Annotated in this window: 113 protein-coding genes (1 of these 113 running past the window's edge); 53 read left to right on the top strand and 60 right to left on the bottom strand. The window is 50.5% G+C overall.

The genetic code is table 11. The features are described 5' to 3' along the window. Window positions 1-528: 528 nt before the first annotated feature. Entirely contained in the window at window positions 529-2,523 is a 1,995-nt protein-coding gene (locus AC5JLP_RS24995; protein ID WP_496070546.1) for an N-acetylmuramoyl-L-alanine amidase family protein, read from the top strand. Window positions 2,524-2,553: 30 nt separating this feature from the next. On the opposite strand, the gene AC5JLP_RS24990 is transcribed toward AC5JLP_RS24995, so the two are convergent. Continuing rightward, on the bottom strand, window positions 2,554-4,473 hold the full coding sequence (locus tag AC5JLP_RS24990) for a DUF3685 domain-containing protein (protein WP_496070545.1): 1,920 nt from the start codon (window positions 4,471-4,473) through the stop codon (window positions 2,554-2,556). 63 nt (window positions 4,474-4,536) lie between these two features. Continuing rightward, window positions 4,537-6,570: a hypothetical protein gene (locus tag AC5JLP_RS24985; protein ID WP_496070544.1), complete on the bottom strand. Its 2,034-nt coding sequence runs from the start codon at window positions 6,568-6,570 to the stop codon at window positions 4,537-4,539. Between the two features lie 166 nt (window positions 6,571-6,736). Between AC5JLP_RS24985 and AC5JLP_RS24980 the strand changes: the two genes are divergently transcribed. Genes AC5JLP_RS24980 through AC5JLP_RS24970 form a run of 3 tightly spaced genes read left to right on the top strand, consistent with a single transcriptional unit; the run spans window position 6,737 to window position 11,705 of the window. Next, a complete protein-coding gene (locus tag AC5JLP_RS24980; protein ID WP_496070543.1) occupies window positions 6,737-7,030 on the top strand; it encodes a hypothetical protein in 294 nt (97 codons plus the stop codon). A gap of 16 nt (window positions 7,031-7,046) precedes the next feature. Further along, complete coding sequence (locus AC5JLP_RS24975) at window positions 7,047-10,556, top strand: PAS domain S-box protein (RefSeq protein ID WP_496070542.1); 3,510 nt, start codon at window positions 7,047-7,049, stop codon at window positions 10,554-10,556. A 6-nt stretch (window positions 10,557-10,562) separates the two neighbouring features. Continuing rightward, entirely contained in the window at window positions 10,563-11,705 is a 1,143-nt protein-coding gene (locus AC5JLP_RS24970) for a hybrid sensor histidine kinase/response regulator (RefSeq protein WP_496070541.1), read from the top strand. A 30-nt stretch (window positions 11,706-11,735) separates the two neighbouring features. Here the strand turns inward: AC5JLP_RS24970 and glgA are convergent, their stop codons facing one another. The 4 genes from glgA to dprA all read right to left on the bottom strand — a co-directional run bounded on the left by glgA (window position 11,736) and on the right by dprA (window position 15,943). Further along, entirely contained in the window at window positions 11,736-13,211 is a 1,476-nt protein-coding gene (gene glgA / locus AC5JLP_RS24965; protein ID WP_496070540.1) for a glycogen synthase GlgA, read from the bottom strand. Window positions 13,212-13,488: 277 nt separating this feature from the next. Continuing rightward, the gene (locus tag AC5JLP_RS24960; RefSeq protein ID WP_496070539.1) at window positions 13,489-13,698 is read right to left on the bottom strand and encodes a hypothetical protein; all 210 of its coding nucleotides are present in this window, start codon (window positions 13,696-13,698) and stop codon (window positions 13,489-13,491) included. Window positions 13,699-14,186: 488 nt separating this feature from the next. Beyond that, window positions 14,187-14,483 carry a helix-turn-helix domain-containing protein gene (locus AC5JLP_RS24955; protein ID WP_496070538.1) on the bottom strand — a complete coding sequence of 99 codons (297 nt, stop codon included), beginning with the start codon at window positions 14,481-14,483 and terminating at the stop codon, window positions 14,187-14,189. A 329-nt stretch (window positions 14,484-14,812) separates the two neighbouring features. Continuing rightward, window positions 14,813-15,943 (bottom strand): DNA-processing protein DprA, encoded by a 1,131-nt coding sequence (gene dprA, locus AC5JLP_RS24950; protein WP_496070537.1) that lies wholly within the window; start codon window positions 15,941-15,943, stop codon window positions 14,813-14,815. 296 nt (window positions 15,944-16,239) lie between these two features. Between dprA and AC5JLP_RS24945 the strand changes: the two genes are divergently transcribed. Together AC5JLP_RS24945 and AC5JLP_RS24940 are read left to right on the top strand one after the other, a co-directional pair. Then, window positions 16,240-16,731 carry a GNAT family N-acetyltransferase gene (locus AC5JLP_RS24945; protein WP_496070536.1) on the top strand — a complete coding sequence of 164 codons (492 nt, stop codon included), beginning with the start codon at window positions 16,240-16,242 and terminating at the stop codon, window positions 16,729-16,731. Then, window positions 16,728-19,511 carry a phospholipid carrier-dependent glycosyltransferase gene (locus tag AC5JLP_RS24940; RefSeq protein WP_496070535.1) on the top strand — a complete coding sequence of 928 codons (2,784 nt, stop codon included), beginning with the start codon at window positions 16,728-16,730 and terminating at the stop codon, window positions 19,509-19,511. Before AC5JLP_RS24945 ends, AC5JLP_RS24940 begins: the two co-directional genes overlap by 4 nt. 21 nt (window positions 19,512-19,532) lie before the next feature. Here AC5JLP_RS24940 and AC5JLP_RS24935 read toward each other — a convergent pair whose 3' ends face one another. From AC5JLP_RS24935 to AC5JLP_RS24920, 4 genes are all read right to left on the bottom strand, one after another. After that, window positions 19,533-20,282: a tetratricopeptide repeat protein gene (locus AC5JLP_RS24935; RefSeq protein ID WP_496070534.1), complete on the bottom strand. Its 750-nt coding sequence runs from the start codon at window positions 20,280-20,282 to the stop codon at window positions 19,533-19,535. 127 nt (window positions 20,283-20,409) lie between these two features. After that, window positions 20,410-21,522 carry a heat-inducible transcriptional repressor HrcA gene (gene hrcA, locus AC5JLP_RS24930; RefSeq protein ID WP_496070533.1) on the bottom strand — a complete coding sequence of 371 codons (1,113 nt, stop codon included), beginning with the start codon at window positions 21,520-21,522 and terminating at the stop codon, window positions 20,410-20,412. 304 nt (window positions 21,523-21,826) lie between these two features. Beyond that, complete coding sequence (locus AC5JLP_RS24925) at window positions 21,827-22,183, bottom strand: rhodanese-like domain-containing protein (protein WP_496070532.1); 357 nt, start codon at window positions 22,181-22,183, stop codon at window positions 21,827-21,829. A gap of 163 nt (window positions 22,184-22,346) precedes the next feature. Continuing rightward, window positions 22,347-22,826, bottom strand: a complete 480-nt coding sequence (locus AC5JLP_RS24920; RefSeq protein ID WP_496070531.1) for a GNAT family N-acetyltransferase — start codon at window positions 22,824-22,826, stop codon at window positions 22,347-22,349. A 277-nt stretch (window positions 22,827-23,103) separates the two neighbouring features. Here AC5JLP_RS24920 and AC5JLP_RS24915 point away from each other — a divergent pair, with 277 nt between their 5' ends. Next, entirely contained in the window at window positions 23,104-24,936 is a 1,833-nt protein-coding gene (locus AC5JLP_RS24915; RefSeq protein ID WP_496070530.1) for a DUF3352 domain-containing protein, read from the top strand. On the opposite strand, the gene AC5JLP_RS24910 is transcribed toward AC5JLP_RS24915, so the two are convergent. Next, a complete protein-coding gene (locus tag AC5JLP_RS24910; RefSeq protein WP_496070529.1) occupies window positions 24,918-25,406 on the bottom strand; it encodes a DUF1643 domain-containing protein in 489 nt (162 codons plus the stop codon). The genes AC5JLP_RS24915 and AC5JLP_RS24910 overlap by 19 nt on opposite strands. A 120-nt stretch (window positions 25,407-25,526) precedes the next feature. Continuing rightward, window positions 25,527-26,153, bottom strand: coding sequence for a thylakoid membrane photosystem I accumulation factor (locus tag AC5JLP_RS24905; protein WP_496070528.1), 627 nt, complete (start codon window positions 26,151-26,153; stop codon window positions 25,527-25,529). A gap of 580 nt (window positions 26,154-26,733) precedes the next feature. Here AC5JLP_RS24905 and AC5JLP_RS24900 point away from each other — a divergent pair. Further along, window positions 26,734-27,168, top strand: coding sequence for a Fur family transcriptional regulator (locus AC5JLP_RS24900; RefSeq protein ID WP_496070527.1), 435 nt, complete (start codon window positions 26,734-26,736; stop codon window positions 27,166-27,168). A gap of 10 nt (window positions 27,169-27,178) precedes the next feature. Beyond that, window positions 27,179-27,799, top strand: coding sequence for a chromophore lyase CpcT/CpeT (locus AC5JLP_RS24895; RefSeq protein WP_496070526.1), 621 nt, complete (start codon window positions 27,179-27,181; stop codon window positions 27,797-27,799). 95 nt (window positions 27,800-27,894) lie between these two features. Here AC5JLP_RS24895 and AC5JLP_RS24890 read toward each other — a convergent pair whose 3' ends face one another. From AC5JLP_RS24890 to rpsT, 7 genes are all read right to left on the bottom strand, one after another. Beyond that, entirely contained in the window at window positions 27,895-28,254 is a 360-nt protein-coding gene (locus tag AC5JLP_RS24890) for an S-adenosylmethionine decarboxylase family protein (protein WP_496070525.1), read from the bottom strand. Then, window positions 28,251-29,294: an N-acetyltransferase DgcN family protein gene (locus AC5JLP_RS24885; RefSeq protein WP_496070524.1), complete on the bottom strand. Its 1,044-nt coding sequence runs from the start codon at window positions 29,292-29,294 to the stop codon at window positions 28,251-28,253. Before AC5JLP_RS24885 ends, AC5JLP_RS24890 begins: the two co-directional genes overlap by 4 nt. Window positions 29,295-29,407: 113 nt before the next feature. Then, window positions 29,408-33,400, bottom strand: coding sequence for a DNA-directed RNA polymerase subunit beta' (locus AC5JLP_RS24880; RefSeq protein WP_496070523.1), 3,993 nt, complete (start codon window positions 33,398-33,400; stop codon window positions 29,408-29,410). A gap of 89 nt (window positions 33,401-33,489) precedes the next feature. Beyond that, complete coding sequence (locus AC5JLP_RS24875; RefSeq protein WP_496070522.1) at window positions 33,490-35,364, bottom strand: DNA-directed RNA polymerase subunit gamma; 1,875 nt, start codon at window positions 35,362-35,364, stop codon at window positions 33,490-33,492. A gap of 127 nt (window positions 35,365-35,491) precedes the next feature. Beyond that, window positions 35,492-38,791, bottom strand: coding sequence for a DNA-directed RNA polymerase subunit beta (gene rpoB / locus AC5JLP_RS24870; RefSeq protein WP_496070521.1), 3,300 nt, complete (start codon window positions 38,789-38,791; stop codon window positions 35,492-35,494). 463 nt (window positions 38,792-39,254) lie between these two features. Continuing rightward, a complete protein-coding gene (locus AC5JLP_RS24865; RefSeq protein WP_496070520.1) occupies window positions 39,255-40,061 on the bottom strand; it encodes a TatD family hydrolase in 807 nt (268 codons plus the stop codon). Between the two features lie 80 nt (window positions 40,062-40,141). Next, window positions 40,142-40,444 (bottom strand): 30S ribosomal protein S20, encoded by a 303-nt coding sequence (gene rpsT / locus AC5JLP_RS24860; protein ID WP_496070519.1) that lies wholly within the window; start codon window positions 40,442-40,444, stop codon window positions 40,142-40,144. Window positions 40,445-40,666: 222 nt separating this feature from the next. Between rpsT and hisD the strand changes: the two genes are divergently transcribed. Further along, a complete protein-coding gene (hisD, locus tag AC5JLP_RS24855) occupies window positions 40,667-41,980 on the top strand; it encodes a histidinol dehydrogenase (RefSeq protein WP_496070518.1) in 1,314 nt (437 codons plus the stop codon). Between the two features lie 65 nt (window positions 41,981-42,045). Here hisD and AC5JLP_RS24850 read toward each other — a convergent pair whose 3' ends face one another. Together AC5JLP_RS24850 and AC5JLP_RS24845 are read right to left on the bottom strand one after the other, a co-directional pair. Beyond that, entirely contained in the window at window positions 42,046-42,528 is a 483-nt protein-coding gene (locus tag AC5JLP_RS24850) for a thioredoxin domain-containing protein (protein ID WP_496070517.1), read from the bottom strand. A 49-nt stretch (window positions 42,529-42,577) separates the two neighbouring features. Then, a complete protein-coding gene (locus tag AC5JLP_RS24845) occupies window positions 42,578-42,961 on the bottom strand; it encodes a hypothetical protein (RefSeq protein ID WP_496070516.1) in 384 nt (127 codons plus the stop codon). Between the two features lie 241 nt (window positions 42,962-43,202). Here AC5JLP_RS24845 and hslO point away from each other — a divergent pair, with 241 nt between their 5' ends. Beyond that, entirely contained in the window at window positions 43,203-44,108 is a 906-nt protein-coding gene (gene hslO / locus AC5JLP_RS24840; protein ID WP_496070515.1) for an Hsp33 family molecular chaperone HslO, read from the top strand. A 192-nt stretch (window positions 44,109-44,300) separates the two neighbouring features. Here the strand turns inward: hslO and AC5JLP_RS24835 are convergent, their stop codons facing one another. Beyond that, complete coding sequence (locus AC5JLP_RS24835; protein WP_496070514.1) at window positions 44,301-44,492, bottom strand: ChaB family protein; 192 nt, start codon at window positions 44,490-44,492, stop codon at window positions 44,301-44,303. 131 nt (window positions 44,493-44,623) lie between these two features. On the opposite strand from AC5JLP_RS24835, the gene hemL reads away from it, so the two are divergent. Then, complete coding sequence (gene hemL, locus AC5JLP_RS24830) at window positions 44,624-45,922, top strand: glutamate-1-semialdehyde 2,1-aminomutase (protein ID WP_496070513.1); 1,299 nt, start codon at window positions 44,624-44,626, stop codon at window positions 45,920-45,922. Between the two features lie 37 nt (window positions 45,923-45,959). Here hemL and AC5JLP_RS24825 read toward each other — a convergent pair whose 3' ends face one another. Both AC5JLP_RS24825 and AC5JLP_RS24820 read right to left on the bottom strand, forming a co-directional pair. Then, window positions 45,960-47,105 carry a glycosyltransferase gene (locus AC5JLP_RS24825; RefSeq protein WP_496070512.1) on the bottom strand — a complete coding sequence of 382 codons (1,146 nt, stop codon included), beginning with the start codon at window positions 47,103-47,105 and terminating at the stop codon, window positions 45,960-45,962. Window positions 47,106-47,473: 368 nt separating this feature from the next. Next, on the bottom strand, window positions 47,474-49,120 hold the full coding sequence (locus AC5JLP_RS24820; protein WP_496070511.1) for a cyclic peptide export ABC transporter: 1,647 nt from the start codon (window positions 49,118-49,120) through the stop codon (window positions 47,474-47,476). Between the two features lie 416 nt (window positions 49,121-49,536). On the opposite strand from AC5JLP_RS24820, the gene AC5JLP_RS24815 reads away from it, so the two are divergent. After that, window positions 49,537-50,541: a glycosyltransferase family 2 protein gene (locus AC5JLP_RS24815; protein ID WP_496070510.1), complete on the top strand. Its 1,005-nt coding sequence runs from the start codon at window positions 49,537-49,539 to the stop codon at window positions 50,539-50,541. 134 nt (window positions 50,542-50,675) lie between these two features. Here AC5JLP_RS24815 and AC5JLP_RS24810 read toward each other — a convergent pair whose 3' ends face one another. Further along, window positions 50,676-51,065: a hypothetical protein gene (locus AC5JLP_RS24810; protein WP_496070509.1), complete on the bottom strand. Its 390-nt coding sequence runs from the start codon at window positions 51,063-51,065 to the stop codon at window positions 50,676-50,678. A gap of 188 nt (window positions 51,066-51,253) precedes the next feature. Here AC5JLP_RS24810 and AC5JLP_RS24805 point away from each other — a divergent pair, with 188 nt between their 5' ends. Continuing rightward, complete coding sequence (locus AC5JLP_RS24805; RefSeq protein ID WP_496070508.1) at window positions 51,254-51,994, top strand: HAD family hydrolase; 741 nt, start codon at window positions 51,254-51,256, stop codon at window positions 51,992-51,994. Here the strand turns inward: AC5JLP_RS24805 and AC5JLP_RS24800 are convergent. Both AC5JLP_RS24800 and AC5JLP_RS24795 read right to left on the bottom strand, forming a co-directional pair. Then, window positions 51,991-52,860, bottom strand: a complete 870-nt coding sequence (locus AC5JLP_RS24800; RefSeq protein WP_496070507.1) for an aldose epimerase family protein — start codon at window positions 52,858-52,860, stop codon at window positions 51,991-51,993. The genes AC5JLP_RS24805 and AC5JLP_RS24800 overlap by 4 nt on opposite strands. Window positions 52,861-52,869: 9 nt before the next feature. Continuing rightward, window positions 52,870-54,993, bottom strand: coding sequence for a CapA family protein (locus AC5JLP_RS24795; protein WP_496070506.1), 2,124 nt, complete (start codon window positions 54,991-54,993; stop codon window positions 52,870-52,872). Between the two features lie 530 nt (window positions 54,994-55,523). Between AC5JLP_RS24795 and AC5JLP_RS24790 the strand changes: the two genes are divergently transcribed. After that, entirely contained in the window at window positions 55,524-55,793 is a 270-nt protein-coding gene (locus AC5JLP_RS24790) for a hypothetical protein (RefSeq protein ID WP_496070505.1), read from the top strand. A 328-nt stretch (window positions 55,794-56,121) separates the two neighbouring features. Here the strand turns inward: AC5JLP_RS24790 and AC5JLP_RS24785 are convergent, their stop codons facing one another. Further along, window positions 56,122-56,856 (bottom strand): DUF928 domain-containing protein, encoded by a 735-nt coding sequence (locus tag AC5JLP_RS24785; protein WP_496070504.1) that lies wholly within the window; start codon window positions 56,854-56,856, stop codon window positions 56,122-56,124. Window positions 56,857-57,522: 666 nt separating this feature from the next. Here AC5JLP_RS24785 and AC5JLP_RS24780 point away from each other — a divergent pair. Continuing rightward, window positions 57,523-57,726 (top strand): hypothetical protein, encoded by a 204-nt coding sequence (locus tag AC5JLP_RS24780; protein ID WP_496070503.1) that lies wholly within the window; start codon window positions 57,523-57,525, stop codon window positions 57,724-57,726. Here the strand turns inward: AC5JLP_RS24780 and AC5JLP_RS24775 are convergent. The 11 genes from AC5JLP_RS24775 to AC5JLP_RS24725 are packed head-to-tail and all read right to left on the bottom strand — an operon-like array spanning window position 57,719 to window position 66,895. Next, the gene (locus AC5JLP_RS24775; protein WP_496070502.1) at window positions 57,719-58,153 is read right to left on the bottom strand and encodes a hypothetical protein; all 435 of its coding nucleotides are present in this window, start codon (window positions 58,151-58,153) and stop codon (window positions 57,719-57,721) included. The genes AC5JLP_RS24780 and AC5JLP_RS24775 overlap by 8 nt on opposite strands. Before the next feature lie 12 nt (window positions 58,154-58,165). Continuing rightward, window positions 58,166-60,202 (bottom strand): hypothetical protein, encoded by a 2,037-nt coding sequence (locus AC5JLP_RS24770; RefSeq protein ID WP_496070501.1) that lies wholly within the window; start codon window positions 60,200-60,202, stop codon window positions 58,166-58,168. A gap of 11 nt (window positions 60,203-60,213) precedes the next feature. Continuing rightward, a complete protein-coding gene (locus AC5JLP_RS24765; protein ID WP_496070500.1) occupies window positions 60,214-60,915 on the bottom strand; it encodes a hypothetical protein in 702 nt (233 codons plus the stop codon). After that, window positions 60,916-61,344, bottom strand: a complete 429-nt coding sequence (locus AC5JLP_RS24760; protein ID WP_496070499.1) for a hypothetical protein — start codon at window positions 61,342-61,344, stop codon at window positions 60,916-60,918. A 2-nt stretch (window positions 61,345-61,346) separates the two neighbouring features. Continuing rightward, the gene (locus AC5JLP_RS24755) at window positions 61,347-61,892 is read right to left on the bottom strand and encodes a hypothetical protein (RefSeq protein ID WP_496070498.1); all 546 of its coding nucleotides are present in this window, start codon (window positions 61,890-61,892) and stop codon (window positions 61,347-61,349) included. Between the two features lie 12 nt (window positions 61,893-61,904). Next, complete coding sequence (locus tag AC5JLP_RS24750; protein ID WP_496070497.1) at window positions 61,905-62,297, bottom strand: DUF4054 domain-containing protein; 393 nt, start codon at window positions 62,295-62,297, stop codon at window positions 61,905-61,907. Continuing rightward, window positions 62,294-62,719 carry an Asp23/Gls24 family envelope stress response protein gene (locus AC5JLP_RS24745; protein WP_496070496.1) on the bottom strand — a complete coding sequence of 142 codons (426 nt, stop codon included), beginning with the start codon at window positions 62,717-62,719 and terminating at the stop codon, window positions 62,294-62,296. Before AC5JLP_RS24745 ends, AC5JLP_RS24750 begins: the two co-directional genes overlap by 4 nt. An 11-nt stretch (window positions 62,720-62,730) precedes the next feature. Beyond that, window positions 62,731-63,735, bottom strand: coding sequence for a major capsid family protein (locus AC5JLP_RS24740; protein ID WP_496070495.1), 1,005 nt, complete (start codon window positions 63,733-63,735; stop codon window positions 62,731-62,733). An 18-nt stretch (window positions 63,736-63,753) separates the two neighbouring features. Continuing rightward, entirely contained in the window at window positions 63,754-64,608 is an 855-nt protein-coding gene (locus AC5JLP_RS24735) for a hypothetical protein (protein WP_496070494.1), read from the bottom strand. Continuing rightward, the gene (locus tag AC5JLP_RS24730; RefSeq protein WP_496070493.1) at window positions 64,608-65,465 is read right to left on the bottom strand and encodes a hypothetical protein; all 858 of its coding nucleotides are present in this window, start codon (window positions 65,463-65,465) and stop codon (window positions 64,608-64,610) included. Before AC5JLP_RS24730 ends, AC5JLP_RS24735 begins: the two co-directional genes overlap by 1 nt. Then, a complete protein-coding gene (locus AC5JLP_RS24725; RefSeq protein WP_496070492.1) occupies window positions 65,462-66,895 on the bottom strand; it encodes a DUF2213 domain-containing protein in 1,434 nt (477 codons plus the stop codon). Before AC5JLP_RS24725 ends, AC5JLP_RS24730 begins: the two co-directional genes overlap by 4 nt. A gap of 58 nt (window positions 66,896-66,953) precedes the next feature. Here AC5JLP_RS24725 and AC5JLP_RS24720 point away from each other — a divergent pair, with 58 nt between their 5' ends. From AC5JLP_RS24720 to AC5JLP_RS24705, 4 genes are all read left to right on the top strand, one after another. Further along, a complete protein-coding gene (locus AC5JLP_RS24720; RefSeq protein ID WP_496070491.1) occupies window positions 66,954-67,178 on the top strand; it encodes a helix-turn-helix domain-containing protein in 225 nt (74 codons plus the stop codon). Then, entirely contained in the window at window positions 67,178-67,714 is a 537-nt protein-coding gene (locus AC5JLP_RS24715) for a hypothetical protein (protein WP_496070490.1), read from the top strand. The genes AC5JLP_RS24720 and AC5JLP_RS24715 overlap by 1 nt, the downstream gene beginning before the upstream one ends. Beyond that, window positions 67,686-69,251: a terminase large subunit domain-containing protein gene (locus AC5JLP_RS24710; protein ID WP_496070489.1), complete on the top strand. Its 1,566-nt coding sequence runs from the start codon at window positions 67,686-67,688 to the stop codon at window positions 69,249-69,251. Before AC5JLP_RS24715 ends, AC5JLP_RS24710 begins: the two co-directional genes overlap by 29 nt. Window positions 69,252-69,319: 68 nt before the next feature. Beyond that, window positions 69,320-73,057 carry an anti-CBASS protein Acb1 family protein gene (locus AC5JLP_RS24705; RefSeq protein WP_496070488.1) on the top strand — a complete coding sequence of 1,246 codons (3,738 nt, stop codon included), beginning with the start codon at window positions 69,320-69,322 and terminating at the stop codon, window positions 73,055-73,057. A 278-nt stretch (window positions 73,058-73,335) separates the two neighbouring features. Here AC5JLP_RS24705 and AC5JLP_RS24700 read toward each other — a convergent pair whose 3' ends face one another. Further along, window positions 73,336-73,821: a hypothetical protein gene (locus AC5JLP_RS24700; RefSeq protein WP_496070487.1), complete on the bottom strand. Its 486-nt coding sequence runs from the start codon at window positions 73,819-73,821 to the stop codon at window positions 73,336-73,338. A gap of 176 nt (window positions 73,822-73,997) precedes the next feature. Here AC5JLP_RS24700 and AC5JLP_RS24695 point away from each other — a divergent pair, with 176 nt between their 5' ends. The 6 genes from AC5JLP_RS24695 to AC5JLP_RS24670 are packed head-to-tail and all read left to right on the top strand — an operon-like array spanning window position 73,998 to window position 80,893. After that, the gene (locus tag AC5JLP_RS24695; protein WP_496070486.1) at window positions 73,998-74,840 is read left to right on the top strand and encodes a hypothetical protein; all 843 of its coding nucleotides are present in this window, start codon (window positions 73,998-74,000) and stop codon (window positions 74,838-74,840) included. Window positions 74,841-74,877: 37 nt separating this feature from the next. Further along, window positions 74,878-79,062 (top strand): hypothetical protein, encoded by a 4,185-nt coding sequence (locus AC5JLP_RS24690; RefSeq protein ID WP_496070485.1) that lies wholly within the window; start codon window positions 74,878-74,880, stop codon window positions 79,060-79,062. Then, window positions 79,059-79,460 (top strand): hypothetical protein, encoded by a 402-nt coding sequence (locus AC5JLP_RS24685; RefSeq protein ID WP_496070484.1) that lies wholly within the window; start codon window positions 79,059-79,061, stop codon window positions 79,458-79,460. Before AC5JLP_RS24690 ends, AC5JLP_RS24685 begins: the two co-directional genes overlap by 4 nt. Continuing rightward, entirely contained in the window at window positions 79,450-79,887 is a 438-nt protein-coding gene (locus AC5JLP_RS24680; RefSeq protein ID WP_496070483.1) for a hypothetical protein, read from the top strand. The genes AC5JLP_RS24685 and AC5JLP_RS24680 overlap by 11 nt, the downstream gene beginning before the upstream one ends. After that, a complete protein-coding gene (locus AC5JLP_RS24675; protein ID WP_496070482.1) occupies window positions 79,884-80,396 on the top strand; it encodes a hypothetical protein in 513 nt (170 codons plus the stop codon). The genes AC5JLP_RS24680 and AC5JLP_RS24675 overlap by 4 nt, the downstream gene beginning before the upstream one ends. Then, entirely contained in the window at window positions 80,393-80,893 is a 501-nt protein-coding gene (locus tag AC5JLP_RS24670) for a hypothetical protein (protein ID WP_496070481.1), read from the top strand. The genes AC5JLP_RS24675 and AC5JLP_RS24670 overlap by 4 nt, the downstream gene beginning before the upstream one ends. Before the next feature lie 9 nt (window positions 80,894-80,902). Here AC5JLP_RS24670 and AC5JLP_RS24665 read toward each other — a convergent pair whose 3' ends face one another. Together AC5JLP_RS24665 and AC5JLP_RS24660 are read right to left on the bottom strand one after the other, a co-directional pair. Beyond that, window positions 80,903-81,544, bottom strand: a complete 642-nt coding sequence (locus AC5JLP_RS24665) for a hypothetical protein (RefSeq protein WP_496070480.1) — start codon at window positions 81,542-81,544, stop codon at window positions 80,903-80,905. Between the two features lie 192 nt (window positions 81,545-81,736). Then, window positions 81,737-81,928 carry a hypothetical protein gene (locus AC5JLP_RS24660; protein ID WP_496070479.1) on the bottom strand — a complete coding sequence of 64 codons (192 nt, stop codon included), beginning with the start codon at window positions 81,926-81,928 and terminating at the stop codon, window positions 81,737-81,739. A gap of 81 nt (window positions 81,929-82,009) precedes the next feature. Here AC5JLP_RS24660 and AC5JLP_RS24655 point away from each other — a divergent pair, with 81 nt between their 5' ends. The 4 genes from AC5JLP_RS24655 (at window position 82,010) to AC5JLP_RS24640 (ending at window position 84,395) form a co-directional block, all read left to right on the top strand. Beyond that, a complete protein-coding gene (locus AC5JLP_RS24655) occupies window positions 82,010-82,372 on the top strand; it encodes a hypothetical protein (protein WP_496070478.1) in 363 nt (120 codons plus the stop codon). 109 nt (window positions 82,373-82,481) lie between these two features. After that, complete coding sequence (locus tag AC5JLP_RS24650) at window positions 82,482-83,267, top strand: hypothetical protein (protein WP_496070477.1); 786 nt, start codon at window positions 82,482-82,484, stop codon at window positions 83,265-83,267. Continuing rightward, entirely contained in the window at window positions 83,267-83,992 is a 726-nt protein-coding gene (locus AC5JLP_RS24645) for a hypothetical protein (protein ID WP_496070476.1), read from the top strand. Before AC5JLP_RS24650 ends, AC5JLP_RS24645 begins: the two co-directional genes overlap by 1 nt. Then, a complete protein-coding gene (locus AC5JLP_RS24640) occupies window positions 83,979-84,395 on the top strand; it encodes a hypothetical protein (protein WP_496070475.1) in 417 nt (138 codons plus the stop codon). The genes AC5JLP_RS24645 and AC5JLP_RS24640 overlap by 14 nt, the downstream gene beginning before the upstream one ends. A gap of 16 nt (window positions 84,396-84,411) precedes the next feature. Here the strand turns inward: AC5JLP_RS24640 and AC5JLP_RS24635 are convergent, their stop codons facing one another. Then, a complete protein-coding gene (locus AC5JLP_RS24635) occupies window positions 84,412-84,633 on the bottom strand; it encodes a helix-turn-helix domain-containing protein (RefSeq protein ID WP_496070474.1) in 222 nt (73 codons plus the stop codon). A 106-nt stretch (window positions 84,634-84,739) separates the two neighbouring features. Between AC5JLP_RS24635 and AC5JLP_RS24630 the strand changes: the two genes are divergently transcribed. From AC5JLP_RS24630 to AC5JLP_RS24605, 6 genes are all read left to right on the top strand, one after another. Next, entirely contained in the window at window positions 84,740-85,369 is a 630-nt protein-coding gene (locus AC5JLP_RS24630) for a hypothetical protein (protein ID WP_496070473.1), read from the top strand. 146 nt (window positions 85,370-85,515) lie between these two features. Beyond that, entirely contained in the window at window positions 85,516-86,112 is a 597-nt protein-coding gene (locus tag AC5JLP_RS24625) for an IS607 family transposase (RefSeq protein WP_496070472.1), read from the top strand. Next, window positions 86,112-87,218, top strand: a complete 1,107-nt coding sequence (locus tag AC5JLP_RS24620) for a zinc ribbon domain-containing protein (protein ID WP_496070471.1) — start codon at window positions 86,112-86,114, stop codon at window positions 87,216-87,218. Before AC5JLP_RS24625 ends, AC5JLP_RS24620 begins: the two co-directional genes overlap by 1 nt. 294 nt (window positions 87,219-87,512) lie before the next feature. After that, window positions 87,513-91,799 (top strand): hypothetical protein, encoded by a 4,287-nt coding sequence (locus tag AC5JLP_RS24615; RefSeq protein WP_496070470.1) that lies wholly within the window; start codon window positions 87,513-87,515, stop codon window positions 91,797-91,799. After that, complete coding sequence (locus AC5JLP_RS24610; RefSeq protein WP_496070469.1) at window positions 91,799-92,320, top strand: hypothetical protein; 522 nt, start codon at window positions 91,799-91,801, stop codon at window positions 92,318-92,320. The genes AC5JLP_RS24615 and AC5JLP_RS24610 overlap by 1 nt, the downstream gene beginning before the upstream one ends. Next, window positions 92,320-94,713, top strand: coding sequence for a hypothetical protein (locus AC5JLP_RS24605; RefSeq protein ID WP_496070468.1), 2,394 nt, complete (start codon window positions 92,320-92,322; stop codon window positions 94,711-94,713). The genes AC5JLP_RS24610 and AC5JLP_RS24605 overlap by 1 nt, the downstream gene beginning before the upstream one ends. Here the strand turns inward: AC5JLP_RS24605 and AC5JLP_RS24600 are convergent. The 9 genes from AC5JLP_RS24600 to AC5JLP_RS24560 all read right to left on the bottom strand — a co-directional run bounded on the left by AC5JLP_RS24600 (window position 94,710) and on the right by AC5JLP_RS24560 (window position 101,710). Continuing rightward, window positions 94,710-95,564: a hypothetical protein gene (locus AC5JLP_RS24600; protein WP_496070467.1), complete on the bottom strand. Its 855-nt coding sequence runs from the start codon at window positions 95,562-95,564 to the stop codon at window positions 94,710-94,712. The genes AC5JLP_RS24605 and AC5JLP_RS24600 overlap by 4 nt on opposite strands. Beyond that, on the bottom strand, window positions 95,555-96,577 hold the full coding sequence (locus tag AC5JLP_RS24595; protein ID WP_496070466.1) for an acyltransferase family protein: 1,023 nt from the start codon (window positions 96,575-96,577) through the stop codon (window positions 95,555-95,557). Before AC5JLP_RS24595 ends, AC5JLP_RS24600 begins: the two co-directional genes overlap by 10 nt. 1 nt (window position 96,578) lies before the next feature. Beyond that, complete coding sequence (locus AC5JLP_RS24590) at window positions 96,579-97,385, bottom strand: LamG-like jellyroll fold domain-containing protein (RefSeq protein ID WP_496070465.1); 807 nt, start codon at window positions 97,383-97,385, stop codon at window positions 96,579-96,581. Continuing rightward, window positions 97,385-97,702: a hypothetical protein gene (locus AC5JLP_RS24585; RefSeq protein ID WP_496070464.1), complete on the bottom strand. Its 318-nt coding sequence runs from the start codon at window positions 97,700-97,702 to the stop codon at window positions 97,385-97,387. Before AC5JLP_RS24585 ends, AC5JLP_RS24590 begins: the two co-directional genes overlap by 1 nt. Window positions 97,703-97,705: 3 nt before the next feature. After that, on the bottom strand, window positions 97,706-100,723 hold the full coding sequence (locus AC5JLP_RS24580) for a hypothetical protein (protein ID WP_496070463.1): 3,018 nt from the start codon (window positions 100,721-100,723) through the stop codon (window positions 97,706-97,708). A gap of 35 nt (window positions 100,724-100,758) precedes the next feature. Continuing rightward, window positions 100,759-100,956 carry a hypothetical protein gene (locus tag AC5JLP_RS24575; protein ID WP_496070462.1) on the bottom strand — a complete coding sequence of 66 codons (198 nt, stop codon included), beginning with the start codon at window positions 100,954-100,956 and terminating at the stop codon, window positions 100,759-100,761. 164 nt (window positions 100,957-101,120) lie between these two features. Further along, the gene (locus AC5JLP_RS24570; RefSeq protein ID WP_496070461.1) at window positions 101,121-101,396 is read right to left on the bottom strand and encodes a hypothetical protein; all 276 of its coding nucleotides are present in this window, start codon (window positions 101,394-101,396) and stop codon (window positions 101,121-101,123) included. Window positions 101,397-101,447: 51 nt separating this feature from the next. Beyond that, a complete protein-coding gene (locus tag AC5JLP_RS24565) occupies window positions 101,448-101,606 on the bottom strand; it encodes a hypothetical protein (protein WP_496070460.1) in 159 nt (52 codons plus the stop codon). Beyond that, complete coding sequence (locus AC5JLP_RS24560; protein ID WP_496070459.1) at window positions 101,588-101,710, bottom strand: hypothetical protein; 123 nt, start codon at window positions 101,708-101,710, stop codon at window positions 101,588-101,590. The genes AC5JLP_RS24565 and AC5JLP_RS24560 overlap by 19 nt, the downstream gene beginning before the upstream one ends. A gap of 168 nt (window positions 101,711-101,878) precedes the next feature. Here AC5JLP_RS24560 and AC5JLP_RS24555 point away from each other — a divergent pair, with 168 nt between their 5' ends. The 11 genes from AC5JLP_RS24555 to AC5JLP_RS24505 all read left to right on the top strand — a co-directional run bounded on the left by AC5JLP_RS24555 (window position 101,879) and on the right by AC5JLP_RS24505 (window position 105,908). Continuing rightward, complete coding sequence (locus AC5JLP_RS24555; RefSeq protein WP_496070458.1) at window positions 101,879-102,202, top strand: hypothetical protein; 324 nt, start codon at window positions 101,879-101,881, stop codon at window positions 102,200-102,202. A 115-nt stretch (window positions 102,203-102,317) separates the two neighbouring features. After that, complete coding sequence (locus AC5JLP_RS24550) at window positions 102,318-102,542, top strand: hypothetical protein (RefSeq protein ID WP_496070457.1); 225 nt, start codon at window positions 102,318-102,320, stop codon at window positions 102,540-102,542. Window position 102,543: 1 nt separating this feature from the next. After that, window positions 102,544-102,846: a hypothetical protein gene (locus tag AC5JLP_RS24545; RefSeq protein ID WP_496070456.1), complete on the top strand. Its 303-nt coding sequence runs from the start codon at window positions 102,544-102,546 to the stop codon at window positions 102,844-102,846. 14 nt (window positions 102,847-102,860) lie between these two features. Then, a complete protein-coding gene (locus AC5JLP_RS24540) occupies window positions 102,861-103,049 on the top strand; it encodes a hypothetical protein (protein ID WP_496070455.1) in 189 nt (62 codons plus the stop codon). A gap of 287 nt (window positions 103,050-103,336) precedes the next feature. Next, window positions 103,337-103,642: a hypothetical protein gene (locus tag AC5JLP_RS24535; protein WP_496070454.1), complete on the top strand. Its 306-nt coding sequence runs from the start codon at window positions 103,337-103,339 to the stop codon at window positions 103,640-103,642. Continuing rightward, complete coding sequence (locus tag AC5JLP_RS24530; protein ID WP_496070453.1) at window positions 103,639-103,971, top strand: hypothetical protein; 333 nt, start codon at window positions 103,639-103,641, stop codon at window positions 103,969-103,971. Before AC5JLP_RS24535 ends, AC5JLP_RS24530 begins: the two co-directional genes overlap by 4 nt. Window positions 103,972-103,987: 16 nt before the next feature. Next, window positions 103,988-104,380, top strand: coding sequence for a hypothetical protein (locus AC5JLP_RS24525; RefSeq protein ID WP_496070452.1), 393 nt, complete (start codon window positions 103,988-103,990; stop codon window positions 104,378-104,380). Beyond that, a complete protein-coding gene (locus tag AC5JLP_RS24520) occupies window positions 104,377-104,748 on the top strand; it encodes a hypothetical protein (protein WP_496070451.1) in 372 nt (123 codons plus the stop codon). The genes AC5JLP_RS24525 and AC5JLP_RS24520 overlap by 4 nt, the downstream gene beginning before the upstream one ends. Further along, the gene (locus AC5JLP_RS24515) at window positions 104,735-104,944 is read left to right on the top strand and encodes a helix-turn-helix domain-containing protein (protein WP_496070450.1); all 210 of its coding nucleotides are present in this window, start codon (window positions 104,735-104,737) and stop codon (window positions 104,942-104,944) included. Before AC5JLP_RS24520 ends, AC5JLP_RS24515 begins: the two co-directional genes overlap by 14 nt. A gap of 16 nt (window positions 104,945-104,960) precedes the next feature. Then, window positions 104,961-105,569, top strand: coding sequence for a hypothetical protein (locus AC5JLP_RS24510; RefSeq protein WP_496070449.1), 609 nt, complete (start codon window positions 104,961-104,963; stop codon window positions 105,567-105,569). A 45-nt stretch (window positions 105,570-105,614) separates the two neighbouring features. Continuing rightward, the gene (locus AC5JLP_RS24505; RefSeq protein WP_496070448.1) at window positions 105,615-105,908 is read left to right on the top strand and encodes a hypothetical protein; all 294 of its coding nucleotides are present in this window, start codon (window positions 105,615-105,617) and stop codon (window positions 105,906-105,908) included. Between the two features lies 1 nt (window position 105,909). Here the strand turns inward: AC5JLP_RS24505 and AC5JLP_RS24500 are convergent, their stop codons facing one another. The 5 genes from AC5JLP_RS24500 to AC5JLP_RS24480 all read right to left on the bottom strand — a co-directional run bounded on the left by AC5JLP_RS24500 (window position 105,910) and on the right by AC5JLP_RS24480 (window position 109,331). Then, window positions 105,910-107,328: a diguanylate cyclase gene (locus tag AC5JLP_RS24500; protein ID WP_496070447.1), complete on the bottom strand. Its 1,419-nt coding sequence runs from the start codon at window positions 107,326-107,328 to the stop codon at window positions 105,910-105,912. After that, window positions 107,316-108,068, bottom strand: a complete 753-nt coding sequence (locus AC5JLP_RS24495; RefSeq protein ID WP_496070446.1) for an EAL domain-containing protein — start codon at window positions 108,066-108,068, stop codon at window positions 107,316-107,318. The genes AC5JLP_RS24500 and AC5JLP_RS24495 overlap by 13 nt, the downstream gene beginning before the upstream one ends. Window positions 108,069-108,207: 139 nt before the next feature. After that, window positions 108,208-108,678, bottom strand: a complete 471-nt coding sequence (locus AC5JLP_RS24490; RefSeq protein WP_496070445.1) for a hypothetical protein — start codon at window positions 108,676-108,678, stop codon at window positions 108,208-108,210. Then, window positions 108,675-108,986: a hypothetical protein gene (locus tag AC5JLP_RS24485; protein ID WP_496070444.1), complete on the bottom strand. Its 312-nt coding sequence runs from the start codon at window positions 108,984-108,986 to the stop codon at window positions 108,675-108,677. Before AC5JLP_RS24485 ends, AC5JLP_RS24490 begins: the two co-directional genes overlap by 4 nt. 69 nt (window positions 108,987-109,055) lie before the next feature. Beyond that, a complete protein-coding gene (locus tag AC5JLP_RS24480; RefSeq protein ID WP_496070443.1) occupies window positions 109,056-109,331 on the bottom strand; it encodes a hypothetical protein in 276 nt (91 codons plus the stop codon). 157 nt (window positions 109,332-109,488) lie between these two features. Here AC5JLP_RS24480 and AC5JLP_RS24475 point away from each other — a divergent pair, with 157 nt between their 5' ends. From AC5JLP_RS24475 to AC5JLP_RS24450, 6 genes are all read left to right on the top strand, one after another. Then, window positions 109,489-109,719, top strand: coding sequence for a helix-turn-helix domain-containing protein (locus tag AC5JLP_RS24475; protein WP_496070442.1), 231 nt, complete (start codon window positions 109,489-109,491; stop codon window positions 109,717-109,719). Next, on the top strand, window positions 109,706-110,353 hold the full coding sequence (locus tag AC5JLP_RS24470) for a hypothetical protein (RefSeq protein ID WP_496070441.1): 648 nt from the start codon (window positions 109,706-109,708) through the stop codon (window positions 110,351-110,353). The genes AC5JLP_RS24475 and AC5JLP_RS24470 overlap by 14 nt, the downstream gene beginning before the upstream one ends. Continuing rightward, a complete protein-coding gene (locus tag AC5JLP_RS24465; protein ID WP_496070440.1) occupies window positions 110,353-111,267 on the top strand; it encodes a BRO family protein in 915 nt (304 codons plus the stop codon). The genes AC5JLP_RS24470 and AC5JLP_RS24465 overlap by 1 nt, the downstream gene beginning before the upstream one ends. Window positions 111,268-111,291: 24 nt before the next feature. Continuing rightward, a complete protein-coding gene (locus AC5JLP_RS24460; RefSeq protein WP_496070439.1) occupies window positions 111,292-111,438 on the top strand; it encodes a hypothetical protein in 147 nt (48 codons plus the stop codon). Between the two features lie 33 nt (window positions 111,439-111,471). After that, the gene (locus AC5JLP_RS24455; RefSeq protein WP_496070438.1) at window positions 111,472-112,218 is read left to right on the top strand and encodes a hypothetical protein; all 747 of its coding nucleotides are present in this window, start codon (window positions 111,472-111,474) and stop codon (window positions 112,216-112,218) included. Window positions 112,219-112,351: 133 nt separating this feature from the next. Beyond that, the gene (locus AC5JLP_RS24450) at window positions 112,352-113,572 is read left to right on the top strand and encodes an RNA-guided endonuclease InsQ/TnpB family protein (protein ID WP_496070437.1); all 1,221 of its coding nucleotides are present in this window, start codon (window positions 112,352-112,354) and stop codon (window positions 113,570-113,572) included. Between the two features lie 142 nt (window positions 113,573-113,714). Here AC5JLP_RS24450 and AC5JLP_RS24445 read toward each other — a convergent pair whose 3' ends face one another. The 3 genes in view from AC5JLP_RS24445 to AC5JLP_RS24435 are tightly spaced (each overlapping or abutting the next) and all read right to left on the bottom strand, a layout consistent with a single transcriptional unit that may run on beyond the window. Then, on the bottom strand, window positions 113,715-114,149 hold the full coding sequence (locus AC5JLP_RS24445) for a hypothetical protein (RefSeq protein ID WP_496070436.1): 435 nt from the start codon (window positions 114,147-114,149) through the stop codon (window positions 113,715-113,717). Continuing rightward, on the bottom strand, window positions 114,146-114,346 hold the full coding sequence (locus AC5JLP_RS24440) for a hypothetical protein (RefSeq protein WP_496070435.1): 201 nt from the start codon (window positions 114,344-114,346) through the stop codon (window positions 114,146-114,148). The genes AC5JLP_RS24445 and AC5JLP_RS24440 overlap by 4 nt, the downstream gene beginning before the upstream one ends. After that, window positions 114,339-115,343: the 3' portion of a hypothetical protein gene (locus AC5JLP_RS24435; protein ID WP_496070434.1), read on the bottom strand. The gene runs 405 nt beyond the window's last position; the window shows 1,005 of its 1,410 coding nt (coding positions 406-1,410); its start codon lies beyond the right edge, outside the window; it ends in the stop codon at window positions 114,339-114,341. The genes AC5JLP_RS24440 and AC5JLP_RS24435 overlap by 8 nt, the downstream gene beginning before the upstream one ends.

The raw sequence follows: 115,343 nt of genomic DNA, 5'->3' as shown, positions 1-115,343 counted from the left end.
CGTGTGGTGAGTATGTATGCTGGAACCAATGATAGATGCTCAGACGCAATCCGAGTCGCAAAGAAGCCTGCCGCTTTTAACACAACACGCCTCAGCAAACGGTTTCATCCAGTGACGTTTCAGGGGTAAAGTGAACCCCATTTATATAGTTTTATTCTATGGCATTCTCGAAGGGTGACGATATGGGAAAAGTGAGGAATCCTTGAAGTAATCTTGTTGCTTTACGATACTTATTTGAAGAAGAGATGAAGATACATCATCTAAGCTTGAAGCATTATCAGGCTTCAGCTAAGTCGATCGCAGACGGTTGCCAGTAACCAACGTAGATATGAATTGTAATCTTGAGAAAGACTGCAAAAAGCGCTGGTACAGTATCAGTCGTGACCCTGTTTACCGATGCTGGTAGATCAAACGATGGCAATGGATGCTTTGCTGTTGTGAATCCTTACAGTGCGATCGCAACGCCTTCCATTAACATTGCAGAGGGCCACTTTTCTTCAGACTGGCTACGCCGTTCTAACGCAGTTAATGAAACGACTTTTTTCCCTACTTTCCACTCCGTACTCTCTACTTCCCTTCTACGGCACGGTTGCCTGTGTCATCGCTACAGCACCCGTTTATGCGGCTCAACCGCTTTATGTTTCCTACCCACCTCCCAATCATCAGACGGTTGCCGATCGCATCTTTCTGATTGGCACTGCACCACCTGGAGGCACCGTTCTGGTGAATGGTCAGGCGATCGTGCGGAACACGGCTGGACATTTTGCGCCCAGTTTTCCATTGCAGGTCGGGGCCAATCGGTTTGACTTGCGCTACGGCAAGCAAGCTGTCACGTTAACTGTGACACGCTTAGCCGCAATCTCTGAACCACCAACAGGTTTGGCATTTGGCAAAGATTCGCTCAGCCCATCGGTTGACATTGCTCGTTTGCCGAATGAACTGCTTTGTTTTGCGGCGATCGCGTCCCCTAAAGCACCGGTTTCGGTGAAGCTTGCGGATCAAATCATTCCCCTTGTACTCCGCCCACAGCCGATCGAACTGCCTGTAAACGCTGCTGTGCTGACCCAGCAGAACCAACCCGTTGCGACTGGATCTGGACGCTTTGAAGGCTGTGCACGCACCGTTTTGCTCGGCGATTTGGGCAAACCGGAGTTTCAACTAACCCAGGATGGTCAAACCATCAAGCAAGCTGGGTTTGGCAGCATCAAAGTCCTGTCACCCACTCGGTTAGAAACGGCTGTCGTCACGGTCGAGTCTGGTACGGCTCGCACAGGCCCTGGTACAGACTATTCGCGCTTAACCCCGTTGCCGAAAGGGACGCAGGCCCTGGTGAATGGCTACGAAGGAGAGTGGGTGCGGTTAGACTATGGTGCGTGGCTCAAGCGCAGTGAGGTGCAAATTCTGCCCACAGGGGCACCGCCAACATCGCTGATTCGTAGCATCAAAGCACGTCAAGTTAGTGACTGGACCGAGGTAGTGTTTCCGCTGCAAGTGCCTGTGCCTGTGAGCATTCAGCAGGGCGATCGCACTTTCACGCTCACCCTCCATAACACCACGGCACAAACTGATATCATTCGGCTAGACGACGATCCGCTGATTGAGCGTTTGGACTGGCAGCAGATCGCGCCAGGGCAGATCCAGTACACCTTTAACTTGAAGTCGAATCAGCAGTGGGGTTATAAGCTGCGGTATGAAGGGACGACGCTGGTGCTGTCATTGAAGCATCCGCCGGGGGTGAGAGGGGAGAAGGGAGAGGGGAGAAGGCAAAAGGCAAAAGGCAAAAGAGAGAAGGCAGAAGACAGAAGGCAGAGGGCAGAAGGTGAGATGGCATTAACAACCAGGCAAGCGCTGACTACCGTCAACCCGGCATTGGACACTCAAAACTCAAAACTCTCTAGCTTGTCGGAGCAAGTGCTACTCAAAACTCAAAATTCAAAACTCAAAACTCAAAACCCAACACCCTTATCCGGTATCAAGATCCTCCTCGATCCTGGACATGGAGGGGCTGAAGATCTTGGTTCTAGGGGGCCGACTGGCTATCCTGAAAAGTCTGTGGCGCTGTTGATGGCAAAGCTGGTGCGCGATCGGCTCCAGCAGCGAGGTGCAACAGTGTTCCTTACCCGTGAAACCGATGCCGATGTGCCTTTGCAAGACCGCGTCGCCATGATTGAGAAGGTACAGCCAACCCTTGCGCTGAGCTTGCATTACAACGCGCTACCGGATGATGGGGATGCCACCAAAACAAAAGGCGTTGCGGCCTTCTGGTATAACACGCAGGCACATAGCCTGGCGCTGTTTCTGCACAATTACCTGACCAAAACGCTAAAGCGATCGTCCTACGGCGTGTTTTGGGATAATTTGGCACTAACTCGTCCCACAACCACTCCATCTGTGCTGCTAGAACTCGGCTTTATGATCAATCCTGACGAGTTTGAGTGGATTACCAATCCCAAAGAGCAACAACGGCTGGCAACCGCGATCGCGGATGGCATCACCGCATGGCTACAGAAGAGTGTTCCATAATCACCCCTCTCCTTTCTCCCCTTACTCTCTTTAACGCCAGCGTTCGCTTTGCTTTGGTTTTGTATCTTGCAAGGCATTGCCGATTCCTTTCACGACGCCGCGACCGATTAAGCCAATGCCGCGACCAACGACCTCTGTGAGAACGTAGACCACGCCACGACCCAAAAACGAAACGGCTGCCCGTATGCGAGGCGCGATCGCGTCCCGTGTTTCGAGGACTAAGGTGACGAGAAAGGGAAGACCAGAGAGTTTAGCTAGCTCATCATTGCGGGGAGCATAAATGGTGGTTTTGCTAATACCGTTTCCCGTTAAGGTGAGTAATTGATACTGGCTTTCAAAAATGGCGGTGGGTTCTGCAAAGATGCGATCGGTGCGATATTTCCAGGACAAATCATTGCGAAAGCGCTCAATCTCCCGGCTGGAAAGCAACCGCTGATCGTAAAACATCTGTTTAATGGCAACCACGTCGCCAAAGCGATTGATCAACGGTTGCATGACTGCATTGGCGACCTGAATGGTCACATGCTGTAGCACTAATTCCATGCGCAGCGTGGCTTCTACTGTGCCAGCCGCATAATCGATGCCGTCGATCGTTAGCGGGATTTGAAACAGCAAATGCGACAAAAATTCGGAAAGGAAGGGGATGCGATCGAGCATTTCTGCCTGCACAATGTCTCCATCTTGCAGCAAAATATTCACGACCTCGATCGGCTGTGTTTCGGTTTGTAAGGTGTAGTATTTGCCAAAGAAATCCGTTATGGTTATCTGCCATAAATCTTGCAAAATTACTGACCGCTTCGATGCAACCTGCTGCAGAGGTAGGCGCGACAGGCGCAAATCATCCAGAATTGCTTGTAGTTTTTGCAACACGGTAGTGAGCAGCTCTCGCTTTTTGGTCTCTTTGAGAATGTCGATTTCTAGTGCCGTCTCGGTGCGATTTTCCAGGTTCCCATGTAGTTTGGTCAACGTTGCCTGAAAAAGTGCTGCCTGCGGCGATTGGAGGCTGCTGGTGCTTGTCGATGTTAACGTGATTGGAGTCTCCTTGAAGGGCTGCTCCGCAATGCGTTTGGGGTTAGGTTGAGAAAGACGATCGGAGTCTAGCGCACGTCCTGCATCGGGCAATCGTTCCTGTAACGGTTGCACAGGCTCATCTGTGTTTGTGAGTAGCCGATTGACCAGCCAGCGAGCGGTGCGAAGTTCACGACGTTGCCCAGCTAACAGCCATTGGTCGAGAAGGGGTCGGTCGGTTTGCAGTTGAGTGTTCAGTTCCGCGATCGCTCGCTCGATTTGTCGCACGCCCGATACCCGTAGATTCTGCCGCCGCTGGGCCAGCCAAGAGCGAGTGGATGGCCTGTGGGAAATTGACGTGTGAGTAGTCGATCGACGTGCTAGTTGCCTTTGCTCGTCAAACTGAGCGTCAGCATGATTCGTCGCGATCGCCTGAATGCCTTCTGTCCAGTAGGGCTGACCCGCAGCAACCTGCCGGATGGCTGCCACTAGCTCTGTTACGCCTGTTCCTTTCAAGCAGTAGCCGCCTGCTCCAGCCTGAAACGCAGTCGCTAGACGGGTTAACTCTAGCGTCGAGCCTATGAGCAGTAGAGGATATTGAGGATAACGGGTTCTAAGCTGCCTGCAGAGCCTTAATCCCGCCCCATGACTAGAGGTTGTCTGACCCAGATCCAGATTGAGAATAATTAATGCCAGCGATCGCGCTGATAGCCCACTCGCTGTTTGATCCGCGATCGTCTCTCCAGTCTTCACCGTAGTGGCAGCAGTCCATTCTCGCAGGTGTTGTAGCGCCCTCACAGTAGAATCTGCCTCCAGAACGACCTGCAAGTCGTCAAACGGCTCTAAACACGCCAGCAGACCCAGACGAAACACCGGGTCATCCTCAATTACCATCAGATTGAGGACTTGATTTTGCTGACGCTTGATACGTGAATGGCTCATGCAATCCTCCGATTGACCCAGATGCCTAGAGCAGACGAATGAACCAAACCCTTCCCCCTTCCCCTACGGTGGCGGCAGTTCTGGTGGAATGTCTGGTGCGCTGACGGGCGGTTCGTATGGCATTCCAGGGCTAGGACGATAGGGTTCTGGCGTAGACGGTGATTCGTAGCGACGGGAGGGGCGACGGGCACGCTGGATGGCGTCGCGTTGAGCTAACCACCGTGCGATCGCGGCTTGAGCATCCCCATATAAGGCTCGTCCGTAACCAATTCTATCGGCAAGACCAATGGCACTGGTCAGGCGACCGCGATCGGCTAAGGCTCTCGCTTCAGCTAGAATTGACTGGTCTTCGGCAGACTGAATCTCGGCTTGCCACGTCCCGATCGCGGCCTGAGCGTCCTTGTATAGCGCGCGATCGGCACGGATCTTAGTTGCGGTTTGAATGGCCTCTTGCAGCTTTTTCTGTTTGGCAAGGGCTTTTGCCTGGTTTAATAGTGGCTGATCTTCAATGGTTTGAATTTGACGCGTCCATTTGGCGATCGCGGTTTGAGCTTCTAGCCGGAGTGCACGCTTGGGAGCAATCTGCTGTGCCTGTGCGATCGCGGCCTTCAGTTTGGGAAGGGTGCCCGTTGTGGCTAGCTGCTGTGCTTGCGTGAGATAAGGACGATCTCCAAGCTGCTGTATTTCTTTTCGCCATTGGGCAATCAATGTTTGGGCATAGAGGCGCTGCGGACGATCGGGCGTGATGGTCTGCATCAGGGCGATCGCGGCTTGTAGCGTGGAAATCTGCTTCAGGTTGGCGACTGAGTTTGCCATCTGGATTTGAAGGACATCCTGCGACTGCTGCTCTAGGCGAGGCAAGAGGCGTTTTGCTTGGGGATATAGGGGACTGTCTGCCGGGATCTGCTGCACTTGTGCCAGTGCTACCCAAAGCTGCCTACTTTGCTCATAAGGGGAGTTAGTCAGAAACGGCGTGTTTGCTAAGGGTTGGGCGCGACTCAGCCAGACTAAATCACGGGCAACAGGCGGTAGTGGCAGACTCAGTGGCAACCGTTGAGCTGTGGCGATCGCACCAGCCATATCGGCCTGCCCTAGTTGCTCGGTCAGCCGATTGAGCAGCCATTGTCCCCAGGCTTGGATGTCGCTCTGGGCTTGGCTATGCGCATAGCTGCTGGTATCTACTCGTTCTGCCTGAGCAATCGCTTGTCCAATCACAATTACATTCTCAGGGTTCTGCTCTGCAACCTGACGGGCTTGCTGCAATTGTTGAAAGGCGATCCGTTCCGTCGCTAACTGCTGCCGCAGACGGGTAAGATTTTGCTGCGCGTACTTGTCATCCAGACTTGCCAGTGCTTGCAGCTTTACCGCCGCTGTCTGCCAGTCTTGCTGTTTTAGCGCGGTTTGCATAGCCGTTTCGATTGCCTGCCCACGATTTTGCCTTTGCTGCCAATCTAGCAGCGCGGTTTGCACATCGGCATGAATGGGACTGTTGGCAGGAATCTTCTTTGCCAGCGCGATCGCACCCGCCACATCGCCCTGATCTGCTTTCGTCCGTGCAATCGTCAGGAGCGTTTTAGACCACTCTTTGACGGCACGAGTGGCTCGAATGTGGAGAGGATGATCAGCCGACCAATTTTTGACCAGCTTTAGCCCAGCCAATTGCGTCTCTACCTTGCCCGATCGAGCAGCTTGCTCTGCACAGTAAAGCTGATCGGTATCGGCAGCCGTAGGTTGTAGCTTTTGGCAGTTAGCAACGGGCGGCAGCGTTGTCAGCCAGAGAAACGCGGCAACACCCGTTCCGCCACAAAAAGCCAGAAGGCAAAACCAAACCAGCGGCGCGGCCAAAAACTTGAGTCCTTGCGTTACCTGAGCTGTTAAGTGTCTACGGTGCAGCGATCGCGCCCCTTGGGATTGCTTGCTCTGGGTTTGATCGCGATCCTTCCCACTGCTGCTGGCTGTGGGCACAGACTGAACGGCAATAGTTGAAGCAGGCCCATCGGCAATCTGCTTCTCTGCCACATAAGCGGCTCTGCCTGTTCGCTGAAAGCGAAACTTAAAGGCTTGCACCCGCGATCGATTGACTGATTTTCCTGCCATAACACCCGCTTCCGCACTCTAAACCTCTAGCGGTTAGCTCAGCACCCCTGCTAGAACCAACGTCATCCTACAGAGTTGACCTCAACTAGTACGACTGACACGATCGTAAAGGCATTCATGTTTAAACACACTCGATCGTAAAGTCTGCACCAGCAATCTATATCACTTGCCCGTTACCAACGCCAATACAGCGGAACTGCAAGCCATTTTGGCTCGATCGCGCTGTGCCGATATTGTATTAGCTACGACCTGTTTTGCAGCGATCAGGCAAAAATCTAGTGCAAATTTGCCACAATTGAAGCGACTCAATCGCTTTCGGCGCTGGGGTGAGGAGTCAGAAGCCAATGGTCAGAAGCCAGTAGGCAGAAGCCAGCCTTGCGTTTCGCTTCTGCCCATCCCAGCACCTAACACCCCGCTCCGCCGACTCCCAATTCCCCTTGCTTTTTCCTTTCTCAAATAGCACCAAGTGACGCGATATGGATAATCCTGCTGCTTTGCCAGTCTCTAGTAGCCAACTGCAAGCGATCGTCAACCGCATGTCATTGGCGCTTGACGCTGTGGCTGAGGCGATCGCGTGGACAAATGACCGGGGGTGCATCCAATGGTGTAATGCCGCCTTTGAACGGTTGACAAACCAAACCGTGAGGGCGTTAACGACTCAGCCACTACCAGCAGTGCTCCCCCTGACGGTGGATGGAGACGTGCTGCCGCGATCGTTGCATCCGGTGCAGTTAGCATTGGTCACACAGCAGCCACAAGCGGGAGAATATGCGTGTGAGCAACACGATCGCACTTTAAGGCTTGCCCTGACCGTAACGCCGTTGCCTCACTGTGAGCACGATCGCACCCCAGACGGCGTGATGCTGGTGCTGCGGGATGTCACACCGCAGAGACAAGCGCTAGAGGCAGAAGCAGACAGGAGAGAAAAAGAAGCCGCTGCCCCCACAGTCGCGCTTGGCGAGACTAACACATGGGCAATACCGCTTTTAGAAAGCATTCCTGATGTTTTCTATGTTTTGGATCAAAACTGGTGCTTCACGTACCTCAATTGCCAGACAGAGCAGCTTTTACAACGATCGCAAACGGAATTGCTGGGTAAGCATATTTTTACCTGTTTCCCTGAAGCCTCTGACCCAAGCGTTCACAAATACCCTTGGGCGGTTAAAGCAAGCAGCATCACGGCTTTTGAAGCATTCTATGCGCCCTTCAATACATGGTTTGAAGTGCGTGCCTACCCCGTGGGCTCTGCGTTGGCAGTCTATGCTCAAAATATTAATCAGCGTAAAAAAGCTGAACTGGAGCACCAAGAAACCGAAACAGCACTGCGTGAAAGCGAGCAATGGTTCCGTAGTGTGTTTAATGCTACTGCTGTTGGCATGGTCGTTGCGACTTCTGATGGCTCAGTGTTGCAGGTAAACGCTGCTTATAGTCAGATGTTGGGCTACACCCAACTCGAACTTGCAGCCAAGACCTGTCAGCAACTTGTTCACCCTGACGATTTTGCGAGCGGAGTGGAGCCTCTCAAAAAACTCCTGGCAGGAGAACTTTCGGCCTATCATACAGAACGCCGCTACTTTCACAAACAGGGGCACGTTGTCTGGGGTTTAGTCAGTATTTCTATTGTGCGCGATGGACAACGGCCAGCGCGTTACGTGGTGTATCAGGTGCAGGATATTAGCGATCGACAAGCCGCACTCGACGATCGCAAGCAGGCAGAAGCGGCACTGCGCGAAAGTGAAACCAGACTCAAATTAGCGCTGGAAGCGGCTCGGATGATTACCTGGGATTGGAATCCCGCCACAAATGAGGCGATCTACTCAGGAGGGTATCTTAATCCTGGCTTTAACCTCCCATCCGGTGTGCAGAGCTATGCTTACGAAGCCTTTATGGAAGGGGTTTATCCAGATGATCGAGCGTATGTACAGGAGGCATTAGCGTGCGCGCTCAAAGGTGCGGATTATAACGTTGAATTTCGAGTGCTGTGGTCAGACGATACACAGCAGTGGGTTGCTAGCCAGGGTAAAACCTATTTCAATGAGTTGGGTGCACCTGTACGAATGCTTGGCGTGTTGAGGGATATCACCGCTTATAAGCAATCAGAACTGGCACTACAGCAGTTGAACCAGGAGCTAGAGCAGAGGGTGCAACGGCGGACAGCACAAATTGAGCAGGTGAATCAACAGCTTCAGACCGCGATCGCAGCTCACCAACAGACCGAAACGGCTTTGCGTAAGAGCGAGGAACGGTTTCGCATTATCTTTGACTACGCGCCGATCGCCATTAGCCTCTCAGACACCCACACCTATCAGATTGCTAAAGTCAACCGGGCGCATCACGAGCTACTCGGCTACAGCAAAGCCGATTTAGAGACAATGACCCACGTTGACATGGCTCACCCAAAGGATGCAGACAAAAACGTAACCCTCATTCAGCAGTTGCTAGAGGGTAAAATCTCCCGCTTTCAAATGGAGAAACGCTTTGTCAAGAAAACTGGGGAGTGGATTTGGACAAACCTGACCGTTGCCCTCATCCGCGATCCGGATGGTCGTGCTTACAGCATGGGCATGCTAGAGGACATTACCGATCGCAAACGCGCTGAAGAAACCTTGCGTGACAATCAACAATTCCTGCAACTGGTCATTGATAGCGTTCCCAATCGCATTTTTTGGAAAGACAAAAACCTGCGCTATCTCGGTTGCAACCGTCCATTTGCGATCGATGCAGGCTTAGCGTCCCCTCAAGACATTCTTGGTAAAACTGACTTTGATTTACCCTGGGCTGTTTATGCAGAACGCTGCCAGGTAGAAGACTTGCAGGTGCTTACATCAAAGCAACCGACGCTCGACAAAGAAGTCGTTTTATTGAGGGCAGGAGGAGAACATCGCTGGATCAAAACAAGCAAAGTGCCACTATGCGATAAGAGTGAGTCTGTCGTTGGCGTTTTAGGCGCGTATGAAGATATTACTCTGCGCAGAAAAACAGATCAGGCTCTGAGGCTCACTCAATTCTCCATCGATCGAGCGGTTGATCCGATCTGGTGGGTTAAGTCTAATGGCTCGATCTACTACGTTAACGATGCCGCTTGTCGTGATCTGGGCTACCCGCGCGACGCTATTTTAAGAAAGAACGTTTGCGACTTGAATCCAGATCTTCCATACGAAGCCTGGTTTGATCATTGGCAAATGATTAAAGCTCAAGGTTCACTCACGTTTGAGGCACGCGTACAGGCTCAGGACGGCACCTTCTTCCCTGTTGAAGTAACCGCCAACTACGTCGAACTGAATGGCAAAGAGTATCACTGTAGCTTCGTGCGGAATATTACCAGACGCAAGCAAGCCGAAGCCCAATTAAGGGCGTCGCTTACGGAAAAAGAAGTCCTCCTCAAAGAAGTTCACCACCGCGTTAAAAACAACTTGCAAATGGTTTCCAGCTTGCTCAATCTGCAACTGGATGCCATTCAGGACCCTAAGGTGCTGGCACCCCTGCAAGATAGCCAGCGTCGCATCAAAGCGATGGTACTGGTACACGAGCGGCTTTACCAATCAGAAGGCTTGGAGACGGTTAACTTTTCTGACTACGTGCACCATTTAGTGACGGATCTGATCCATTCTTATAGTATCGACCCAGATAAAATTCGTCTGTCGCTTGAGCTGACTCAGCTTGAACTTCCGATTAACGCTGCAATTCCCTGTGGCTTGGTCATCAATGAATTAGTTACAAATGCGCTGAAGTACGCGTTTCCGTGCGATCGCACAGGTGAAATTCACATCTCCTTTTCGGTGCCTGCTGATGGTCAGTGCTTGTTAGTAGTTGCGGATAATGGTGTTGGGTTTCTTGCGTCTATGGCTTCCCTCAATCACACGTCTGATCTAGGCTCACTGGGCCTTCAGCTTGTCCATGCGTTTGTACATCAATTACGAGGCACAATCGACCTGTGTTGCAGTCACGGTACTCGTTTTGAGCTTTCATTCCCTTACCCAATCTAGGTAACGATGAGCGCTAAGATTCTCGTGGTGGAAGATGAGCCGGTCATCGCGCTGGATATTCAGCGGCAGTTAACGCAGCTTGGGTATACCGTTGTGGCGATCGCTGACTGTGCCACGTTAGCGCTAGAAGCCGTCGAGCGTTGGCACCCCGATTTGGCGTTGATGGATATTCGTCTTCGCGGCGACCAAAACGGCATTGAAACGGCGGCACTAATTCGCCAGCACCATGAAGTGCCGATCGTGTTCCTGACGGCTCATGCTGATGCCGCCACCATGCAGCAGGTCAAGGCCGTGTATCCTTATGGCTATATCGTCAAACCGTTTGAAAAGCATGACCTCATGACAGCTATTGAAGTTGCACTCAATCGCTACCAGGCAGAATTGGTCACGCAAGCCGCACTCGCCAAAGAAAAAGAACTGAACAAGCTGAAATCTGACTTTATTGCGATCGTGTCCCATGAGTTTCGCAACCCACTCAGCGCGATTCTGCTGTCCCTTGATTTGCTTCAGCGCCACCACAGTCAACTTACGTTCGCCAAAGCGCAGTCTCTCTTGCAGCGAGCCAGACTGGCCGCCGATCGTATCAAGCACTTACTCCAGGAAGTGCTAACCACAGCAACCGCAGAAGCGGGTAAGCTGCAATGCGAACCTAGCCCGATCGATTTAGTTGCCTTTTGCCATCAGCTTATCGCAGAGTTTCAGCTTGATCACGACCTAAAAAACACTCCCCAAACTACGATCGTGCTGACCCACACCAAGGAACCCGACGAGCGCAACAGCCTCATTGACCTCGACGAAAACTTGTTGCACCATATTTTGACAAACCTACTTTCAAACGCAATTAAATATTCTCCGCATGGCGGCAAAGTGCAGTTCCGGGTACACCATACTCTGGATGCGGCCATCTTTCAGGTACAAGACTGCGGTATCGGCATTCCTGAACGCGACCTTCCTCACCTGTTTGAACGCTTTCATCGCGCCAGCAACGCTAAGGCCATTCCCGGTACAGGGTTGGGGTTGGCGATCGTCAAGCAATGTGTGGATCTGCACGGTGGCACCATTGACGTGCAGAGCATTCTTGGTGTTGGAACTACCTTTACCGTCACCATTCCTATAACCCAGAATGAAGATTGCTTGCCGTCAGCATGAATCGACAGGGGTTAACTGCCAAAAGCCGTACTAACGATGCCGAATACGCTCGTAGATCTCCAGATAATCTTTGCCTGGATAATTCCAAGAGTGATCGTACTGCATGCCCTGACGTTGCAGTTGACGAAACTCGGCTGGGTTGTCGTACCACAAATCGAGTGCTCGATCCATTGCAGATTCTAATGCTGAGTAATCGGTGTCATAGAAGACGTAGCCATTGCGCTCTTCGGGCAGGTGCTTTTCATCGTAGTCACGATCGAAGACCGTATTCACCAACCCGCCTACACCCCGCACGATCGGCACGGTGCCGTAGCGCAGACCAATCATCTGAGTCAAGCCGCATGGCTCATAGTTGCTGGGTACCACGATCGCGTCTGCGCCTGCATAGATCAAGTGAGAAAGCTCTTCGTTGAAACCTAGTTCTAGATGAATATCGGGGTTATCGTTCAAAAAGCGCTTTTCGTGCCAGAAGTGATCGTTAATCCCGGCTTCGGTTGCAGACCCTAGCAGCACAAATTGAGCGCTCCGCTGCATCGTGTGATAGATCGCGTGATGCACTAGATGTACACCTTTTTGGTCATCCAAACGACCAATAAAACAAATTAGTGGCCGATCGATCTCACGCAGCAGCAATCGTTCACGCAATGCCTGCTTGTTTTTCGCTTTGCCTGCCAGAGCGTCTCTGGTGTAGCTGTGGGGAACGTAGCGATCGCTCTCTGGATTCCACACGTCATAATCAATGCCGTTTAGTACGCCCGTGAATTTGTCTTGATACAAGTGCAACGTGTGCCCCAGGCCATAGCCAATGTCGGCACAGCGGGCTTCCCAGGCGTGGTGCGGCGACACCGTGGTGACGTAGTTGGAGTAAACAATGCCACCCTTCATAAAGTTGAGCGCGAAGGGGTTAAAGTTATCGCGCAGGCGATCGTAATGGAAATAATACTCTTCTCGATTCAGCCCAGTTGCCCACAGCACATCGCTGCCACCCATGCCTTGATGCTTGAAGTTGTGGATGGTGTAGCAAACGCGCTGATGCTCCATCCCCTGATACTGGTAAATCTCAAACAGCATGACGGGCACCAAGCCCGTTTGCCAGTCGTGACAATGAATGATATCTGGACGCTTGTTGCTCCGCAGTAAAAACTCTAACGCCGCTTTGCTAAAGAAGGCAAAGCGAATGTTGTCATCCACACAGCCGTAGTAGCGCCCCTGGTTAAAAAACTTGTCCTGTGAGTGCGGTTGAATGAAGAAACACAACCGTCCAAACACCCATCCACAATAGACAGAGCAGTGAATGACACCTCCGTACCAGGGCACAAAAAGATCTTGATACGCAACATGCAAGCCCCAAATGTGGTCATAGCGCATGCAGTCATACATTGGCAGAATCAGCTCGACCGTATGTCCCCGCATTTCTAACTCGCGGCTGAGTCCATAAACCACATCCCCCAGCCCTCCAGCTTTAATCACTGGGGCACATTCAGAGGCAATCTGTACGATATACATGCTTACTCCTCGCAGAGGGGGAATTTAGAGCGTTACGTTCACAAACGTATAAAATTTCTGGTCAAGACGCAACGTAACGGAGAAGGATAAACACCTGCCCAGATACTCTCCAGATGGTAGCAAAATCGTTCCAATTATCTCTGCTGTAGGTTAGAAAGTAGACGATCGTAACCATCCCGCTCCTCCTCTGACTCTTTATCCCTTATTTCTCATACTCCTCTCACAAAAACGGTCAGCCAAGTAAGAATGGCTGACCGATGCGCTGTCAAAGATTGCATTACTTGCCCTTCACCGTTTCGACAAAACGAGTTAGGAGCCAAATAAACACACACAGCAGCGCCAAGTAGCCAATAGGGCCAACTTCCTGCCAAACTTTGATCCATGCTGGATCAAATGGATTCCACTGTGGTGCTGGAGCGGGAGGAATTTCGACGGTGATTGCGGCGATCGCAGGGGAATGTATCAATGCGGTGGCTTTTGTATTCATAGTCAAAACCGTTGAAACCCTGATTGTGGTTTGAAATGGGCCTTACTTTAGCCGTAGGGTTCAACAGGACAACTGTAGATCTAGAACTGCTGCGATCGGATTAAGGTGTAGTGATGCGATTTTCAGACAAACAATTTTTAGTCAGGTAGCATTCAGTCGAACAAGTTACGTGCAGCAGTATCCACAGGTTAATCGACCGCGATCGACGGGAATGGTTCCTGGTCAAAATTCGTTTCTGTAAGAATCAGCAGGCATGGGGTTCGGGTTCGGGGTGCAAGGTGCAGCTTTTCATCACTGATCGACAGCAGAAGCCCGCAATCCCCCAAAATTCTCCTTGCTCTTTATCGATGCTTTGCTTGAAAGAATGCAGCCGGAGAAAGACGGAAGAACGCAGCAAGCTTTTCGATGTGATTTGCCGTCAGCTTGCGTTGACCGTTTAACACTTCTGATACGATCGACTCTGTTTTGAAGATTGGCACCAAATCTTTTTAGCGTAAATCAGATTCAGCTAATAATGCTTTGAGCAGATCCACACCATGCAGGTCAGGGATGTGAACATGCTTCTCTTCGTATTCGTAAACTAAAGTACCTAAAACATCGAGATAGTCTTCTTCGTCAGACGTTAATTCACCGCGATCGATCAGCGAGTCAATAACTTTCTGAGTCGCAAAAAAGTCTGCTTCTGATTTGACGGGTCGAGAAGGAAAGCCATTCAGCAGTTCAATGTACGAATTATTTTCTGAACCACGAGTTGCCTTTCCAGTGCTCTTGGTCGTATTTTGCATAGGTCAATTGTGCCGATTATCAATCTTTTGGTGAGTGTAACTAACATAAATAATTAGGGCTATTTCATGCCATCTGGCAGCAGATAGGAGCCGTAGGTCACAAATGAGTTTTCGCGGCTAGCAAACCACTGATCCGCTTCATACCAATTTGAATTGAAAATGCGACACATCCTCTAGGGGCAAGGCAATGCCTTGCCCCTACCCACCGATTGATCTGTAGCCGTCATTCTTTAAATCGGTATCATTTGTTGCCAAGCCCGTTGCTAAATGGACTCGTTCCTAGAACAAATAATCCTATAAGTAATCGGTTGCATGCATGACCGTTAAGACTATTGCCGCTGGTAGCGCATTCCAGGTTGCTGAGAAACCAGGCCCATGAGTTCAAGTTGCAAGAGCGCACTGGAAACGCTACCAGCCTGAAGTTGAGATTGCTGAACGATGAAGTCAAACGGCAGGGATTCTGCACCGTTTGCTTGAGAGAACTGGGTGAGAATTTGCAGCACTTTATCCAAGGCAGGCTCCAGGTTGAGGGGGATCTGGGTTTGGTGAGCAGGAGTGGGTGGTGCCAGTTGGGGCAGGCTACCTAACATTTCGAGCAGATGCGCCTCGCTGAGAATGACCTGCGCCCCTTTGTTAAGCAAATGCAGACAACCAAGCGCTTTGGGATTATCTAAACTACCAGGCAGAATGTATACATCGCGCCCGTACTCATTTGCCAAATGGGCTGTGATCAGACCACCCGATCGCAGTGGGGCTTCCATGACGATCGTGGCGCGACTCAAGCCTGCAATGATGCGGTTACGACGCGGGAAATGGGTGCGATCGGGCTGGGTGCCCGCAGGGTATTCACTCAGCAACAGCCCCTGTTCGACGACTTGCTGCTGTAGTTGTCGGTTTGACCAGGGATATACCACATCCACCCCAGTACCCAACACAGCTAATGTCCGGCCTCGAACGCTCAGGCAGCTTCGATGGACTTCTGTATCAATGCCTTCTGCTAGACCAGAAACAACGGTAAAACCGCCTTGTGCCAGTGTGGTTGTGAGGCGACGAGTCCACCGTCTGCCGTAGTCAGAGGGGTCACGGGTGCCGACGATCGCCACTATTGGCGTAGTGCCCTGGTTTTCGAGCGCATCCACCGTACCGCGATAGTACAGTAGCGGTGGTGGATCAGGTGTTTCTAGCAGAAGACGGGGATAGTCAGCATCAGCAGGTGTCCAAAAATGAGCATTCTCGCGTTCATGCTGTTCTAGTAAGACAGTAGGGTTGTGGGCTTTGCGCTCTACCACGATCGCGTCGGCAGTTTGAGCGCCCACGCCTTCCACTTCTACCAGCACTGAAGCACTGGCTTCCCAGGCGGTCATTAAAGAACCAAAGTGCTTCTGTAACCGCCTTAGCAGAATTGGGCCAACGCCATTAATCTGTGACCAGGCAAGCCAAAATGCACGTTCTTCAGCCAAAGCGTTGTCCTCATGTAAAGGTCGTTCTTCACTAGACCAGGGTGCGATCGCCCGCTATAGCTAGCCCCCCCAAAATGGTTGATTAGAGCGTTGAGCTAAGGGTTGCCATCAATGACTCATACACAGGGCTTGCAGCAAGGATTCCAGCCCCTAGTCGTGTTTGTTAGGACGGGCACGCTGATGCCGATACCTCAAGCTTTCTGAGCTTAATTGATGACGCGCCCTAGAGACACGCTAGCGACCATCCGCTATACTCGCTGCCATACCGTCTCAATTTGTCTCCACGCTTGTGGGCAATGATGAAATCGTGGGTGCGATCGCTGGTAGCAGTCATTATGGACAATTTGGTCATCAAAGTTGCAAATTTTTCGCTCGATTTTTCAGCCATTCAGCAGATTCGCTACCTTGTTTTCCAACTTGAGCAAGGAGTCTCAGCCGATTTAGAGTTTGATGGTCAGGATGAAGCGTCTGATCACTTGCTGGCCTATTTAGACGGGCAACCTGTCGGTACCACGAGAATCCGCAGGCTTGACAGCCTCACAGCTAAGGTGGAGCGAGTTGCCGTGATCAGAGCGGCGCGAGGCTCTGGCATTGGGAAACGCCTGATGGTAGCCGCGATCGCCTTTCTGCAAGAAGCAAACGTGGCAGAAGTCCAAATCCACGCTCAGGAAGCTGTACGAGACTTTTACCAACGGCTAGGGTTTGAGCCAGAAGGCGAGATTTTTGTGGAAGCGGGGATTCCCCATGTCAAGATGAAAAAGCTGTTAATGAGCCAGACTGGACGGTGATTGGACGCAATCGACGACCGTGGGTGAGAGGTTTGCCTGCTTTGGGATTGTTGTGGTTGATGGGGGCGATCAGCGATCGTCTCTGGTTTGCCCTGGATCACAGCATTCCCAACTGGGATCAAGCAGATTACCTGACCGGGGCGCTGAACTACTGGCAAGCGCTCCAAACGCCTCAGTGGTTCTCAAATGACTGGTGGACTCATTTGTGGCAGTTGTCTTCCAAAATTCCGCCGCTTTTCTATATTTCTACAGCGCCTTTTCTAAGTCTCTTTGGGGCTGGAGTTGATCAAAGTACGCTGGTCAATCTTCTGTTTAGCGCCATTTTGCTCAGCTCGGTGTATCTCATTGGCGTATGTCTTTTAACGGTGCCAGCCGCGCTCTGGGCTGTAGGACTGTGCTTGCTTATGCCGGGACTCTATCGGGTTCGATTAGATTTTTTGCTTGATTTTCCGCTGACGGCCCTGGTGACGCTTTGTTATGCCTGTTTGACGGTTTGGAGGGAGAAAGGGAGAAGGATAGAGGATAAAGGCTTAAAGATAAAGAACGGATCGAATTCTAGCCTTCATTCATCCTTTATCCTTCTAGATTGGCTGCTAGTGGTTGCGATCGGCCTCACTTTAGGACTGGCGCTGATGGTAAAGCAGCCAGCACTCTTATTTCTGTTTGTGCCGCTCGTGTGGGTAGGCATTGAAACGCTTTGGCAACGCGCTTGGGTGCGACTGTTGCAGTTGGTGTTTGCCGTGTGCCTGTCCATGCTGATCTGGGTGCCCTGGTATCGTACAAACTGGCTGCTGATGCTCTCAGCGACAAAGCGAGCGACCATCGATTCTGCGATCGCAGAGCATGATCCCTCTCTCCTTTCGCTAGATGCCTGGACGTACTACTTAAAAGCGCTGCCAGTCATGATATCGCTACCGTTGTTGCTGATGCCGCTAGTAGGCTTTTTGTGCTTTTGGCGGCGATCGCGGGTGAGTAGCCATTGCGCTGGCGAAATGGACTTTTCACCGAAAACGAAACGCTATCGTCAGCAGATATATGGTGCATCAAAAGAAGCGGTGGGTTGGCTCTTTGTCTACTGCATTAGTGGTTATCTCTTATCATCGTTGAATGTCAACAAGGACGATCGCTATGTGGTGCCTTACTTACCGATTGTGGCGCTGCTATTGGGCTATGGCATCACGCTGTTACCCAAGCGCTGGCAACTCTTGCAGTGGGGTTTGACCGGGTTGGCGATCGTGTTGATGTGCAGCAATTTGGTGGTGTTGCCGCTTGGCCGTACACTCCAGCCAACCTCTTTTGCTCAGCACTTTGCGTATACAGGAGCCGCCTATCCCCACACTCAAGTGATCGACTCTGTTCTACAGGCGCAACCTTACCTGCGATCGACCATTGGCGTGTTGCCATCGACTGGGCAAATCAACCAGCACAACATTAATTACTACGGCAATCTGCAAAATTTTCGGGTCTACGGTCGGCAGGTCGGCACGCGCAAGTCTCAGGTCGAGCAAGACCAGCGATCGCTCTCCTGGTTCCTGACGAAAACAGACGATCAAGGAGCTATTCGTCAACAGGATTCGCAGACAGCTTTAGTCAAAACAGTGGAGCAAGGAACTGATTTCACGCTGCACAAAACCTGGACGCTGCCCGATCGCAGCACGCTGAAACTTTTTCGCCGCACCATTCCGCTTTTAGAGGTAATGCCTGTAATGGGGAAGTCAGAAGTCAACGGTCAGCCGTCAACGGTCAGCGGTCAGCAGAGTGTAGATAGCAGACAGCACATAGAACTCAAAACTCAAAACTCTCTAGCGTTCGCGAAGCGTGTCTTTCAGACTCAGCGGCGCAACGCGCTACTCAAAACTTCCCCTGCTTCCTCTGCTTCCCCTGCTTCCCCTGCCCCCATCACACTCGATCAAGTCATTGTGCCCGATCGTGCTCCGCCTGGAAAACCCATTCCCGTAACATATCGCTGGTCTGGCAACTGGGACGCGTTGCGATCGGGTCTGGTCATCCTAACGTGGCACAAACAGGGAAACCTCGCTACTTCAGAACGCTGGTTGCATGATCACGGCATTGGAATGGGCTTACTGCATCCTAAGGTTTTGCCGATGGGGAGTGCTACTCGGTTTCAAGTCGTTGAGCGTCTGTCCATGTTGCCGCCTCAAGCCGTGTCACCTGGAACCTATACGTTAGAAGCGACCTACCTCAATCGCCAAACAGGTCAAGCAGCGGCGATCGCCACGCCCCCAATTAGCTTACGTCTTGTTGCCAACACGGCCGCCAATCCTGCACCCGAACTGGATCTTGTCACGCAGTTACGAACGCTTGCAACAGCGCTGCCTAAAGGCGGCAAGGCACTAGATCCCGTCTTTGATCAGATTGGGCGGATCAACCAATACGACCCGACGCAAGATTATGCTGAGCAGGCAAGACAGGCGATGACCTACCGCTTGACGCAAGAGCCAAAAAATCGTGAGTTTGCCTATACTCTGGCGCTATCAACTGTTCTCAAGCGTCGAGTGGGTGATGCGATCGCCACACTTCAGCAGGTTGTGCAGCTTGATGCCCAAAACCCTTATGCCTACGGCTATTTAGCCTTTATCAACCTATACGATTTTCGGGCTGGTGCGGCCCAGGCCGCGCTCAACACGGCGCTCAAATTAAACCCAAAGCTGCCAGAACTTCATGCATTAAGCGGAGTAGCGGCTTTGATGCAAGTTAATCTTGTTAGGGCATGGCAAGAATTTCAGCGGTTTGAAGCTTTAGAAAAGCAATCGAGCTAGCGAAACGCCACTTGGCTTCTCCTACAACGCTTTCAGCATTTTCTCTGCTTTTCTCACCACATGTTGATGTCTTCTGTAGTGGTAAATCGGTGAGGCTTTCACCTTTGCGAGCATCGTCTCCAGGCAGTTGCGAGCGTCTTGAGTGTTGCCTGCTTTGCTTTGAATCGTGGCGAGCAACAGCGATGATTCAGGATGGCTCCAGTGTTTGATATCTTTTTCGAGATGTGATTGAGCGATCTCCCAGTCTCCTAGCTCAAACAGTACTTTGCCGTACAAAAGTGAGGCTTCACCACATTTGTAGTCTGAATCGAGCTTTAACAGTGCTTGTAGATGCTCTCTTGCCACTGCAAACTGCTTGTTTCTCATCTCAATAAATGCTGCACCCCACAGAGCATGAACGTTGGCAGGTTCTTTCTCCAGGGCCTGCTGGTAGGCTACGACGGCTTTGTCAAACGTGCCCATTTCGGTCAAGACATTACCCAGCGTGACATATTGGTGGGCTTTTCCAATGTTTCGGACACCCGCTTCTGCGTTCCAAAGGGGCTGGCGTAGGCTCCAGCGTTTGAAGTAACTGGGTGCGGCTACGTTGGAGCGGGGTAACCAACAGGCAAAGAAGTACACGATCGCGCCCGCTACGTTTAGAAAGATCAGAATGTAGATCCAGGTTTGTCGATCGGGTTCGTTGCGAACGCAGTCAAAAATCATGAGCATCCAAAACGCGCTAGGAAGCAGCACCCATAAGCCCAACGATGAAAGTAATGTTTGTACCATGTCCTGAAGTTCCTTGCAGCCAGTGTTGCACCACGAGAGTTTGCACGCGATCGCTAGCACCATCAGCAGCGCGGCACACCTATAGTGCCCTCAAAGGAGGCAGCTCTTACTGGTAAGCGTGTAGAAACTAGGATGACGGTTGTGTGCTTAAAGCCTCTGAGAGGTAATCGGCAGCGGCTTCCACCAGCGCGATCGCGTTCTCGTACACCATGCGCGTCGGCCCTAATACCCCTACACTCCCTACTGGCACAGAATCTTTGTGATAGGTTGAGGAAATGAGGGTGCAGGTTCGCATCGGTTTTAAGGGGTTTTCTGCCCCAATGCGAATCGTCACGCGCTTGCGGGGTTGTTCTAAATCCGATCGCTCAAGCAAATCCGATCGCTCAAAAATGAGGGGGACGAGTTGGTGCTGCTCTTCTTCCAAAAGATGGATGATGGTTTGCACCTGCTGAAGTTCTGAAAATTCTGGTTGACGGAGCACTTCTGCTAGCCCGCTAATCACAATCTGCGTGGGGGCGGGTGGCTGCGATCGCCGGGTTAATTCCACCAGGATGGTTCTGAGGAGGTCGGCATAGCGTTCAAATTCGCGATCAAGTTCGCTCCAGTCGAGGGTTGCCAGTTCGGCGATCGCCCGTCCGCGTAACTGGCTGTTTAGGAAGTTAGACAAGATCTGAAGCTCTCGCTCTAGCAGATCAGTATCGAGGTCTTCAACGTCTGTAAAGAGTGGCAATTCAATCAGGGCAGACTGTGTTTCGTAGGAGTCGGTGACAAAAATCAACATCACTCGGCGCGCATCGACTGGCACAAGCTGCACATGACGTAGATGACTGGTGCGAGTTTGAGGCGTTGTAATGAGCGTGATATACCCCCCAACGGTTGCCAGAATTTGTGCCGCACCTCGTAGCAGAGCTTCAAAGCTCCAATCTTCTGAGTTCAGGCGGTCGTTGAGCAAATGTGCGACTTGTTGGGTGAGGCCATTCGACGGCACAATCAACTGATCAACATAAGTGCGGTAGCCAGAGTCGGAAGGCACTCGCCCTGCTGATATGTGCGGCTGGAAGAGTAAACCACCCTTCTCTAGCGCTGCCATTGCATTGCGTATCGTCGCAGAACTAACGCTCAAGTTGTAATCTTTGACCAGTGCTTCCGAACCAACGGGTTCAGCCGTAGCGATGTAATGGCGGATGGTTGCCCAAAGAACTTGCTGCTGGCGATTTGTAAGATTGACCGATTGGGACATTCTAAATGCGCAGATATGAAGGGTGAAAAGGATGGCTGCTACTGACCGTTGATGCACCAGCCCTAAAGAATAGCCGCGATGATTAAAAGATTAGGAGCCTTAATTAAAGTTTAAGCGCTGTCACCTACAATAGCGGATGCTTTATCTTCACCTTACGTATCAGCCTGACTCGTAGCAGACGCAACGAAACTACTAAATCTTTACGAAGCTAACGTTTCTAGCCCTACAGCTTCTATTGCTAGGGTCGCCGCAAGCCTGACCTGCTTCTCGTGAGAAGGTGGCGATTAAAAAGGTGACGATCGCGTCAATACTGTGGCACTGAACGATCTACGACGTGGGCGTAGGCATCAATTCCACCGACCACGTTTTTGACGTGCACAAACCCCTGAGTCTGTAACCACTGACACATCTGGGCTGAGCGGACTCCGTGATGACAGAGCACGATCGTCTCCTTTTGTGGATCAAGCCGCGTTTGAATGGTTTGCGACCATTCACCAAAGGCGCTTAAGGGCAAATGCTCAAAGCCTTCTAACTTGGCGATCGCCAACTCATTCGCTTCTCGGACATCCACAAACTGCACATCGTCAGAGGCCGCCTCCAGAAGCTGTTTTAACTCTGTAACGCTAATTTGGGGAATGGGTTGGCTAAAGGAGGCGGGCATTGGAAGTGGGGAGTGGGGTGGAGAGTAGGATGCACGCGAGCTGCTTTTGATTGTATAGCAAAAGGCAGAGGGCAGAAGACAGAAGGCAAAGGGCGAAGGGCTGACCGCTGACGGCTGGTTGCTAATCGGTTAGGCTGCTTAGCTACCCTTCCTGATTCTGCTGTTACAGAACCTTTTCCATGAACACAGTGCACGCGCTATCGTTATACCGTTCAATTGAGTAAAAACCAAGATTTCTATAGAGCTTGAGCGCTTGTGGTTGCCGCTCATCGTTAGCCAAATCAAGTCTGACTTTCCGATATCCTGCCTGCCGTGCAAAATCGAAGAGCATTTGAGCCATCTTCCAGCCAAATCCCTGTCCTCGATACTCTTTTAGAAACCACATTCGCTTGAGTTCACAGATTTCATCATCGAGTCGCCGAATCGCCCCAGTACCCACAACTTGTTTATCATCGACCAGGACCAAAAACGTACCACAGTTGTTGAAATAATGCGATCGCACATTCTCGATATCGGACATTGAATCATAGCGACTCACATCCTCTTTGGTCAGTACACCCTGCCAGATTTCTAGGGAAACTGCCGTAACAATTTGCTTGGCTTGTTCGATCTGATGTTGCTGGATTGGTCTAATCTCAATCACTGGTCTGTATATCGCTAATACTTCACAGAACTCAACTTAGCATCAGCTTCACCTTCTCTGCCTCATCGATAACCTTAAGGTAACTCAACCCTAAAAATTGACAGATAATCTTCGAGCTATTGCCTCATCGATGATCTAAAGCAGCCCAACAGTTCTTCATCCTTTAAGGCCAAGACGCTGAGAAACGCGGTCGCTCGATCGCGGAGAAGATGCACGCACTACAGGATAATGATGCTGGACTGTTTTTACGCTCCTGCCTGTTAGCAACAGTGATCTCATGAAGCTCCGTTCGCTCTTTCTCTTTTTGTCTGTCGTTGTCTTGGTGTTGCTGTTGCTCAGTGCTGGCGGCTTCTACTGGTTAGTTGCCAGTAATCCTGCACGTCTGTTAAACGGCGAATTGCAAGCAATTCCTGGTGCAGCGCTGTTTCTACCCAGGCAGGCCCCTGCTATGGTGTCGCTGTTGATCAATCCTGATCAGCTAGAAACGGCTCAAATAGTATTAACTCCACTCGCAAAACGCCGTCAGATGCGAGAAGAGCTAAACCAGTTGAAGCAAAGTCTGCTAGCAACGACAGGGATGGAGTACGAGCGAGATATTCAACCCTGGCTAGGGCAAGAAATTACGCTGGCTGTAACGGCCCTGGATCTGGATTATGATGCAGCGAATGGTCAGCAGCCGGGATATCTGGCTGCGATCGCCACCCAAGATCCGCAAAAATCGCGAGAGTTCCTGGAATTGTTCTGGCAGAAGCGGGCGATTGCAGGAAGCGATCTGGTTTTTGAGCAATACAAAGGGGTGAAGATCATTGCGGCGAACGCTCCAGCGATTGAGCTTGATTCTAAAGCGACTCCACGTAAACCTAAGCCCTCGAACTATCGTTTACAGCTTGAACCGCCAAAACCACCTGCTACTGTAGCTCCCACGCCTACGTTAGCGAGTGCTGCTGTAGGCGATCGATTTATTCTGTTTGCCAACCACCCAAAAGTGCTACGCGAGGCAATCAATAACGTTCAGGCTCCTGACCTCAGTCTTGAGCCAGCAAAGCTCTTTATGCGCGCGATCAAGTCACTAACCCAACCCCGTATCGGACTCACGTTCGTCAACGTACCCAAATTCACTCAGTTTTTAGAGCGTGAGTTTCCGACGAAAAACCCAGGCCAATTGCTAAAAGTGGTGCAGACGACGATCGTGGATGATGAGTCATCTTTGCTGAAGCAAGCTTTAATCGCTGGCTTTACCCTTAGCCCGCAGGGACTCATAGCTGAAACAGCTTTACTTTCCCCTGATGGAGCCGCAACAGCTTTACCATCTCTGTCCCAACCAGTGGGTGCTTTGCAATACATCCCCATCAACAGTTCACTGGTTGCGTCTGGGCAAGACCTCGATCGGCAGTGGTCACAACTTACAAAGGGTCTGGCACCCTATGAAACGGCCTCTCAACTCATTCAGCAGCCGCTACAAGATCTGCAAACTCGCTGGCAGGTTAACCTAACCACAGATGTGTTTAGCTGGGTCAAAGGTGAATATGCTCTGGCTCTGCTGCCTCCAGATAGAATTGGCGCTGATGGTCTGCTGCGTCCCGAATGGATCTTCGCGACTCAACGTCCACAGACAGAAATAGGGCAACAGGCGATCGCGCAGCTTGATGTTCTCGCCCAACAGCATGGCTTAACCGTTGGCCCCTTGACCCTTGGCGATCGCACCGTTTCAGCCTGGACACGTTTAACAGCAGCGGTCAAACGCGCTTCCCAACCACTGAATCTTCAAGCCGAGGTGCAAGGAGTCCATGCATCGGTTGGCAACTATGACCTCTTTACAACGTCCGTTGCTGCAATGGACAGTGCGCTCAAAGCGGTCGATCGTTCACTGTTAAAGCGTGACGCCTTCAAGCAGGCAACCAACTCTCTATTACAGCCCAACAACGGCTACCTGTATCTGGATTGGGCTGCTAGCCAGTCGCTTCTTGAACAACAATTCCCAGTTGTGAAAGTCATTGAGTTAGCAGGCAAGCCGTTCTTTGACCGCTTGCGATCGCTCACCATCAGCAGCTACGGCAGCCAGTCTGGAGTGCAGCGTGGCGGTGCGTTCGTTCAGCTAGAGACAGACTGAAGCCACGGCATCAGTTGGATATCACGTCGGAGGTAAAGCGGGTGCTGCGGTTGTCCCCGCTTCGTGATGCCTAGGCAGTAAACGGGTGTGCGATCGCTCCACAACGCCATTACTGCGCGATCACGTGACTGTAAACAGCCGTCATTGCCCCAGGCCAGCACAATCCGGTCTACTCGCTGTGCCAATTGGGCCAAATAGCGATCGTTCTCATGCCCAACCGGATCGGCCACTTGGCGCAGTTCTTTGGGTTGAGCCGTGCAGTAGGCAAAAAGATTAACCACGTCTAGCGCCCCAAAGCCCCACGATCGCGCAAAGCCCAGACAACGACGAATCGTTGGATCATTCACAACCGCATCGGCCCGACTGGGATTAAGCATCACAAAGCCCACCCTGGCAGCCTGCTCATTCCACGATCGCCAAAGCAAGTAACGGTAGTGCCCAGTCGCATCAAACTCAGCCCCAGTCTGCATGGGTTGATTGAGTAGAAAGAGTTGTGATCTTGCCTGTCAATTGTTAAGCCTCACTCCAAATGCCCTCTTTTGCCTTTTACCTTTTGCCTTCTAACCTCTACCCTCTGCCTTCCCTACCTCTCACCTCGCCAATTCTGTCGTCACTTCATTCACCTGTCTGCGTTTCAGCTCAAGTGTTTCCGTTCGAGGTAGCAAGTCAAAGACCTCACGAAGTTTTGTATCTAGCGTCTCGAAAGGAACAACGCCCGCCTCATCCAGTACCACTTTGCCAGTGGCATCGAATAAAATCGTCTGCGGTACCAACCCTTTGTAGTAATGCCCAGGTTCTGTAGCTGCATAAGTAGTCTTGGTTGGGATGCTATCAACCCGTATAGGTAAGAGATCGGCTGCTTTCCCGTAATAGGCTTGCACTTGCGAAACAACGGCTGTATAAGCCTTGCAATCACTACTGTCATCCAGATACAGCACTAGCATTGCTGGCCGATCGCGCTTTAACGCCTCTCCTAAGGTGAATTTCGGTGGCACCAGCGAACCATTCCCAGCATAAAGGGTGAAAATTTCGCCATCATATCGATCATCCTTCAAGCCTGCCAACGCTGGCGATGCTCCCAGTAAAACCAGGCAGATTACCATCACCAGGATGCCCCCTGATCGTCGCAGCAATCGGTCTAAATCTTTCTGCCATCGAGCAACCGTTTGGCTCCCTGCGATCGTCAAACCTGACCAATGGAATTGCAAAACGCTCATAAACCCTGGCACTTCGATAACATCTCTTTCTCTATTGTCTAGTAAGCGAGGACAGAGGGAAAGGGGAGAGGGCAGAAGGCAGAAGGTGATACCAGTTTTGAGTTTTGAGTTTTGAGTTACAGAAGCCCTGTCCTATCACTCTTTGAGGTTCTTGATCTGTCGCCCAATTAAATGGAAATGGGATGAAAGCTGACCGCTGACCGCTGTAGCTTAGCTTCCCGAAGGGTTAGCTGACTGCTCTTCCACTCAAAACTCAAAACTTAAAACTCAAAACTTCTCCGCTGACCGCAGATAGCGGCCTCAACTCCAAACTAAAGCAAAGTTGTAGCGAGTTTGTGTTAGGGTATGATACAACTGTATGTAGCGACGCTTACAGGGGTCATTCTGGGTCAGGTTGCTGGAAGTTTAGGCTTTGTGGATCATTGCTATAAAGTCGGTAACTATGTGTGAACTCTAAAGTTCTGTCGCTCTTGAATGCGGGCACTTTAGCAAACTAGACCTTTGATACAGTTGGAAACTGACGGAATGTAGGCAATGGGGTCGTGTATGTGAGCTGAGAGCGTTCAATATGCAGAATGATGTGGCAACGATAAAACCAATTCGATCTCTAGAGGACGCGCTGGAACGTTGTCAATCTCTGGGGATGCGGTTGAGCCGTCAACGGCGTTTTATTCTTGAGTTGCTGTGGCAAGAAAAAGAGCACCTGGCAGCTAGAGAAATCTACAATCGGCTCAATCGGCAGGGTAAAGAGATTGGTCACACATCGGTTTATCAAAATCTTGAAGCGCTGTCTGAGCATGGCATTATTGAATGTGTAGAGCGCTCAGACGGACGGCTCTATGGCAACATTAGTGATTCGCATAGCCACGTTAACTGTTTAGACACCGACCAAATCTTAGACGTTCACATTGAGCTACCAGAAGCACTCTTACAGCAGATTGAGCAGCAAACTGGCGTGCGTATTACTGATTACCACATTGACTTTTACGGCTATCGCAACATGCCAGAAACGTAAAAGCTGGAACATGCCTCATAACCCTACTCTCGTCACGTTGGCTCGCTGGATGGCGGGTGAGTTTGATAACCGCGAACAGGCGATCGCAGACTCTGTCTGGTTTGTTCACCTACGCTTGTGGCAACGGCCTGTGCCACTGTTTCGTGAAGATAGTTTGACCCTCTTTGCTGAGCAGGCAAATGTTATCAATCCCGATCAGCCGTATCGTCAGCGTCTCATTCGCCTGATGCAAACCAATGCTTCTCAAGCACCCCTACAAGCGCAGTATTATGCCTTTAAAGATCCATCGGCTGTCAAAGGGGCAGGGTTAAAGCCGGACGTTCTCAACACAATCACTTTGGAGCAAATTGAGTTCTTGCCGGGGTGTCTGCTGCAAATTACCCCACAGTTTGGGGGCGATCGCTTCATCGCACAACCGATGCCAGATTGCCAATGCTTCTTCTCCTACCAGGGCAACAAAGCGCAGGTGCAGCTTGGGTTTGCAGCCAGTCCTGATACCTTTGAAAGCTACGATAAGGGCATTGACATCGTGACGCAGAAGGCAACCTGGGGAGCCGTACTTGGCCCATACCGTTACACTAAGCGGCAAGATTTTGCGGCTGAGTTGGCGATCGACGGTGAGAGTCAATAGATTTTGCAGCCCCTAAACAAACCAATGCGCTTTCAAAGCGGTCAGTCGCCAGCTTTTACTCCCATCAAACCTGTTTCGCTCAAGGATGTTATGACTTATCCCATCACTTCTAAAGAGTGCCAATGAACGCGATCACGGCTACCTGAAAGCGCGATCGCTAGCTGCTCTGCCAGTGTTTCAGCCTTGAGGCGATTGTCCTGATGATAATCACAAACGTGAATATCCACCGTCGCCTGACGGCATTCAAACCAGAGATGCAGCGCGACGTGAGACTCTTCTAACAGCAGCACAGCCGAAACACCCTGCGGCGAAAACGTTGCTGTGGCCTCTGCTACAGCCGTTAAGTCCGCTGCCAAAACACAGTCCTTGAGCAAAGCCAGCAGATCGTCCGTGGTGCTGTGGGCGATCGCCTCTGTGATCGGTAGGATGGCTGAGAAATGGTGCGATCGGATCACGGCTTTACAATGGCATCGAGTAATAGCTTCGCACCCAACCGGACTGGATCGGTGCAGGGCAATTGGGTGTCCTGCTGCACCTGCTCGACCGCTTGTTGCGCCTCATGCGTGGGCAGGTGAGCAGTGTTCAGAGCGATCGCGGCTACCCGTGCAGGGGCAAAGGCTCCTGCGGCCACAGCGACTGTTTCATAAAGTTGCACGACACCAGGAAGGGGCGGAATTGCTACATGTGGGGCATTGCGAATATGGGTTTGCCCCGCACGATGCACCAGTACAAGATGGGTCGGTTGACTACCGCGTATTAAGGGCAGCGTAGCCGTCGAAGCCGGATGGAGCAGAGAACCTTGCCCCTCGATGTGCAAGATGTCGCGATCGTCGCCTGCCTGCATGACCAATTGTTCCACCGCACCTGCCGCAAAATCGACGCGAATCGCATCCAGTGGGATACCGCTACCCGAAATCATCATACCTGTCTGGCCGGAGGCAAGAAATTGCGATCGCAATCCCTGCTTCAGAGAGGCGCGGTGAAGCTCTAGACTGGTAGACATTTTGCCAACGTTCATATCAGTACCGACTGTTAGCACTCGCAGGCAAGGCAGTAACCGAGCCTGTCCCGTACCCACGCTTAAACCAGGTGGTTCTTGCCGCACATCCCAAATCCATTGTCCTGGCTTCAGCAGTGACTGAAGGGTCGGATCACGGTTTAAAGGCGTATGTAAGCCGTTCACAATTGACAGTCCAGCCGCGATCGCCTGCTGCACATTCCGTTGCCAATCCGCAGGCAAAATACCACCCAGAAGCGCAATGCCAATCACCAGCACATCGGGTTTGTACGCCAGGGCTTCCTCCACTGATGCCACGATCGGAACATCTCGCGGAATGCCCGTTAGCTCTGAAATTGATGCACCAGCCGTGGCGCGATCGATGACCGCTACAATCTTGGCTTCGCTATACCGCAGCATCGTCAAACCCGTTTTGCCCTGCGTGCCTTTCACACCTTCATGCAAAAGAATTACGACTCGATCGTTCGGTCTGATCATGCACTCTACTCCGCTAGCTCTCTGATGGCGTTCCTAATCACTCAATTTAAACGACACAGGGGCGCGGTCAACCGCGCCCCTGCATTCCTGTAAGTGTTTAAGATACTCAAGCGTTATTCGTCATCGATATCCATGTCAACATCATCGACATCCACATCATCCACATCATCGCTGATGAGGTCGTCGTCTTCGAGAATGGGCGAGAATGGCTCTGCATCAGCGGCACCCACACCAAAGTTGTCAAAGGTGTAGCTGGGGCGTTCGTCAAAGCTGTCTAGCCCGTAGGAACGAGCGGTGCGATCGTCCAGTACAACATCCTTCAAATCAGCATCATCGTCAAAGACACCAATGCCGTCATAGGACAGGTCAATATCAGGACTGCTCTGCTCTTCATAAGCATTGAAGCCAGTTCCGGCGGGAATCAAGCGTCCAATGATTACGTTTTCCTTCAGACCGCGCAACCAGTCAGATTTACCTTCGATCGCCGCTTCCGTGAGTACCCGTGTGGTTTCCTGGAAGCTGGCTGCCGAAATAAAGCTATCAGTATTCAGCGATGCCTTCGTGATACCTAGCAGCACTGGCGTATACTCGGCAGGCGCACCACCCGTAATCGCCATTGCTTCGTTGACCTGCTCCACCTGATACAGCTCCACTAACTCACCGGGAAGCATGGTCGTGTCACCGCCATCATCCACCCGTGCCTTAGAGGTCATCTGGCGTACCACCACCTCGATATGCTTGTCCGAAATATCAACCCCTTGAGACTGATACACCGACTGCACTTCATTCACCAGGAAGGTTTGCACCATCTGCAAGCTCACCAGAGCCGCATCATGCACCCCATCGGTTTCCCGCCTGTATTTGAAGAAGACCTCCAAAATTTCGTGGGGGTTAGCGGGGCCATCGGTCAGGGGTTCCGCCGCCAGCACTTCCTGCCCGTCGGAAACAATCACGTTTTGTCCCGGCCCAATGAGGTACTCAGCAATCACGCCATCGGTTTCAATCACCTTGACTTTTACCGAATCATCATCGCCGTATACCACCTGAGCCGTTCCAGGTCGCGCTGCCAGTACACAGGCTTCTTTCGGTTTACGCGCTTCAAGTAGTTCTTCAATCCGAGGTAGACCCTGGATGATATCCCCTGTCTTTGTGCGCTCAAACACCAGAATCACCAGGTTGTCACCCCGTTGCACCAGATCGCCATCGTCAATGTGCAGCACCGCTCCAGGCGAGACTCGATACGGACGGGCATGCCGAAGCGTGACCTCAGCATTGCCAACGCTTACAACCTGACCAGACTCTTGTAAGGTGACCCCAGAAGCAATCTCAGATCCCGCCACTAGCAGATCGCCAACATTTACCGTTGGTGCTTTGCCTTTGGTTGTCACAGTCAACATATCCGCAGCGCGGACGACAAGAATCCGACGAATGGCTTCAGCCGCTTCTCGAATCCCCTGCACTTCACCCGCTTCTTTACAGAGAATTTCCGTCCGAGCCACCACAGCACCCGGTGCAATTTGATCACTATCTTTGACCAGAACACGAGTTCGCGTTGGCCCCTGGGTGGGATCAGCCGCAATGTCTCGACGGATTACCAGTGATTCGAGAATCACCAGTTGGAGCCGCATCGTTTCAGGGTCAGTTTCGTCTGGCACCAACTCAATATCAGCCGCCAGTTGAGGGGTATCTTGCCCAATCTCCAGCACAAGCTGGATCTTCAGCAGTTCCAACCCTTCCACGGATTTGACGCGCTCGCCATCTTTGTAAGGTAGGCGTTGCACGGCCCGCAGGCGGATCGATCGCCCCGATTCCTCGTTGGTCGAGTCCTGACTGGGCACTGAAGGCTCATCTGGCACCGCAAATTCAGTCACTGGACGCAGCAACATCGCTGGCCCTTCAGGGGTTTCAACGTATTCGGCGTAGCGCAGTTCGTCTACGGTTAGCCCTGCCATCACCGTCTGACCGGGATTTACCAAGATGCTTTCTTTCGTGATGAGGTCATCCAGGTTATCCACCATATGCAGATCGCCTGGTTTAATCACGATTTCACGCAAAATGTCGTTTTTCTGAGTAACTTCAACAACCCCATTGCTTTGGCAGAAGATGTCTTTAACAACTTCGGTACCCGCTTCGACGTACTGTCCGTCTTCCACCATCAGCAGTGAGATGTCCTTGTTGACTTCGTGAGCCTCTTCAGGAATCCACAGCAGTGTGCCGCCTTTCACTACTTCGTATCCTTGCTTTGCCTTGCCGCGCTTGGCAACTTCGACCCCAGAGTATTTGATAATGCCGCCTGTCTGCGTCCGATAATGGTCATCGATTAGCTCCGCAACCACCTGGTTGTTGGTCACTTTGGTGCCGGGAGTTGCTTTGAGCGAGAAAAGCTGATTGTGCTGGGTCTCAATCAGGTAGTGATCGCGTCCCTGGTAGCTTTCAGCCCGTACTTTAGCTTCATCCAGTAGGACGGATGCCGTGATAATTTCCACTTCCCGTCCGCCTTTACCATCGGCATCAGCAGGGAGACGCACCACTCCGCCGTGTTCCGTCACCAGCTTCGTTTCCGCAATGACTCCGTTGGCATCAATGCGATCGCCGTTCTTGACGACTGGCTCGGCCCCAGGGGGCAGGTTGTACACTTCACCTGATCGAATCCAGACCAGACCACCGCGTTGTGCGATGCGGGTCGTGTTCCCCTGACGGTCTTTTTTCTCTTCTGGTACCAGGTCGGCAAAGCGCACTTCCCCTGCCATATCAGAAGCTACGTCTTTAGCCGCTTTCTCAGTGGTCTTGCGCGCGCGTCCGGTCAGTGGCACTTCTGCCAGAATCTGGCCTTCTTTCACCTTTTGACCATCCTTCACCAGGAGCGTTGCGCCCTGTAGCACAGAGAAGGACTGCTGACGACCATCCTTCGAGTCGAGCGTCAGCTTTGAGTTTGCGTCAACTGACTCAACGGTGTAGGCATCTTCCCCGTGGCGGGTACGATAGGGGCGAGTCCGCAGTTTCTTCGGAAACTTCAGCGTGCCGTCAAACTGAGCTTTTTCTTGCCGCGCCATCTCACCTGTGAATACGCCACCCGTGTGGAACGTCCGCATGGTGAGCTGAGTGCCCGGTTCACCGATCGACTGAGCCGCGATAATCCCTACCGCTTCCCCGATATCGACCATATGGGCGTGGGCCAAACTCCAGCCATAGCAGTGCTGACAGACCGATCGCGTCGCTTCGCAGGTTAGCGGCGATCGCACCATTACTTCTTCAAGCTTTGCCTTGCCGATTCGCTCAGCCAGGTCATCCGTAATCGCCTCATTTCGCGCCACGATGACATCACCCGTGACTGGATCGACCATAGCTTCGGCTGCCACCCGACCCAACAGGCGATTTTTTAAGGGAATAAGGACGCGATCGCCGTCCATCATGCTTCGTACCGGAATGCCGCGTTGAGTGCCGCAATCCAGTTCGCGAATGATGACATCCTGAGAAACGTCTACCAGACGGCGAGTCAGATAGCCAGAGTCTGCCGTTCGGAGTGCTGTGTCTACCAGACCCTTACGTGCACCGTAAGACGAGATGATATACTCCGTCACCGTCAGCCCTTCACGGAAGTTGGTTTTAATGGGCAAGTCAATAATTTCACCCTGAGGATCGGCCATCAAGCCCCGCATCCCTACCAACTGACGCACCTGGGAGATATTCCCCCGTGCCCCTGAGAAGGCCATCATATAAACCGAGTTGAGAGGATTATTGGATCGAAAGTGGCGTACCACCTCGTCTTTCAACTCTTCACTGGCACCATTCCAGGTATCAATAACTTTTTGAAACCGCTCAACTTCAGTAATTTCGCCGCGAGTGTAGCGTTCTTCCGTTGCTCGAATCGTTTCTTCAGCAGCATCCAGCAGTTTGCGCTTGGTCGGAGGTATTTGCAAGTCATCCACACTAATGGAAACCCCTGCTCTGGTGGCATAGCGGAACCCCAGATCCTTCAGCAAATCTGCCATCTGAGCTGTACGAGCCGATCCGTGTGTGGTAAATGCCCAGGAGATCAACTTTCTGAGCTGCCCTTTATCCACCACACGATTACGAAACACTGGTTGGTTATTTTGCTCTACCATGAGTTACCCCGCTCCCATGAATGAAGTTCAGACGCTAGAGCATTGTCGGCATCACCGCTCAACTCCAACGTCGCTAATCTATAACTGCCCTAAACTGCCAAAGCATCCTGGATCGCTTTGTTGTAGATGATCCGTCCTGGCGTGGTTTGAATGTACTGAGAAATCAAATTGCCATCTGCGTCGTAGCGCGATCGGCGGAATTTGTAGATCTTGGTTACCGCACCATCCTCAGCTTTCAGCTCTTCAACGATGTCTGTATCGGCTTCATCTGTCTCAACATCACCATCAAAGCGCACCCAGACGTGATCATGAATCTCGACTTGTTTCTGTTCGTAAGCCGTAATCGCGTCATCTAAGCTGGAGAAGTAGCGATACGTCCCTTTGCTTGCACCTGGGTTTTCTGCCGTCAGATAGTAGCAGCCCAACACCATATCCTGGCTAGGCGTAATAATCGGACGACCTGTGGCAGGCGACAGAATGTTATTAGAGGCAAGCATGAGTAAGCGAGCTTCTGCCTGCGATTCGATCGACAGCGGCACGTGTACAGCCATCTGGTCGCCGTCAAAGTCTGCGTTAAAGGCTGGGCAAACCAGAGGATGAAGCTGAATTGCACGACCCTCAACGAGGATCGGCTCGAAGGCTTGAATCCCCAAACGGTGCAGCGTGGGTGCCCGGTTGAGCAGAACGGGATGCCCGTCAATCACTTCTTCCAGCACATCCCAAACGGTTGGATCATTCCGTTGAATCAACTTCTTCGCCGCCTTGATGTTGTTCACCAGACCCTGACGAATGAGCCGATGGATCACAAAGGGTTGGAAGAGTTCGATCGCCATTTCTCTGGGCAACCCGCACTGATGGATTTTCAGCTTGGGACCGACCACAATGACCGATCGGCCAGAGTAATCTACCCGCTTACCCAACAAGTTCTGGCGAAACCGCCCCTGCTTTCCTTCAATAATGTCAGACAGAGATTTCAACGGACGATTGTTCGCACCCACAACGGTACGCCCCCGACGACCGTTATCAATCAGCGCATCTACCGCCTCTTGCAGCATCCGCTTCTCATTCCGAACAATAATTTCAGGAGCCAGAATTTCCTGCAAGCGGGCCAAACGGTTGTTGCGGTTAATCACTCGACGATACAAATCATTCAAGTCAGAGGTCGCAAACCGTCCACCGTCCAACTGCACCATTGGGCGAAGATCCGGCGGAATGACTGGAATAACCGACAGCACCATCCAATCGGGCTGGGAACCCGTGGCAATGAAGTTATCGATCACCCGCAGGCGCTTAATGAGCTTGGCCCGCTTCTGCCCCTTGGATGTCGCAATTTCTTCCCGAAGTTGTTCAGCGACTTTTTCGAGATCAAGGTCTTGAAGCAATCGTTGCAAGGCTTCAGCACCAATACCGACTTCAATACCTGATAACTTTGAGTCTTCGCTATATAGCTCGTCCTCAATCTCAATCCACTGGTCTTCCGTCAGCAGTTGCTTGTAGGTCAAGTTCTCGGCGTTACCGGGATCTAGCACCACGTAGGCATTGAAGTAAACAATTTGCTCCACGTCTCGCAACGGCATATCCAGCAAAATTGCCATGTAGCTGGGGATGCCTTTGAGGTACCAAACGTGGGCCACTGGAGCCGCCAGCTTGATATAGCCCATGCGATGCCGTCGCACGCGCGATTCAGTGACTTCGACACCACAACGTTCGCAGACAATGCCCCGATGACGTACCCGCTTATACTTCCCGCAGTGGCATTCCCAGTCCTTTGCAGGGCCAAAAATGCGTTCGCAGAACAAGCCATCCATTTCAGGCTTTAGCGTGCGGTAGTTAATCGTTTCCGGCTTGGTCACTTCACCGACCACTTGTCCATTCGGCAAGGTGCGTTCGCCCCACTGACGAATTCGCTCTGGAGATGCCAGACCAATCTTCACGTAGTCAAACCGCTGCTCTAGTTTTGGCATCGTGTCTTTCCCTCTTTAACTGTGGCGGCAAAAATTTTACGCATACGGGAGAACGAGTATAGGGGTTGGGGGGTAACGGGAAACCTGTGTACATGTACCCGATACCCTGTCCCCAATACCCTAGTTACTATTCGTCACTCTCATCCATCTCATCTCTGGAGATCGATTCATAGGTAGGTCGAGAAGGCGCACGTCGGCTGCTGACATCTGCCATTAGATCTACTTCGCTGTCACGGCTGGTACCGTCTTCGCGAGTATCGAGCTTATGCACCGCCACGTCGAGACAGAGCGATTGCAGTTCCCGCATCAGCACCTTAAAGGACTCAGGCGTACCGGGTCGGGGAATCGCTTTGCCTTTGACGATCGCATTCAGCGCTTCGTTGCGACCCTGCATGTCATCCGATTTAACGGTCAACAGTTCTTGCAAGGTATAGGCCGCACCAAAGGCTTCCAGTGCCCATACTTCCATCTCACCAAAGCGCTGACCACCCTGCTGTGCTTTACCACCGAGAGGTTGCTGCGTCACCAATGAGTAAGGGCCTGTCGAACGGGCATGGATCTTGTCATCCACCAAGTGCACCAGCTTCAGCATGTAGGCTTTGCCCACTGTAATTGGGCGATCGAAGGCTTCGCCTGTACGTCCGTCATAAACCAGCGTCTTACCAGCATTGTCTGGTTCAAACAGCCAGTCTTTCGCCAGAATCTCACTGGCCTCATTCAGCTTGCCGTGAACGGTTTCGCGCGATTTTTCCTCACCGTGCATTTCGTCGAACGGAACGACCTTAAACCGGACATCCAGATTTTCACCAGCCCATCCCAGTAAGCACTCGTAGACCTGGCCCACATTCATCCGAGACGGCACACCGAGAGGATTCAGCACAATATCGACGGGTGTACCATCGGGGAGATACGGCATGTCTTCAGTGGGTAGAATGCGGGAAATAATGCCCTTATTGCCGTGACGACCTGCCATTTTGTCGCCAACCTGAATCTTGCGCTTCTGTGCCACGTAAACGCGCACAACCATATTGGCTCCGGGTGGCAGTTCATCCCCTTGCTCACGCGTAAAGACACGCACATCCACGACGCGACCTTTCTCACCGTTCGGCACGCGCAAAGAGTTATCGCGCACGTCTCTGGCTTTCTCGCCGAAGATGGCACGCAGCAGTTTTTCTTCCGGTGGCTGGTCTGATTCCCCTTTAGGAGTAACCTTGCCCACCAGGATGTCACCCGCTTCCACCCAAGCCCCGATGCGAATAATCCCCGTTTCATCCAACTGACGGAGAGAATCTTCACCAACGTTGGGTATTTCACGGGTGATTTCTTCGGGGCCAAGCTTGGTTTGGCGTGCCTCAATCTCAAATTTTTCGATGTGGATTGAGGTGTACGTATCGTTAGAAACCAGTCGTTCGCAAATCAGGATGGCATCTTCATAGTTGTAGCCTTCCCAGGGCATATAAGCGACCAGAATATTTTGTCCCAGTGCCAATTCGCCCTTCTCGGTCGCCGAGCCATCCGCCAAGACCTGACCTGTCACCACTTTGTCGCCCACAAAGACGATCGGGCGTTGGTTCAAGCAGGTGTCCTGGTTAGAACGCTGATACTTTTGCAGTTGATACTCAATTTCTCGACCTTCAGGACTCTTAACCCGCAGGCGATCGGCAGACACATAGGTCACTTCGCCATCGGTACGGCTCACAATCACCATCCCAGAGTCACGCGCGGCCTGTGCTTCTAAGCCGGTACCCACTAGAGGACGCTCAGGACGCAAGAGGGGTACTGCTTGACGCTGCATGTTTGAACCCATGAGCGCCCGGTTTGCATCATCGTGCTCCAAGAACGGAATCAACGAGGTTGCCACCGAAATGATCTGCACAGGTGAAACCGCGACATAATCCACTTCATCCCGTGTGGTGGTCGTGAACTCTTGACGATACCGCACAGGCACCGTTTCACCCAGAATGTTGCCATCCTCATCCATCGTGACATCGCCTGCCGCCACGCGCAGATCGTCCTCTTCGTCAGCCGTCATATATAGAGGAGGGCGATCTTTAATGACCCGCCCATTTTCTACCGGGTAGAAGGGCGTTTCAATGAAGCCGTAGGCATTCACCCGTGCATGAGTTGCAAGAGAACCAATCAACCCTGCGTTCGGGCCTTCTGGCGTTTCGATCGGGCAAATGCGACCGTAGTGAGACGGATGAATATCTCGGACGGCAAAGCCTGCACGTTCCCGTGTGAGACCGCCGGGGCCAAGGGCGCTGAGGCGACGCTTATGCGTCAACTCTGCCAGTGGATTCGTTTGATCCATGAACTGAGACAACTGCGAGGATCCGAAGAATTCCTTAATCGCGGCTACCAATGGCTTGGGGTTCACCAACGATGCAGGGGTGAGCGATTCAGCATCCGAAACCGTCATCCGCTCTCGAATGATGCGCTCTAAACGGTTAAGGCCCACACGCACCTGGTTCTGGAGCAATTCACCCACCGATCGCACGCGACGATTGCCCAGATGGTCGATATCGTCAATGCTGCCAATGTCAAATTCCAGGTTGATGAGATAGTCGATCGCCGCCAAAATATCCTGCGGGGTTAACACGCGGGTCGGCTCTGGCACATTCAGGCGCAGCTTTTTATTGAGCTTGTAGCGACCCACCTTTCCCAGGTCATACCGCTTGGGATCGAAAAAGCGAGAATCGAGCAACTGCTGACCACCCGACACCGTTGGCGGCTCACCGGGACGCAGCTTACGATACAGCTCCATCAGCGCTTCTTCTTCGCCGAACTGCCCTTCTTTCTCGATCGTTTTCTGGAAGTATTCAGGGTGGCGCAGGGCATCAAAAATTTCGCCATCGCTTAGGCCAAGCGCTTTCAACAACACTTGCGCTGACAGCTTGCGCGTTTTGTCAATCCGCACCCACACCAAGTCGTTTTTATCCGTTTCAAACTTCAACCAAGCGCCCCGGTTAGGAATCAGGCTGGCGTTGTAGGTACGACGACCATTCTTGTCGGTTTCTGACTTGTAGTACACGCCAGGGCTGCGGACGATCTGGTTGACGATCACGCGCTCAGCACCATTGATAATAAAGGTGCCGCGATCGGTCATCAGCGGCAAATCGCCAATGAATACTTCCTGTTCCTTAATTTCACCCGTCTCTTTATTGATCAGGCGAGTGGGGACATACATCTGCACCGCGTAAGTGCTGTCCCGCCGTTTCGCCTCATCCACGTCATACTTGGGACGTTTCAGCTTATAGTCTTTGCCCAGGAAGTGAAGTTCCAGCTTACCCGTGTAGTCTGTAATGGGAGAAAAGCTATCGAGTTCTTCGATCAATCCTTCTTCTAGAAACCAACGGAAGCTAGCCCGCTGAATTTCAACCAGGTCTGGTAACGTAAAGGCGGGGGGGGTATAGGTCTGCTCAGTCATGCGTCTCCTCGAAGGGGTCACGCCCAGCGCGAATCCCAGATTTTACGTGGTTTGTACAAAAACGTCAATACAAAATGCCTGGATTCCAACAAGAACCCAAGAGACAGCGTATTCAATTAAATAGACAGTTGGCAGTTCAGAGGAATCTCCAATGATGGGTAAGCAATAGACGCGGTTTGTGCATCATTCATTAAAGGTTTCAAGCACTAGACTTTTCAGACGATCAACCGAGGAGTACCCGTTCACACGTGGTTGCTCCGACAGAAGAACCGATGCATTGGAGAGCGGAAAGATTTTAAGCGGGTAAGGCAAGTCACGAATTCAATATACAAACCCTCATTCATTATGGCGCAGAGAACCTTGTTTTGTGTGGTAAGCAATAGCAAAATTTTTAAACCCAGTCAACAGTGCCATGACGAATTCTGCAAAGCTCCGCTCCAGCAGGCGGAACTGATATCGTGAGCTAGCCACCCGCAGCGACCGGATCGGGCAATGGCAGGCCAAACAGCCGACAAGCATTTTGAGTCGTTTGCGCCGCCAACGCCTCTAAAGGCACTCCCCGTAGCTGGGCCACGTGCGCTGCCACGTGCTGAACGTAAGCAGGCTCATTGCGCTTACCCCGTTGAGGCACAGGAGCTAAGAAGGGGCAATCTGTCTCAATGAGCAAGCGATCGCTGGGCACCATTTGGGCCGCTTGATGAATTTGCGTCGCTTTCGGAAACGTGACCGTACCGCTGAAGCTAATCAAAAAGCCCAGATCAAGAAACCATTGCGTTTCTTCAGGCGTCCCTCCCCAGCAGTGCATCACCCCGCTGACAGCACCGTGCTGGTTCCAAAAGCTTTTCAGAAGCACCGCCATCGGCTCAGCGGCCTCTCGACAGTGGATGATGACCGGAAGATGCAACTGCTGAGCAATCTTCAATTGGGCCTCAAAAGCGGCCCGTTGCTGCTCAACATTGCTCGCCTTGAAAAAATCTAAGCCCGTCTCACCAATTGCCACCACCCGTCGATCGGACTGGGCCAACGCTAAAATTTCAGCGGTAGAGGCACCCGTCCACTTCTCCTCAACGTCCAATGGATGAAGCCCAACCGCAAAGAAAAGCTCTGGAAAGCGATCGGCTAGCGACTGAATCACCGGAAATTCTGACGGCTCGACGCACGAATGTACCAGACGAGCAACTCCCACCGAACGCCAGCGAGATGCAACCGCATCTAGATCCGGCTGAAAAGAGTCGAAGTTAATGTGTACATGAGTATCAATCAACTGCATGAAACGTAAATCAGGAGGTGACTAAAGAAAGGACAACAGCCGAGAATCGGCAGATGCCATTGACACCGAGAACCTAATCTTCAAGAAGCTGACCGAGCTGGCTCATGCTTTCTCAGTGCACGCGCAATGAGCGACTTTTTGCGAGCACCTGTATTTGAATGCAACGCACCGCGCTTAACGGCCTTATCGATCTTGCTGTAAGCCGCTGCCTGTGTCTTTTGCACCTCTTGCTCTAATTCAGAGGTAGGACTGGCTGCATACTTACTCACTGCGGCAAGATATTTCTTCGTCAGCGTCTTCACGGCTGACTTATAGCTTTTATTACGCAGGCGATTGCGCTCAGCGATTTCAACGCGCTTAATGGCAGACTTAATATTAGCCACAGTTAAATCCCGAAAACCCTTCTATTGAATATAAATGACGCAAGCGTATCAAACGCTAGACAAATAACTATAGCATCTCCTTTTCAGGATAGCGTGATCCCCAAAAAATACAGGTTAAGCTAGAGTAGCGAATACAGATGCATCGATCATCCATCCTTTTCCGAGATGCCGATTGGCCTCTGTTTTCACAAGGCAATCTCTTAAGTCTGGCACCCCTACTCCATGCTGCGAATCATCACTCAGCGGGCTGAGGCACGAACTGAATTGCGACGGATCTGCGATCGCATCCACGATGATCAGGTCGTTCACAAAGAAGCGACGGTACGAGAAGTGCTTCAGGCTGTGAAGCGCCAGGGTGACCGGGCCGTACTGCATTATACTGCCGAATTCGATCGGCTTACCCTTAAGCCTGACGAACTGCGCGTTAGCGGGTCTGAACTTGATGCCGCCTATCAGCAGGTGTCTAAAGACCTATTGGATGCGATTCGGCTCGCTTGTCGCAGAGTTGAAGCCTTTCATCGTCAACGCATACCTAAAAGTTGGGTGCAGTTTGAAGAGGATGAGGTGGTGCTGGGCAAGCGTTACACCCCGGTTGACTGTGCAGGGCTTTATGTACCTGGTGGGCAGGCTGCTTACCCTAGCACCGTTTTGATGAACGCGATACCAGCAAAGGTGGCAAACGTCCCTCGAATTGTGATGGTGACGCCGCCGAGTGCTGAGAAAACGATTCACCCAGCCGTGCTGGTCGCGGCACAAGAAGCTGGGGTTGAAGAAATCTATCGCGTGGGTGGCGCACAGGCGATCGCGTCGCTTGCTTACGGAACGGAAACTATTCCGAAAGTGGATGTAATCACAGGCCCCGGCAATATTTACGTCACGCTTGCCAAAAAGCTAGTTTATGGCACTGTGGGGATCGATTCCCTAGCTGGGCCATCGGAAGTGCTGATTATTGCAGACAAGGCGGCAAATCCATCACACGTCGCGGCTGATATGCTGGCGCAGGCAGAACATGACCAAATGGCGGCAGCTATCTTGTTGACTGATGATTCCGTGCTAGCGCGCAAAGTGGTTGACGAAGTGGAACGCCAGTTGATTGACCACCCGCGACGGCTGCTGACTGAGAAGGCGATCGCGCACTACGGGCTTGTCGTGGTCGTGGAATCGCTGGCTGATGCGGCGGAACTGTCTAACGAGTTTGCGCCCGAACACTTAGAGCTTGAAATTGCCGATCCCTGGGGCTTGCTGGAAAAGATTCGTCATGCAGGTGCAATCTTCCTAGGCTGCTCTACACCTGAAGCGGTGGGAGACTATTTGGCAGGACCAAACCATACTTTGCCAACGTCCGGCTCGGCACGCTATGCATCGGCCCTGAGTGTTGAAACCTTTATGAAGCACTCAAGCCTTGTGCAATATTCCCAGACAGCGTTACAAAAAGTGGCAGGCGCGATCGATGTTCTTGCTAGTGCAGAAGGGTTGCATTCTCATGCGGCCTCTGTCCGCTACCGGATGCGGGGTAATCTTAACCCAGACGTTTAGCGCTAGTTGACTGACCAATCAATCTTTGGGCAATTACCTGTCCCGCCTTGCACTAGACGTGTGGGCTAGAAATTACGTGCTCCCTTATAACCAGACACATTGGCAAGATCTAATAAATCCTGTGTTCCCTCGTAGGTCTTACCCTTGATTTTCCAGGTTGGATAGCCTTCGATCTTTGCGGCTTTGCAGAGAGCAGGTCGAGCATTTTTGCCGCCTTCAGCACATTCGACATAGGGCAGTTGAGCCACTGCCTTTTTGCCAAAAAGCTGGAGTTGCTCGTGGCAGTGAGGACACCAATAAGCCCCATACATTTTGGCTCCTATGCTCTTGAGGTGTTTTGCCAGCGCGATCGCGGCAGCACTGGAGGACGTCGTTACGGGAGGAGCCGTTGCGTTGGCTTGAGCGCTAACTTGCGCGATCGGGGTCTCTTGAGCTTGCATGCCCATACGAGCATCATCGTTTATTCTTGATGGCGCGATACCGATTGCAAGTCCTACCCCTGCGCCAGCTAAGGCGACCGCAATTCCAATCGCATAAACTAATTTCATAAAAGAAGCCTCGACTCTTAACACTCACTTCAACGGACGTAATCTAACTCTATCGTGACTGTAAAAGAAACTGTCGCAGCCGCAGTAGACTAGCCGTCTGACCCAGATTGAGCGGCAAAAGCGAGATACCTTCTAAGCGAGATTGCACCCAGCCATCGCCCCAATACCATTCATGAAAGCCATCAATACCTTTACTCAAAAGTAGCCGCAGACAATTTGTCTCTACCTGTTCGACCACTTGATGAATCGAGATCGGCCCGACCCAAGTGGTAAACGTTACCCCTGGTTGAAGTTGTTCAGTCAACCCCCGGTCTAAGCGCAAAGGCGACAACCACTGCTGCAATTTAACTGAGTCCGTCAAGCTCTGCCGTAACGCCTGCTCCGACGCGTCTACTTCAATTCGGAGGCTACTTTGCTGAAAGGTACCAAGCATAGGGAAGGGGCGATCGCAGAAAGAACTCCTTTAGTATGCCAAACATCGTGAAAGCGAACCTTTGCATATACATTTCAGAGGGACAAAACCGTTGAAATCGGCTATATCGCCCTGCCCTCGATCGCAGCTTAATCAGTCGCGATCGACCGATCCTGACTTTCCACCTATTGACCTCTAATTGTTTAGCCTCCAGCATCTTAGAATAGGTGAAGAGGACTATTAAGAAACGTAAGGAATTTTCATGGCTGATCAGCTCATTCGCGCAACCGCAGCCGGGGGAGGAATTCGAGCCGTAGGAGCCATTACCACCCGCCTCACCGAAGAGGCAAGACGTCGGCACAATCTTTCCTATGTTGCCACTGCCGCCTTAGGGCGCACTATGACTGCTGGGCTACTCCTTGCCTCAAGCATGAAGCGGGCCGAGTCGAGAGTCAACATTCGTATTCGGGGCAACGGCCCTCTAGGTGGCATTTTGGTCGATGCTGGCTTGGATGGTACAGTACGCGGCTACGTAGATAAGCCTGGGGTTGAACTGCCTCCCAACGCGAAAGGGAAGCTGGATGTTGGTGGCGCGGTCGGACAGGAGGGATATGTTTACGTTGTGCGGGATGTCGGCTATGGCTACCCCTACTCCAGCACCGTTGAACTGGTTTCAGGTGAAATTGGCGATGATTTAACGCACTATCTAGTCACATCTGAACAAACACCCTCAGCGCTCGTCGTGGGAGTATTTGTTGAAGGAAATGGCGTCACGGCATCCGGCGGGTTGCTGATTCAAGTCCTGCCCAAAGCAGCCAGCGACGAAGCTCTGGTCGAACTGTTGGAAACCCGGATTTCGTCGCTCTCAGGGTTTACCCCATTATTGCAAGAGGGCAAAACGCTGACCGACATTTTCGAGCAACTTCTGGGTGATCTAGGGCTAGAGATTTTGCCAGAAGTGCAGCTTGTACGGTTTCACTGCCGCTGCTCATTCGATCGCGCTCTTGGTGCACTCAAACTGTTCAGCACGACTGAGCTACAGGACATGATCGACAAAGATAACGGTGCAGAAGCCATTTGTGACTTCTGCGGCAACGTTTATCGGGCCAGCAGCGACGAACTCGCTCAAATCATTGACGATCGTCAAGCAGAATCGTCACAGGGCTAATCTACCTTCGGCAAACGAGGGGCTGTCATCAATGACTCATACATATGGCTTGCAGCAAGGTTCCAGCCCCTAGTCTCGTTTGTTAGGACGGTCGTGATGATGCCGATATCTCAGGTTTCTGAGCGTAATTGATGACGTGCCCTAGCCGCAGGCAAAATTTAGCTCGAATGTTAGCTACCGTGAAGGAAGATGTCAGTTGAGAATGGCACTATTCAAACTAAAGGTCTGATTTCTCACTGCGTTCCAGGCAATCTTGTGCGCTTTTGCTTCCTCGCCGTACCATTGAATAGCGCAGTTGAACGCAACCCGGTAGAGGTTTTGCGATGCTTCTGAGAGACGATCGCGAACACCACTAGGCAACTCTTGATTCGATACGTAAGACATGACGATTACCCCGTACTTAGCAAATGGGATAATGGCATGATAATTCGTCGCAAAAAATTGCACACTATCTTTAGACTGAATCCTGTCCTTAAAGTGGAGAACTCAGTCCAGCGAACGTTAAGGAGATCACTTTGATTACTAGCAGCTTGAATACAACTAAGTCAGAAGAAATTTTTGCCGCCGCTCAAAAGCTCATGCCAGGAGGCGTCAGTTCTCCTGTGCGTGCCTTTAAGTCGGTTGGGGGGCAACCGATCGTGTTTGACCATGTTAAGGGGGCCTACGCTTGGGATGTAGATGGCAACCGCTACATCGACTACATCGGCACTTGGGGGCCTGCGATTTGCGGTCATGCTCATCCTGCTGTGCTGAAAGCCCTACACGATGCTCTTGAGAAAGGTACTAGCTTTGGTGCTCCCTCCAGCCTGGAAAATGTTCTGGCAGAAATGGTCATCGATGCGGTGCCTAGCATTGAAATGGTGCGCTTTGTCAATTCTGGCACTGAAGCCTGCATGTCGGTACTACGCCTGATGCGTGCCTTCACTGGGCGGGAGAAGATTATCAAATTTGAAGGGTGCTATCACGGGCATGCCGATATGTTTCTGGTCAAAGCCGGATCGGGCGTTGCAACGCTGGGATTGCCGGACTCCCCTGGCGTGCCGAAATCGACTACCGACAATACGCTTACGGCTCCTTTTAATAACCTTGAAGCGGTTAAAGCCCTGTTTGAAGCCAACCCCGGCGCGATCGCAGGAGTCATTTTAGAACCGATCGTGGGCAATGCTGGCTTTATTCCACCCGATGCGGGCTTTCTACCAGGGCTACAGGAAATTGCCCGTGAACATGATGCCCTCCTGGTGTTTGATGAAGTCATGACGGGCTTCCGCATTGCCTATGGTGGCGCTCAGGAAAAATTTGGCATTACGCCAGACCTGACGACCCTCGGTAAGATCATTGGCGGTGGCCTACCCGTCGGTGCCTACGGCGGACGACGAGACATTATGGCAATGGTTGCCCCTGCTGGCCCAATGTATCAGGCAGGTACCTTATCGGGAAATCCGCTGGCAATGACGGCAGGCATCAAAACACTAGAGCTACTGCGCCAGCCAGGTACCTACGATCAACTCGATCGCCTGACAAAGCGTCTAGCAACAGGACTGTTAGATATCGCTAACGAAACAGGACATGCGGCCTGCGGTGGACAAATCAGCGGAATGTTCGGCTTTTTCTTCACAGAAGGCCCGGTGCACAATTACGAAGATGCGAAGCAGTCCGACCTGAATAAGTTCAGCCGCTTCCACCGTGGCATGCTAGAGCGCGGTATTTATTTAGCGCCGTCTCAGTTTGAAGCAGGCTTTACATCGCTAGCGCATACCGATGAAGACGTTGATTACACGTTAGAGGCTGCTAGAGCGGTACTGTCAAGTCTCTAGAAATTATTGGAGTAGGGGCGCGTTACACCTGGTGTCCCTACTCTAATTGGGTAATGAGACCATCACCCTCGACTCTCAGTTGCCGTCCACGCCAATAGACACCCTGACCAAACGCACCCATCAACCAGACGAAAAGATTTAACGCATCCCGCAGTGGCAATGCCCAGAGCCATATAGTTAGGCGCGGACACTTCATGCTCGAAATGGCTATCCACACTTGAGCATAGCGGACTACAAAAGTGGCTAAGCTGAGCGCGATCGCCCAATTCGCAAAGCCTGCTAGCACAAGCAGCGGCAAACAGTAGACCGTGCCGTAGCAAAACACCATGCTGTAATACTGGGCACCACGATTGAACCGGATCGTTCTTGCCCAACGGAGTTCTCGCCGAAAGACCTGGGCGATGCCTTCATGCCCGGTGTCAGATTCCAGCACGTAGCGGGACAGTTCAATGCGGTAGCCTGCTTGAGCGGCTCGTTTACCCAGATTATAGTCAGAACCAATGCGGTTAAAGTGCAGCCCGCCAAAACTAGCCAGCGTTGCTTTGCGGGTCGCGATCGTTGCTCCAACCGCACATCGCAAGCCTCGATCGAGCGTACGGGCAATCAGCAGACTAGGAATAAAGTCAAAGCAACGACCAAACGATGCGATCGCAGCCCCTAATGATTGAGGGTGATAGCCAATAAAGGCACAGGTCACTAATCCCACTTTTTCATCTGCTAAGGGAGTCGTGACAGTTTGAATATAGTTTGCATGAACGCGAATATCGCTATCAGCAAAGATAATCAATTCGTGACGGGATTCTTCTAACAAATAACTGAGATTACTGTCTTTGTAGTTAATGCCGCGTGGCTTAAGTCCGTAGAACAAACGTGCGCGATCGGCGTAGGTTTCAACCACCTGCTTTAATATCGGGATCGCTGGATCTTGTGGATCTGTTACCCCAAACAAGACTTCATACGTGGGATAGGCTTGCAGGCAAAACGATGACCAGTTATCCCATGCCCCCGCATCCAGTCCGCAGACAGGAACAAGGATTGAAACAGGCGGCTTGACTGTCTGTGGAGTGCTAGCAGCGCTGGCAGTGGGCACAAAGAACTGGTGAGTAAAGACAGCACACGTGAGATAGAAGGCGATCGAGCTGCCGATTAAAAAGACAAGCAAAAATTCCAGAAGCGTAATCATCGTTCCTTGGCGTTTAACGCAATCAGCAGGGATCTGGGTCAGCTTAAGAGGATGTAAAGCAAGTGAGTGAGAGCGCTATTTAGCTCAGGTTACACCCGTTCAAATAGGTCATCCATTCAAAGGTCACGGCCCATTTAAGAAACAGCATCGAAAGAACAGCGGCTTATGCTTGGTTGAAAGAATAAACGTCTAGACACTTTAAAAGGTAGACGGTACAAAGCAGCGTGTCATCAAAAACCCTTTTGACACAAACAATACCGCTTGTACACACGTTTGACTACATCAGCTATGCCATCTTTTCTGAAGGTTTACGGCTGCAAAAGTTCACCACAAGAAGGGCAGACAAAACGTTGCCTCATCGTGCTGGTTTAGTCTAGTGCATTTAATCGTGACTCATGGTCTTGAAAGGATTCAATCTGCCCATAGTTCAGTTTTAGAACTCGATCGCCCAAGTGAAAGTAGTGGTCATCGTGGCTGATCACCAGCACTGTTTTTCCTTGTTGTCGCAATTGGGGCAAAAACTCTCGATAAAACAGGTCTTTAAACGTTGGGTCTTGATCTGCCGCCCATTCGTCAAATACATAAAGCGGACGGTTCTCCAAATAGGCGGTGAGTAACGTCAGTCGCTTGCGCTGACCTTGAGACAGGGCCGTTGTCGAAAGCTTACCCTCAACAACCTTGACTTTGTGATCGAGGCGTAAACGTTTGAGATAGCGCTGTGCCTGTGCATCCAGATCGGTCTGATCTAAACCCAATAAGCGATCGAACAAATAGAAATCGGCAAAGACGACTGAAAAATGCTGACGATACCACTCCTGATGCTCGGCATCAATGACCTGTTCCTCCAGGTAAACCTCACCACCTTCGGGTCGGTACAGCCCTGTAATGAGCTTTGCTAGCGTCGATTTGCCACTGCCGTTGCCGCCCACAATAAAGACGATTTCACCTTGATGTAGGGTCAGGTTGATCGGCCCCAGCACAAAGTAAGCATCCTCTTGATCGGTCTGATAGGTATACGTAACCCTTTTCAGCGTTAACGTTTTCCAGTGTTGGCGAACAGGCTGTGGCACGGTAAGCGCCTCTGCCCGGCTGGCAAGGGATAAGCCCAGCGAATCAATTTTATCGAGAGCGATGCCAGCGCGACTCAAGGTTGGCAACTGGTTCACCAACCGATCCATCGGCAGCATGAGATAGGTGAACGTCAGCACGTACCCTGAAACAGTTTGAGGGTTCAGCGTCATGAATTTGGGCAGCGCAAACAGCACAAACCCGACCGCAAAGAAAAAGATGAGCTTGCCCCAGCTAGCGGTCATGGCAAACATCGTCAATCCGCGCACGCTAAAGCGGCGAAAGGCGGCTGCCGTTGGCTGCAAGTCTTCTTGTAGAAAAGCCTGTCGCCGCCAGTAATGCAATTTCAGTTCCTTGGTGCCTTCTGTAACGGTACGAAAATGCCGAAACAGATGATCCTGCTCTTCGCGGGCACGCGCCAGCAGTCTCTTGCCTCGTCTTAACAACCAGGTGCAACTGCTGAGCGCCGCGATCGTCAACCCTACAACCAGGAAAAAAACTTGCCAAGAAAGCCACGCAATGTAAACCAAACACCCTGCAACCGTGGCGAGATCAATGCAAAGAAAAGGCACCAGCCGCACGGCATCGGTTACGGCTTGCACATCATCGGTTAACGTCGCAAGAATGCGCGGTGCGCCCAATTTTTCTAAATGGGCCAGTTCAGATGCAAGCAGTTGACGGCTGAGGCTTAGCCGCAGTTGAAACACAGCATCTTGCGCTAACTGAATCAACATCAGTTGCGAAATTACGCTGGTCACTAGGGCAATCAGCGCTAAGCCTACAAACACCCAGGCGATCGCGGTCAGTGACTGAAACGACCCTTGACCGAGCGATCGGCTGATCAGCGCAATCAAACTCGCTGTGCTACCACCGCTTAAAAAGCCCGTTAAGATGGCGATCGTCACCATCCACCAGGAAGAACGTAATAGAAAAACAACTAAACTCATGCACCAGGTAGAGACAGCGAAATTAATCAGAGAGGGTTAACGGTTAGTCGCTTTTTTAGGGTGAGGGCTTACGCAAACCTCGGAGGTTTTTACGAGAATCTAGTATCGTAACCAAATGTAGTCACTTAAATCTCCGAGGTTTTGATTCAAAATGCAATCTGCTTTTGGCTTTCAGTCGCTTTAGTAGCTAAACCCATCTCTCTACACCTACTTAGCAGCAAACTCTGCCTCAGCAGCGCAGAGAGACAAAAAGCACTTTACACTTAGAAGCACTTAGTCATATTATCGTGTCACCTTAGGGTCAAGAATGGAAGACAGAGAGATTTTGAGCCTCGGCGATCGCAGTGTAAAGATTTCATTGGCTGCATTTTCGTCCTCAAGAAACCGTTCTCCCTCACCCTCAACAGGAGTCGCCAATGTCTTCGGTCGTGCCCTCAACCGAAAAGCCACCGAGTTTTTCTTTAGTGCTAGAGACCGAAAATTTAGCCAATGCTGATTTAGATGGTTTGGCGCAGTCTTTGGCATCGCTGGCACAGCAAGATCTTTCATTAACAGCGGCAAACGAAGTCTTGATTGTGGATAGTGGCAACACACCGACCCCATTGTTAACCGCCTTGTGCGATCGCTACCCCTGGCTGAAAGTACACCAGGCTCCCCCTGAAACTGGCTATTACAAAGCAAAAATGCTCGGAGCCGCGCTGGTGACTGGAGAAATTGTCGTCTACTGCGATTCAGATTGCACCTACGAATCACACTGGTTACGCTTGCTCCTACAGCCGTTTGCAGCAGCGCGTACAATCCAGATCGTGGCAGGCGAGACGACGACTCGTGGAGTTGGGTTCTACGGCACTGCGATGGCGCTAACGTATATTTTTCCGCAGTATTCGGGAGAGTCAGCCCTAGCTCCTGTGGCTCAGTATTTTTTGAATAATGTTGCGTTTCGGCGCGAGATTCTGCTGAAGCAGCCCATTCCAACGGCGCTACCGCTCTATCGTGGCAACTGCGTCATCCATGCCAAGGGGCTACAGCAACAAGGCTATACCATCTGGCGGCAACCGCAAGCAAGAGCGACCCATGCCCCGCCCAGCGACCTATCTCACTTTTTCTGGCGCTTTCTGCTGATTGGGCACGATTACTACTGGCAACAGCAGCTATCAATCCCATATCAGAAAAGCATCCCAACAGTGTCTACTGCAAGGGATCGCGATCCCACCACCAGCTTTAAGGGCAAGGTGGAGATCTTTTTCGATCGCATCCGCAAAATGGTGAAGTACGATCGCCGCCACTTGCTTTACTTTCCGTTTGCTGTACCAGTAGCAACCATCTCCGTCTTGCTAATTTTTGTTGGCTACCTCATCACAACCCGCCGTCCAGATTATTTGCTCAACACCTATAACCGCATTCTTGAAGGGCAGGAATAGAAGACGGGCAGGGGGAGCACAGGGGGCAAGGGAAGGTTTTGAGTTTTGAGTTTTGAATTTACAGTCAGAAGTTAAAAGAGGGTTGAGGTTAATTCTGACTCCTCTCACCTCCCTCATCCCTTGTCCCCTACCTTCTACTGCTGAATCGGTATCTTAACGCCGCCATCTAAGGCTGGAGGCTTGAAGAAATCGATCGGGTCAATGGTCGTCGTTCGCTTTGGCGTAGAGACTGAGAAGCGCTGGATAAGCGATTCGATCGAATTTTTAGGTGCAGGCGTAGTCGGTTGGGGGTTTGCTTGCATGGTGCCCAAAATGCTGTTGAGTTGGTCAGTCGTGTAGGGCTTTGCAGAACGACCAGCATCAACAGAAATTGGTTTAAGAGTGGCAGGCTGAGTCACCAATGGTGCGCTTTGCTTACTCGCAGGCTTTGCAGCATTAGGCGTTAAGGTTTGAGCATGAACGATCGTTCCCTGGGTGACGATCGTGGTGATTGTCAACAGCGCACCAACCAGCAAGTCTTTCATCAGCGTGGCTCCTTTATGTGCCTGAATTCTCTATGTGCCTGAATTTTATGTGCCTGAATGTCGTAACCCAAATCAAGTGTGCCCAAGCAATTTACGTAAACAACTCATCATTTTCTCAAAGATAATCCATTTAAGTGAGAGTGCGATGAGTCTGCTATGACACTCTGTCAGAACTTAGAGATGCTAGGTTGAGTGAACCATTTCTTTGCGATCGCTCTATGACTCTACCGCGCTTAAACGAGCTTTCCACGCCCGTAAACAGCACCAATCTAGCCGCAATTCTCTACGATTTGGATGGCACCTTAGTCAATACAGATCCGGTGCATTTTCAAGTCTGGCAAGCCATGTTACAAGCAGTTGGACTAGAGATTGATGAACCCTTCTATCAAACGAAAATCAGTGGACGGTTAAACCCGGCGATTGTGCAAGACCTGCTACCGCATCTGTCATCTACTGAACAGGAGCAATTTATTGCCCAAAAAGAAGCAAGTTTTCGGGAACAGGCTCCTCACCTTACACCGCTAGCAGGGCTGGGAGAGATACTTCAATGGGCAATCACACAGGGCATAAAGCAGGGCGTTGTAACCAATGCGCCAACTGAAAATGTTTATCACGTTCTGAAGGCACTGCATCTAGAAACGACTTTTGACCAGGTTGTCATTGCCGATGAGCTTGGTATTGGGAAGCCCGATCCGGCTCCCTATACTCATGCGCTCAAAATATTTAACCTGACACCAGAGCAGGCGATCGCCTTTGAGGATTCACCATCAGGGATTCGATCGGCTGTCAGCGCAGGTATTCCCACTGTCGGCATTGCCTCAACCCACAACCCTCAAACGCTTTACTCGTTGGGAGCTACACTAGTCGTCCCCAACTTTGCCGCCCCCAAACTGCGGCATTGGTTAGGCGTGACTGTGAACAGCCTCTAGACCGTTTCTACTGCCAAAGTAAAGGTCGTTTCTAAACTAGCACCTGGCGCTAGATGTATGAGCCGATCGCCCGTATTCATCGCATTGCGCCCGGCTGTCCAGGGTTCCAGGCAATAGAACGGTTTGCCCTTGACCGTCCAGAAGACCATGATAGAAAACTCATCATTTTGAGTCAGGGTTAGCCGCAAGTCTTGAGCACGATCAGTCACTCTGGCAGTTTGGCTGGATAGCTCGGTAAACGCTACGTCGATTTCGTCTTGCTCAAAGTCAAAAATTCCATTGAAGGGGCGTATGACTTTTGTGGGTTGGTCTAACAGGTGAGTGGCTGGAATATCCACCTCTAACTGTGTTTTGTCTAAAACTGAAAAATAAGGGTGAAAGCCAGCGCTGAACGGCATAGCCACATCCGAATGATTTTCATACTGTTGATGAACGATAAGTTTGTTGCCATCCAGCGTATAGGTAAAGAGAAGCCGAAAGTCAAAGGGATAAACGGCGCGAGTCTGGTCATTGCTGGTGAGCGAGAGAGTTAAGCTCCCGCGATCGTCCGTCGCCTGATCCACCACCTCCCAGGGCAACTCGCGGGCAAAGCCGTGCTGCTTCAGCGTATAGGACTGCCCGTTGTAAGTGTAGGTATTCTCTGGCAGATTGCCACAGATGGGAAACAGAATCGGTATGCCACCCCGCACCGTGAGCGTTGGATCAGTCAAACGCGCTTCGTCCAGGTAGAAAATCTCCTGTCCCTGCACACGCCAGCGAGTGACGATGCCGCCCCGCTCTGGAATAATTTGTAGCGATGTGTTGGTTGCCTGGTTTAAGAGCGTATACGTTTTGTACTGACCTTGTTCAACCGCGATCGCAAACATTCAGTTACCTCACCATGCCATCGCTGCCAATAATGACACATCGGGAATCAGGTCTGCACCCACCCGCTCTGAAGCGGCCCAGTCCGTTTTGCGCTTAGAATGCCCGTTCGGCGATGGCTGCACGTTTGCCTTCGAGTGAGAGACATTGATCGCTGCTGACGGTTGGCTACTAGTTGATGCAGAACTCAACATAGTGCCGCTTGGGCGAGCGGAATGCTCGGTTGGAGCACTATCGACAGGGGCCGCTTCCGGCTGAGTCGGTTCTGTGGCAGGAACCATTGAGTCGGACGAGGGACTCACGCCTTGGAGAGGTGTGTTGGGCTGAACGGCATCAAGGGGTGTCCGGCTAGGCGACGTGATGAATGAATCAGTCGGGTTGGCGAAGCCGGATTTCTTCTGTTTTTGAGAAGGCGTCGATCGCGTTCCCTCCTGGGCTTCAGGCACTGGGCTGGCAGACTCAGATGGCTGTGGCGCTATAGGCATCTCCGTTGGGCTGGTAGTGATGCTAGAAGGCTGAGTCGAGGGCTGCTCGGTAGGTGTAATGGCGGTCGTCGCTGACGCGGTGGGACGTGCATCCAAAGCGACGGGCGATCGCATCGGCTCCTGAAACCCACTGGAAAGATCAGCAATCTGGTTCAGAATTTGGGCGCTACGCTCGCTAGCGACTCTTGGCTGATAGCCTCGCACTTCCACTGGCACAAATTCCACTTTCATCTGCCTATCTTTAAGGGCAACCTTCAAAATCGCAGTGTCATAGTCACTGCGTGGGTTGCCACCAAAGATGAAATTGCCCATCGAGTAGGCGATCGGGCGACCTTTATAGATTTCAGCACCCTGCAAGACATGCGGGTGGTGCCCTACCACCACATCTGCGCCCTGGTCGATCGTATAGTGAGCTAGATTCACCTGCCAGTCTGCGGGGTGGGTCGCCAGTTCTTCGCCCCAGTGATAGTTCACAATCACCCAATCAACCTGACTACGAACCGCTTTAATATCTTCGGCAATCCGCTGTTCATCTGCATAATTCGTGCCTGCTCTATTTTCGCCAGCACTCTCAAAATCAGCTCCGTAATACCCAAAATAAGCAACTCGCTGACCTTTTACATCAATAATTTCGGGACGACGCGCTTCTTTCACGTCTCGCCCTGCGCCAACGCGCTCAATACCCGCTTTGTCCAGCGTTTCTAGTGTTTCCAATAGTCCTGGCTCCTGATAATCCATCGCATGGTTATTCGCCAGGTTCACTAAACTGATACCGCCGCTGGTCAACACTTTCACCGCATCTGGATTAGCTTTGAAGTTAAATTTTTTATCGGGAAGCGGGGTTGTTGCGCGTGTCATTGAATTTTCCAGGTTCACCATGCCCAGATCTGCTTTGCGATAGGCATCCATATTGGCGAAGGTGCGCTCATAGTCCTGCCCGATCGCGTCTGCAAAATGGTCGGATAGCGTGACATCACCCGCAAATGCCAGTGTCACCGTGGGGTCGTTGGGGTCAGGCACCTGATCGTGCTTGACTACTGGCACCGTTTCCAATGCGGCTTGAACTGTATCAGGGCGAAGCGAGGGACTGGGGCTAGGAGGCGCTTTGGGGAGTGAAGACGAGGCGATCGCATTTGTTTGCTCAGACGGTGCTTTCGAGAAGCCCAGCACACAGCCAAACACAAATGCAAAAATCGGTGGGCCGCTAATCAGCAATGAGCGCATGGTTTTAAGCTGCGATCGCTGCTGTGCGGCTTGACGCAACTGAGTGCGGAGTTGGTGCGATCGCTGCTTTCTGGCACGGCGCGCTGGCGAAATCACTCGCACACTTTGCTCCCAAAGCACGGCTTGCTCCTGCATGAGCTTGCCAGCAATACGAATGCCTTCAATTTGAGCAGAATTCAGCTTCCAGATGCGATGGCAGATAAAGCGGATCAACTGGCTACGGTCTGCTTCCGTCAGATTTTGCTGCGCTGATGATAGCGGCAGTTCAATCAGCACCTTTAAGCAACCCGGACGGATACCACCGACGTGTGCGCGGATACCGTGCGGCATCAACACATCGTTTAGCCAATGTGCGATCGCTTGAAAGTTTCCTGCCCGCGCCAGTTCCACCAGCGATGGATGGCGCAAATTATCTGTATAGACCATGAATCTCCAACCTCACTCTCAGCCGCATCACACCTCGGCTAACGGCAGTTTGTCCCTATCTTGCCCAAACAACCGTAACCATTAGTTCATTAATACTCTATAATCTTCAGTTTTCAGCACATCATTACCGTCAAATCGCCTAAATCTTAAGGATTTCCTAGTCTGCAAGCGGTACAGACCACTCAAAATTCTTGTTTCAGCAGAAAGTAGGCTTCGATTGATCAACCAGAGCCGCGCTGCACTTGCTAGATGAGATGGCTGGTTTTGCCCAAGAGGACGATCGCTCAATGCCAGCACTGGGTAACGCGATCTTCCGCAAAAGCGGTTAGTTGTAGAAGGACGAAGCGATCAGCAGTAGGGTTTAACCGTCCAGCGCAAGCCAACATCTCACACAAGACTAAGTTGCCTTCTTCGTCGTACCATGCCACACTACCTAAAGAACTGTAATTCGATTGATTTACAGTAGTATTAAAGAATACGAGTTCTCAAGGCCGCTGCGTAGTGGTCAACCGCTAACAGGAGTAGAGACAATGGTGCAGGCAAGACCCCGTAATGGCACGCCTCTTGAGCTAAGGTTAAACCACGCAAAACGGATTCAACCTCACGGCTTAACAGGCATTGGGCAGACGTGTGTATTCAGCCTCAAATGGGCCTGGTGGCATACACGATCCTACTTGCCGATCGTCATTGTGCTTCTGCTGTCGTTAGGAAGTTTGCTCGTGCTACAAATCCACTGGTTGCATCGGCGGCTCGTCTACCTGCCTGCAAGAGAAAAAGCCGTCCTGAAAGATGTGGGTTGAGGGCGCATTACTAGGTCATGGCGCAACCAGTCGATTGCTATGGTGAGTCTATTTGCTGTGTAGAAGCTGCGCTGGCCTAGCTTTAAGCGGTTGGCTTTTACAGCCGTTTTCGCACAGGTAAACCGCAGATTGTAGAGTGGGCATCACCTACCGACATTGCAGTGCGGCGTTTTGAAAAATTGTGAGCACTGCCCACTCTACTGAGAATTGCTGTCAGTCCAGGCTGGTCACTTTAGCCTGCTTTCGTCTAGCGATCGACTGACCGCTCAAACCGTCACATAAGTTCTACACAGGATTGAGGATTGCTACTAGAAGCGCCTGCGCTCGACTACTTTAAAGATGCTTTTGCTGGACAAACCTGTACAAGCGGGGTTTGCGCATAGTCTTCTAGCTTTACAGATTGTAAGAGCCGTGTCCAACTTGCCATAACGCTCTGATCTTGAGGCTTGGTACACCGCGCCTGCGCTAGCGTGGCGATCGCATCCTGCCAGATGCCGTTACTGGCGTAGATTGTGGCTCGCTCAGACAAAGGGGCCTTTTTCAGTTGGCTTGCTACAGCAGCAGCAGGCTTTGTCCGTTGCACCACACCTTCTACAAATGGGTTGATCGACGGCTGGCTCGGATCGCACAAAATGGACAACTGCCAGTAGAAGTCCTTGCCAACCGTTAACACAGAGGCGGTGACACTGGCGGGGACCGTGACGCTGATGATGCCGGGTGTTTCTGATAAACCCACGGTGGTTTTGTACAGAGTGCGATCGTTCTCATCTAGCAGCGCAAACTCGGCAGACTGCGCGGCTGTTTTAGGCACGTACCAAAAGAACGATGGACTGCTCGATACCGTAGTGCTGAAGCTATCGGTCGGGGTCAGCGGCATCAACAATTTGGGGCCACGCAGACAGGTACCGCGTGTGCCAGCCCCTTCTCGCCGTCCAGGAATGCCACGTTTAGGTGGCTGGTACTCCTGGGCGATCGCAAACAGTGGTGCGCTACAAATAGCGAAACCAAGGAACCCAGACAGGCAGGCAGTTAGCAGTTTGCAATATTGACTTTTTTTAGACATAGGGTAATTAAATCTAACTCATACGAATCAAGTTGCTGATGGAAAGGCACCACTAGCGAGACATGTTTCTAAAGCCTGCTCACTTAACTACTCGTCAGAAACCCTACCTTACGGATAGGATCTTGTGAAAGTGCTGCCGACAGATAGACATCTATTACTCTGTGGAATGCCGTTACCGTTTCAATGTTCCCTTCGACAAACAATTTTCAAACGGCTATGGCATGCGATCAACCATGCTAGTGGTGAAGTTCTTGCCTCTAGCTTATTTGAGTAGCGAGACAGTGCCTTGCTAGAACTCAAAGCACGGCTAGAATCGTTTGACCTTATGCCGTTCTACACCGTTGAGGACCTCAAGCCGAAAGCAGAGGTTTGATGCTGATGATGACTGCATTGCTCGGCTTCGCGTGACACGTGAAGAAGTTCAAGCATCAGAAAGTCGAGGAGTAGCAGATTAGATCTGCACAAAAATCGTCCTTCAATCTGCTGCATTTCCATGATTCAATCGAGCTTGTCCAAAGGTGCAGAGATCTAGGATGGAACAACGATCGCAGGCTGGGTTTTGGTAGTAGCAGCAGCGCTGTCCATGTAGCATCATCACTTCATGATAGTATAATTGAAGGCTAGACTTTGCCCTACGATTGGCGGGCCCACGGAGTTAATTTGTCAATGACAAACCAAGACGATCGAGACAGAGCCGATAGAGCGATTGCGCTTATGCGGGAAGCTGGCCTAGATCCTGCGCTAGGTGTAAGTGTGTCGATCGTTGTTCAGACATTACGGTACTGGGCGGAAGGTCAGCTTAACGATGTGGAATTTATGAGAGCGATGCGGAATTTAGCGATTATTAACCCAGCGCTTGCCCTCAGCTAAACTCGATCGCTGGAAACCCGCAATTTTGTAGCGTCGTGAGGAACCGATCGCGCTGTTTCTGGGTGTACTGAGACTGAATTGCCTGAACTGCAAACGTGAAATCGGCAAAGCGGTTTTCATCCGTCTGAGCGGTGTTTGCAAACGAGTGCGTAATCAGCGTGAGGGCGGCGTTGTTAGCAAAAGCGACTCCGAACAAATCCGTACCTCTGAGCGCATTCTCCAAATCAACCCAACGATAGTCGAGCACTGTTTCAGACGTGGGTGCAATAAACGCACCGTCTGTATGTGTCCAACCAATTTCGCAAGGCTGATCAAGCAAGATCGGCACAGCTTTGCCTGGATACGCTTGTTCCAGAAAAGTAGCATCAGCCACAATCTTGTTCACTACCAAGCCAGTGTCGTCTAAAATTGCCCAATCAGATGCCATAATCACCCCCAGTCAGAAGAAAACTATACGGGCAAAACCTGCGCCACCAGCACCACCTCCACCAGAGGCATTGCCGTTGAGCGAAGCGCCGCCACCGCCGCCGCCACCGCCACGTGCACCAGACCCCCCGGCACCTCCTGTCCCTGACGAACCGCCGCCGCCCCCCGCGCCTCCTCCTCCTCCCCACGTATTGTTAATCACGCTGCCAGCACCACCATTACCCCCGGAGGTGCCACTGGTGCCAGCCGTGCCGCCTGTTGTAGTACCATGTGCCGCCCGCGACCCAACCGTCCCGGCTCCGCCTGCTTGAGCAACATTACTGGCGTTGACACCGCCGCCGCCGCCGCCGCTACCAGGTGCATAGGCGTGTGAAGACCCATTTTGCCCTGCCGATGTCGCATTACCTGTGCCGCCTCCACCACCAATCCATTGAGCCGAGGTTGAGTTTAAGGCTGCTCCCGGTGTACCTGTGCTGGTGGTGCCGCCTGTGCCTCCGTTGCCCCCAGGCGCTTGCCCGATCGTAGTGCCACTAATACTGAGGCTAGTCGTGCCGCCTGTGCCTCCGTTACCTCCGTTAGCGGTATCAGAAGCAGCCGCGTTACCAGCCGTACCAGCAGCCCCGATCGTCACTGTCATAGTAAGACCTAGCGCTAGTAGGTCTACGGCATTAACGATCGTGTCTATGACGCTGCCTGCCGCCCCCCCGCCGCCTCCTGCCTTTGCCGTACTGGTGGCGTCACGTCTACCACCACCACCACCACCACCACCGCCTGTGAGTAGTTCTCTTATTAGTTTGAAGTTGTTATTCGGGAAATTGAAAGACCCCGAACTAGTAAATTCAAAAATGCAAGGAGAGCTTTTAACGACCGTCCAATTCGATGTTCCGTCGCTTTCCAAAATAACTGAACTGCTAGCGTTGTTGATTAAAGCTGGCAGCGAAGTGAGTTCATTAATTGTGTCGCTACCAGCCGCACTGATTGACAGACTGTTTGTGGTGGTGACGCTACCCGCTTCGTCAATCACCAATAACTGAAAACCTGCAATAACAGCATTGGCAGCAGGCAAGGTGACTGTCCGTGCAGCGCTCATTGTGCCCGTCTGAGCCGCGATCGTCGTACCAGCAGTAACTGTGTAGTTCGCGTCAGAAAAAGTTGATCGCACCGTACCCGCATTCAAGACAACCGTCTGCGCTGCTGTGGGATTGCCTCCACGCGGGTGAATGTACCCAAAGGTCGTGATGATTGTATTGCTGGCAGTAGCGCTAGCCCGTCCACGAATTTGGGCCGAAGTGTTGCAGTAGATGTACTCGATCGGGGCAGCCGTAGTATACAAGTAAGCCCCAACCATAAAAGCCCCAGTGTTGCCGGATTGCGTGCTGGAATCAGGTGCAATATCCACGCAGTCGGGATCAGAGAAATAGTAGAAAGTGTAGCCAGACGATGCTTGCGTGCCTAGATGCGCTTTGCAGAGTGGCCTGACTTTGATACCAGTGACTACCGACAGCGTATAGAGAGAGGCTGTCGTACCAATAACGGCTGTAATATCTGTGACTGGCGTGAGGTATTGCACTAAGCCGCCGTTCTGTTTGATTGGGCGAATACTGCTGCTCTGTGTCGTGATCGACATGTGCAGCCGCAGATCCCAAACGTTGCTAGAACCGTCTGTAAACGTCGATTGGGTTGCAGACGTATGAAACCCGTGATCAACTGTCCCGTCACTACGCCGCCGCATAATATAGCAATGCAGCGTTGTGGATGCTGGGAACGATGAACCTGTCAGCAAGCCGCCTGCGTTAGTGCCGATCGCCCAGGCTGCGTTGAGGCGCTTGGTAAACGCGGCTGGTGTGACCACGTAGCGCACACCTTGCACGTCAACAATCGCCTTGCCGCTGGTAAGGTCGAGATACTGTGTGTTGCTGCCGTTGACCGAGCATTCACAGCCCTCGACCAACAGGAATTGAGCATCTGTTGTCAGTACGCTCTTACCTCCTGGCCCCCCGATCTTAAGATCGGCTTCGGTTGTGCTTGCTAAGTCAATGTGTCGAGCCAAAGTCGCGGCCTCTAGCTAGGAATAGCGTAATCAACCTCAATGCGTGCCGCTCCAGCAGAAGCACTGTTTGCCGCATAGGTGGCAATCAAGTTCTCAGAAGAACCATTGGCTGTGCGTCCGGGGTAAACTTCAAAAATTGTCTGAGCTGTTGCGGTCAAATCAACTTGAGTGCTGCTCATATATTTTGAGGTCGTACCCGTAATGCCAACTGACAAGGATGGCGTACCGCCAGTGAAAGGAGTGTCAATAATCACCCGCACAGCTTCAACCACCGCGTTGGCAGGCAGTGTAAACAGTGTCAAGGGCGAAGTTGTACCGAAGGCGAGAGAGGTCGTGTCTGTAGTTAGCTGATTGCTTGCGCCACTGGTTGATGCAAGCTCTAGCTCTAGCACCCCTGCTGCGGTGCCTGCTTTTTGTCGTAAGAAAAAGCCGTCTGTCCCTTTAGCGGGTGGAGCGTAGAGAGTCACAGCAGCCGTTGCCGCTGGATTACGCCCGATCGTCAAAGCCCAGTCCGTCCCTGTGCTAGCAGCATCAGAGTTGATAACGATCGCATCGCCTGAATTATTCAACTGAGAGGCCGTGACCGCAGCGTCAGCCGAATCAGCAGGGTTGCGAACAAGCAAATTACCGGATGAGTTTTTGAGCGTCACTCCTCCGATCGCAATTTGAAATTTTGACAGACTAGTAGCAATAACATCAAGGACTTTAGACATTTAGACCTCTAGAAGAACATAGCCAGCGCCTTGAGTTGCCCCTGCGCCAGGAGTGATTGTGAACAAAAGCTGCGTAGCACTGGTATACCCGTAACCTGGATTCGTTTCGTACTCAGCCGCAAACGCTGGGTTGTTTTGAGCGGCATTCATGAGACGATCTGATTGAACAGCGTCACCTAATCGCAAAGCAGCACCAATACCGTTAAATGGAGTTGTAATCACGATCGCTGCTGTGAATACAAAACCTGTGATCGAAGTGACGACGATCGGTGAAGCATCTCCGTAAGCAAACGGCATTTTTAACAGTCCACTACTACCCGGATCGCCTTTTGGCCCCTGAATGCCGATCGGGTCAATTTCTAAAACCAGGACTCCATCAATCGTTACCTCCAGTTGCGGGCTATCGACTTCCACGTCTAAGATCGTCAAAACTACCTCCCAATCACTTGCATGAGAGACGGGGCAATGATCTCGATCGCATCCACCGCATCATTAGGCGGCATTGCCAGAATGCTGTACGTCCAGAAATGTTTGCCAAGCTTGTAAAGGCCTTTTGCTACCTGATTGTCGATCGTAGTGCTATCGAGCGGTACAGGCAGTTTGTGGCTATTGGGTGGGACAGGTAGGTAGCGATCGTCTCCTGTTGCTGTTGGCTTCACCACTGCTGGCAATCTGACGGTGAAGTAGCTACCCATCACAGGAGAGCCATTAGCCACAACAGGCACTCCGTCTTTTACCTTTTGTTGATAGAACGGTGCTGAGCATGTGAAAGTGGCTAGAACGATGCCATTCACATCTGCTTTAATCGGGCCAATGACGGTGTAACCTGTCAGATCGCCGCTGCCTGCTACCGCTGGGTTCTCTGGGTAGAAGAAACGCATGCCGTCGCTCAGTGGCATTAAGCCGAAATTGGCTCCTTGCTTTAGGGCGAGGCAGCCAAGCTCAGAATTAATCAGGTGTAGCGTTTGGCAAGACACAAACTTTAGGCCTCAAACGACAAAGCCAACAGTAGGAAGCGATCGACGTAACCTCAAAAACTCCTGACCGTAGATGGTCAACATCAGCAGTTCATCACCTGTGCTGCCAATGCCCGTAACAGGGCTAAAACTGGCAGAATTGGAACCTTGAGACGTGCTAAGTGAAGTCATCTGACCAGAAGCAAAACCAGGCAGAACGGCATCTTCACCCGCTTGGCTAGCTAGAGTCAGCCGATGTGCGACCAGCAATTTAACCGCTCTGATTCTAGTAGTGGGATTGCGCCACACAGAAGGGGCGCAGTCAGCGATCGCGTCGTACAGGTAAACCTGAACCAAACCCTCGTCAAGCGTTCCAAAGGATTCATACCGAGGGTCGTTGCTAAAGTCATCGTAGGTGACAATCAAGGTTGCGTCTGTCCTTTTGCCCGATTGGTTGGTTTGGGTGGTTCGGTTGGCTGTAGTCGTTCAATTTGTGCCGCGATCGCAGTTTGCACACCCTGACGTAAATCAGTGTCACGCCAGCGCTCCAAATCGTAAAGGCTAGAAGTTGCTTGCACTTGCTTGACCGCCGGAATTAATTGACTAGGCAGATCAGGCTCGATCGTGCCAGTTGTCAAATTCAGCACTTTGACAATATTGCTGTCTTGAAGTTCTTGCCAAGTTTGAGCAAAGAACGGGTTTTCTAACATCGAAGCGATCGCTTCTTCACTGATCAGATTATGACCAGGATCAACATCCATGCCGGGTTGCAAACCAACTGGGCCTAATGTTAGAGGCGATACCCATCCCCATTTAGGATGGCGCGCATAGAATTCAACTGCTGGCATAGGTTTTGTCGCTATTGAAGAATGGTGAGCAAACAGGAGGCAGGGTAAGGTAAGCGCACCCCAGCAAAACGTTCATGGCACTTCACCGAGAAAGTGGCACCATCGGAAAATACGGGCAGTTGTTCAAAGTCGCTAGGCACTAACAAGTTGCAGTGCATGTCATCACGCACGTAAGAAAACATAATGTCTTGCCCGTTAGGGCCAGCCCCAGAGCATTCGTTACACCAGTCAAAAACAACACCTGGAAAGACTTTTTCCAGATACTCCATTAACGTCCTGTCGTTGTAACTACCAAGTCGCGTGACTGACAGAAACGTCCAGACTTTTAATGGAACAAGAATCATGTTGACCCTTTCCACACCACGCGACGTGACTAGGACACCATTGATGGCAGTATTAAAAACACTGACCACTTGATCAACCGTGACAGCAAGCGTTCCACCTAGTGCTAGCGGATAGGCAGCGTAAGTGATTGGTACTGATGGATTGTTGAAAGCGCCATAAACATTTGCATTGGCATCGCCAAAATAAGCCAGCGAGTTTTCAAGCTCAGTGATTGCCATTTGAGCCGCGTTCGCTTCTAGCTGTTCAAGCGGTGTATTGGCTTGTGCGGCGGAACGAATCTCCTGAAAGTCGTAACCGTAGGAGTCACCTAAAGAGACTACTTTGTTAGAGACTTCTCTTGCCAGCACGTTTACACGCGGAAAGTCGGTACTCCAGTTGGTGACAATTTTGGCTTTGCCACGCCGATCTATAGCGCGGTAGGTAATGGTTTTGATGCCGTTTCCACCCTCAAACGAAACCGGAAAATGTACCCGTGCGCGTTGTTCGGCGTATTTCACCTGATACAGTTGGGGGACGATATACTCCAACTGACGGGCAAAGAACAAACCTTCGCCAGCGTCTAAGTGAGAAACACTTGCAGCCGCGATAGCGGTGCGTTGAATATTTTCTTTAGTGTCCAGTCGCAGCCCAAAACTAGCAACTGGCGGTCTATCAAGAATCGCTGCGGTCATTAAGGTTAACCTCCTAAATTAAAGTTGGACGAGGGCGGTTAACCCTGCGACTGCTTGATCACTGATGTAAGTGGCACCTGTTAGCGCGGTGCCGCTCCCGGTGGTTGTTAACTGCCCGGTGGAGTTAGAAACACCCGGCACCGTACCGGATGTGACTGCTGCTAAAACAGGCACCCAGATGCGAATGCCAGATCCCACAGGTGCATAAGGCACAGCTTCGTTTGGTAGCCAACCACCTTGAGCGGTATTGCTATAGGGATAAACAAATTCAGCCGCTTTTGCCTCGATCGCAATCCCTACAATCGTCAAATTGGAGGCTGTAGTGATGGGGGAGCAAGTGCCACCGGTTAACTGTGACTGGTTGACTTGTGCCTGCCCGTATTGCCCCAAAGCATAGCCGTAGTAAATGATGCCGTTGGCCGCATAGTTTGTTACAGCGGGAGAGGCTGTAATGGAGTTACCACTGCCTGAAGCTGTGCCCGCGATCGACGTAACCGGGTTGCTGTTGCTGGGAATGACAGTGGTGGTGATCACTCCGCCCGTTTGCGTCAGCGACAGAAAATCATTCAGCACATCGTCGTTGTTGACCAGACTCACTAAGTTATTGGCAACAATATTGAGGTCGTCGCCAGCCAGTGCGTTGTAAGTTTTGATGATATTCACCGCATTACCATTAGGTGCCGTACCGATCACTTGATAGGTATAAGCGCCAGCATTGGCACCTTTCACGACTGTCATCGTGCCAACGGTTTGTTTGGCAGCAACAGGAGCATTAATGAGCGTAAAACGGTTGCCTTTTTCAACTGCCCAAGAATCGTACAAACTACCTGGATAGCCTGCTTGTGGCAGTTGCGTATAGATAGACTGAACCATTAGTTATGCGCTCCTTGGGTAGTAATTTTTTCACGACCAACGCGATAGCTACGCACTTGGCCTTGAGTGCGGAAATCAAGCGCTGCTAGTCGAGGATCAGCGCTGTCCAGCCGTGCCAGTTCAGGAATACTGAGCGGTGTTGCATCTATCCTTGCTGCTGGTGTAGGCAAGGTTTGATACAAAAGGCCATTTAATTGGCTGCTACTGTCCTGGCGCTTAGGTGAAAACCGTTTCATGGCAGCATAGGCACCCGCGATCGCCTCTGCTGAGTCCAACTTGAACTCGGTGTCAAGGGTGCTAAGTGCAGCGCTCTGAATGGTCGCAGGAGTGCTCGTGGCATCTAATTTGAAGCCAGCAGGTAAGTATGGCTCAGCATCAGCATATGCCTCAAACATGCTGTCAAGACGAGCCTGCACTTCAGCCTCGATCGCCTCAGCGTCGGCGTGTTCAGTAGCCTCTTCAGCATCAGTGCGCCCAACGATCGCTTGCAAGACTGCGATTTCGCCATCTTTGGTTTCTATTTCAGCGGCGAGTGAGTCGAGACGATCGGCTAACTCTGCTATTGCAGAGTCCTTTTTTGCCATTTTCTTTTTTAGCCAGAGCGGCATTTTCTTGCCACTGGGCATATCATCATCGTCATCATTCATATCTTCGTCTTCGTCTTCGTCTTCGTCATACTCGTCATCGCTGTCATAGTATTGGCTTGACATAGTGCTATCCTCGTCATTGTTATCATCTAAAAAATTTTTAGAAGCTTCATTGCTTTGTTTTACTTGCAGTGAATATTCAATTGCGTCAGCCAATTCAGGCATTACGTCATAGGTTTTGATGCTGCCTGGAAGTGTAATGGTTGTCATGCTGGCATCCTGTAAGTTGAAGCTCGTTTACCTTTTCCAGACGCTGCTTTTGCTCTAAAAGCGCCGCCTTCATTTGGTAAACCTTGTGATTGAAGTCTTCTTTTTTCGGCTATACGCTTTTTCTGAGCTAGCTTTTTGCGTGATTTGTCAGAAGCCAAACTTTGTTCCATGCCTTCGTTTTTGAAATGCGATCTTATTTGCTCTCTGCTCTTCGCCTCTTCGGCAATTTCGCCCGTTGTATTTTGTGATTTGCCTCGCCGCATTCGCCTTGCCAGAGTCTTTGCTGCGAGATGATCAGCTTCTTCTTTTCTTAAACCTTCTGTATAGGGCGAAGAAACGCGAGAGTAGGCACTAGAAAGAACGTTTTCAGAAACCCTAGCAGCAAGGCTACCTTTTGCTGCCATCATGCTTTTATCAATTGCTTTGCCTGCTACTTTTTCGTAGTCTGGGTCAAAAGTTGATTTTTTCTGAGCTAATTTATTTAACTTTTGCCCTTCCCGTTTCGCATGAGTTTTGGGGTTGCAGTTTCGATTTTGTGGAATGTAATATCCGCCTGGACATTGCTTTCCTTTGCCTGTCGCCTTATCAAAGCGCCACAGTGTATCGTCACTATCAACGCGATATTCAGCATCGTCAGCATCAAAGACTAATTCCATTTCTGCTGCGTCAACATGGCAGCCACAATCATCTAAACCGAGTCGCTTAATTTCCATGTACAGTTCACGAGGCACCATAAACGGCGCTTTACCGTCGGGTGTTGCCAGTTCGATCTGGAACATTTGAGGCATGGGCGCATCCTTGCGAGTAGCTGTTAAAGGTTGTTCTGGTTCCACGCTGTCTACTTGCCACGCAATATCAGTCGTGTCAGCGGAGTCAAATTTGAAAGCTTTAATCTTTGCGCCAATCGCTCTGTTATTCACGCAGACTGCCATGTGGTCTTTGTCAATCGGCTCGTCTTGCATAGCATCAAAATGCTGTCCATGCCATTCGCCAGCATCATGTTTTACGGCTGTTTCGTAACCGACACTCACGCCGTCTTTACGCCCAAGGCGAATATCGTCTTGTGTCTCTGGATCGAAAACGTCAAAAGTAACTTGGACACGTCCGTCGTCAAAGACATGCACCTTGTTCTGAGTTCTACCTACTTGATACTTTTTCAATAGGTCAGCATCATTTCGCAGCAAGCAAGGTGGATGTTCATTTGTTACGGGTAAGTTTGCTAGTTGAGCAACTAAAGGTACACCATTGCTATCTGTTCGTCGCAGAAACTCACGCGATACCAACTCACGACGAGTAGATCCATCGGCATTACGATAGGTCAATATCCCCGGCGTGCGCGCGATCGCCGTGACCGTCATCACCCCGTCTTTCGAGTCGAAGTGATCGATTGTCGCTAATTGGTTGAACCGAATGGCGGTAGCCGAAGGCATAATAAGGGCATTAGGTCAATATCTTGTTTTACCCTTGCTAAGATTGAGCGACGCGGAAGTGTCCGAAAATACTACACCTGTTACGCCTCAGCAGCTTTTTGCTAGTAAATTTAGGCAGCAAGTTGAGCGATCGCCTTACAACATTAGTCAGCTTGCTGACATGATTGGGCTACCGCGATCGTCCGTTTACGCAATCATGAATGCGGGGCGCAAAGTCGATCCGCCAGAGTTGAGAGAGTGGTTAAAGGTGTTTGGTTGTGACTTTAAGGATTTAGTTGGCTAATGGCTGAAAGTAAATACACGCCAGAAGTTGAAGCAATTTTATTGGACACTATTAGACGAACTGGTAGTCTTAAGACCGCCTGGAAAGCTGCCAAGATTACAAAGTCAACTTATTATTTTTGGCTGCATACCGTTACCCCCCTAGTCCAGAAAGTACAGTTAGCATTGAACGATTATCGTTGCCATGTTGATCCTGAAATCATTGAACAGGCACTCAAGCAGCGAGATAGCTACCTTTATGGCAGAGCCAAACAGACCAACATCTACGAAATTGAAAAAACTGAGGCACTTACAGATAAGGATGGCGTAGAAACAGGCGATGCCAAAGTGACGATCGAGAAAAAAAAGGTCGTTAGCTCAGTGCCTACACCGCAATGGGTGATTGAAAGTGTCATTGGCAAACGACTACCTCTGTCAGACGCGTTGGCAACATTTGCAGCTTATGGGTACAAAGTGAAACCACTGCCCAACGGATTTTTGATTACTGACAGTTATGAAGGTGACGGTGATGAGCCTAGCGCTACTACCGAAGCATAGCGATCGCAGGCTTAAGTCAACCACGCAAAAGCTGATTGATGATAGCGTTACAGCATCGACGAAAGAATCGACTGTTGCAAGGCATTTAAGGGAAACGGCACAAAAGCTGATTGCGGTAGGGGCGTTCGTGTCTCTGTGGGCAATCTTTGCGCCCATGACCCAGATTCAGACCTCTGGTACGGTCAAACCGTTTGCACCATACGACTACCAGATTGACCTGATCCAATCAATCGAGCAAAGTCAGAACACAGTCATTTGCAAGTCACGGCAGATGGGTGTTTCAGAAACCATCTGCTGCTATTTGTTGATGCGAGCGCTCACAGAACCAGGGTTTAGTGCCGTAGTGTTCAGCAAGACTCAAGGTGATTCGTCTGAATTGGGCAGACGGATTCGAGACATGGCAATCTCTCTTGGTTCGCTTTGCCCAGTACTAACTAGCGAAAGTGCAACCAAACTTGCCTTTAAGGGTCTGGGACGCATTCATTTCCTACCTGTTACCGCCCGCGCTGCTCGTGGTATCCCATCTGTTTCGGTCATTCTCTTTGACGAAGCTGCGTTTATCGACGGTATTGACGGGGTATACCAGGCAGCCATGCCGACACTATCAATGTTGGGCGATCGCGGCAAGGTGATTTTTAACAGTACGCCGAACGGACGTACAGGGCTATTCTACCGTTTGATTATGGCTGGTGTCGGCGAAGCCAAACGCGTCAATGAAACCTTGACAGCTATTCGTCAGCCTGCCAACAACATTGTGCCGTTTCAGCGGGGGCAAAATCCTAATACCCGCTCGTGGGAGCACAAGAAATGGGCCAAAGTTTTCTTGCATTGGCGATCGCATCCGCTGTATGGTGCTGATCCTGAGTGGGCAGAAAAAACGCGCCTTGAACGCCAGTTAACTACACAAGCTTGGGATCAAGAATACGAGCTTCAGTTCAGCGAAGGGCAGAAGAATGTTTTCAACCTTGAGTTGATTGAGAAAGCTACGATTGGGCGCTTGCAAGCACCGCAGAAAGGACGACGTTATCTGGCAGGGATTGATCCCAACTTTGGCGGTGCCGACTTTTTCCGTTGTCAAGTATGGGATGTGACACGCACGCCATACTCATTGGCAGCAGAATATGGTGCCAGTCGCAAGACTAAAGATTACAGTATTTCTCAATCGCTTTTGCTGCTAGAACAATATAAACCGGGCGTGGTCAGTGTTGAAACCAACTCAGGCGGTACACTCATCCTAGAAGATCTGAGTCAGCTCAAAGCGGCCTGGAACTGGCAAGGTGTCTGCACCACTAATACATCCAAGTTGATCAACACCGATCGCCTCATTTTGCTTTTAGAGCGCGAACAGTTACAGTTCCCGGCAGACAGCGCGATTGCTCAAGAGATGCCGCATTTTATTGAAACTATCAAAGGGGCTTCGCGGTTGCGTCAAGCTGAATCAGGGATGCATGATGATGCGGTAATGGCGGCGGCGATCGCCTTTGCTAGTCTTGATCAAATGCCATCTAACGTTAATTGGATGAAGTCGCTCGTCTAGACTTGCAGGTTGCACCGTTTTGTGCCTTGCAAGGCATGATGTAAGCAGCGGCACTCCAGCAAAGCGCAATGTCTTCTGAAACTCCAACGTTCGATATCCGTTTAGATTCCCTGTTGCAAGTCTTCAGCGGTTTGCAGAATCCCTACACAGGCATGGGGAACCCGTATGTCGATCCAACGCAGCATACCTACATTCAACCTGGTCTGAGTCGTCTTTCAAGGCAAGAGCAATCAGCGCTAGTCCGTCAGTCAGGGCTGCTCAAAAAGCTGACTACAAACTTGCCCAAAGCTGCCACTTGGCGGTGGGGTAGACCGACACTGGCAAACGGTGACGCTAAGCTGCTCCAGTCGATCGCCGATGCTGTCAACAATATTCCAGTTGTCACACCCTTGCAACGGCTTGGCAGAACCAAAAAGGGGTATCAGATCGCGGGTGAGCTTGCTCTACAAACTGGCAATAGTGGTTTAGTGCTCGATGTTGATGATGGCCGCAAACTGGATGAGCCGCTAGATCGCGAACACATCAAGCGCATCAATAAAATGGCGCTGCTCTCACGTCATGCGCTTAGACCAGACATTTCCACACTGAGTAGTGGGTTGCCGGAGCACTACATTGTGTTGAATACTTACAACATGAAAGGTTATGCCAACGGGCAACGCATTCACAGGAGTCGTGTGCATTGGTTTCGGGGTGTGCCGATTCTTGACGACTACGACCTCATTGCCAATAATGGCTGCGATGATTCGATTCTTGAATTGGTGCGTGATGCGTGGTTCATGTATCAACCTGCTGTACAAGCGGCGGGGCGTATGCTCACCGATTTTGATGTGCCTGTCCGTAAGGTGAAAGACCTGGCGCAGAACTTAGCAGATCGCGGTGACGAGTACAAAGCCGAACTGCTGACTCGCTTGCAGGTTGATCAGATCAGTCGTAGCAATTACCGGACTCAGGTGATTGATATGGATAACGAGGCGTTGGACAACTGGACGCGGCAAGTGACAGGTATGAGTGACTTGCATGATCGCGTCAAGGAAAATCTTTTGGCGAGCATTGACCTGCCACCCGCGATCGCCTTTGGGGAGTTTGCCAGTGGCTTAAACTCGACCGGGCAATCGACCACTGAGAACCAACTGTGGAACGAGACAACAACGCAGTTCCAGGTTGATAAATATGACGACAGCATTCAAGACTTGCAGCAGTTAGTCTGCCTTTGCAAGTCAGGACCCACAAATGGAGACTTGCCTGATGGTTTGGGGTGGGAATGGTTACCTCCTTATCCACCGTCGCCAGCGGAACAGGCTGACTTAGAACTAAAGCGGGCACAGTTGATTCAGGATTTAAATGGTGTTGACCCACGCTTTGGCAAGGTGGCGATCGCGGCTACCTATGGACAGAAAGAGTACAGCAGTGCCATCACCCTGCCCAAGCCATACGCTGAGGCATTGCAACGTGACATCAAGGAAGAAGCCAAACCACAACCAACTGAGCCAGACGTAAGTGCTTTACAAGGTGGCGATCAGCCTGCGGACGGAGCGACTGCGGATGAAGATCAGGCACTGGGGCAAGATGAACAGGCGCAGCAAGACCAGTCGATCGCGGACGATATTTTGAGCGATCGCGCTCTTCTCGACTCTGCTGACTCATTTCATTTGGATGATGCCACTCCTGTCAAACGCATTATCGATTGGCAGGGCTTGAAACTAGGGCTGCAATATCAGCCCTTCGATATCCGGCATGGGAAGGTGTTGCCTGTGGCATACGGGCATATTCAAAAGACTCGCGGTGCGGATGGCATGGCGTGTGATTGCTATGTCGGCACCGACCTGGAAAGCAATCGGGTCTTTGAAGTCACTCAACTCATTGATGGGCAATTTGATGAGCACAAATACATGCTGGGCTTTGACAGCCTGGATACTGCTCGCGAGACGTTCCTCAAGGTGATGCCTGCCGATATGTTCGGTGGCATTAAGGCGATAAGTTTAGCTGACTTAGAGCGGTACAGGCTTGATGCTGTTGACTCACCAATCGACACCGCCTATGCCAAATACCACGGCGCTGTGAACATGAGTGCCAGTGAGTTTCTGGCATGGTCTAAAACACGTTGGAGCAAACTGGCAAGTGTCGATCGCGCACCTATCCAACGCAACCTGAGACTGTTGCAGAAGCCTAAAGCACAGTGGACGCAGGCAGATGCCACACAAGCGCTCAGAACGGTGTCGTTTATTGCTCGCATGCGTGGTGCAGGTAAGGGTGAGCCTGTTAGTGCCGACGCGCCCGTGTGGATGACTAAACGCCTAATTAGCCTCAGAAATTGGGCTTACGACCCCCGCAAATTTGCTAAACAAGATTCTGATGTGCGTCTGGATGCCACTCGTCAGGAGCTTTTAGCCAAAGCCAAAGCCAAGAATGAAGGGCTGGAGAAAGGCAAGAAGTTTAACACCTTTGGCAAGTCTAATGTTGCGATCGCAGAGTTCGTTGGTGAAGGCGCTGCCACTCCTGCTACCCCAAAGACTGCTACTAAAGCTAAGGGTGGGACTAAAGGCGGCAAATATCAGACCAGCAAGACATCCTCTGCTATTGCTACCGCGATCGCCAAAAAGACCGGGGCTGACCCTGAGTCTATTGAGAAAGACCTGCGCGGCAAGATTCAGAAGGCGATCGACAAGACGCGCCGTGAAGCCAAAAAAGCAGGCAAGGAACCGACTGCCAAAGAGCTACGAGCAGCAGCACGGGCTGTGGTGAAGGTGGAGGCGAGGAGCGCGATCGCTGCTGCTAGAGGTGAGGATAAGCCCGCTGTAACTTCAGCCAAGGCTGAGAAAGCATCTGCCAAGGCTAAGACCGAAAAAGCTGAGAAGAAGACGCGATCTGTTAAGCCTAAAACACCCGCGACTGTGGCTGAAAAACCAACGGCAGAGAAGAAACCGAAGCGGCAGGCAAAAGCAAAAACGAAAGCAAAAGCCACAGAAGAACCAAAAAACAGAACTGCTGACTTAGCTCTAACTAAAAAAGATTTGGTTAATTTTGAAGAGCTTAAACAATTAGGCACAATCGGCGAAAATAAACACAGTATTTTTGAGGACGATCGAGGTCAGAAGTATGTTGCAAAAGTTGCCAGCGCTATGACTGGTTATATTCCTTATGACAACACATCAGAGATGATTGCACAAAAGGTAATGCAAGCAGCCGGAATTAATACAGCAAAGATCAAAATAGAAGATCCAGAAATAGCAGACAAGGACGATCGCTACCCTAGAATATTGAGCCAATTTGTGTCGGGAGTGTCGCTGGGGGAGGTTCAGAAATTTACACAACCCGATAGTCTTATGCTTTCTAGCAAGGATGCGCTTAAAAATGCTATCAGCCATCCAGATTTAGCCAGGATACACGCTTTTGATGTTTTTTCGTTTAATGGCGATCGTCATGATGGAAATATTTTTTACGATCAGAAAACAGATTCCTATCACGCTATTGATAATGAAGGTGCTTTCTACAAGTCTCCTTACTCGCCCTATCGAGATTACGAACGTGAGGCTATTGAAAAAAGTTTTGATTCTGTTTTGTCAAACAAAAAGTTGACACATAGTGAGAAAGAAAATTTACACCTTTTTGTAGAAACACTGCGCGGGCTTGCTGATATGAATAAAGCCGAATTTGCCAAGAGTGCTATAGCATCACAAGACAAACTTATACCTTCTTCGGATGAAAAACAGAGACAAGAGTTTACTCCAGAAAGGCAGAATTCTATTAGAGACAGCTTCGGGTACGCTAAAGAATTGCTAGAAAAGCTAGTAAAGGCAGGCTTTTAATGACTAAATTTATTTACTTGCTTGACGACAAAAAAATTGGCAGTATTGAAGTTGTTAAGAATACAATCATAAACAAGACAGGCAATATTCGACACCCACAACCAAAGCTATCAAATTCAGACTGTTATGAAGAATTTTTGAAAAGGGTTGTTAACAGTACAGGTAATATTCAGTCTTTGTTTCAATCCAAAACGGGACTTGTAGAGAAAAAATCTAATCTATAGAAAACGAAACCCCTGCTATTCGGCAGGGGTTTCGCCTTTCAGAAAGCAATACAACTATTGAGCGGGCGTAGCAGGTACAACTGGTGGCGCTACGGGGTCAGGCTCGACCACAGGTGCTACAGGTGCGGGCGTAGCAGTTGCAGGAGCATCACCACCAATCTGCTGACTCAATTGAGCGATTTCAGCCGTCAACTGAGCATCTTCTTGGGCTTTGGCATCAGCCGCCGCTTGCAACTCAGCCGCCTTAGCATTGGCAGCATCGATCGCCTCTTCATCAGCCTTATCATCTGCCAGTGCTTCAGCCAACTGCTTCTGCACGTCAGCTAGTTGCTGTGATTGGTCAGTAGACTGGTTGAGCTTGTCGATTAGCTCTAGCACTTTGGGCTTGAATGCCTCGAAATCAGAGAGAGTGGACATAATTCTATCTTCCATTTTTGAGAGAGCAGTGACGATTAATGGCAGCAAACGCACCTTGGACAAGATTTCTGCCAGGTCTTCAGGGATTTGCGCGATCGTCTTTAAGAGAGTATCGAGGTTCATCAGTCTGTCCAGGATGGACAGTTCCATTTTGCCCTAGAACAAGCGATCGCGTTGATCTTTTTACCGCTTTGTGCATCTTGCTTGGTGTTGAGTGGCGAAATGCTAGAATAAGTAAAAGCCCCGCGCTCTTTCTGGGGAGTCAGAGCCGGGGGATGACAACCTAGTTGGAGGCTGCAATGCCAAGTATACATGATTTGCGTCCTGGTCAAAAATATGGACGATTAAAGGCTGTAAGGCTTGTTGAGAAGTGCAAACATCCTGTAAGCGGATGGATTTACAAGCATTTATGGCTGTTCAAATGCGATTGCGGCAAAGAAAAGATTACTAACGCGCAGATAGTAATCACTGGCAAGGGCATATCTTGCGGATGTTACAAATCAGAGCTTTGTCGGACAATTAATAAGCCTCCTGTAACAAGGCATAACTTAAGTCATGGCGCAACAGTTGGCGGAAAAACTCCAGAATATAGAATATGGGGTCAGATGATCCGTCGATGCGATAGCCCTAAAGACACAAGGTTTGAGGACTACGGCGGTAGAGGAATAAAAGTTTGCGATCGCTGGCGTAAGTTTGAGAACTTCATTGCTGACATGGGTTTAAAACCATCTTCAGAGCATTCTATCGATCGTAGAGATAATGATGGCGACTACTGCCCTGAGAATTGCTACTGGGCAACAAAAAAGCAGCAAGCCAGAAATACTAGAAGAAATCGGTTTATAGAATTTAACGGCGAACGACTGACTTTGGCAGAGTGGGCCGAAAGACTGGGTATAGCAGGTTCTGTAATTGCTAACCGCATTGACAAATTTGGATGGACTGTAGAGAAAGCGCTGACAACCCGTAACGGAGCAAAGCGGATACTTTCTTATAACGGAAAAATGCTCTCAATTGCTGCTTGGGCAAGAGATACAGGGCTAACAAGTGGCACCATTGGGGCGAGATTAAAAATGGGGTGGAGTATAGAAGCTACGCTAACAAGACCATGCCGTTTTGCCGAGAAAACAGAATCTTTACTTTGAGACACGGTTATGATATGGGCAGTTATCGGTTTAAGCTATGTCTACAACCTTTGCCCGTGTCAATAGCCTCGTCGAAGCCAGGCTGGATGATGACTGCGGTAAGGGATGGGAAGGGCTAAAGGGGCATTGCGTTCGGTCTAAAGTCGCTCATGCAGCAGAACACGTCTCGGAATCAGCATTATCCTGGGGCGTTGGCAAGACAGTAGGAGGCGCGATCGCGCAAGTGGCAGCTTCGCACGGTTTCCCCCCTGGCGCGGCTCATCTGATTAGTGAAACCGCAGTTCAAGCGATCGCTGCTACTCTCATCCATGCCCGCAAGCCAGAGAATCGTAACCCTACAGAACTTGCTGCCAAATTTATTACTGAAGCGGCAGCAGGGGCGATCGGCAAAAGTTCGCATTCAGGGGCGCATTCGGCGTTGGAACATATAGAAGGATCAGCACATGCCAAAGCCCTTGGAGCCATCATTGCCGGAAAAGCAGGCGGCATCAGTACAGCCGTTGCAGTCTCAGACCTTGCCCACAGATACGCCGAACGACTCACCAAACAAGGCAAAGCCCTTCATGCACTGGTTACTGCTAGGGTGCCTGTCAGCCGCGCTGATGCTGATGCTGGAACTACTGACCGACTAACTCAGCAGGAACGATCGACGCTCTTTGACCTAACGATGGCAGGCTGGGCGATCGCGCGTCACCTCAAAACTCAACCCAAACAAGATGCTCAGATGCCAACTATTGAAGCCCACCAAAAAGCGATCGCTAAGTATGCTGACCTTGACTATGACATGAGTGGGGCAATCGAGCGGTTACGGGAGGACGCTGAAAAGTGCGGACGGGGTTGGGAGGGTAATAGACCTGGGTGCGTGAGAGCAAAGAAAGGAGGTGCTAAAACCGCGTCTTCCTCAACCAGTCAGCCAGTGAATCAAGCTACGCCAAAAGCGAAAGTTGAAGCCGCAATCGAGCAAAAGCGGACAGAGTTAAAAAAACAGGGCAAGAAGGCAACTGTAGAGGAACTAAAAAAAGCTGGAGAATCGGCACTGAAACCTGAAGTAAAAAAGAAACAAAGCAAAGCAACGGCAACAAAACCAACTGAGCAAAATCCGCAACAAACAAACGACTTAGCGATTTTAAGAAAGAACTACAAAGAAGAAGATGCCCGTACTTTAGGCAATATTGGCAAAGGGTTTAGCGATGTTGGTAACCTCATCAGTCTTTACGCAGACGAAGTAAAGACCAAAGGTAAAAACGATCCTGTTATCACAGCAGCATTTGATAGAGGTGAACGTAATTTTAACCCTGCTTTGGTCATCGAAACTGGGAAAGATCAGTACCAAGCGATCGGTGGCATCAGCGAAAAAATTACCGCTTCTGCTAATGCTTCCAAAGGAGGCAGAGCTTACAGCGTGATTGTATCGAATAACCCTGAGCAGATTGCACTTGCCAAAATGATGCAAGTGCCTGACAAGGTGGATGCTGCCCATGTTAAGCCAATGCAAAACCAGCTATCTAGAAAAGAGGGTGGGTCTGGCTTTAGCGACAATGGCAACTATCAGCACCTCTATACCGATGAAATTGCTACGGATCCTACTGCCAACAAAAAGCATAAAGGCACTCAAGGGCAGGTGGATGCTGCCGCCAGGAAGTTACTGGAAACAAACGGGCGGAACTGGGTACCGATTCTTGTGCATGAAAACGCAGATGGTTCTTACAAGGTTGTTGGAAATCACTTTGCTCATGAAGTAGTCAGACGGGCTGGCATTGATCGCGCTTGGGCTGTACAGGTAAGCAGCGACAAGGATGAACGCGCTGATGCACTTGATCAATTGCATGCAGATGCTAAATGGGAACCCTGCGGCAAAGGCTATGCTCCTCCTGGAAGTTGCAAGGCAGGCAGACCCACTGGCGCTGTTTCCAGTCGTCATATTCTTGAGCCGCACGCAGACCCTTTCTCTACATCGGGGCAAAAAGAGCAACAGGGCAGAACAAGCCGTATTGATCAATTAGTGAGCAAATTAGAGTCAGGGCGTTTCAAGCCTCAAGCCAATGATCCGAATGGACACGGCAAGCAAGGAACCTTGACAGCGCTAAAAGATGCCAAGAACCCACGCATCGGTTTGTTTACCAGCCATAACAAAGACGGGTACATTACAGGGGCGATGTCTTACAAAGAAGGTAAGTCACTGATCTCAGTGCAGAATTTTGGGGCTGATGGCTCAACTAAAGGATCTGGCAGCGAGATGTTTAATCAACTATTACACCATGCTGCAAAGCTTGGTAAGGGTATTGAAGCGTCATCAGTTGATAGTGCTAAAGGCTTCTATGCCAAAATGGGCATGACTGACCAAGGTTATGGTCAATTCTCGATGTCTAAACAGGAAGTGGCAACAGCGATTGCTAAATTAAGCAGAAAAGACGCTTTAGACGATCGCCTTACTTTGGCTCAACTCATTGGTGAAGAACTGCAAGCACCAGGGCTGTACGGGGCACCCATCCGCATTCGCAAGTTTAATGTCCAGGGCAAGACGGTGACGGGTGAATTTGTCGGCACCCAAGATGGCAGGTCTTACGCGTTTACTTATGCCAACGGAAATGTCACTTATCAGCCTGCTGTAGCTAAGCTCGACAGTGAGAGTGCGAATCAGTTTACTGTGCGGTGGGATAGCCACACAGAGGCGCTAGAGGCTAAGGTGTCAAACCCGGTACGCCTGGACGCTACTGGCAAGCGTTTGAAATGTGGTAGTGCCACCTACCAATGCGGGGGCATTTGTCAGGGTGTGCATCGAAATTGCCACAAAAATGAGAAGGCAGCAGTTGATCACGGTAGGATCAACAAAATCAACGCATTGATTGAGCATCTAAGCCAAGGGGGCGAGCACCCCTCGAAAGGATTGGATAAGCCTGATGCTGCTAAGTTGCAGGGTGTGGCAGCGCAGATTCAGCAGACGCGAGACTTGAAAGCGGCGAATACGATCGCAAAACGGACGGGCGATCGAATGGTGAAGAACACGCCAACAGAGGTTGCTCCTAAGAAGCCAGCCAGCATGACTGTAGGCGCGATCGTGCCTGGTACTACCAAAGCGCCAATCGTCATTCCACAAGCAGAAGCAGCACGTTTAGCGGTGATGGGGCATATGAAGATACCTGTGCCGACAAAAGCAATTATGCCTGAAGTTTTGCCACCTGAAACCTCACAATCAGGACGCGGTAAACGTCTTGCTGGTCTAGTGAATCAGTTGCAGCAAAACCATGAGGCTGACATCAAAAATGCGGCTCAAATTCATGCTGTAGCACACGCTGCACTGCACCAACTTGACCCTACGCATACAGTGCAATTGTCTGAGCCAGCAGCCAGTACTTTCCAGAGACCAACGGGTACACCCAGACAACGAATTGAGAAATTATTGAACAACCTGCAAGAGAACGAGACCGCCAGTAACCGCAATGCGGCAATGACTTATGCGGTGGCGCAAACAACAGTGAACCAACTAGCGGCTAGAGGAAAGCAGGGGCAGCCATCGAAAGAGATTGAGGGGAGGGAGAGACAGGCGATCGGGTTGCCGTCAACGGTGCCTAAAGAATTTACTGAGACAGCAGAACAACTGAAACGACAGGCAAGCAAATCATACTATGGCTCTGTAAGAAATGTGAATGGTGAACATAGAGATCCTTACGGTGTGCCGTTGTTTGTGCCAGCCAGTTCAAGCGGTACAGTTGGCGGATTTGCTCCAAACGGACACACACCTACATTTCTTTCTGAAGTGACAAAAGAGGCTGCTGCCGACTATCGACGCAAAAAGCAAAAAGGGCTTAACCAAGAAGCTTTGAGAGATCTTTCTTGGAAGGTGCAAAAAATGGAAAATGCTGATTGGCAAAACGCTAAGCAGCATGGAGTGCATACGGTACTTCTCGATCCCGACAAGAATCCATCGATAGCCAAAAAAAGGACTGCAAAAGGCATTCATTCCGCACCCCTTGCACCTAAAGCCCGATCGCGCACTGCTGCTGACTTTGGTGACAAGGGCAAGTACAAACATGTGAGCCTGGACTCGCTGTCACACGAGGTTGTACAAGCAGCCCGATCTCGTCTCGTAGCGCAATACCCCTATCTAGCCACAAAAATGGATAGCGACTGTGGCTGCCAGGAGTGTAGTGCCAAGAAGAGGCGCAAGAAGAAAGAGTTGCCAGACGCGCCTGATCAATTGAAAGTGGCGTTAAAAGTATGAACATCAACCTGTTCAAAGCTTCAGCCGATCGCCTTTTCACCAATCTCGGACTCAACAACACCCAGATTCGGTTTGGCGATAGCAAGATACTCACCCCTAATCCATTGGTTACGCCGATGGGTATCCAACCAGATGCCCCCGTTAGCAGTGAACTGACCATTCAGGGGCAGGGCTACGAAACTTATCAAGTCAGTATTCCTGACGACACGCTAATCGCTGTTTTTGGCAATATGACTAACGCGATCGCGGCAATGGCATCTAACAACATTTGGTATGTCGATCGGGGTGACACAATGGGTTGGCGACGGTGCCGCACCTGGGGGACACCTGCGTTTAATACGATCGGGAAATACCAGGTGACGTTGAAAGAAATGGGAGCCAATGATTATGGTGTTTGACATCACCACTGAAGTCATAGGTCTAGAGCAGACGCTAAGCGCGATCGCACTCCTCGTATCCCCAGAGTGGCTGACCAACACGTTAAAGGCGAACAAGCAGGTATTCAGCGACCTTGAACGTCAGCATTACAATAAGGTCAGCGCCACCACCCGTTACGCCAATCCTAAACGTGCAGGCGAAGGTAATTGGGGCATTGATACAGAGGCGCTGTTCAGAGAGTTAACTGAGAATATCATTGTTGAGGATGCTTCATTGAGTATCGGGTCTGATCTGCCCTATGCCGCGATCGTGGATGAGCTATTGGGACACAAACAGGCGATCGGGCAAGCTCAAGAATCCAGCTTGCTGCCATCTGATGATGAGTTTTACGCTTTGTTGGAGCCGTTACTGCTAGGCGAAGCTGAAGCAATTTGGAGTGGGAAATGATTAAAGAAATCAAAAGACCAATCGATGCAAAATACGGGCAATCCTGTCTTGTAGACTTAATTAAACATCAGAACTATTTAACGTATTGCTACGCCTCAAAAACGATTCAAGACTATTGGTGTAGATCAGAATATGTTGTCTATCCAATCAATAAGGCAATGCAGCAGCCTGTGCCGATCGTCACCAGCAACATTAACCCAGGTGACTTTTTTAATTTAGGCAAAACGCCAACCCCTCAAATTGGAATTGTCTACCGTAAATTAACCATTATTCAGTCTGGGCTGAATCAAGAGCAATGGAAGCCGTCACCAAATAAACCAGGGGGAGACTACTTAAAATATGAAATCGGTGGCGACATTGGCGGTTTTTTCTATACTCAGCCGCACAATGAGTTAGCTTCTGGTTTTTTCGTTTGGCTACCTTTGCCCTGTCAATTGATCGCAGCAGACTTGTTAGATGAAGCGCAGGCATTACAGACTATATTACTAGAGATCGCTCACGAGCAATGATCATACCCATCACTGCCCACACTAGCCCTTTTACACCAGCACTCACCAGCGTCAGCCCTGAAGGATTGCTAACTTACCTTGATGCGCGGATTGGGCTAACCTTTGAGGGACTTGAGGTGAAAAACTACGGCTTCACTGGGAAGGCATTAGACCTGAACCGTTTGGCGGCGGGGCACCGTATCACCAGCCGCAAGTCGTCAGGCTATGCACCAAGAGTAGAAACAGCCACGATCGATGTCGGTCGTATTTTCCCTTGCCAGCCGCCGCAGCAAGGCATCGCCGATACCACCGCTGATGATTTTTATGACCTGCTCAAGGGCGCGATCGTCGAGTGGGTGAATTGCAAGGGCGGCCCATTCGGCATTGCTAATCAGTTAGATTTTGAAGTCAACGGGGTACAAGGTATCGGAGCAGTGCCAAATTTGGCGGCAGGGGACATGCGATCGCGCTGGCATATCGTAATGCTGACGTTTGAGCTTAGTTTGTACGCGCGTTGATGGGCGGTATTATCCTCGTGTTCCAGCGATCGGAATTCTGAGAATTGTTAATTCAGCGGGCAAGCGCCTGATGCTCAAAACATGCGAAAAATATTCTATAGATGGTGAGTAAGCAGGGTTTGACGTAACTTCGTAATGCCCGTCAAATATAGACAGGTCTAAGAAAGTGTAATGCCCGTCAAATGTAGACAAGCCTAAGAAAGGGTCACTGAATTCAATATTTGCAGAAATAAACGTTTTTGTGGCAATAGCCGCAGGTACATACCTGCTCATATCCATCGTCTCTACAAATTCTCGTTCTACTTCATAATGAGTAACTTTGTGGCACGACCAAGCGCTATCCGTAATGCCAAAAGTTTGATAACGACAACGTCTGTAATTGGAGTCAAAAGTAATACCAATCGTGAACGGCAATAACCTATTCGGTTTATCAAAATAAACACGTTCATAGCGATGAATGTCGAGCCATCCATCCTCAGGCTGTGTGCACACCCATCGATCGCGTGATGATACCGCTAAAAGCTTTGATTCATCTTTTTTATAATCACGGCAACTTTCCGCATGCTCAATTGAAGCAAGTGAATGAAACGCATTGCAGACGGAACCTGATCGATCATTGTAGTAGTAAACGCATGAATTACAAGTTCTCATTTTCTTTTATCTGTGTTGCTGTCCTGCTTATTTGCCGTACTACCCATCCTAGAAATGCAACGATCAGAATGCAGCCTGCAAATGACTCGAAATCACGATGCGCGATCGACCTGATGCCGTAACAGGCAAATAGTAACTCCGCTAATACTAACGGCATTTGAAGCAGAGACGATGCCGTTTCTGTACTGTCACTCATCCCTTTACCCTCACTTCACCGCCTAGCTTTTCCAAGAACAATAAAAACCGATCGGCGCTCATCTTGCGTTTGCCGTTCACGTAAAGGCTGATGTGATGCTGTTTCACCCCAAGAAAGACCGCTGCCTGCCCTTGGGTCATTTGGTGTGCGCGAATGAGCCGATCGAGTATTTCAGACGAACTTGTCATACCGTAAGCGGTATATATCATCATCATTGTACTCTGTCAAGGGCTTAATGGAGGCGTAGCGCTACAACTACTTTTCACCCTATGGCTGATTTTACACAAACGATGGGTGCGCGTCCTTCTGTCACGCAGATAGTGAGTGCCAGTGATGCCATCACTACTAACTTTGCGATCGACGCCCCGAATAAGCAATGGATTCTCTCGCAAACAGTCAACAATGGCACCGTTGAAAAGCTCACTCGACGCTTACTGATCAAAGAAGGCTTTAACGGCAGTTTGAAGACAACTACGATTACAGAGTATCTGTTTGCCGGTGGTGCCACTTATGTAAGCAGTGCCAGCCCTGCCAATAGTACCGCTATTAACGCTACCAGCCCAAATATTTATACGCTCAGTCCGTTCAACTATGATGCCGTACTGACAGCAGCGGGCGTTGCCTCAACTTAACTTTGGTACAAAAAGAAACCGCCCAACAGACACGCCGGAACGGTTTCTTTTTGGGGTTCCAAACCCTCTGTTTTAGTTTACTCGAAAGCACACAGAGGTATACCTGTCAATGGCTAAGGAAATTTTTCAGGCATTTAAGGGTGTTGTTGATTGTGTTGTAGCTGATGCAACGACAGGTGAGTTGTTGGTCATCCCGCCACCGTCCACCGCTGCTTATGATACAGGCATCGAGCTTGCCAACATTGAGACAGTGGATTGCGCGGGCACTCGTAACGTGGCTTTGCGTTATCCCACCAAAGAAGAGCCAAAACTAAACCTCAACTTTGGTTCTAAAACGATGGATATTTTGGGTATGAAGTTTGCCCGTAAGTTTGAGCTTGGCAGCCGCTCGACCTTTGTAGCAAAATCTGCTTACCTTGTTCCACCCAACGGGTTAGTCGCAGCCTCTACCAGTGGTACGTTTGGCACGGGTGTCTTAGCAAATGCGATTACTGAGGCATCGTGGTTTGACCCCACCGTTGATAAATCGTTGTTCAACCTGGTGCAAGACACTGATTACAACGCCTTCGATCCGTCTGGCGCGGGGAATGAGCTTAAGTTTGCGATCGGTCAGAATAACGCTCAGAAGTGGGGCAGTGGACTATGGGGCAAGTACGTCTCCTATAAGGTGCCGATTGCGCTCAGCAATATCTATGTGAAGTCATCCACACCATTCATTTCGCTGTCAGTGCTGCTCAACATCATTTTGACCAATGGCAAGCTGACGCAATGGATTTTTGATGCTTCACCCGATTCAACTGGTTCTATCCCCATTACTGAGCCAGGTCAAGAGTTAGCCTTCTTCCTTTCGTCTGCTCCTGATGTGTTGTTTCTGAACCAACTCAACCCCTGCTGATGCCGTTTGGTCAACCCTGTGTGCTGCGCTATCAAACAGGCGCAATTGCGGTTATTTACCCGGTACCGCGATCGCGCCTTACTTTGATGCAATTGCTCCTCAATGAATTGGTGCAAGCGTGGGTGGAGTTAGGGCAGATGACTGAGTTGCTCGCAGAAGACCCAAAGGGGTGGGGCTTGGTAGAGGCGATCGCAGCCATCATTCCCGCTGAAAACGCTTTGCCATTACAAGTGGAAGCGTTGAAAACCGACATCAACCTGCTTGAACGCTTGTTTTTTGGGCAAGTGGTTGCAGAGGTGCTAGAGCCTTCGTTGTTAGTTGCGTTGCACACCTTCACACCACAACCCAAGGCAGAACGGGTCAAAAGCCCAGACGACCCGATCACAGTTGATGATCTGCCGTTTCCATCGTCAGGCGACTACGACTATGACACGATTGCCAACTTAGCCAATGGGTTCGGGTGGGAGATGGGTTTATGGCTGTATGAACACTTCCCGATCGAAGGGCTTGACAAGTTCCTTTACACTCATAGCGAACTTCAGAAAGACCCTGAACAACGGGTAATGGAAAGCCTAAAACGCAGTTATGACGGTTGGAAGCAAGAGAACGCTGAAGAGTACGAACGCCGTACCTATCAGGTGAAGTGGTGGGACAAAACCGAACGTCAAAAGTTAATCCAACAACATGCAATCGCACAGGAGTTAGAACCAGATGCCGTCGATTGAACTGAAGTTGCGCGATCGCACCTACACCATCAACACGCCCGTTAACCTCTCTGAGATCAAGATGGTGCCTTTAGCAACGGTGTTAGGTACGGACAAACATGGTAGACCAATTCAACCGGGTACACCCTTAGGCAATGACTACGCCGAACTGGTCTTACAGCGTCTTAGCGACCCGTCTAACCACTATCGTCTTGCCTACAGCCTTAAAGCGTTGATACCAGAACTCGACCCACTGCTGTGCGACTATCGGTTGATCCTCTTGCCCAATGGATCGAAGCAGGAGGACGTGACGTTCAACTTGACCGTTGAGGAAATCTTGCAGGTTTTTAGCCAGTTGCAGCAAGTGACGACCACACCCAAGGCTGGCAAACCCAAACCTGTGCAAAGCGGACAGCGACGGTAGTTCTTTAGGCGATTGACTAGCTTAAGTTATTGTTTTCAATTTCTCTAATTAATAATTCGCCAGGCTGGCAATCTAAAGCCGCACAGACTTTCTCCCATACGTCACCGCCAGGTACATACAACGGGTCGTCTACCAGACGATACGCTGTAACACGCGCTAATCCGGTTTTTTGCCAAAACCTATAACGCGTCATTTCTCTTTCCTGAAGAGCCTTTGCAACAAGATTTTTCACGACCATCTCAAAATAGTACCACTATCATGCTACAGCACTAAATTAAACACGTCTACGATACTGCTATGGCATAATAATGCTATACTGTTAATAGTTAATTGCGAGGTTTTCAATGGTCAAAAACGGTATTGTTGCGACAGCGGTTGGCCCTGAAGTTACGAATGGGGCGCTTGAAGTATTGGAGCTTTGTCAGCCATATATTGCTACTGTCAAGCTTGAAGGCGTGGCTGATATTCTATTTCATCGCTGGAATTGTGAAGAGGTAGAGGCAAAAGCGAATGCAGCGAAAGGGTCTAAAACCAAAAAATCAGACAATATCGAAAGTTATGTTTATCGAGATGATGAAGGTATATTGTGCATCCCTGGCGAATATTTCAGGATGGCTGTAATTAATGCCGCTAAATTCAGGCAAGACCCACGATCTCCGCGAAAATCGGCTATGGATTTATACAAGGCTGGGATTGTTGCGTTGACTCCACTTGCGCCTTTGGGTGTAAGTGCATGGGACTACGAACACAAGTGCCGTGTAACTGTGCAAAGGGCTGGTATAACAAGAACAAGACCAGCGCTTAAAGCCGGCTGGAAGTGCGAGATTAGTTTTTTGGTAAATGTCCCTGAGTACATTCGACCTGTAGACTTCATGGATGTTCTGACAATGGCTGGGAAGCTTATTGGCGTTGCTGATTTTCGCCCTACTTACGGTCGGTTTGTTGTAACCAGTTTTCAAGTTGGATTAGACTGATAACTTGAGGTTTGGCAAGGTTCGGTACGGTTTGCCAGGGTCAAATCCGGTTTGACGAGATCTGGTTGGGTCGGGTTTGCTGAGTTAAGACTTGGCATGATAACTAATTCTCCATAACTTTGACTTTCTTTGCTATACTTTGAGGTATGGAGCAAAGGTACAAGCTTACTAAAGCGGCAAAGATGCTAGGCGTAAACCCATGGACACTCAGACGGTGGGTGTATGCAGGGAAAGCGCCTAGCCTTAAATCTGAATCAGGGCATGTTTTTATTCCTGGATATTGGCTGGCAGAGCAGCTAGGTGAAGCCCCTGCCAGTAGCGGGGTTAAATGCGCCCTATATGCCAGAGAGTCGTCATCTGAAAATAAAGCGGCAATGGACTCGCAGGTAGACGGCTTAACCCGGTACGCCATCGCCAAGGGATACCAAATCATTTCGACAACGAAAGAGTTTGCCTCTGGGATGAATGACGATCGCAAAAAGCTCCACAAACTATTGAAAGACCAAAACTTTGACGTACTCCTGATTGAAAATAAAGACCGCTTAACCCGCTTTGGATTCCGTTGGTTTGAGTCTCTTTGCCCATTCAAAATCGAAGTGGTGAACCTTTCAGATAATTGCACCCATGATTTGATGGAAGATTTGGTAGCTGTGATTACGAGCTTTGCAGCAAGGTTGTATGGGCAACGCAGAGGACGTAAAAAGACTGAGGCTGCAATCAAAGCGATTGAGGAGACGGAGTGATGGCAGCGCGGCGTGACAAAGGAATGATGTCTCGGTCGTATCGGGTTTATCTGAATGACCTGAATCAAGGAAAGCAAGAGGTTTTGAAAGCCTTCCTGCATCGCTGCCATGACATCATGCAGTACTTCGTTGACCTGTATTGGCGGCGGCAAGACTTTCGCGGCAAGCTGGCTGATTTGTCTACCGCTCACCGTGCTGTGAAGCGGTTCGGGGCGACGACTCGATTGAGTCAGGCTTTGGCAAAACAGGGCGGTGAAGTCGTTGCCAGTCAGCGTAAGAGGATTAAGAAGCGTAAGCCCAATTTGCAGCGCCAAGTCGTGACATTGTTCTATCACTTCGTTAGCGTTGAGCCATTTCGAGGGAATGGCTTTAATTGGGCAGTTCGCTTCACTGGCTCTGGCGCTCCCAAAGGGTTGACCGTTCCGATTCCATCGACTAAGCCGCTGAATGAGAAGCTGGCGGATGGTTGGAACTTGCGGCAAACAATTCGACTGGGGATGAGGAAAGGCAGACTTTTTATCGACCTTCTGCTGGAGAAAAAACGACCTACACCCAAGACTGAAGGACGGGTAGTGGGGATGGACTCTAACTATAAAAATGGATTGGTATTCTCGGATGGGCAGAACGTAGGCACCGAGTTGTACCATCTGATTCAAGGCTTTGCAAAGCGCCAAAAACACACCAGAGCAGAGATTAAATCCTGGCTGGGTCAGGCGATTAAGCAAATAGATTTCTCTCAGATCAAAGTGCTTGTCATTGAAGATTTGAAGAAAGTTAAATCTGGCAAACGAGGGACGTTCTCTCGCAGGTTTAACAGGCGGTTGTCTCATTGGCTGTATGCCTATGCTGCAAGTTTGTTGCAGCGCCATTGTGAAGTTAAGGGGATTGAGGTTCAACGCAAAGACCCCTGGAAGACTTCGCAGCGCTGCTACGCTTGTGGCAAGTGGGACAGGCGAAACCGTAGAGGCGATAGATTCTTGTGCGTGAATTGCAATCATGCTGACCATGCTGATTTTAATGCTTCCAAGAATCTTGAATATCTAGGGTTGGCGGGAATCTATGGTTTCCGTTTACTTCCAAGTTCAAGATGCCAAAGTTTTGAATAACCATGGACTATAAAAAGCCATACTGATATTTGTGGCATGGCGATATCAGGTAGGACGAGGTTTGTTGGGTTTGGTATGACCTGGCAAGTTGTGGTGCGTAGTGGTCAGGCGGGGTGCGCTGAGGTGCGGTTTATTATGGCAGTAAAAGTTATGCCCTCTAGAGCAATCTAGAGGGCATAATTGAGAAGATTCTAATTTCCCTCGTCTATTGTAGTCTTGACAGGGAATTCGAGCTTGGCAAGCTCAAGAACTTTAGATCTTATTTTGCAAATATCGACTCAAGGAATTGAATCCTTGAGTCAAATTCAAACGCAGATTAACGCGATCGCCACTACCCCGTTCACGTTTGGCGGCGCGATCGACTCCATTCGCCAGCTTGCTCAAGAGTTTCAGAAACTGAACCAGACGACAGAACAGAATCGAGCAGCGAAGGAAGGGGCGAAAGTTGCGGCTGAGACTGCCAAGGCTGCGCAGCAATTAGCTAAAGCCACTGCCGAACAAGAGAAAACTAGTCAACAGGCAGCAAGAACCGAAACTGAACGACTGAAAACACAGAAAGAAGCGATCCAGGTTGACCAGCAAGCGGTGAAGCTGGAAACGGAAAAGGCAAGGGCGATCCAGGCAACAGCCAATGCAGCAGCAGCGCAGTCACGAGCGCAAGCAGCAGCGTTAAGAACACAGTCACTTGAAGAAAAGACAAAACCTGTGGAGGGGTTGTTCAGTAGTCTTGGCGATCTGGCTAATTTAGCTAAAACACCGATCGCAGGGGTGGCTTTTGCTTTTAACGAGGCCACCAATGCCGCCCAACGACTAGCACAAACTGGCGGACAAGCGTTTAACTTGCTAATTGGTCAAAACGTCAGACTCAGAGAGCAGACATTGGGTTTGTCAGCTCTGCTAGCGAACGTACAGCAAGTGTCGATCGGTGGCGAGAATGTCACCGATCCGGTGAAAGCAATCCAAACCGTCCTACCAGAAGTACAACGCCAAATTGATCAAATCCGCCTTGATTCACTACAGCTTAGCGGCATCACGTCTTCCGAACTGGTGGAGTCGTTTAAGCTAGTTGCGCAGCAGGCAAACGCCTTGGGTATCAACCTGGAGCAAGCCGAAAAAGTCACCATCAAACTCAATGCCTCTGCTACCACGCTAGGTTTACCACTGGGGCAGGCACAGACATACATCGCGCAGATTGCGAACCTACAAATCGATCCGACCTTTAACACACTGGCGAAAACGCTGGAATTGAATAACGAAAAGGCGCGATCGCTCATTGCTCAAGGCAGGTTGTACGAGTACATTGACCAACGCACAAAGGCGCTAGTAGCAGGGCAGGAATTAGCGGCTAGAGGCTTCGCCGGACTAACTTCAAACGTGCAAGAGGTCTTTGAGGTCGTCACGCAGAAAGCGGGGGCACCGATCCTAGATGCTATCCTTGAACCACTGAATCGAATTCTCATCAGCCTCCAGAAAGCTCAGCCAGAACTTGAAAAGCTGCTGACCAGTGTCGCTGATTTCGCAGTTGGCATCTCTGAAAAAGTGCAAACCGCAGGCAGTATCCTGGTTAAAGCTTTACAACCACTAGGAGAAGCACTGGGCAGTGTTTTGAAGGCTGGCGGCGAATCGCTAGGCGGTATCCTCAATAGCCTCGCTGATGCTTTTGTTGCCACAGCTACCGCGATCGCGCCTTTGCTGTCGATCGTGGGCGAACTCGCCAAAGTCTTTGCCAGTTTTGCTAGTACGGATATTGGGCGATTATTACTACAAATCGGGCTGTTAGCCGCGATCGTTGCGCCTTTGGTACCAACAATTTTAGCGGTCGTTGCGGTTGTGAGTAGCGCTGTCGGCGCGATTACAGCCGTTTCTACAGCGCTACCACTCCTGATCGGGCTATTGACACCCACAGCCGCAGGTCTAGGGGCCGTGGCGCTCAGTGCAGCTTTAGCAGCAGCACCTTTGGTCGCCCTAGCCGCTGCGTTAGCGTTGATTGTGACAGGGTTTGAAGCAGTCAAGTTGGCAGCGGTGAATGACGCGATCGAAACACTGAGCGAATCTACCAATAGGCTAGCTGATGAATCACTGAACTACGCTCAGCGCCTGAAGTCACTCAATGACATTGAGAAGAATGGCGGCAAGCTTACCGAAGAACAAATTGCACTAAAAAAACAATTATTAAGCTTGACCGCTGGTACTAAACAGTCGATCGAACAACAAATTGCTGATTTGAAAGCGCTGCAACCAGCAAACCAGGAACAAGCAAATGCCCTCAAAGTACAAATTGCCTTACTAGAGCAACGCGCTAAACTGCTCAGCGGTCAGGCTAATGTTGGACTGGGTAATCGTGCGCTACAGGATTTAGGTAAAACCAAAGATCTGATCGACCAAAGTTTGAAGGGTGCCCAGACTGATCTTTTGAATCCTGCGAAAGCTGAAGATGCGGCAAAACGGGTACAAGAATTTACACAAACAGCGTTAGACGCAGGCCGAATTACCAGAAGTGAAGCCGCCAAAAATCTGGAAGCGTTGCAAAACAACCAGGGACTAGAACTGAAGACTAGGTTGTCGGCACAGAAAGCGTTGACAGACCTTTTGCAGAAAGGCGCTGACGAAGAAGTAGCCACACTTAAAACTAAAGAGAAGACGATTGAGTCCGACCTTAAAGCGGGGCGCTTGAGCCAAATCGAAGGCGAACGCCAACTAACTGTCGCTAAAGCTGAGGAGCTTGATAAACAACTGGCCTTGAATGCTGAAGGTATTAAGCGTGAACTTGAGCTAACTGGCGGACGCAGTTCACCACGTTTGGTAGCACTGCGACGCGAAGAAGCTGAATTACAAGGGCAGAGAAGCGCGATCTCTGAGGATGGTAACCGCAAACGCGCCCAGGCCGAACAGACCGCTGCTGATAATGAACTCAAAATTTTAGAAGGTAAGCGCGTCAGCGGCAAGCTGAGTGAGGAAGCATTTGCCAATGAATCACTGGCAATCACCAAACGCCGTCTTGCGTTGGAGCAGCAAGAACTTGAACGACAACGCGGTCTGCTTAAGCCAGGTGATAAAGCGGGACAGCAAGCGATCGACGCGCAAGAGGCGGCACTTAATAGCAAGCGTGAAGCAGCGGAAGAGCAGTTTCAGTCCCGAAAGCTAGCGATCGTCGAACGCGCCCAGAAAAAAGCTGAAGATGCTGCCAAACTGTCTGAAATCAGTCGCAATACTGAGATTGATCAGCTTATTGCTGCTCGTCAAATTCGTGAGTCAGAAGCAGGGTTATTGCGGGTACAAACCAGTCGGCAGACGATCGCCAAAGAGCTGGAACTGGAGAAAGAAAAGACAGCAGCTTTGGAGAAGCTCCCCAAAGTTTCTGACCCGGTTAAAGAAGAAGAGAGGCAGCAGAAGATCAGGGCAAGCCGGATTAGAACGGCTGAATTGGCTGATAGCTTAGTCAAAAATGAAATTGAACAGCAGGAAGCCCTTTTCAGAGTCGTTAGTGAAAGGCTCGATCGACAAGCACAAGCTGCTAAGAATGCAGCAGAAGGGCAGGTACAACCACTTCAAGCACAGCTACAGCTACAGGATGCGCTCAGTAAGTCGTTAGAGAATCAGAACAAGCTACTAGAGGCTCGTAAGGGATTACAAAATGCGCTGACTGGGTTCGCTGAAAGCTCCTTAGCGCTGCTACAAAAGTCAGGTGCTAGTGAGAAAGATCAACAAACAGCCACTCTCTTAATTGCTGCTCAGAAATTCGCGGCACTGCAACGCCAGCAACAGCTAGAGCAACAAACGTTAAACATTCAGCTAAGGCAAAATGCCGCTGCGTTGGAACGCGAAAAAATTCAGAACAGAATTAGTCAGATTCAAAACCAGGCTGATCAAGCACAGGCTGCTGCTGACCTTGCTAAAGCGAAAGCTGATCCTAATGCTAGGCTCAATCCTGAAGCGATTCGAGCCGCTGAATTAAACCTGCAGGCCAAGCAAGCCGCTGGACTAGGGCTGCAATTACAAGGTGCTGAACTAAACGATCGCGGACGCGTGGAAGCTCAAACCGCTGCCGCCCAACAGCAGGCTCTACAGATCACCCAACGCACTCAAACCCAGCAAGCACGCTCGGCATTAATTGAGGCACTACCTGATGACGGGGCCAAGCAGGAAGCTCGGTTTCGTTTACAGCAAGAAGTCTTAAGTGGCTCAGGGTTTGGCGTGACATCGCTGGGAGATATTAACACCGATCGTATCCGCCAAGCTGCCATCACAGGGCAAGGCAATTTAGGTTTACCGGGTATTCTCAACCCACTAGCCGCGCCATCAGCTTTTGTATCGTCGCCACAGGTGCTGGCGTTGCAACAGCAGTTGTCAGGGTTGATCAAAGGGCAGACCGCGATCGCGCCCATCACTAGCAACAACAACAGCCCACAGTTACAGTCAACCTTGGATAAGTTGAATGCAACGATCGAGGCTGGGCAAGCACGCCCGATTCAAGCAACGGTCAATAACACGATCGCGGGGCCTGATGCTTCTCAAGTGGTTGACCTTGCTACTAAACGCATGACTGACAATCTGATCGGCGTACTAGGGAGAGTTAATTAATGGTGCAAATTAACCAAATTGTCATTCCTTGTCCGCCCTCAATCGTCACTGCTTACGGCTCCTTCGGCTCACTCCCCGGTGCCTGCGACCTGTTTGACAGTGTTAACAATTGGTTGCAGTTATCCGTGCAGCCAAACTCTTACAAAAAGTTGAGCGAGGGTAAAATCGAGGTAAAAGATGGTTTTACCTCGCCCTTTGCCCTCTCACCAACGCGACGGATAGGCTTTGAAGTGACGATCGCGGATGGTCGCGTTGAAATTGAGGACATTCTCAATACGCTGATGAACACAGCGATCGCTGACCCGACAACAATCCAAGCAATTACCGTATTAGATTACGTGCGACCGGAGACGAGCGATCGGTATGCAACGGGGTACACAGTCAGACAAGGCATCTTTACTGAGATTGCAGTTGAGGCAGGGACGCTGATGTTTGCCAATAGTGGTTTCACTGGGCGGCGATTGAGTACGGGCGGGTTGCGGGTCACATTCCAGGAGTTTACGCGACGGATCCAGTACTGATGGTGCAGACGATCGCCGCTTCCTCTCTACCCTCCACACCCTACCCCGATCGCGGTGGGGCTTCTTTGGGGCGCATCAATACAGGCACAGCGTTCAGTGGTGCGAAGTTAGCGACGATCGATTACACCGCTGGTAATGCCATTCTTGCTACCTCTGGAAGTTTGCCTGTGACGCCCACCGCTGGAGTGGTGACGGTGACACTACCAGCGGGCACGACACCCACTACGATCGTTGCTCCTGGTGCAGCACCTTACACCCCTGCTGTCGATGCGACCAACCCACAGTCAGGCGAGTATGTGCAAGCGGGGAATAGCGTCACCATTACGCTTAGGAGCGGCGAGAACCCGGGACATATCACCTACTTTGGGTTGGCAGGTAGTTATCCTCTCACACGCATCCCTACGGCTTATGTACCCCCGCCTTACCCTGATCTGTATGGGCAACTAAATGCGATCGGTGAAGCGGTTGTCACTTACAAGCGCAGTTTTGAAGGACATCCATCAGCTACAATCGCCTACTATGCGCTGATCCGCGACAAAGAAGCAATTATCAACACCTTCAGGAATCGCACACCCGCGCTGTTCTACCAAATGGGGTTAGAGGTCAATGCCCCTAAATTCAAAGAGTTAAGCCTGAGCCTGTACCCGGAAGGGCGGATGGTTGTAACCATTCCGTTTACAGGCAAATACCAGTATTTGATGGCGCAGCCGATCAAGCAGCGACCTCCCAATGTGACAAGTAGGCTGGCTCAATATGTACCGCTCACTGATATTGTCAGTCGTGCTGGGCTAACACTGACCGGAACAAGTGCCCAATTTTTCATCCCTGCCAATGCACCGCATAACGCTACAACAACGCTGGCAGGAGCCTTGCAGGAGTACATCAGAATCGATAATGGCTTTCAATTCCTCAGCAGCCCCAACACAGTTGAGGTGCGTACCTTTGGGCAGACGACGCAACATTACCTGAGCGAAGCCGATATTTTGAATGAACCAGAAACATCGCTGCCAGGAAAAGAACTCATCTACCAGGGACGGCAACTGGTCAAGGTTTACAAGAATACCGTACTGAACTTTGACTTTAGCCAGATTCAGCAAGGGCAGGGCAGACACACTTACTACGATCCGGTGCAAAACCCCAGCATCCCGCCACCGGAAATCAAAGAATTACGCGAGAGTGGCTTAGCGTTTGACAACGGTGGCATCACGAAAGAGCAATCATTTATCACCGCTATCAGTAATACGGAGCTTGCCCGCACCAAAGTGAAATGGGGTTTTGCCTTTGCGTTGAGCGATGTGTACGCGATCGCTAGTGTATCTGGTCAGGGCACACAAGCAATTTATAACAGCGCCATTAACCCCGCTGCTTTCTGGATACCGATCGAGTCCACGACGACGACCTTTACCTACAACCAATACGGGTATCTGACAGGTATTACCGAAACAGGCACGCGCACCTGTCGCTTAAAGCAGGAGCAGAACGGAGAGACGCTTGAACTGGCTAAGTCTCGGCTTACGGCCTCTGGTGCCGTCGCCGATGCGCTGACGGCTCAGATTGCGGCTTACAAATTTAATATCATCGCTCCTACGGAGAAGAACACCACCTATGAGTTGGCCCGCATGGACACCCTTTTTTCGGACACCCCGATCGATGTCGAAGTCCCCAGCTACTTTTGCTTGACTGAAACAACGACAGAGCGCAGTGAAACCACAGCACCCGATCCAGCTTCGACAACCTCTAAGCCATTGCCGCCTATTACCACTGGTAAAATTTTCTTTCAGCAGAAGACGGTCAATATCACCAGTACAATCCAGGGTAAAGAAGCCTTTGATTTGACCACCACAACGCAAAACAGTGAGGGTACTGGTTATAAGCAGGGGGCGAAGCAATCCATCACTGAGAAAAAGCTGGGCAAGCCTTCACCACATACCTGGGCGGACACGGCAACTGAATTATTCACCTTTAACCTTGGCAACACGAGTGATACTTTAGCCAGTCAAAAGATCAAGTACCTGCTCAACGTTCAAGGTTCAGATTATGGCGACTTGGGCGATACCTTCTCGCAGTATGGCAGCTACGCTAACCTAAAACCACAGCAGGGCAGTGAATCGTACCCTACGCCTGTGTTGCAAAGAGGTGTGAGGGCAGCAGAATGTGATCTGGCGATCGTCAACTCTCAGGGGAGTGAAGTGGTGAATCTAACCGTGCGCCGCAACCTTGCCTACCAGGAAGGCGATATGCTGTGGCGTAAAGGGCAGTTGTTTGTGATCTTTGACATCAGTTGGAGCGAAAAGCTTAGTCCTGGGCGCGTGGATTGTGAGGGGATGCAACTCACTCTGGGTCGCTATCTACGGATACCTGTTTCCGTACTAAAAGTACCGTTGCAGGTTTAGGTAACATCAAAAAAGGCGAAAACGTTATCGTCTAAACCGTTCTTCACAAGTATTTCGGAAGCGGTCAAACCGACGAATTTGCAGTTACCACTACCAAGAAAAGAAAGACTTGGCAATCTACCCACCGTCCTAAAGTCTGAATCCTCGATCGGTGGTACTTCGATTGTGACCTCATCTCTTATACCCATGCCGCGTAGGATGCGATTGTTGTAAGCAAGCCAAGAAAAGCGCTCACCAGAAACTAATAATCCATTTGTTTGAGCGATCTGACGCAAGGAATTAAAGTCATCACTGCTGAAGATGGTAAACGTAGCCATTAAGTCGAGAAGGAACAGACCTTTACCGACCGCTTCTGCAATGCTTGCTACTGTTTTTATTTGAATATTTTTAGCCGCAAGGGCGCTGGACACAGCAGGCACACCCAAAAGGTTTTGTACTCGATTAAAACCAGTAGCACTGGCACTTAAACCGTAAATTGTGTTTGTGTTAAACAGCCTGATGATCTCGTACAAAACATCTGTACTTAGCTGCGGATCTAGCCATTGAGTGTCTGTCCAGAAAACAAAGCCAGGGTTCTTTACGGGTGCCCCGATCGGTCGATACCGACTGTACTCTAACGTGCGTGAAAGTAATGTCCTGGGCACTGACGCACAAAAAACCCTGTCTCCAATCACGGTCACGCGCTCAGAGTTGACTACGGTGGCACAGGTCAGTCGTTGCGAAATCGGCGATCCTTCCACTTCAACCCAAACTTGCTCACCAGGCATCCCGCCGCGCGCTGTGAGCAACCTTCCCTGCTTGATCGGCGAGAGCGGAGTCAGGGCTTTGGGGAGGTCGTCTTCTAGTGGCATGGTTCCTTTATGGCATATCGCCGCTCAAACACCAGCGAGAAAAGGTAACAGCAAGCGAGGACAGGGATGGTTTCAAAAGCGATCGCTTGCCAACCTCTTACCTCCACCAGTGACAACAGAAAGTTAACTTGTTTCAACAAAGGATAGTGAATGAGATAGAGGCTGTAGCTCCATGCCGCTAACCATTTAAATAATTTAAAATCAAGCCATCTATTTGAATTTTTAGAAATCAGCCATCCCATCAATGCCCCAACGCTTAATCCGAATGCAAGATCAATGGGCAGAAGGTGTGGTTTGAATAGTTCTAAAGCCCCGGTTTGGGTGTAGGGGAAGCAGTAGAGCAGTGACGCTAGACAGGTAAAACCAAGCAGTGAAACAAGATGCCAGCACTTGCTATTAGACTGAGAAATTGCGATGCCAACAGCAAAAATTATCACGTACCAAGGGCAAGCATAATCAAGCGGTATCTGTAAAAGGTTTTGAGAGATCGCGGCAACACTGGCACAAAAAGTGGAGCATACTAAAAGTCCCAATATGTTCCACCGCCGCCACGCAGCTACCAGCAGTGGAAAGAACATGTATATTTTAAATTCAACACAGACACTCCAGAAAGTAATGCTGAACTGCTTTGCCAAGTTGGGGTAGACATCCCCAAGCAGTAACAGATTGGCTAACATACCATTTATTGTAATCGGTATAAAAAAGCCCAGCAGTGAGGCTTTGGTTGCAGTGATTAGACCAATCACCGCGATCGCCCCATAGTAAGGCGGCATGATGCGCTGACAGCGATGTTTGAACCATTGCCGATAAAAAATCGGTTTGTTCTGTCTCAGCGGTAGCCCCAAGCAAAGCCCGCTTAGCACAATAAACGTGGTAACACCCAGATGTCCGTAGAGCAACGCATCAGTCAGTTGACCCGTCGCACCTTCACCAAACTGCAAAATGTAGGCATGATGGGCAAGAATATAAAGTGCTGACAAAGCTCGAACTGCGTCCAGGAAAGAATACCGCAAATCAAATGCCCCAATATGCGCGTAGTGCTGTTGTGTTATTACTCACAACAGTTGAGGTATGCTCCGCACGATCAATCACTAACTCTGCGATCGCGCCTGCTAACCCTTCGTCATCACTATTGTTTAGTCCGATACGAGCACCCGTTGTTGATGTGGCTCCATAGTCCAGCCCATAAGAGTCGGAAACTGTAGATTTCAGGCTTCCATTGACATAGAAATCCACCTGTCCAGCGCTTTGTCTCACAACAACACAGTAAACATAGAAAGTATTGTCAGCACCTTGATAATGAGTCGACTCAACTACGTCTCTGAAGTTTGAATCAACATAGGTAAACTTCAATGCGTTGCTGAGTGCGCTGTTGCCTTTACCAAAGACGTAGTTCGCCCCTACACCATGCGGCCCTTTCTCAATGATGGTGTTGTGCTGACTGTCTGCAAAATTGTCATAGCGTGCAACCCCGTAATAGGTCATGCCCGCACTAATTTGCATTGAGCTTGAGTTGGCAATGTCTAGATAAGTGGAGCGATCAAACACGATCGCGGGTTTGCTGTCCGCCACAGCCGTAGCGTTCCATACAGGACGAACACCACTACTACTTTGTGTTGCGGTATTGCTATTGCCTGAAATGTCCAGAATTTGAGTTACTACACCACTCGCTAAAGTGACGTAATCAGTTTTGGCAACAAGACGCAGAGCAAGGTTTGTTGTTGCTAGAGCAGCAATCATGCCTGTAACTGCGCTTTCTACAGCGATCGGCGATCGCATCCTGTTGGGCACGCCGTCCATTGGCAAGCGATAAAACGGCATCAGGTTTCCACCTGGTAACAAATTGTAAGCTCAGCACTGGAGGCAGTTGTGTAACCGCCTCTCAATTCGTCGTTCGACTCAAGAAACAGGTCGAATATTTCCAGATTTGCATTAGCGTTAATGGCCTTGGCGTTCCAGAGACGTGCCAGTACGCTACCAGAGTTGTCGTTGAGTGAAAGCGTAAGCGAACCCGCAGTTGTACCGCAACTCGCAATAATATGAGTCACCCGGATTGTTTCAGCACTTCCAGCCGTCAAGAGAGCGGTCGTGAGGGTTGTTGTAAGTACAACTGTCTTGACTTTATTGGTGACTGGCATAGCTTATCCGTAAAAAAGATTCCACTTGTATAAATCTGCTTTTGTCAGCGTAAATGTCAGTGCAGGCGTAGTTGTCGGAGTCGCTTCTGTGGTTGTAAAAAAGGGATAGAGATCACCTGCGCTAAAATTCGTGACAGTCCCAGCCCCCGTGCCATCTTGCCCTTTAACGCCCCCCGGTGAGATCGCAGAGCCAGAGGCGATCGTGCTACTGGTTGAAGCATTGCCTGTGTAGCCAAGATTGGTCAGCACAACATGGGTCGCGTCTGTGATAGACGCGACAGAGTAATAGCCCCCCGTGGCAACGACCAGAACCTCTCCATTTACCATCCAGGCAGTTGAGCCAACCGCCACTGGAACAGTACTGCCGCTTGCAGGCTGAGTGAAACTGGCAGTAGTAGCGGTATAGGCATTCACCCCATTGGTACCGTTTGTCCCATTTGTTCCATTAGCGCCATTCGTACCTGCTGCACCCGTTGCCCCTGCCAGCACCAGTCCCACCGTCACATTAGACGCATTCACCAGCGACCCGTTACCAAACAAGTAAGTAACGGTCAGAGATCTGTCTGTGCCGTTGTCCACTTGGCTAACATACGTGTACCAGTGGTAAACACTCTTATCGGCATCACTAGCAAGTTGCAACAAGCTGTTAGCAGTGAGAGCATTGAGAAAATTGACAGTACTCGCTGCGAGACGATCGCTCTCTGACACTCTGATCGTTGTGGCACTACCAGGTGTTGCGTTGTTGAGCAATAACCCACCACTGGCAGGGGCACCCGTTATCGCATTGCTGAAGCTGTAACCAATCCCATTAATTGACCCCGTTGCACCCGTCAACCCTGGCTGACCACCGGGCACAACTAACCCACCGCTGGCTACTGTGCCGCCCGTCGCTGCATAGGCACTGCCATTGTCGATCGCTCTGAGCAATGTGAGCGCGCTTGCAGTCTTGCTTTGCAGCGTGTAACCACCCCCACCCGCGACAAAGACAGGTTGCCCCACACCAAAGAAATCCGTCACGCCAGGATAAGCAATAACCGTGCCACCGACTGCTGGTTGCACAAAACTTGCCGCGAGCGTGGTGTAACCTTTTGCCCCACCGATCGCCGTTGCTAAATCAGTCAGAATCTCAGGGACACAGCCATCACTGACTTTGTGGCTAAGCGCTGTCGCCTGCATATTCCCGGTAGGGAAGTGTGGCACTACCGCATATTGATAGCTGCCCGCTGCCAGACTGCCGCCCGTCCCGGCACTGCCCGATGCTGAAGGTGCGTTGAACAAGCAGAAAGCAGGATCAGCGTTTGTTGGCAGAGTGCCTACTGTAGAGCCAGAGTTAGCGCTAACAACAATGTTCTGCGTACCGCCGCCCGGTGTTACTGTGATCAACACTGATTGCTCAGTGATCACCCCGCCCACCTTCAGGTAGACCTTGAGCCGGGGCACATTGTAAGGGGCTGTGGTGCCTGCGATCTCATCCGGGTAATTTGCCCGAATGCTTGTCGGATATGTCAACGCAATATTAAGCGTGCCGGACGTACCGACACTGATTGCGCTGCTGAACGCTGCCCCCGTCGCCGTAGCGTCTGCTGTTCCTGGGGAGGTGCTGACTTTGGTTCGTAGCGCTTCAGTGGGTAGTAGCGTGTCTGACGGTTGACGAACAATAATTTGACCGTTGCTGGTACCCGCGATCGCTACCTTTTGCCCTGCGGTGTCTGCCACAGAAAGTGAAGCCGATCGTGTCCCTGCCCGTCTGGCAATATACCCCTGGAAAACGCCCAGACCAGGTTGAGAGACGATCGAGTTGGCCGCAGGTAGCACCCGCAGGTAACCATCATTCGGCAAGTCAGAGTATCGCAGAACGGTATCCCCGATCGCTTCTGCTAGGGCTGAATACTCACCCACGTCACCCACAGCATCCAGATAAAGCGTGATATCTTCACCATTGATAAACTGGCTAACTTTGTTTGCTTGAGCATTGAAGCGCACCGTGAACAGCGCAAAATAGCCGCGCGGCACTGCTTGCGGAAAGGTCAGGTTAGTTGAGGCATAGCTACTCAGTGTTGAGTTGCCCTGGGCGTTCTGCTGAGCATTGGCAGCGCCCGCAAAGAGCGTTACGGTTTTGTTGACTCCCACATTTGGATCGGAAGTGTCCAGCGTCCCGGTGGACTTACGCGCCAAACCCAGATAAGTGACATCGATCGCGCCACTAAATGCTGCTGATAAATTGACCCCGTTAGCAAGCACGATCATGCCAATTGGCGAAAGCGCCTCAACACTGTTTCCACCATCCTCAGTCAGCCCGTTTTCAATGGCTATTCTCAGTGGTGTGCTGGCACCTGCTACTGGGTTGTAAGCAGGTAACAACAGAGCATCGCTGCCTACCGCCTGCAAAGGATAGTCGCATCCTCCAGGGTTGTCCGTGCTGATACCAATGTATGTCGTAAAACCGTTGGGCGCATCGATCCAGGGGTAAGAGCTAACCCAGTACCCGTTAGGAGAAGCCGCGATCGCGCCACTCGTCGCATTTGGCTCGTATTTGTAATAGCCTGCTGCTACTCCCCCGGTCGGTGCCGTAATTTGTCGCACCATTCCCTGAAGCAAATCACTACCCGTTGGCAGAGAAGCTTGAGTGGCGATCGCTTGAGCCAGGGCAATCTGAGCAGGGGTGGACAAGTAGAACGTCTGTGGCAGCGTCACTTGTGTTATCTGATCAGACTGAAGCAAACTGAATGACCCCAACTTGACCATTTGGGTGACATCATTCGTTGTCGCTGCACTAATCACAACGGCATGGGCTGACCCCGCTTCGACTGCTGAAATAGCAGAAGACGCGATCGTCACGGCAATGCGTTGCCCTGCGGTATAGCTGACACTAACGGGTGTAGTAGGTAAGTTTAAGCCAGCGCGCGATCGCAGTTGGGCACAGAAATACAAAGTGCCGCTACCAGTGAGGGAACCACCGGAAACGGCACTGAAGGTGATGTTAGAGGCTTGCGATCGAAGGGTGGCGTAAACAGCAGTCATAGAAGCGTTGACAAACTACTCTCATTATGCCTTGGCTAACCGATTGTGCCTGAACTTCTACTCACCGATGAGTCCAACACAGGCACCGTGAACTGTTGCCGTCCCTGCAAAGACGCGGCAAGAAATGTCCCGTTTTGTCGCGCATCGGAGGCAATTGTCTCTACCTGTACAGTGACGCGATCGCGGTAGTCTTGCAGCGCCTTCAGTAATGCGTCATCTGCTGTATTAGCCATTACTAAACGCCTCTTTGCTAAAATCGATTTCCATATACAAATATTGACCTATATAACTCAGCGATGCCGCCAGCGCGTCCGCATCGCTCAGCGAAAAGATCGCACTAGGCTCTGGGTCGTCAGCCAGCGGGTCATCAAAAAGTATTGGTCATGGTGCAAAAAGGTTAAAGCGGCTCACTGCTCAGGGGAGCATCAATGAGCGCTGATTCGTACTGGGTAATGGTCGCTGCGTCCGCGCCTTCGTAACAGGCTTTATGTGCCCGGTAGAAATAGGAGCGAGAATCACCATCCCGCATGAGGCTGATGGTCTTGACCGGGCGCGCTAGCGGATTACCACAAAGCAGACACTTCCCGCCCGCCATGCCCGGATCATAAGTCGGAGCGTCCTGGTTGGGGCGGTCAAAGTAGCCAAAATAGAGCGAAGCCGCGTCAACAAGCATGGCGATCAATTGGTGCTTACAGCCCGATTGTGTCTTCGTGGCTCAAAATTGTCAAGCTTGCAGCCATACCTGGCGGACGGCGCTCCGCAGTTGTGCTGCCAGTGCCGGGGCTAGACCGTAGCTCCCCATGCCGCTGCCGATGCGGGCGCGAGGGTCAGCAGAGCGGTTGGCGACCAGGGCTTGCGCTTCCGTTAGCTCACCCAGCGACACGGCATACCAGCTAACGGATCGCTCAGCGCTAAATTAATCAGCACAGGTGGTGGTATTGCCAGCGGCGGCGTGGTGCCCAGCGTGACCGTCAGCAAAGGTGGCAATTACGGCGATGCGAAACCAAGTTGAGCAACTATATTGAGCTAATACAGAAGTTCTATATTGAGTTCTATTGTCTGGGACGATCGAAGTCACTCTTTCCCCTCGTGTAAATGCCGCGACGGGTTTTTCATGGCTTAATAGAGTCGTCCTGTACTAATGGAATCAGTACAATGCTTGCAAGACTTAAAGAATTGATTGATGGGATCGTGAGTCGCTTGAAAGCCGCGATCGCATCCCTAGCAGAGTACCAGGAGGAAAACGTAGCGCTGAAGGCAGAGAACGCTGATCTCAAACAAAAGCCAGCCGATACAGCAGCGCTACCTGCTGAGACTGAAGAACGCATTCAAGCCCTGTTGCAAGAGGCGGCAACAGCCAAGGCAGAAGCCGAGACCGCCAAGGCTGATTTAGCAGTGGTGAAGCAGCAAGATGTGGAAGAGGAGGGGCAAATTCAGGAGTTGATCACCTACCTGGAAGCAGCGACTCCGTCCGCATGACGTATTTTGGAAACAGATTGAAGCATGAATGATGCTGGGGAGATCGGGTACTCGATCGCCCCCTTTTGTTGACAGTAGGGCAAAATATGGGTGTACTACTCCCTTCTTGAAAGTCATGCGTCAACCGACTCTCGATGTGATTACAACTATTTCTGGCGTGGGTGCTTCCGTTTCTGGTACGCTAGCCGGCTTTGGTGTAGCGCCACACATGACGATCCCGATCGCGGGTGTTTTGGGCAGCGTCTTTTCCTGGTTTACTCAGAAGCCTCCAACGGCTCCAACTTACCGACCACCTCAAGGTAATTACGCGCCTTACGAGCCGCCACAGGGAGGGCAATAGCATGCCTTTGAACGAACCGAATGCGGCTTTAGCGCACGATCGCCTTACCCTTCTAGAACAGCAACTAGCAGCACTGGCAGGGATGCACGACCACTTAGAAGGGCGAGTAGAAGCACTTGAGACGGTTGTGGCTCACCTTCAGGCGTATCTGCCCCAAGCTGAACAACTCAGGCTGTCTGCTGAAGCCGTGGATCAAGCTGACATCAGTGACGCAGATGCGATCGCGGCCATGATGGGTGCTGCCACAATTGCCGCTCAGGGTGACAAGGCTTTGCCTGACAACATGATCAGTAAGGATGTTTAATTGGAGGAACAACATTGGTAGCCATTGTTGACAAATATTTCGTCTATGACCACCTGCCACAGCACTTGCAAGATGTAAGCAGACCGATCGCTGATTTAGCCAGATTAATGGATACAACATTGCCTGATGGCGCTGAAAAATCAGCAGGGATGCGGAAGTTGCTTGAAGCAAAAGATTGTTTTATCCAGGCAAAACTCGATTGAGTAAATTACCGCTATGAGATGAGCCGCCGTTTGTTTTAATTTACAGGAGTTTAACAATGCAAGCTATTAATGAGCAGCAGTCTCAAGAAATTTGTAAGCATGTTTTTTGTTACAACCCATACCAGTATTGGCGTAAGCCTCTTCTGCGTTTGACGTATCCTATATGGAAACCGCTCTTTAACCACATCTTGTGGGAGCTTTATCATCGTGAAGTCATAGATAGTTCTCGACTGCACATCGCAACATCGCTAACTGACAGAACCCAAAAACACAAGATGTGGTGAGATATGAGTTGGACTGTTGCGATCGCCTTTGCCGTTGCTGCCATTGCCATCCCGGTGATGATCCACCAGTCGGAGTTGAAAATGGTTCTATTTAAGCGATTCATCATTCACTCTAAATGGTCTGACGACGGGCTATGGTTTGTCTATTGCAAAGATGGGTCAAAGCAGCACCAAATATTTAATGTAGCCATTGTAGATCGCGATTTTGAAGAAGGCACTTACTACGGTTTTCAGATTATCGTCTGGAGATGGGCACTAACTGTTGGCGATCTTCAAACCTTTGAAGCCCAAGGAAGTGAACAGCTATGACTGAACACCTGAAGCCCGATCTCGCCACTTCTCAAATGAGGAGCCAGAGCAATCAAGAAGAGACGATCGCCGACTTGCAGAACCGAGTACAAGGGCTAGAACAACAGCTAGACATCCGCCTGAAATTGCTAAGCGCTTCGCTGGCTTTAGGTGGAGCACTGGCGATCGGGGCGTTGGCTGGGTTCACTTGGGAATACAAAAGCGACAACAGTTCGCTCAAGTTCGGGTTAAGCCCTGACACGATCGGGCAATTGCTGTCGATCGTCGTGCCTGCTGTGGGTACTGGAGGGGCGATCGCGGTAACGGTGCAGAAGAAGGCAAAGCCGTAACAAAATGAAAAAAATAATGACTGAAGCAGAGCCTTGGATTGAGCTGAAGTACGATCGCAATCCATTAACTAACGGTATGTATCTTTCAAGATGCGAATGGCATGGTGATCCACGAGGAGTAGTAAGGCTTGATCACAGAGAATGGGACTGCGTTCAGCATCTTAACCCTTGGCGCTTAGAAGTTGTTAGCCGTGATTGGTTTGATAATACTGTCACTGTTTGTCGCACAGATTTGCCTTTGCCAAGTTATGTCTATCGACGTTTTGAAGCAGACGTTAGAAGTATTTTCAAGACGTTAAGGTATCAATTTGGAGCAAGGCTGGTTTTAACTGCTCAAGTTTGGGGTTTAGCATATGTCCCAATGGGTGCAATACCTTCAACGTGTCATTTATTCAAGAGGCGAAAATGACAAAAAGATCGCCCGGTGTTTACCTCCGAGCTTGGCTCACTTTCCCTTTAGCACTTGTAATTGGTCAAACATGGAAGTTTTGGAAGTGGTGGCATTACCGTGTCTCTCAGAAAATTTTAGATGGACTGGGGCAAGCACTTGATCAAATTATTGCCTTCGTTTTCCAAGATGAGAATGTAGACGCTGAAGAGGACGATAGCGAAGCCTGGTTTATTGCCATTGCAATAGCCACACACAAGTTAAAACTACCATCTATTCATCCAGACGTGGTTGCTGAAACAAAGAGACTGATGGCTGAATATCAGCAAGGAATGACTGTACAGAAGACCAGTCGAACAGATAAAACAGTAGCCAATGATCGACCTTGAGCCACTGACACCACGAGAGCATGAGGTATGGTCTTTGCTCAGCCTGGGACTGAGTAATCCTGAGATTGCGATCCGGCTTGGACTGGCAGTACGCACGATCGACTCATATGCCCACACTATCTACGACAAACTGGACGTGCGAAACAGGACAGAAGCTGCTTTGCTTTGGGTGCGAACACAAGAAACAGTGGGGTAGGAAGGATGGGCGATCGATGTGGTTCAGATTCAAAAAACAGCAACCGAAGCCACCTTCAATCCCAAAGTTTGATGCGATCGCGCATCCTGCACTACCAGTGGTTTACGAGGCGTATGGCAGCATTGAAGCTCTCACTCCTCAATTGGTGCATCGGCTTACCATTGGCAGGCTTTCAAGCGCGACTGGCTACACGCGATCGCTATCGCCTGGGAAGCTACTATCACAAAAGATTTTGTCAACAGATGGGACTAGAGAAGAGGACAAAGTGATTTGGCGATCGCTCCTCCAAGGATATCCCACTCACTATTTAAGGTTTTCCTATCAACTTGTCAGTACGCCAACAGCACCCGCTAAAGAGCTCTTGCATGTGTGGCTTAATCTCAATATCAGAGGGTTTGATAAAGATTCAGTAGCACGGTCGGTGGGCGAATTTCTAACGTTTGTAGTGCTTGATCAAAAACTGCCAGGGTTGCTGGTCAGCACCAAGATTTACACAGCCGAAAGTTGGTTAGTGTTTGCGTTCAGCCGCGTCCGTAGTTTCTACGTTGAGGCTGGCATAGTGCAGGAGCGTGCGCCGCTTGATAGTGTGCGCGGGTATGGCTTGCGAGGCGGCAAAAATGGCTAAGTCTCTACAGCGCGTGACGTACAAATTCAATCCGATCTACGGGCAGTGGCGATCGACCTCCAAGCTTACGCCGCTCACTATGGGTATCCACCGGATGCACAGCCGGGTGTGGAACCTGCACCTGAAATCAGTTTTCCTGTAGAGCCTGGTCGCGAGATTGACTACGATCGCGCTTCCGCCTTAGACCCCATTCCCTGCTATAACGGCCAACGCTGGGTGAAAATTGTGAGCTATCCCACAACCGGGCGGACAGATGATTATCGCAGGCCGGGAGCATTAGGTGAGTGGGTGCATACTGGCAAAGATTGGGCGCTTACTTTGTGGATTGGGAAGTGTTGAGCTACTCAGCCACACATACCCGATCGCGCCCCGCCGCTTTTCCTTCAAGCAATGCTTCTGATGCGGATTGGTGCAACGCCTCAAAAGTATTGCAAGTATTTGAGTAGAGGGCAATGCCAACACTAACTGTCACCCGAATCTCACCTTTTGGGCTAGGGATGCAGAGCTTGGCAATTGCATCCTTCAACCGTTCTGCCACTTTAGTAGCAGCAGACGCATCAATCTCTCTTAACAAGACAGCCAGTTCGTCACCACCAAGACGAGCAACATGAGCCTCACCGCGAACATTTTCTTGTAGCGATCGTGCTACTGCCTGCAAAGCCAAATCGCCGCCACTATGCGTATAAGTGGTATTAATTGCTTTGAAGTAATCAAGGTCAAACAAACACAACGCAAACGATTGCGTTGATTGTCGAGGACGCGATCGCAAAGCAATTTCACTCTGCACCAATTTGACGAAGGTGTTGTGGTTGTAGAGGTTGGTCAAGCCGTCCTGAGTTGCCAATCTGATTAACTGCCGAGTCATCCTGTGTTCTTGTGTAGCATCGGCAGCCATAATCAACACTCGATCGCCCGGTAGTGGATTGATGGATGTGTCAAACCAAACTAAGCGTCCGCTCGACAGTCTGAACTCGTACCCTGCTTCTACCGTCTGTTGGGTATCTAGCGCTCGCTCAATCCCATTCATCAACTGTGTCGCCACCTTGATTGGTGCCACATCAAACGGTGTTGTACCCACCATGCGCTGCGGATCAAACAGCAGACTGTTACCCTCACTCAGGATCTCCAAGCAAACACCAGCCCGATTGCGGATCAGCACAGCAGCAGGTATGCGACTAAGCACTGTTTCTAGTTGGGTAGTGCGGTCTGCCAAGGTTCGCAAGGCTTTCGTCTTGAGACTGGATATGCGCCATGATTGAGCAGTGGCAACAAAAATGCCCAAGGAACATAGCAATGTCATGCCAGACAGAAAACGAGACTGCACCTCTGCCGCTTCCTGTCGTTGCCCTAGCAAGGCAGTTTCCTCATCTGAGATTGCTAGCAGTGACCGTCGCTCTGAATCTGTGAACAAGAGTTGCTTGGGCGATCGCGGGTCAAACCTCATCATCTCTGCTAAGCTGTTCAACCGTTTTTGCTGTGTGGCATTATCAGCAGTAATCTGTTTAAGTTCCTTAATCTCAGCTCCTACCGCTTCTAGACTGTGACGGTAAGCAGGCAGCAAAGATGAGTTTAGTAAATAATCATCGTAGTCTTTTCTGGCTCTGACAACTGTGCTACGAAGCTGCTGCATAGCTTCTATGACAGCGATCGAATGTTGCACGGACGATCGCGCCCGTTCCTGCTGATAAAAGCTGGTGCCTAAGAGTGCGAAAGCAAGGATGTTAGCACCGAAGCTAGCAATCAGACTTAGTTTAGGCACGGTTCTGGTCTCCCATACAGCCACCCTTGGAAATAAAGTTTCAAGCCAGGGAAGTCTTCAGCTAGCTCTAGCGCTCTCGACTCAATTAGTCCTGACTCTATACACTCCAAAATTAGCTTAAGCCCCCGGTGATGGGCACCAGCCATAATGCCGTATACAATGCACTCACGCCAGTGGTCGGTAGCGAGCAAACGCACAATTGACCCATCGGCTTTAATGAAGTCGGGCGCAACAGCCAAGATAGCCGGAATTGCTGCATACCCAGAGCCAATATCGTCCAGGCCGACAGCTAAACGCAACTCGCGCAGAGCAGCAATAACTTGTACAGAAAGTGGTAGCAACGCCGTTTGCTCAGTAATCTCGACATCCAATTTTCGTGGATCGACACCGCTCTTCTGTAATTGCTCTGATAGGAAGACAGGGAACTGTAAATCGTTGAGCGTGTGCCCTGATAAATTAATGGCGTGAGGGGTATCGGTCTGCTGTAGGTGCTTCAAAGTGCCAATGACCGCAAGGCGATCGATAGCCTTTAACTGCTCTGCTGAGGCTTCATTAATAAACTGACAGGCCGGAATAACCTCTTTGTCTGCCCCGCGAAGGCGAACAAGCACCTCATACAGAGATGGGGTTGTATGACCGCATTTGTAAATCGGTTGGCAGTAAAAAACTAAGGCACTAGACGCGATCGCAGTCTCAATGCGTTCATTCCAGGTGAGAGGATGGGACACGGTGACAAACATTCAGGGTGCTTCTATTTTGCCCTGCCAACCCTAAAACATAGCGATAATGGTGGTATAGGGATTAGCCTTACGGCAATTAAGGTTAACCATGTTGGGCAGTGCCCAAAACATCAACAATTCAATGCACAATTCATGCCGTCTAAACCCGATAGAGTCTGGCCGTTGCCGCCTGTTCAGCAGTCAGCCCCAACGCTTGGAGAATGAACTCTCCCACATGAGCCGGAAAGCTGCTAAGCGTGCGACCCACAGCAGTATCGCCATACCCCGCACAGAGAAACCGGGCGATGCCATAGCGGGACAATGCTGCCTCTGTCAGTGCCTCGACATCCAGCACTTGCATTAACGCCTGTTCTTCAGCGATGGTGTAGCAACCCCCTTGCAGATGGCGCATGAGTGCCAGCGCTTGTGGTGGCAGACAGGAATAGGCTAAGAGCATTTCTGCGTCAATCAGACCAGAGGAGATGGCGCACTCCCTGATGCAGGCTGCTGCCGCTGTAGTGGCTTGTGCCAGGGTGCCAACAATGTATTCTTCACCGTCAAGCTTGAAGGAGGGTAAGCCGTAGTAGGTGCCCTCGGTTTGGGTAACTGGACTTAGTGTGGTCGTGTTCATGACTGCTCCTCCTCCAGTGCTGTGAGGTTGTTCTCGTAGCAGATATCCACCTGACCGTCTTCGTGCTCGACATAGTAGTACCAGCCGATGAAATCATCCTCTTCCGTAAACCGAGCTTTGAGGGACTGATAGCGCAGTCCCGTCACCATCGCGGTGTGTTTGCCGTGCTTGACCTTCTGCCACAACTGGAACTGGGGTTCAGGGCGCTGGAGGATGTGACCGAGAATCTCAAGCTCAAAGGTGCTTAAGCGTTGATAAATGTCAGCGGGAAGGAGGGACGCAACTGCGTCAGTACCGTGCTTAACCATGATGTTGCTCAGAATGAAGGGCATGAGAATGGGCACCCCTTGAAGTGGAGGAGTGCCCAGAGAGATTGATTAGAACGGATCGCCGCTGATAAGTTCGATGTCAGCCTCTAAACAGAGGGTGTAGCCGCCAAGCTTATAGAGGTCGCGGAGGTAAGAAATCTCCCGGCAGATGTCAGTGAATGACTCGGATAGCGTAATCACATCGAGCTTCATGGAGCGATCGATCTTGTGGTTCACCAGTGTCACGCGGTGGATGAATTGACGCGGTGGGGTGACATCAAAACGGGTGGCTAACTCGTTGCTGGTGAGCAAGAAGGGGTCAGCGTTGAGAACGGCTTGAGTCATAATTGAGGGGTTCCAGTGATGGGACTTTGTGGGAGGGGCGCTTTCTTCTTCGCGGGATAGAGCGCCTTTCCTTATCTCTATGATGCGTTAACTTGTTCACACTGTCAACTAGTTCACATGAAGAAACTCGTGCTAACATAATGCTATGAACTAACGCATGGGAGAAATACACGTGTCCAGAATTGCCAAGCTCAGAGAAGAGAAGGGCTTGACTCAACGCCAAATTGCAGAAACGTTGGGGATTGACGTTTCAACAGTTCGGAATTGGGAGAAAAGTCGAGATGGCGTAAAAATGTTTGTTCGAGTCGATGGGCTTTGTAAGCTTTTCGGCTGCCAACCTTCAGACCTTTATGAATCTATAGAGGTTGAGAAAGATGCTGAACCTTGAGACGATCGACTTCTCTGCTTTGCCATCTTTACCGCTTGAACAGCGATCGCAACTACCCACCACGCCATGCATTTACTTTGCGATCGACGCGCAAGGAGTGGTTCAGTACATAGGCAAAGCAAAGAATGCTAGGCAGCGGTGGATAGGGTCTAGTCATCATTGCTATAAAAACCTGCTGACAATGGGCGGAGTGAGGCTTGCCCATCTAGTTGTTGACGATGCCATTTTCTTGTCTGAGATTGAAAGCGCTTTGATTGCTTGGTTCAACCCTGTACTGAACAGAACTGTTACCAGCGCTCGTCCTAAGCGAGTTGGAGCAGTGAAGATTAGGCGTTTTACCGACTACGACATTCCCAACCTTGAGATTCAGATTAAGAAAGCTCGTCTAGATTCCCCAAAATCTGTAACCGAGCTTGCGGCTGAGGCTGGAATGAGTGTCGCTAACTGGTATCGAATTGAAGGTGGGAAAGTCGATGTCCTCCCTGAGACGACACTCAGCGCAATTGAGTCTGCATTAGGAGTAATTTTTTTAACCGATCCTGTTAATAGCGCTATTACCACCGATCGACCAAAGGGGAGTGATACCGATCGCGTTCAAGCGTCACTGCTGCAAGCAGACGAGGAGGATGCGTGATGACTAGCCTTTCTCGTGCGTCTTCTAATCTCTTTGACTCAATCTGCCGGACTGACGAAGCGGGTAACGAGTACTGGACAGGGCGTGAGTTAATGCCTTTGCTTGGCTATTCCGAGTGGAAGCACTTTAGTCCTGTCATCAGTCGAGCCAAACTAGCTTGTGAAAACACTGGGAACTTAGTCGTAGAGCACTTTAGCCGCGCTACCGGAAAAAACCCTTCTGGTGGTAGACCGATGGAAGATTGGAAAATTTCGCGACTGGGTGCCTACTTGGTGGCAATGAATGGTGATCCTCGCAAACCGGAGATCTCTGCTGCACAGTCTTACTTCGCAGTGAAAACACGCGAAGCTGAAGTGGTCATCCCTGCTCAAGCAGCAGAATTAGAGCGGTTACGGCTGCAAAACGAGAACCTGCGGTTACTGGCAGACCTGGAAAAGGTGAAGCGCGATCGTGAAACCGCCTTCTTTGCCGTAACAGCCACGATGGGCGAAGAGGCTGGTCGGCGCATCATGGCTGAGGCGCGAGGCGAAGCACCGATCCAGCTAGCTCCAGCTAAAACCGAATTTGTCTTCATTGAACAGGGCACCGATCAAGTCGTTGGTAAGTCAGCTAACGGTCGCACAATGACAGCGCTTCTGAAGGATGCCGGACTAAACCCCAGTTCAAAGAAGGATGTGAGCAAGGCTAAAGAGCGGTTGAAGGCGATCGGGATTGATTACGACACAGGTGACGGCTTAGAGGAAGCTGCCTACTTGCGACAGCACTACGTCATCTCAGAAACCAAATACGAAGAAGCGCGGCGTATCCTGACGCAGGACAACGCAGCAGCAAACCTCTTTGTCTGGGGGATGCAGCAGAAGGCGCTGAGTGGGAGGGCTGCGCCTGGTCAGTTAGAGGAGTCCGATTGTGGATGAAGGTGTTTGCTAGGGAAGGTAGTCATGATTCAGAGTTTTGAGTGCGAAAAACTGACCGTGTTGAATTTTGAGTATGCTGTGACGCTTGCGGCTCCTATTGTTGCCCTTTTTCACTTGACTGATAGCGGCTGGGAGTATGTCACGACGGCAAGACGATGGTCAGTAAGATGAGCTGTGTTAAACAAGACGCGACAAAAGAATCTAATGAAAGATATCATTAATGCACTTAAAGATACGCCAATTCCTACCTTGCTTGTTTTAGCAGGTTTGTTCTTTCTCATTTTAAGCTTTGTAAGTAAGCTTGGAGGAGTGATTGAAGTACAACCAAATCAAAAGCGATTAACTATTCCACTTGGACTAATACTTCTAATTCTTGGTTTAGTGCTCAATTCTACTCCTACTCGAAGTCCAAGTGGAATACCAGTTACTCAACTACCTCAGTCGTCTTCATCCTTGCCTCCCAATGCAGTAGTCTCACCTTCTTCGTCTACTTCAACACCAAATCCTTCTTCTAGTCCTACAATCTCCCCTTCTATATCACCTAGACTTAACCCACCTCCTACTAATTCTCCATTAGTTACTCAGTCAAATGAGGATGTCCTTTTTCACCTGCAAGAATGTAGGAGTGACAATGAAGCTTTGAAGTGCGAATTCCTGGTAACTGACCAAACACAAAATAGGGATCTCTGTATCTACGGTAAATATACTAATAGCAGTGCAATAACTAACCAAGGAAAGCAGTATGTTGCCAAAAGTGTTACTTTTGGCAACAAAAAAAACAAGGCTTATGTATGCCAAAAACTTGCTCGAGGTATTGGCTTAACTGCACTCATTACTTTTGAGGATGTGCCAACTCAAATAAATCATCTTGATTTGGTTGAGGTCGCGGCTAGTTTGCAAGACCAAGGAAGCTTTACGATTCATTTTCGTGATATCCCAGCATCAAATTGAAGAAGCGTAATAGTGTTCTAATCAAGTCGATAAAGGATTTTAATCTCCCCTCCCACAGCACCTCTAAGCGTATCCGCAATCAATGGTTCGTAATCACGCGCAAACAACTCAAGCACACCTCTGAACCAGCCGCATGAGAATCGCTTACCAATACCGCTTACGCCTAACCGCTCAACAGCAAGCCACGATTGACAACTGGCTGGAACTGCTGCGACGGCAATACAACTATCGCTTGGCAGAGCGTTTCAATTGGTGGGAGCAAAACCGCTGTGACATTGACCGTTGCTCGATTGAAGTCTGTCATCTGCCAGAACTCAAAGATCAACCCGATTTCTACTCTCAGAAGCGCGACCTGGTGAACAGTAAAGCTTTGTTCCCCGACTATGCAGACATCCATTCACAAGTGCTACAGAACTGCGTCGAGCGGGTCAAGAAGACCTTTGAGCGGTGGTTGAAGGGCAATAGCAGTGGGAAACGCTCAGGCAAGCCACGCTTTAAGGGTAAAGGCAGATATCGCAGCTTCACCTTTCCTCAGATCAAGCAAGACTGCGTTGATGGCAAATTCATCACTCTGCCTAAAATCGGTAAGGTCAAGCTGATTCTGCATCGTCCCCTACCCGATGGGTTCAAGCTTAAGACTGCTACGATTACCCATAAAGCCGATGGTTGGTATGTGAGCCTCAGCCTTGAAGATTTATCAGTGCCAGAACTGACTGCCGATGCGCCCAATTGGGAGAATACCGTTGGGATTGATATGGGGTTGAAGTCTTTTCTGGTCACGAGTGACGGGGAACCAGTAGGCATCCCCCAACATTACCGCAAAGCAGAGAAGCGACTGAAGCGGTTACAGCGTCAACTGTCCAGGAAAAAGAAAGGCTCAAATCGCCGCAGAAAAGCAGTAAAACGAGTTGCCAAAGCTCATTTGAAAGTGGCTAATCAGCGCAGAGATTTTCACCACAAGACGGTTAACAAGCTTCTCTTGCAATACCAATACATTGCCCATGAAGACTTAAATATCAAAGGACTGGCAAGGACAAGATTTGCCAAATCGATCAATGATGCTGGCTGGAGTCAATTCTTGAAGATTGCCGCTTACAAGGCTGAAAGAGCCGGGGGCGGGACATTACCAAAGAATCCAGCCAGGTCAACGATTGACTGTTCAGACTGCGGTGCAGCAGTGCCTAAGACACTGGCTGATAGGGTGCATAGCTGCTCATGTGGGGCAGTCTATGACCGTGACCACAATGCAGCCAGGAATATGAAGATAAGGGCGGTGGGTCATCCCGTTCTTAATCGCTCTGGAAATGTCCTGGCAATAGCTGGGAGTCACAGAGAAGCCCACGCCGTCTCGTAGAGCGGCGATGGGAGTACGTCACGCGAGTTGCAAGGCGAGACAGGCAAAGCTAAGCGGCAATTGGAAGGAGCGATCGCGCTGCTGACCAGGATCAGGGCTGCGATCGAGGAGACGTTGCATCCGAGAGTGTAAACCTGTTCTTTTAGACCCACAAGACAAGGATAAAAATCAAGACACCAAGTCCCCCACCGAAAATGTGGTTGCTGGACAGGGCTGCGCCCAACGCCACAAAGATAGCAGCGACAAGCAACATCTTCAGGAAGTAGGGCAAACGCCCCCAATTGTGGGCAAGACGCTGGGGCAGGTTGGGATAGTGCTTCTGCTGGTGAGGACGCTTCCAGCCTGAAAGCAACCCATGAATCAGCCAGTCGTGCGCGGCAGGCGATAGAACCAGAACATCCCACCAATAGGTCTCGTGTCCCAAGTTGCGGTAATCGAGATGGTGCATGGCGTAATGATGCTTGCGCCCTACTTTAACCCAAGGGAAAAGCGAACATCTATAACCAGCTTCCTTAAGCCAGTCTGGATGTCTTTCACGCCATTCGTCAGAGGTGATGTAACTGCGGTAGTCGGTCATGGCTGGATTCCAGGTGAAGGGTAAAGCTGATCGCGCATTTCTTGGCGGGTAGGTTGATGTGTAAAAGGGAAGCGCCAGATATTACCGTCATCTCTCACCTTGTAGCCTAGCCAAAAGACAACGATCGACCAGATCACTAGAAAAATTGCCATCCAAAAACCTGTCACAATGCTGCCATTGTCTCTAGGGTCAGCCATTGCCATTTCTCCTGTATGGTCTGGGTGGTGGCAACGGATCGCAGTTCTCTGCCTCAGGCTCAACATCGATCGTCTGACCAGGGTGCATCAGGTTGTTGCGCGTCAGCCAGCCTTTCAGGTGCCCAACCTTGCGCTCGTTAATCAGCCCCCGCCGATGCAAGAGGGTGCCGATGCGTTCCAGGACATCGCTATAGGTTTCGCATTCAGGCAAAATCTCAGCGTATTTAGCCACCATCACTTCATTGTCGTCACGCGCACCGACCGCATCTTGGATTTTTGTTCGCACCGATTGAGCAGCAGCAACAAATCTAGAGCCGATCGACGCTTGCAGTTCTCCCTGTGGATAGGCAACACAGCTCAGTTCTGGTTGTTGGAAATCGTCGAAATGCACTCTGAACGAAGTACCGCCCGGAATGCGTAGCACACCCAAACCAGACGAACAGAGCAACCCTGTATCAGGATGGTGATTGGGTGGCATTAGCTCTAATTCAATCAGCCCAGAATCTCGTAAGTTGGCACCACGTTTCAACCCTAGAAAATCAAGGGCGCGATCGTGTGAAATAAAAACAGGGCACATTGCCACTTTGCGAGATTCTGAAAGACAGGCTAAAGAAAACGAGCCGAGCAAATCCTTATCAAGATTGTGTGCCCACCCTGACATCTCTTCGCAGACGGGAGACATGACACGACTAGTTGCCACCAGATGCTCTAGAAATTTTTGCTCCGTTAAACCTGAATCTGCAAATTCTTTATAGCGATTGTCAAGATCACCAAGATACTGAGCAAGGAATTCGTTAATGCGATCATAGTTACGCCCTTGTCCAATCACTTGAGAATCACCCCATTCCACTGGTGAACCATGTGGATTAATAATCGGGGTCTCTTGGTGATGCTCCCGCTTCATCTGCACAATGGCACGAGCGATCGTTGATTTACCACTACCTTGTGGCCCCCAAATTAACAGAGGGCGGTAACGAAACAATTCAAAATACTGGCT

The organism is Stenomitos rutilans (genome assembly GCF_059505485.1).
The sequence above is the reverse complement of the archived record's forward strand: the minus strand, read 5'-3'. Positions and strand labels throughout refer to the sequence as shown.

Coding starts and splice junctions, on each gene's coding strand:
- AC5JLP_RS24970 (WP_496070541.1), top strand. CDS start 10,563: ATGAGCGCTAAGATTCTCGTGGTGGAAGATGAGCCGGTCATCGCGCTG.
- glgA (WP_496070540.1), bottom strand. CDS start 13,211: ATGTATATCGTACAGATTGCCTCTGAATGTGCCCCAGTGATTAAAGCT.
- AC5JLP_RS24450 (WP_496070437.1), top strand. CDS start 112,352: ATGAGAATCGCTTACCAATACCGCTTACGCCTAACCGCTCAACAGCAA.
- AC5JLP_RS24690 (WP_496070485.1), top strand. CDS start 74,878: ATGTCTACAACCTTTGCCCGTGTCAATAGCCTCGTCGAAGCCAGGCTG.
- AC5JLP_RS24570 (WP_496070461.1), bottom strand. CDS start 101,396: ATGCTTGTTGACGCGGCTTCGCTCTATTTTGGCTACTTTGACCGCCCC.
- AC5JLP_RS24510 (WP_496070449.1), top strand. CDS start 104,961: ATGTGGTTCAGATTCAAAAAACAGCAACCGAAGCCACCTTCAATCCCA.
- AC5JLP_RS24445 (WP_496070436.1), bottom strand. CDS start 114,149: ATGACCGACTACCGCAGTTACATCACCTCTGACGAATGGCGTGAAAGA.
- AC5JLP_RS24895 (WP_496070526.1), top strand. CDS start 27,179: ATGCCTCATAACCCTACTCTCGTCACGTTGGCTCGCTGGATGGCGGGT.
- AC5JLP_RS24470 (WP_496070441.1), top strand. CDS start 109,706: ATGCTGAACCTTGAGACGATCGACTTCTCTGCTTTGCCATCTTTACCG.
- AC5JLP_RS24825 (WP_496070512.1), bottom strand. CDS start 47,105: ATGATTACGCTTCTGGAATTTTTGCTTGTCTTTTTAATCGGCAGCTCG.
- AC5JLP_RS24535 (WP_496070454.1), top strand. CDS start 103,337: ATGAGTTGGACTGTTGCGATCGCCTTTGCCGTTGCTGCCATTGCCATC.
- AC5JLP_RS24865 (WP_496070520.1), bottom strand. CDS start 40,061: ATGCAGTTGATTGATACTCATGTACACATTAACTTCGACTCTTTTCAG.
- AC5JLP_RS24990 (WP_496070545.1), bottom strand. CDS start 4,473: ATGAGCCATTCACGTATCAAGCGTCAGCAAAATCAAGTCCTCAATCTG.
- AC5JLP_RS24555 (WP_496070458.1), top strand. CDS start 101,879: ATGCTTGCAAGACTTAAAGAATTGATTGATGGGATCGTGAGTCGCTTG.
- hrcA (WP_496070533.1), bottom strand. CDS start 21,522: ATGTCCCAATCGGTCAATCTTACAAATCGCCAGCAGCAAGTTCTTTGG.
- AC5JLP_RS24800 (WP_496070507.1), bottom strand. CDS start 52,860: ATGTTTGCGATCGCGGTTGAACAAGGTCAGTACAAAACGTATACGCTC.
- AC5JLP_RS24675 (WP_496070482.1), top strand. CDS start 79,884: ATGATTAAAGAAATCAAAAGACCAATCGATGCAAAATACGGGCAATCC.
- AC5JLP_RS24550 (WP_496070457.1), top strand. CDS start 102,318: ATGCGTCAACCGACTCTCGATGTGATTACAACTATTTCTGGCGTGGGT.
- AC5JLP_RS24620 (WP_496070471.1), top strand. CDS start 86,112: ATGGCAGCGCGGCGTGACAAAGGAATGATGTCTCGGTCGTATCGGGTT.
- AC5JLP_RS24710 (WP_496070489.1), top strand. CDS start 67,686: ATGAGCCTAGCGCTACTACCGAAGCATAGCGATCGCAGGCTTAAGTCA.
- AC5JLP_RS24585 (WP_496070464.1), bottom strand. CDS start 97,702: ATGCCAGTCACCAATAAAGTCAAGACAGTTGTACTTACAACAACCCTC.
- AC5JLP_RS24880 (WP_496070523.1), bottom strand. CDS start 33,400: ATGGTAGAGCAAAATAACCAACCAGTGTTTCGTAATCGTGTGGTGGAT.
- AC5JLP_RS24605 (WP_496070468.1), top strand. CDS start 92,320: ATGGTGCAGACGATCGCCGCTTCCTCTCTACCCTCCACACCCTACCCC.
- AC5JLP_RS24715 (WP_496070490.1), top strand. CDS start 67,178: ATGGCTGAAAGTAAATACACGCCAGAAGTTGAAGCAATTTTATTGGAC.
- AC5JLP_RS24955 (WP_496070538.1), bottom strand. CDS start 14,483: ATGCAAAATACGACCAAGAGCACTGGAAAGGCAACTCGTGGTTCAGAA.
- AC5JLP_RS24490 (WP_496070445.1), bottom strand. CDS start 108,678: ATGAACACGACCACACTAAGTCCAGTTACCCAAACCGAGGGCACCTAC.
- AC5JLP_RS24545 (WP_496070456.1), top strand. CDS start 102,544: ATGCCTTTGAACGAACCGAATGCGGCTTTAGCGCACGATCGCCTTACC.
- AC5JLP_RS24495 (WP_496070446.1), bottom strand. CDS start 108,068: ATGTTTGTCACCGTGTCCCATCCTCTCACCTGGAATGAACGCATTGAG.
- AC5JLP_RS24655 (WP_496070478.1), top strand. CDS start 82,010: ATGGCTGATTTTACACAAACGATGGGTGCGCGTCCTTCTGTCACGCAG.
- AC5JLP_RS24985 (WP_496070544.1), bottom strand. CDS start 6,570: ATGGCAGGAAAATCAGTCAATCGATCGCGGGTGCAAGCCTTTAAGTTT.
- AC5JLP_RS24810 (WP_496070509.1), bottom strand. CDS start 51,065: ATGAAAGACTTGCTGGTTGGTGCGCTGTTGACAATCACCACGATCGTC.
- AC5JLP_RS24820 (WP_496070511.1), bottom strand. CDS start 49,120: ATGAGTTTAGTTGTTTTTCTATTACGTTCTTCCTGGTGGATGGTGACG.
- rpoB (WP_496070521.1), bottom strand. CDS start 38,791: ATGACTGAGCAGACCTATACCCCCCCCGCCTTTACGTTACCAGACCTG.
- AC5JLP_RS24730 (WP_496070493.1), bottom strand. CDS start 65,465: ATGACAACCATTACACTTCCAGGCAGCATCAAAACCTATGACGTAATG.
- AC5JLP_RS24850 (WP_496070517.1), bottom strand. CDS start 42,528: ATGAAATTAGTTTATGCGATTGGAATTGCGGTCGCCTTAGCTGGCGCA.
- AC5JLP_RS24910 (WP_496070529.1), bottom strand. CDS start 25,406: ATGCAGACTGGGGCTGAGTTTGATGCGACTGGGCACTACCGTTACTTG.
- AC5JLP_RS24575 (WP_496070462.1), bottom strand. CDS start 100,956: ATGGCTAATACAGCAGATGACGCATTACTGAAGGCGCTGCAAGACTAC.
- AC5JLP_RS24480 (WP_496070443.1), bottom strand. CDS start 109,331: ATGACTCAAGCCGTTCTCAACGCTGACCCCTTCTTGCTCACCAGCAAC.
- AC5JLP_RS24590 (WP_496070465.1), bottom strand. CDS start 97,385: ATGCCGTTTTATCGCTTGCCAATGGACGGCGTGCCCAACAGGATGCGA.
- AC5JLP_RS24650 (WP_496070477.1), top strand. CDS start 82,482: ATGGCTAAGGAAATTTTTCAGGCATTTAAGGGTGTTGTTGATTGTGTT.
- AC5JLP_RS24745 (WP_496070496.1), bottom strand. CDS start 62,719: ATGCCAGCAGTTGAATTCTATGCGCGCCATCCTAAATGGGGATGGGTA.
- AC5JLP_RS24775 (WP_496070502.1), bottom strand. CDS start 58,153: ATGGCATCTGATTGGGCAATTTTAGACGACACTGGCTTGGTAGTGAAC.
- AC5JLP_RS24580 (WP_496070463.1), bottom strand. CDS start 100,723: ATGACTGCTGTTTACGCCACCCTTCGATCGCAAGCCTCTAACATCACC.
- AC5JLP_RS24635 (WP_496070474.1), bottom strand. CDS start 84,633: ATGGTCGTGAAAAATCTTGTTGCAAAGGCTCTTCAGGAAAGAGAAATG.
- AC5JLP_RS24665 (WP_496070480.1), bottom strand. CDS start 81,544: ATGAGAACTTGTAATTCATGCGTTTACTACTACAATGATCGATCAGGT.
- AC5JLP_RS24790 (WP_496070505.1), top strand. CDS start 55,524: ATGGTGCAGGCAAGACCCCGTAATGGCACGCCTCTTGAGCTAAGGTTA.
- AC5JLP_RS24905 (WP_496070528.1), bottom strand. CDS start 26,153: ATGAGCGTTTTGCAATTCCATTGGTCAGGTTTGACGATCGCAGGGAGC.
- AC5JLP_RS24740 (WP_496070495.1), bottom strand. CDS start 63,735: ATGACCGCAGCGATTCTTGATAGACCGCCAGTTGCTAGTTTTGGGCTG.
- AC5JLP_RS24785 (WP_496070504.1), bottom strand. CDS start 56,856: ATGTCTAAAAAAAGTCAATATTGCAAACTGCTAACTGCCTGCCTGTCT.
- AC5JLP_RS24835 (WP_496070514.1), bottom strand. CDS start 44,492: ATGTCTTACGTATCGAATCAAGAGTTGCCTAGTGGTGTTCGCGATCGT.
- AC5JLP_RS24485 (WP_496070444.1), bottom strand. CDS start 108,986: ATGGTTAAGCACGGTACTGACGCAGTTGCGTCCCTCCTTCCCGCTGAC.
- AC5JLP_RS24685 (WP_496070484.1), top strand. CDS start 79,059: ATGAACATCAACCTGTTCAAAGCTTCAGCCGATCGCCTTTTCACCAAT.
- AC5JLP_RS24845 (WP_496070516.1), bottom strand. CDS start 42,961: ATGCTTGGTACCTTTCAGCAAAGTAGCCTCCGAATTGAAGTAGACGCG.
- AC5JLP_RS24465 (WP_496070440.1), top strand. CDS start 110,353: ATGACTAGCCTTTCTCGTGCGTCTTCTAATCTCTTTGACTCAATCTGC.
- AC5JLP_RS24680 (WP_496070483.1), top strand. CDS start 79,450: ATGGTGTTTGACATCACCACTGAAGTCATAGGTCTAGAGCAGACGCTA.
- AC5JLP_RS24700 (WP_496070487.1), bottom strand. CDS start 73,821: ATGAACCTCGATACTCTCTTAAAGACGATCGCGCAAATCCCTGAAGAC.
- AC5JLP_RS24440 (WP_496070435.1), bottom strand. CDS start 114,346: ATGGCTGACCCTAGAGACAATGGCAGCATTGTGACAGGTTTTTGGATG.
- AC5JLP_RS24515 (WP_496070450.1), top strand. CDS start 104,735: ATGATCGACCTTGAGCCACTGACACCACGAGAGCATGAGGTATGGTCT.
- AC5JLP_RS24630 (WP_496070473.1), top strand. CDS start 84,740: ATGGTCAAAAACGGTATTGTTGCGACAGCGGTTGGCCCTGAAGTTACG.
- AC5JLP_RS24640 (WP_496070475.1), top strand. CDS start 83,979: ATGCCGTCGATTGAACTGAAGTTGCGCGATCGCACCTACACCATCAAC.
- AC5JLP_RS24660 (WP_496070479.1), bottom strand. CDS start 81,928: ATGACAAGTTCGTCTGAAATACTCGATCGGCTCATTCGCGCACACCAA.
- hslO (WP_496070515.1), top strand. CDS start 43,203: ATGGCTGATCAGCTCATTCGCGCAACCGCAGCCGGGGGAGGAATTCGA.
- AC5JLP_RS24935 (WP_496070534.1), bottom strand. CDS start 20,282: ATGGTACAAACATTACTTTCATCGTTGGGCTTATGGGTGCTGCTTCCT.
- AC5JLP_RS24525 (WP_496070452.1), top strand. CDS start 103,988: ATGACTGAAGCAGAGCCTTGGATTGAGCTGAAGTACGATCGCAATCCA.
- AC5JLP_RS24915 (WP_496070530.1), top strand. CDS start 23,104: ATGAAGCTCCGTTCGCTCTTTCTCTTTTTGTCTGTCGTTGTCTTGGTG.
- AC5JLP_RS24600 (WP_496070467.1), bottom strand. CDS start 95,564: ATGCCACTAGAAGACGACCTCCCCAAAGCCCTGACTCCGCTCTCGCCG.
- AC5JLP_RS24945 (WP_496070536.1), top strand. CDS start 16,240: ATGATGAAATCGTGGGTGCGATCGCTGGTAGCAGTCATTATGGACAAT.
- AC5JLP_RS24995 (WP_496070546.1), top strand. CDS start 529: ATGAAACGACTTTTTTCCCTACTTTCCACTCCGTACTCTCTACTTCCC.
- AC5JLP_RS24815 (WP_496070510.1), top strand. CDS start 49,537: ATGTCTTCGGTCGTGCCCTCAACCGAAAAGCCACCGAGTTTTTCTTTA.
- AC5JLP_RS24460 (WP_496070439.1), top strand. CDS start 111,292: ATGATTCAGAGTTTTGAGTGCGAAAAACTGACCGTGTTGAATTTTGAG.
- AC5JLP_RS24725 (WP_496070492.1), bottom strand. CDS start 66,895: ATGCCTTCGGCTACCGCCATTCGGTTCAACCAATTAGCGACAATCGAT.
- AC5JLP_RS24925 (WP_496070532.1), bottom strand. CDS start 22,183: ATGCCCGCCTCCTTTAGCCAACCCATTCCCCAAATTAGCGTTACAGAG.
- hisD (WP_496070518.1), top strand. CDS start 40,667: ATGCTGCGAATCATCACTCAGCGGGCTGAGGCACGAACTGAATTGCGA.
- AC5JLP_RS24705 (WP_496070488.1), top strand. CDS start 69,320: ATGTCTTCTGAAACTCCAACGTTCGATATCCGTTTAGATTCCCTGTTG.
- AC5JLP_RS24875 (WP_496070522.1), bottom strand. CDS start 35,364: ATGCCAAAACTAGAGCAGCGGTTTGACTACGTGAAGATTGGTCTGGCA.
- AC5JLP_RS24695 (WP_496070486.1), top strand. CDS start 73,998: ATGCCAAGTATACATGATTTGCGTCCTGGTCAAAAATATGGACGATTA.
- AC5JLP_RS24975 (WP_496070542.1), top strand. CDS start 7,047: ATGGATAATCCTGCTGCTTTGCCAGTCTCTAGTAGCCAACTGCAAGCG.
- AC5JLP_RS24960 (WP_496070539.1), bottom strand. CDS start 13,698: ATGAATACAAAAGCCACCGCATTGATACATTCCCCTGCGATCGCCGCA.
- AC5JLP_RS24475 (WP_496070442.1), top strand. CDS start 109,489: ATGGGAGAAATACACGTGTCCAGAATTGCCAAGCTCAGAGAAGAGAAG.
- AC5JLP_RS24520 (WP_496070451.1), top strand. CDS start 104,377: ATGACAAAAAGATCGCCCGGTGTTTACCTCCGAGCTTGGCTCACTTTC.
- AC5JLP_RS24780 (WP_496070503.1), top strand. CDS start 57,523: ATGACAAACCAAGACGATCGAGACAGAGCCGATAGAGCGATTGCGCTT.
- AC5JLP_RS24885 (WP_496070524.1), bottom strand. CDS start 29,294: ATGATCAGACCGAACGATCGAGTCGTAATTCTTTTGCATGAAGGTGTG.
- AC5JLP_RS24455 (WP_496070438.1), top strand. CDS start 111,472: ATGAAAGATATCATTAATGCACTTAAAGATACGCCAATTCCTACCTTG.
- AC5JLP_RS24530 (WP_496070453.1), top strand. CDS start 103,639: ATGACTGAACACCTGAAGCCCGATCTCGCCACTTCTCAAATGAGGAGC.
- AC5JLP_RS24625 (WP_496070472.1), top strand. CDS start 85,516: ATGGAGCAAAGGTACAAGCTTACTAAAGCGGCAAAGATGCTAGGCGTA.
- AC5JLP_RS24735 (WP_496070494.1), bottom strand. CDS start 64,608: ATGGTTCAGTCTATCTATACGCAACTGCCACAAGCAGGCTATCCAGGT.
- AC5JLP_RS24670 (WP_496070481.1), top strand. CDS start 80,393: ATGATCATACCCATCACTGCCCACACTAGCCCTTTTACACCAGCACTC.
- AC5JLP_RS24795 (WP_496070506.1), bottom strand. CDS start 54,993: ATGGTCTATACAGATAATTTGCGCCATCCATCGCTGGTGGAACTGGCG.
- AC5JLP_RS24765 (WP_496070500.1), bottom strand. CDS start 60,915: ATGTCTAAAGTCCTTGATGTTATTGCTACTAGTCTGTCAAAATTTCAA.
- AC5JLP_RS24645 (WP_496070476.1), top strand. CDS start 83,267: ATGCCGTTTGGTCAACCCTGTGTGCTGCGCTATCAAACAGGCGCAATT.
- AC5JLP_RS24610 (WP_496070469.1), top strand. CDS start 91,799: ATGGTGCAAATTAACCAAATTGTCATTCCTTGTCCGCCCTCAATCGTC.